Annotated in this window: 117 protein-coding genes, 5 tRNA genes and 4 pseudogenes (2 of these 126 cut by a window edge); 32 read left to right on the top strand and 94 right to left on the bottom strand. The window is 40.8% G+C overall.

The features are described from left to right. From BMW45_RS22890 to BMW45_RS22800, 20 genes are all read right to left on the bottom strand, one after another. Nucleotides 1-290, bottom strand: partial view of an AraC family transcriptional regulator gene (locus BMW45_RS22890; protein ID WP_092249398.1) — the 5' end (the start) only. Its footprint begins 586 nt before the window's first position; the window shows 290 of its 876 coding nt (coding positions 1-290); its start codon is at nucleotides 288-290; its stop codon lies off the left edge, out of view. A 204-nt stretch (nucleotides 291-494) separates the two neighbouring features. Next, entirely contained in the window at nucleotides 495-1,460 is a 966-nt protein-coding gene (locus tag BMW45_RS22885; protein WP_092249395.1) for an ABC transporter permease, read from the bottom strand. Beyond that, complete coding sequence (locus tag BMW45_RS22880) at nucleotides 1,457-2,977, bottom strand: sugar ABC transporter ATP-binding protein (RefSeq protein WP_092249392.1); 1,521 nt, start codon at nucleotides 2,975-2,977, stop codon at nucleotides 1,457-1,459. Before BMW45_RS22880 ends, BMW45_RS22885 begins: the two co-directional genes overlap by 4 nt. Nucleotides 2,978-3,007: 30 nt before the next feature. Next, nucleotides 3,008-3,982: a substrate-binding domain-containing protein gene (locus BMW45_RS22875; RefSeq protein ID WP_025232942.1), complete on the bottom strand. Its 975-nt coding sequence runs from the start codon at nucleotides 3,980-3,982 to the stop codon at nucleotides 3,008-3,010. A gap of 26 nt (nucleotides 3,983-4,008) precedes the next feature. Then, a complete protein-coding gene (gene dhaL / locus BMW45_RS28130; protein WP_242883214.1) occupies nucleotides 4,009-4,659 on the bottom strand; it encodes a dihydroxyacetone kinase subunit DhaL in 651 nt (216 codons plus the stop codon). Beyond that, nucleotides 4,656-5,654, bottom strand: a complete 999-nt coding sequence (locus BMW45_RS28125) for a dihydroxyacetone kinase subunit DhaK (RefSeq protein WP_166433458.1) — start codon at nucleotides 5,652-5,654, stop codon at nucleotides 4,656-4,658. The genes dhaL and BMW45_RS28125 overlap by 4 nt, the downstream gene beginning before the upstream one ends. Further along, on the bottom strand, nucleotides 5,647-6,507 hold the full coding sequence (locus BMW45_RS22865; protein WP_092249389.1) for a class II fructose-bisphosphate aldolase: 861 nt from the start codon (nucleotides 6,505-6,507) through the stop codon (nucleotides 5,647-5,649). The genes BMW45_RS28125 and BMW45_RS22865 overlap by 8 nt, the downstream gene beginning before the upstream one ends. A 45-nt stretch (nucleotides 6,508-6,552) precedes the next feature. Continuing rightward, nucleotides 6,553-7,473, bottom strand: coding sequence for a 1-phosphofructokinase family hexose kinase (locus BMW45_RS22860; protein ID WP_092249386.1), 921 nt, complete (start codon nucleotides 7,471-7,473; stop codon nucleotides 6,553-6,555). 139 nt (nucleotides 7,474-7,612) lie between these two features. Continuing rightward, entirely contained in the window at nucleotides 7,613-8,359 is a 747-nt protein-coding gene (locus tag BMW45_RS22855) for a MurR/RpiR family transcriptional regulator (RefSeq protein WP_025232937.1), read from the bottom strand. 179 nt (nucleotides 8,360-8,538) lie between these two features. Then, nucleotides 8,539-9,558 carry a substrate-binding domain-containing protein gene (locus tag BMW45_RS22850; RefSeq protein WP_092249383.1) on the bottom strand — a complete coding sequence of 340 codons (1,020 nt, stop codon included), beginning with the start codon at nucleotides 9,556-9,558 and terminating at the stop codon, nucleotides 8,539-8,541. A gap of 41 nt (nucleotides 9,559-9,599) precedes the next feature. Continuing rightward, nucleotides 9,600-10,562, bottom strand: a complete 963-nt coding sequence (locus BMW45_RS22845; protein WP_092249380.1) for an ABC transporter permease — start codon at nucleotides 10,560-10,562, stop codon at nucleotides 9,600-9,602. Then, nucleotides 10,546-12,057 (bottom strand): sugar ABC transporter ATP-binding protein, encoded by a 1,512-nt coding sequence (locus BMW45_RS22840; protein WP_092249377.1) that lies wholly within the window; start codon nucleotides 12,055-12,057, stop codon nucleotides 10,546-10,548. The genes BMW45_RS22845 and BMW45_RS22840 overlap by 17 nt, the downstream gene beginning before the upstream one ends. A 30-nt stretch (nucleotides 12,058-12,087) precedes the next feature. After that, a complete protein-coding gene (gene rbsD / locus BMW45_RS22835; protein WP_025232933.1) occupies nucleotides 12,088-12,486 on the bottom strand; it encodes a D-ribose pyranase in 399 nt (132 codons plus the stop codon). Further along, the gene (gene rbsK / locus BMW45_RS22830) at nucleotides 12,480-13,424 is read right to left on the bottom strand and encodes a ribokinase (RefSeq protein WP_092249374.1); all 945 of its coding nucleotides are present in this window, start codon (nucleotides 13,422-13,424) and stop codon (nucleotides 12,480-12,482) included. Before rbsK ends, rbsD begins: the two co-directional genes overlap by 7 nt. Before the next feature lie 17 nt (nucleotides 13,425-13,441). Further along, complete coding sequence (gene deoC, locus BMW45_RS22825; RefSeq protein WP_092249371.1) at nucleotides 13,442-14,077, bottom strand: deoxyribose-phosphate aldolase; 636 nt, start codon at nucleotides 14,075-14,077, stop codon at nucleotides 13,442-13,444. 88 nt (nucleotides 14,078-14,165) lie between these two features. Beyond that, a complete protein-coding gene (locus tag BMW45_RS22820; protein ID WP_092249368.1) occupies nucleotides 14,166-15,179 on the bottom strand; it encodes a LacI family DNA-binding transcriptional regulator in 1,014 nt (337 codons plus the stop codon). 283 nt (nucleotides 15,180-15,462) lie between these two features. Next, a complete protein-coding gene (locus BMW45_RS22815) occupies nucleotides 15,463-15,897 on the bottom strand; it encodes a VOC family protein (protein ID WP_092249365.1) in 435 nt (144 codons plus the stop codon). A gap of 616 nt (nucleotides 15,898-16,513) precedes the next feature. Further along, complete coding sequence (locus tag BMW45_RS22810) at nucleotides 16,514-19,165, bottom strand: pectinesterase (protein WP_092249362.1); 2,652 nt, start codon at nucleotides 19,163-19,165, stop codon at nucleotides 16,514-16,516. A 703-nt stretch (nucleotides 19,166-19,868) separates the two neighbouring features. Beyond that, nucleotides 19,869-21,272 (bottom strand): M24 family metallopeptidase, encoded by a 1,404-nt coding sequence (locus BMW45_RS22805; RefSeq protein ID WP_242883213.1) that lies wholly within the window; start codon nucleotides 21,270-21,272, stop codon nucleotides 19,869-19,871. 26 nt (nucleotides 21,273-21,298) lie between these two features. Continuing rightward, complete coding sequence (locus tag BMW45_RS22800; protein ID WP_092249356.1) at nucleotides 21,299-22,057, bottom strand: DeoR/GlpR family DNA-binding transcription regulator; 759 nt, start codon at nucleotides 22,055-22,057, stop codon at nucleotides 21,299-21,301. Between the two features lie 198 nt (nucleotides 22,058-22,255). On the opposite strand from BMW45_RS22800, the gene BMW45_RS22795 reads away from it, so the two are divergent. Together BMW45_RS22795 and BMW45_RS22790 are read left to right on the top strand one after the other, a co-directional pair. Next, nucleotides 22,256-23,863, top strand: a complete 1,608-nt coding sequence (locus tag BMW45_RS22795) for a PTS transporter subunit EIIC (protein ID WP_092249353.1) — start codon at nucleotides 22,256-22,258, stop codon at nucleotides 23,861-23,863. Beyond that, the gene (locus tag BMW45_RS22790) at nucleotides 23,853-24,554 is read left to right on the top strand and encodes an MBL fold metallo-hydrolase (protein ID WP_092249350.1); all 702 of its coding nucleotides are present in this window, start codon (nucleotides 23,853-23,855) and stop codon (nucleotides 24,552-24,554) included. The genes BMW45_RS22795 and BMW45_RS22790 overlap by 11 nt, the downstream gene beginning before the upstream one ends. A gap of 108 nt (nucleotides 24,555-24,662) precedes the next feature. Here the strand turns inward: BMW45_RS22790 and rpmF are convergent, their stop codons facing one another. The 4 genes from rpmF to pduL form a co-directional block, all read right to left on the bottom strand. Then, nucleotides 24,663-24,845: a 50S ribosomal protein L32 gene (gene rpmF / locus BMW45_RS22785; RefSeq protein WP_038281809.1), complete on the bottom strand. Its 183-nt coding sequence runs from the start codon at nucleotides 24,843-24,845 to the stop codon at nucleotides 24,663-24,665. 2 nt (nucleotides 24,846-24,847) lie between these two features. Next, the gene (locus BMW45_RS22780) at nucleotides 24,848-25,375 is read right to left on the bottom strand and encodes a YceD family protein (protein ID WP_092249347.1); all 528 of its coding nucleotides are present in this window, start codon (nucleotides 25,373-25,375) and stop codon (nucleotides 24,848-24,850) included. Nucleotides 25,376-25,530: 155 nt separating this feature from the next. Further along, entirely contained in the window at nucleotides 25,531-26,724 is a 1,194-nt protein-coding gene (locus tag BMW45_RS22775) for an acetate/propionate family kinase (protein WP_092249344.1), read from the bottom strand. Nucleotides 26,725-26,745: 21 nt separating this feature from the next. Continuing rightward, nucleotides 26,746-27,315, bottom strand: a complete 570-nt coding sequence (gene pduL, locus BMW45_RS22770; RefSeq protein WP_092249342.1) for a phosphate propanoyltransferase — start codon at nucleotides 27,313-27,315, stop codon at nucleotides 26,746-26,748. Between the two features lie 164 nt (nucleotides 27,316-27,479). Here pduL and BMW45_RS22765 point away from each other — a divergent pair, with 164 nt between their 5' ends. After that, on the top strand, nucleotides 27,480-28,739 hold the full coding sequence (locus tag BMW45_RS22765; protein WP_092249339.1) for a nucleotidyltransferase: 1,260 nt from the start codon (nucleotides 27,480-27,482) through the stop codon (nucleotides 28,737-28,739). Here BMW45_RS22765 and BMW45_RS22760 read toward each other — a convergent pair. From BMW45_RS22760 to BMW45_RS22715, 10 genes are all read right to left on the bottom strand, one after another. After that, nucleotides 28,734-29,240 (bottom strand): NUDIX hydrolase, encoded by a 507-nt coding sequence (locus BMW45_RS22760; RefSeq protein WP_092249336.1) that lies wholly within the window; start codon nucleotides 29,238-29,240, stop codon nucleotides 28,734-28,736. The two genes, BMW45_RS22765 and BMW45_RS22760, sit on opposite strands and share 6 nt — an antisense overlap. Before the next feature lie 36 nt (nucleotides 29,241-29,276). Further along, nucleotides 29,277-29,621 (bottom strand): phenylpyruvate tautomerase MIF-related protein, encoded by a 345-nt coding sequence (locus BMW45_RS22755; protein WP_025232911.1) that lies wholly within the window; start codon nucleotides 29,619-29,621, stop codon nucleotides 29,277-29,279. A gap of 65 nt (nucleotides 29,622-29,686) precedes the next feature. Further along, a complete protein-coding gene (locus BMW45_RS22750; RefSeq protein ID WP_092251162.1) occupies nucleotides 29,687-30,859 on the bottom strand; it encodes a class I SAM-dependent methyltransferase in 1,173 nt (390 codons plus the stop codon). Nucleotides 30,860-30,929: 70 nt separating this feature from the next. Then, complete coding sequence (locus BMW45_RS22745; RefSeq protein ID WP_092249333.1) at nucleotides 30,930-31,571, bottom strand: histidine phosphatase family protein; 642 nt, start codon at nucleotides 31,569-31,571, stop codon at nucleotides 30,930-30,932. 26 nt (nucleotides 31,572-31,597) lie between these two features. After that, nucleotides 31,598-32,962, bottom strand: coding sequence for a PFL family protein (locus BMW45_RS22740; protein WP_092249330.1), 1,365 nt, complete (start codon nucleotides 32,960-32,962; stop codon nucleotides 31,598-31,600). A 39-nt stretch (nucleotides 32,963-33,001) separates the two neighbouring features. After that, nucleotides 33,002-33,274, bottom strand: coding sequence for an ACT domain-containing protein (locus tag BMW45_RS22735; protein WP_054791792.1), 273 nt, complete (start codon nucleotides 33,272-33,274; stop codon nucleotides 33,002-33,004). A 105-nt stretch (nucleotides 33,275-33,379) separates the two neighbouring features. Next, nucleotides 33,380-34,177: an MBL fold metallo-hydrolase gene (locus BMW45_RS22730; RefSeq protein ID WP_025232906.1), complete on the bottom strand. Its 798-nt coding sequence runs from the start codon at nucleotides 34,175-34,177 to the stop codon at nucleotides 33,380-33,382. 74 nt (nucleotides 34,178-34,251) lie between these two features. Beyond that, nucleotides 34,252-34,833: a dephospho-CoA kinase gene (gene coaE, locus BMW45_RS22725; protein ID WP_092249327.1), complete on the bottom strand. Its 582-nt coding sequence runs from the start codon at nucleotides 34,831-34,833 to the stop codon at nucleotides 34,252-34,254. 108 nt (nucleotides 34,834-34,941) lie between these two features. Further along, a complete protein-coding gene (polA, locus tag BMW45_RS22720; protein WP_092249324.1) occupies nucleotides 34,942-37,494 on the bottom strand; it encodes a DNA polymerase I in 2,553 nt (850 codons plus the stop codon). A gap of 123 nt (nucleotides 37,495-37,617) precedes the next feature. Next, on the bottom strand, nucleotides 37,618-37,965 hold the full coding sequence (locus BMW45_RS22715) for an anti-sigma factor family protein (RefSeq protein ID WP_025232903.1): 348 nt from the start codon (nucleotides 37,963-37,965) through the stop codon (nucleotides 37,618-37,620). Nucleotides 37,966-38,099: 134 nt separating this feature from the next. Here BMW45_RS22715 and BMW45_RS22710 point away from each other — a divergent pair. From BMW45_RS22710 to upp, 3 genes are all read left to right on the top strand, one after another. Beyond that, nucleotides 38,100-38,182 (top strand) — tRNA-Leu (locus BMW45_RS22710). A gap of 228 nt (nucleotides 38,183-38,410) precedes the next feature. Beyond that, a complete protein-coding gene (locus BMW45_RS22705) occupies nucleotides 38,411-39,253 on the top strand; it encodes a polysaccharide deacetylase family protein (protein WP_092249321.1) in 843 nt (280 codons plus the stop codon). Nucleotides 39,254-39,829: 576 nt separating this feature from the next. Next, complete coding sequence (upp, locus tag BMW45_RS22700; RefSeq protein WP_025232901.1) at nucleotides 39,830-40,459, top strand: uracil phosphoribosyltransferase; 630 nt, start codon at nucleotides 39,830-39,832, stop codon at nucleotides 40,457-40,459. Between the two features lie 82 nt (nucleotides 40,460-40,541). Here upp and BMW45_RS22695 read toward each other — a convergent pair whose 3' ends face one another. From BMW45_RS22695 to BMW45_RS22660, 8 genes and pseudogenes are all read right to left on the bottom strand, one after another. Next, entirely contained in the window at nucleotides 40,542-41,870 is a 1,329-nt protein-coding gene (locus BMW45_RS22695) for a sodium-dependent transporter (protein WP_092249318.1), read from the bottom strand. A gap of 11 nt (nucleotides 41,871-41,881) precedes the next feature. Next, entirely contained in the window at nucleotides 41,882-42,565 is a 684-nt protein-coding gene (locus tag BMW45_RS22690; protein ID WP_092249315.1) for an LbetaH domain-containing protein, read from the bottom strand. Between the two features lie 11 nt (nucleotides 42,566-42,576). Next, nucleotides 42,577-44,702: pseudogene (locus tag BMW45_RS29045) on the bottom strand (DNA topoisomerase). Nucleotides 44,703-44,779: 77 nt separating this feature from the next. Then, nucleotides 44,780-45,670 (bottom strand): DMT family transporter, encoded by an 891-nt coding sequence (locus BMW45_RS22680; protein ID WP_092249312.1) that lies wholly within the window; start codon nucleotides 45,668-45,670, stop codon nucleotides 44,780-44,782. Between the two features lie 78 nt (nucleotides 45,671-45,748). Continuing rightward, a complete protein-coding gene (locus BMW45_RS22675) occupies nucleotides 45,749-46,810 on the bottom strand; it encodes an aldose epimerase family protein (protein WP_092249309.1) in 1,062 nt (353 codons plus the stop codon). 67 nt (nucleotides 46,811-46,877) lie between these two features. Continuing rightward, nucleotides 46,878-47,966 (bottom strand): aspartate-semialdehyde dehydrogenase, encoded by a 1,089-nt coding sequence (gene asd / locus BMW45_RS22670; RefSeq protein WP_092249306.1) that lies wholly within the window; start codon nucleotides 47,964-47,966, stop codon nucleotides 46,878-46,880. Nucleotides 47,967-48,126: 160 nt separating this feature from the next. After that, a complete protein-coding gene (locus BMW45_RS22665) occupies nucleotides 48,127-50,361 on the bottom strand; it encodes a DNA gyrase/topoisomerase IV subunit A (RefSeq protein WP_092249303.1) in 2,235 nt (744 codons plus the stop codon). 12 nt (nucleotides 50,362-50,373) lie between these two features. Continuing rightward, the gene (locus BMW45_RS22660) at nucleotides 50,374-52,293 is read right to left on the bottom strand and encodes a DNA gyrase/topoisomerase IV subunit B (RefSeq protein ID WP_092249300.1); all 1,920 of its coding nucleotides are present in this window, start codon (nucleotides 52,291-52,293) and stop codon (nucleotides 50,374-50,376) included. Between the two features lie 155 nt (nucleotides 52,294-52,448). On the opposite strand from BMW45_RS22660, the gene BMW45_RS22655 reads away from it, so the two are divergent. After that, nucleotides 52,449-52,519, top strand: a tRNA-Gly gene (locus tag BMW45_RS22655). Between the two features lie 49 nt (nucleotides 52,520-52,568). Here BMW45_RS22655 and BMW45_RS29195 read toward each other — a convergent pair. Together BMW45_RS29195 and nrdD are read right to left on the bottom strand one after the other, a co-directional pair. Next, a complete protein-coding gene (locus tag BMW45_RS29195) occupies nucleotides 52,569-52,817 on the bottom strand; it encodes a tyrosine-type recombinase/integrase (RefSeq protein WP_092249297.1) in 249 nt (82 codons plus the stop codon). Beyond that, complete coding sequence (nrdD, locus tag BMW45_RS29040; protein WP_092249294.1) at nucleotides 52,792-53,169, bottom strand: anaerobic ribonucleoside-triphosphate reductase; 378 nt, start codon at nucleotides 53,167-53,169, stop codon at nucleotides 52,792-52,794. The genes BMW45_RS29195 and nrdD overlap by 26 nt, the downstream gene beginning before the upstream one ends. A 467-nt stretch (nucleotides 53,170-53,636) precedes the next feature. Here nrdD and BMW45_RS28120 point away from each other — a divergent pair, with 467 nt between their 5' ends. From BMW45_RS28120 to BMW45_RS22630, 4 genes are all read left to right on the top strand, one after another. Then, a complete protein-coding gene (locus BMW45_RS28120) occupies nucleotides 53,637-54,200 on the top strand; it encodes a hypothetical protein (RefSeq protein WP_166433456.1) in 564 nt (187 codons plus the stop codon). Then, nucleotides 54,094-55,350, top strand: coding sequence for a P-loop domain-containing protein (locus BMW45_RS22640; protein WP_207649143.1), 1,257 nt, complete (start codon nucleotides 54,094-54,096; stop codon nucleotides 55,348-55,350). Before BMW45_RS28120 ends, BMW45_RS22640 begins: the two co-directional genes overlap by 107 nt. Before the next feature lie 203 nt (nucleotides 55,351-55,553). Then, nucleotides 55,554-55,883: a hypothetical protein gene (locus BMW45_RS22635; protein WP_092249288.1), complete on the top strand. Its 330-nt coding sequence runs from the start codon at nucleotides 55,554-55,556 to the stop codon at nucleotides 55,881-55,883. Between the two features lie 326 nt (nucleotides 55,884-56,209). Then, nucleotides 56,210-56,410, top strand: a complete 201-nt coding sequence (locus BMW45_RS22630; protein ID WP_092249285.1) for a cold-shock protein — start codon at nucleotides 56,210-56,212, stop codon at nucleotides 56,408-56,410. A gap of 38 nt (nucleotides 56,411-56,448) precedes the next feature. On the opposite strand, the gene BMW45_RS28115 is transcribed toward BMW45_RS22630, so the two are convergent. The 7 genes from BMW45_RS28115 to BMW45_RS22600 all read right to left on the bottom strand — a co-directional run bounded on the left by BMW45_RS28115 (nucleotide 56,449) and on the right by BMW45_RS22600 (nucleotide 60,258). Further along, nucleotides 56,449-56,613 (bottom strand): hypothetical protein, encoded by a 165-nt coding sequence (locus BMW45_RS28115; RefSeq protein WP_166433454.1) that lies wholly within the window; start codon nucleotides 56,611-56,613, stop codon nucleotides 56,449-56,451. A 192-nt stretch (nucleotides 56,614-56,805) separates the two neighbouring features. Next, nucleotides 56,806-57,369: a hypothetical protein gene (locus tag BMW45_RS22625; protein WP_092249282.1), complete on the bottom strand. Its 564-nt coding sequence runs from the start codon at nucleotides 57,367-57,369 to the stop codon at nucleotides 56,806-56,808. 28 nt (nucleotides 57,370-57,397) lie between these two features. Beyond that, on the bottom strand, nucleotides 57,398-57,601 hold the full coding sequence (locus BMW45_RS22620; RefSeq protein WP_143057081.1) for a hypothetical protein: 204 nt from the start codon (nucleotides 57,599-57,601) through the stop codon (nucleotides 57,398-57,400). Nucleotides 57,602-57,624: 23 nt separating this feature from the next. Then, nucleotides 57,625-58,830 carry an RtcB family protein gene (locus BMW45_RS22615; protein WP_092249276.1) on the bottom strand — a complete coding sequence of 402 codons (1,206 nt, stop codon included), beginning with the start codon at nucleotides 58,828-58,830 and terminating at the stop codon, nucleotides 57,625-57,627. Beyond that, nucleotides 58,830-59,015: a hypothetical protein gene (locus BMW45_RS22610; protein WP_092249273.1), complete on the bottom strand. Its 186-nt coding sequence runs from the start codon at nucleotides 59,013-59,015 to the stop codon at nucleotides 58,830-58,832. The genes BMW45_RS22615 and BMW45_RS22610 overlap by 1 nt, the downstream gene beginning before the upstream one ends. Before the next feature lie 133 nt (nucleotides 59,016-59,148). Then, nucleotides 59,149-59,583 carry a hypothetical protein gene (locus tag BMW45_RS22605; RefSeq protein ID WP_092249270.1) on the bottom strand — a complete coding sequence of 145 codons (435 nt, stop codon included), beginning with the start codon at nucleotides 59,581-59,583 and terminating at the stop codon, nucleotides 59,149-59,151. A gap of 207 nt (nucleotides 59,584-59,790) precedes the next feature. Beyond that, nucleotides 59,791-60,258, bottom strand: a complete 468-nt coding sequence (locus BMW45_RS22600) for a MarR family winged helix-turn-helix transcriptional regulator (RefSeq protein ID WP_092249267.1) — start codon at nucleotides 60,256-60,258, stop codon at nucleotides 59,791-59,793. A 121-nt stretch (nucleotides 60,259-60,379) separates the two neighbouring features. On the opposite strand from BMW45_RS22600, the gene BMW45_RS22595 reads away from it, so the two are divergent. Then, nucleotides 60,380-60,964: a cyclase family protein gene (locus tag BMW45_RS22595; RefSeq protein WP_092249264.1), complete on the top strand. Its 585-nt coding sequence runs from the start codon at nucleotides 60,380-60,382 to the stop codon at nucleotides 60,962-60,964. 176 nt (nucleotides 60,965-61,140) lie between these two features. On the opposite strand, the gene BMW45_RS22590 is transcribed toward BMW45_RS22595, so the two are convergent. The 7 genes from BMW45_RS22590 to BMW45_RS22555 form a co-directional block, all read right to left on the bottom strand. Beyond that, on the bottom strand, nucleotides 61,141-61,389 hold the full coding sequence (locus tag BMW45_RS22590; RefSeq protein ID WP_092249262.1) for a hypothetical protein: 249 nt from the start codon (nucleotides 61,387-61,389) through the stop codon (nucleotides 61,141-61,143). Between the two features lie 139 nt (nucleotides 61,390-61,528). Beyond that, the gene (locus tag BMW45_RS22585; protein WP_092249259.1) at nucleotides 61,529-62,230 is read right to left on the bottom strand and encodes an MBL fold metallo-hydrolase; all 702 of its coding nucleotides are present in this window, start codon (nucleotides 62,228-62,230) and stop codon (nucleotides 61,529-61,531) included. Nucleotides 62,231-62,336: 106 nt separating this feature from the next. Further along, nucleotides 62,337-63,140: a tyrosine-type recombinase/integrase gene (locus BMW45_RS22580; RefSeq protein WP_166433453.1), complete on the bottom strand. Its 804-nt coding sequence runs from the start codon at nucleotides 63,138-63,140 to the stop codon at nucleotides 62,337-62,339. Nucleotides 63,141-63,231: 91 nt separating this feature from the next. Further along, nucleotides 63,232-63,675 carry a GNAT family N-acetyltransferase gene (locus BMW45_RS22575; RefSeq protein ID WP_092251161.1) on the bottom strand — a complete coding sequence of 148 codons (444 nt, stop codon included), beginning with the start codon at nucleotides 63,673-63,675 and terminating at the stop codon, nucleotides 63,232-63,234. A 62-nt stretch (nucleotides 63,676-63,737) separates the two neighbouring features. Beyond that, on the bottom strand, nucleotides 63,738-64,214 hold the full coding sequence (locus BMW45_RS22570) for a hypothetical protein (RefSeq protein WP_092249253.1): 477 nt from the start codon (nucleotides 64,212-64,214) through the stop codon (nucleotides 63,738-63,740). A 390-nt stretch (nucleotides 64,215-64,604) separates the two neighbouring features. After that, a complete protein-coding gene (locus tag BMW45_RS22560) occupies nucleotides 64,605-64,799 on the bottom strand; it encodes a hypothetical protein (protein ID WP_092249246.1) in 195 nt (64 codons plus the stop codon). A gap of 488 nt (nucleotides 64,800-65,287) precedes the next feature. Beyond that, nucleotides 65,288-66,043 carry an alpha/beta fold hydrolase gene (locus BMW45_RS22555; RefSeq protein WP_092249243.1) on the bottom strand — a complete coding sequence of 252 codons (756 nt, stop codon included), beginning with the start codon at nucleotides 66,041-66,043 and terminating at the stop codon, nucleotides 65,288-65,290. A 277-nt stretch (nucleotides 66,044-66,320) separates the two neighbouring features. Here BMW45_RS22555 and BMW45_RS28110 point away from each other — a divergent pair, with 277 nt between their 5' ends. Continuing rightward, nucleotides 66,321-66,470, top strand: a complete 150-nt coding sequence (locus BMW45_RS28110) for a hypothetical protein (RefSeq protein ID WP_166433452.1) — start codon at nucleotides 66,321-66,323, stop codon at nucleotides 66,468-66,470. Nucleotides 66,471-66,848: 378 nt separating this feature from the next. Here the strand turns inward: BMW45_RS28110 and tnpC are convergent, their stop codons facing one another. The 7 genes from tnpC to BMW45_RS22520 form a co-directional block, all read right to left on the bottom strand. Continuing rightward, nucleotides 66,849-68,387, bottom strand: a complete 1,539-nt coding sequence (gene tnpC / locus BMW45_RS22550) for an IS66 family transposase (protein WP_092241064.1) — start codon at nucleotides 68,385-68,387, stop codon at nucleotides 66,849-66,851. Between the two features lie 86 nt (nucleotides 68,388-68,473). Beyond that, nucleotides 68,474-68,830 carry an IS66 family insertion sequence element accessory protein TnpB gene (tnpB, locus tag BMW45_RS22545; protein ID WP_092241062.1) on the bottom strand — a complete coding sequence of 119 codons (357 nt, stop codon included), beginning with the start codon at nucleotides 68,828-68,830 and terminating at the stop codon, nucleotides 68,474-68,476. Beyond that, a complete protein-coding gene (gene tnpA / locus BMW45_RS22540; RefSeq protein WP_092241060.1) occupies nucleotides 68,824-69,198 on the bottom strand; it encodes an IS66 family insertion sequence element accessory protein TnpA in 375 nt (124 codons plus the stop codon). The genes tnpB and tnpA overlap by 7 nt, the downstream gene beginning before the upstream one ends. A gap of 205 nt (nucleotides 69,199-69,403) precedes the next feature. Further along, complete coding sequence (locus tag BMW45_RS22535; protein ID WP_092249240.1) at nucleotides 69,404-69,730, bottom strand: hypothetical protein; 327 nt, start codon at nucleotides 69,728-69,730, stop codon at nucleotides 69,404-69,406. A gap of 179 nt (nucleotides 69,731-69,909) precedes the next feature. Beyond that, nucleotides 69,910-70,122 carry a hypothetical protein gene (locus BMW45_RS22530; RefSeq protein ID WP_092249237.1) on the bottom strand — a complete coding sequence of 71 codons (213 nt, stop codon included), beginning with the start codon at nucleotides 70,120-70,122 and terminating at the stop codon, nucleotides 69,910-69,912. Nucleotides 70,123-70,416: 294 nt separating this feature from the next. Beyond that, a complete protein-coding gene (locus tag BMW45_RS22525) occupies nucleotides 70,417-70,824 on the bottom strand; it encodes a hypothetical protein (protein WP_092249234.1) in 408 nt (135 codons plus the stop codon). Nucleotides 70,825-70,983: 159 nt separating this feature from the next. Further along, on the bottom strand, nucleotides 70,984-71,172 hold the full coding sequence (locus tag BMW45_RS22520) for a hypothetical protein (RefSeq protein WP_092249231.1): 189 nt from the start codon (nucleotides 71,170-71,172) through the stop codon (nucleotides 70,984-70,986). A gap of 285 nt (nucleotides 71,173-71,457) precedes the next feature. On the opposite strand from BMW45_RS22520, the gene BMW45_RS28105 reads away from it, so the two are divergent. Beyond that, nucleotides 71,458-71,631, top strand: coding sequence for a hypothetical protein (locus tag BMW45_RS28105; RefSeq protein WP_166433451.1), 174 nt, complete (start codon nucleotides 71,458-71,460; stop codon nucleotides 71,629-71,631). A 734-nt stretch (nucleotides 71,632-72,365) separates the two neighbouring features. Beyond that, nucleotides 72,366-73,040, top strand: coding sequence for a YczE/YyaS/YitT family protein (locus BMW45_RS22515; protein ID WP_092249228.1), 675 nt, complete (start codon nucleotides 72,366-72,368; stop codon nucleotides 73,038-73,040). A gap of 264 nt (nucleotides 73,041-73,304) precedes the next feature. Here BMW45_RS22515 and BMW45_RS22510 read toward each other — a convergent pair whose 3' ends face one another. Together BMW45_RS22510 and BMW45_RS22505 are read right to left on the bottom strand one after the other, a co-directional pair. After that, complete coding sequence (locus BMW45_RS22510) at nucleotides 73,305-73,616, bottom strand: hypothetical protein (protein WP_092249225.1); 312 nt, start codon at nucleotides 73,614-73,616, stop codon at nucleotides 73,305-73,307. A 13-nt stretch (nucleotides 73,617-73,629) separates the two neighbouring features. Beyond that, a complete protein-coding gene (locus BMW45_RS22505; RefSeq protein WP_092249222.1) occupies nucleotides 73,630-74,892 on the bottom strand; it encodes a Y-family DNA polymerase in 1,263 nt (420 codons plus the stop codon). A 172-nt stretch (nucleotides 74,893-75,064) separates the two neighbouring features. On the opposite strand from BMW45_RS22505, the gene BMW45_RS22500 reads away from it, so the two are divergent. Beyond that, the gene (locus BMW45_RS22500) at nucleotides 75,065-76,378 is read left to right on the top strand and encodes an IS30 family transposase (RefSeq protein ID WP_092249219.1); all 1,314 of its coding nucleotides are present in this window, start codon (nucleotides 75,065-75,067) and stop codon (nucleotides 76,376-76,378) included. A 279-nt stretch (nucleotides 76,379-76,657) separates the two neighbouring features. On the opposite strand, the gene BMW45_RS22495 is transcribed toward BMW45_RS22500, so the two are convergent. Together BMW45_RS22495 and BMW45_RS29190 are read right to left on the bottom strand one after the other, a co-directional pair. Continuing rightward, nucleotides 76,658-76,903 carry a hypothetical protein gene (locus BMW45_RS22495; RefSeq protein WP_092249216.1) on the bottom strand — a complete coding sequence of 82 codons (246 nt, stop codon included), beginning with the start codon at nucleotides 76,901-76,903 and terminating at the stop codon, nucleotides 76,658-76,660. A 329-nt stretch (nucleotides 76,904-77,232) separates the two neighbouring features. Then, nucleotides 77,233-77,481, bottom strand: a complete 249-nt coding sequence (locus tag BMW45_RS29190) for a tyrosine-type recombinase/integrase (protein WP_092249213.1) — start codon at nucleotides 77,479-77,481, stop codon at nucleotides 77,233-77,235. A 790-nt stretch (nucleotides 77,482-78,271) separates the two neighbouring features. On the opposite strand from BMW45_RS29190, the pseudogene BMW45_RS22485 reads away from it, so the two are divergent. Next, nucleotides 78,272-79,264, top strand: a pseudogene (locus BMW45_RS22485) (IS110 family RNA-guided transposase); the annotation flags it as partial. A 176-nt stretch (nucleotides 79,265-79,440) separates the two neighbouring features. On the opposite strand, the gene BMW45_RS22480 reads toward BMW45_RS22485, so the two are convergent. Beyond that, nucleotides 79,441-79,674, bottom strand: coding sequence for a hypothetical protein (locus BMW45_RS22480; RefSeq protein ID WP_092249207.1), 234 nt, complete (start codon nucleotides 79,672-79,674; stop codon nucleotides 79,441-79,443). A gap of 717 nt (nucleotides 79,675-80,391) precedes the next feature. Here BMW45_RS22480 and BMW45_RS22470 point away from each other — a divergent pair. Beyond that, nucleotides 80,392-80,586: a hypothetical protein gene (locus BMW45_RS22470; protein ID WP_092249201.1), complete on the top strand. Its 195-nt coding sequence runs from the start codon at nucleotides 80,392-80,394 to the stop codon at nucleotides 80,584-80,586. Between the two features lie 183 nt (nucleotides 80,587-80,769). On the opposite strand, the gene BMW45_RS28100 is transcribed toward BMW45_RS22470, so the two are convergent. Then, nucleotides 80,770-80,931 carry a hypothetical protein gene (locus BMW45_RS28100; RefSeq protein ID WP_166433450.1) on the bottom strand — a complete coding sequence of 54 codons (162 nt, stop codon included), beginning with the start codon at nucleotides 80,929-80,931 and terminating at the stop codon, nucleotides 80,770-80,772. A 438-nt stretch (nucleotides 80,932-81,369) separates the two neighbouring features. Between BMW45_RS28100 and BMW45_RS28095 the strand changes: the two genes are divergently transcribed. The 4 genes from BMW45_RS28095 to BMW45_RS22465 all read left to right on the top strand — a co-directional run bounded on the left by BMW45_RS28095 (nucleotide 81,370) and on the right by BMW45_RS22465 (nucleotide 83,491). Further along, nucleotides 81,370-81,507: a hypothetical protein gene (locus BMW45_RS28095; protein ID WP_166433449.1), complete on the top strand. Its 138-nt coding sequence runs from the start codon at nucleotides 81,370-81,372 to the stop codon at nucleotides 81,505-81,507. Nucleotides 81,508-81,622: 115 nt separating this feature from the next. Continuing rightward, the gene (locus BMW45_RS28090) at nucleotides 81,623-81,772 is read left to right on the top strand and encodes a hypothetical protein (RefSeq protein WP_166433448.1); all 150 of its coding nucleotides are present in this window, start codon (nucleotides 81,623-81,625) and stop codon (nucleotides 81,770-81,772) included. Nucleotides 81,773-82,421: 649 nt separating this feature from the next. Then, on the top strand, nucleotides 82,422-82,568 hold the full coding sequence (locus tag BMW45_RS28085; protein WP_166433447.1) for a hypothetical protein: 147 nt from the start codon (nucleotides 82,422-82,424) through the stop codon (nucleotides 82,566-82,568). Between the two features lie 629 nt (nucleotides 82,569-83,197). Then, a complete protein-coding gene (locus BMW45_RS22465; protein WP_092249199.1) occupies nucleotides 83,198-83,491 on the top strand; it encodes a hypothetical protein in 294 nt (97 codons plus the stop codon). A 492-nt stretch (nucleotides 83,492-83,983) separates the two neighbouring features. Here BMW45_RS22465 and BMW45_RS22455 read toward each other — a convergent pair whose 3' ends face one another. From BMW45_RS22455 to BMW45_RS22430, 7 genes and pseudogenes are all read right to left on the bottom strand, one after another. Further along, nucleotides 83,984-84,481, bottom strand: a complete 498-nt coding sequence (locus tag BMW45_RS22455) for a GNAT family N-acetyltransferase (RefSeq protein ID WP_092249196.1) — start codon at nucleotides 84,479-84,481, stop codon at nucleotides 83,984-83,986. A 198-nt stretch (nucleotides 84,482-84,679) separates the two neighbouring features. Beyond that, a pseudogene (locus BMW45_RS29035) lies at nucleotides 84,680-85,187 on the bottom strand (MBL fold metallo-hydrolase); the annotation flags it as partial. 46 nt (nucleotides 85,188-85,233) lie between these two features. Next, nucleotides 85,234-85,632 carry a hypothetical protein gene (locus tag BMW45_RS22445; RefSeq protein WP_092249193.1) on the bottom strand — a complete coding sequence of 133 codons (399 nt, stop codon included), beginning with the start codon at nucleotides 85,630-85,632 and terminating at the stop codon, nucleotides 85,234-85,236. Between the two features lie 481 nt (nucleotides 85,633-86,113). Then, nucleotides 86,114-87,391, bottom strand: coding sequence for a group II intron reverse transcriptase/maturase (ltrA, locus tag BMW45_RS22440; protein WP_092249190.1), 1,278 nt, complete (start codon nucleotides 87,389-87,391; stop codon nucleotides 86,114-86,116). A gap of 635 nt (nucleotides 87,392-88,026) precedes the next feature. Next, nucleotides 88,027-88,353, bottom strand: coding sequence for a hypothetical protein (locus tag BMW45_RS22435; RefSeq protein WP_025232869.1), 327 nt, complete (start codon nucleotides 88,351-88,353; stop codon nucleotides 88,027-88,029). Between the two features lie 74 nt (nucleotides 88,354-88,427). Next, nucleotides 88,428-88,646 carry a hypothetical protein gene (locus BMW45_RS27605; RefSeq protein WP_143057079.1) on the bottom strand — a complete coding sequence of 73 codons (219 nt, stop codon included), beginning with the start codon at nucleotides 88,644-88,646 and terminating at the stop codon, nucleotides 88,428-88,430. 235 nt (nucleotides 88,647-88,881) lie between these two features. After that, on the bottom strand, nucleotides 88,882-91,335 hold the full coding sequence (locus BMW45_RS22430) for a Spy0128 family protein (RefSeq protein WP_092249187.1): 2,454 nt from the start codon (nucleotides 91,333-91,335) through the stop codon (nucleotides 88,882-88,884). 711 nt (nucleotides 91,336-92,046) lie between these two features. Here BMW45_RS22430 and BMW45_RS22425 point away from each other — a divergent pair. Then, entirely contained in the window at nucleotides 92,047-92,247 is a 201-nt protein-coding gene (locus tag BMW45_RS22425; protein ID WP_092249185.1) for a hypothetical protein, read from the top strand. A 372-nt stretch (nucleotides 92,248-92,619) separates the two neighbouring features. On the opposite strand, the gene BMW45_RS22420 is transcribed toward BMW45_RS22425, so the two are convergent. Next, nucleotides 92,620-93,252, bottom strand: coding sequence for a manganese efflux pump MntP (locus tag BMW45_RS22420; RefSeq protein WP_092249182.1), 633 nt, complete (start codon nucleotides 93,250-93,252; stop codon nucleotides 92,620-92,622). Nucleotides 93,253-93,514: 262 nt separating this feature from the next. Next, a complete protein-coding gene (locus BMW45_RS22415; RefSeq protein ID WP_025232866.1) occupies nucleotides 93,515-93,796 on the bottom strand; it encodes an acylphosphatase in 282 nt (93 codons plus the stop codon). Nucleotides 93,797-94,107: 311 nt separating this feature from the next. Between BMW45_RS22415 and BMW45_RS22410 the strand changes: the two genes are divergently transcribed. Then, nucleotides 94,108-94,180: transfer RNA gene (locus BMW45_RS22410), tRNA-Thr, on the top strand. 242 nt (nucleotides 94,181-94,422) lie between these two features. On the opposite strand, the gene BMW45_RS22405 is transcribed toward BMW45_RS22410, so the two are convergent. The 3 genes from BMW45_RS22405 to BMW45_RS22395 form a co-directional block, all read right to left on the bottom strand. Next, nucleotides 94,423-94,620, bottom strand: coding sequence for a hypothetical protein (locus BMW45_RS22405; RefSeq protein WP_092249180.1), 198 nt, complete (start codon nucleotides 94,618-94,620; stop codon nucleotides 94,423-94,425). Next, a complete protein-coding gene (locus BMW45_RS22400) occupies nucleotides 94,620-95,399 on the bottom strand; it encodes a Rha family transcriptional regulator (protein ID WP_092249177.1) in 780 nt (259 codons plus the stop codon). Before BMW45_RS22400 ends, BMW45_RS22405 begins: the two co-directional genes overlap by 1 nt. A 108-nt stretch (nucleotides 95,400-95,507) precedes the next feature. Beyond that, nucleotides 95,508-95,732 (bottom strand): hypothetical protein, encoded by a 225-nt coding sequence (locus BMW45_RS22395; RefSeq protein WP_242883212.1) that lies wholly within the window; start codon nucleotides 95,730-95,732, stop codon nucleotides 95,508-95,510. Nucleotides 95,733-95,880: 148 nt separating this feature from the next. Between BMW45_RS22395 and BMW45_RS22390 the strand changes: the two genes are divergently transcribed. Next, nucleotides 95,881-97,119, top strand: a complete 1,239-nt coding sequence (locus BMW45_RS22390) for a DUF6076 domain-containing protein (protein WP_092249174.1) — start codon at nucleotides 95,881-95,883, stop codon at nucleotides 97,117-97,119. 109 nt (nucleotides 97,120-97,228) lie between these two features. On the opposite strand, the gene BMW45_RS22385 is transcribed toward BMW45_RS22390, so the two are convergent. The 6 genes and pseudogenes from BMW45_RS22385 to BMW45_RS22360 form a co-directional block, all read right to left on the bottom strand. After that, nucleotides 97,229-98,056: a hypothetical protein gene (locus BMW45_RS22385; RefSeq protein WP_092249171.1), complete on the bottom strand. Its 828-nt coding sequence runs from the start codon at nucleotides 98,054-98,056 to the stop codon at nucleotides 97,229-97,231. Between the two features lie 246 nt (nucleotides 98,057-98,302). Continuing rightward, on the bottom strand, nucleotides 98,303-99,562 hold the full coding sequence (locus BMW45_RS22380; protein ID WP_092249169.1) for a hypothetical protein: 1,260 nt from the start codon (nucleotides 99,560-99,562) through the stop codon (nucleotides 98,303-98,305). Nucleotides 99,563-99,904: 342 nt separating this feature from the next. Next, nucleotides 99,905-100,090, bottom strand: a complete 186-nt coding sequence (locus BMW45_RS22375; protein WP_143057078.1) for a hypothetical protein — start codon at nucleotides 100,088-100,090, stop codon at nucleotides 99,905-99,907. Nucleotides 100,091-100,257: 167 nt separating this feature from the next. Beyond that, a pseudogene (locus BMW45_RS22370) lies at nucleotides 100,258-100,620 on the bottom strand (CHAP domain-containing protein); the annotation flags it as partial. 234 nt (nucleotides 100,621-100,854) lie between these two features. Next, the gene (locus tag BMW45_RS22365; RefSeq protein ID WP_092249160.1) at nucleotides 100,855-101,442 is read right to left on the bottom strand and encodes a hypothetical protein; all 588 of its coding nucleotides are present in this window, start codon (nucleotides 101,440-101,442) and stop codon (nucleotides 100,855-100,857) included. A 152-nt stretch (nucleotides 101,443-101,594) separates the two neighbouring features. Further along, complete coding sequence (locus tag BMW45_RS22360) at nucleotides 101,595-103,133, bottom strand: Ig-like domain-containing protein (RefSeq protein WP_166433446.1); 1,539 nt, start codon at nucleotides 103,131-103,133, stop codon at nucleotides 101,595-101,597. Nucleotides 103,134-103,821: 688 nt separating this feature from the next. On the opposite strand from BMW45_RS22360, the gene BMW45_RS22355 reads away from it, so the two are divergent. The 7 genes from BMW45_RS22355 (at nucleotide 103,822) to BMW45_RS22330 (ending at nucleotide 111,239) form a co-directional block, all read left to right on the top strand. Next, entirely contained in the window at nucleotides 103,822-104,139 is a 318-nt protein-coding gene (locus tag BMW45_RS22355; RefSeq protein WP_092249154.1) for an ArsR/SmtB family transcription factor, read from the top strand. Nucleotides 104,140-104,251: 112 nt separating this feature from the next. Next, nucleotides 104,252-105,313, top strand: coding sequence for an ACR3 family arsenite efflux transporter (arsB, locus tag BMW45_RS22350; RefSeq protein WP_092249151.1), 1,062 nt, complete (start codon nucleotides 104,252-104,254; stop codon nucleotides 105,311-105,313). Between the two features lie 34 nt (nucleotides 105,314-105,347). Then, the gene (locus BMW45_RS28080; protein ID WP_166433445.1) at nucleotides 105,348-105,536 is read left to right on the top strand and encodes a hypothetical protein; all 189 of its coding nucleotides are present in this window, start codon (nucleotides 105,348-105,350) and stop codon (nucleotides 105,534-105,536) included. 88 nt (nucleotides 105,537-105,624) lie between these two features. After that, a complete protein-coding gene (gene arsD / locus BMW45_RS28880) occupies nucleotides 105,625-106,482 on the top strand; it encodes an arsenite efflux transporter metallochaperone ArsD (RefSeq protein ID WP_166433444.1) in 858 nt (285 codons plus the stop codon). Between the two features lies 1 nt (nucleotide 106,483). Then, on the top strand, nucleotides 106,484-108,220 hold the full coding sequence (gene arsA / locus BMW45_RS22340; RefSeq protein WP_092249145.1) for an arsenical pump-driving ATPase: 1,737 nt from the start codon (nucleotides 106,484-106,486) through the stop codon (nucleotides 108,218-108,220). Nucleotides 108,221-108,233: 13 nt separating this feature from the next. Further along, complete coding sequence (locus tag BMW45_RS22335) at nucleotides 108,234-108,626, top strand: arsenate reductase ArsC (RefSeq protein ID WP_092249142.1); 393 nt, start codon at nucleotides 108,234-108,236, stop codon at nucleotides 108,624-108,626. A gap of 1,065 nt (nucleotides 108,627-109,691) precedes the next feature. Continuing rightward, nucleotides 109,692-111,239 (top strand): flotillin family protein, encoded by a 1,548-nt coding sequence (locus BMW45_RS22330; RefSeq protein WP_092249140.1) that lies wholly within the window; start codon nucleotides 109,692-109,694, stop codon nucleotides 111,237-111,239. A gap of 64 nt (nucleotides 111,240-111,303) precedes the next feature. Here BMW45_RS22330 and BMW45_RS22325 read toward each other — a convergent pair whose 3' ends face one another. From BMW45_RS22325 to BMW45_RS22305, 5 genes are all read right to left on the bottom strand, one after another. Beyond that, nucleotides 111,304-112,185: a GGDEF domain-containing protein gene (locus tag BMW45_RS22325; RefSeq protein WP_092249137.1), complete on the bottom strand. Its 882-nt coding sequence runs from the start codon at nucleotides 112,183-112,185 to the stop codon at nucleotides 111,304-111,306. 16 nt (nucleotides 112,186-112,201) lie between these two features. Next, complete coding sequence (locus BMW45_RS22320; RefSeq protein ID WP_025232856.1) at nucleotides 112,202-112,747, bottom strand: flavodoxin domain-containing protein; 546 nt, start codon at nucleotides 112,745-112,747, stop codon at nucleotides 112,202-112,204. A 147-nt stretch (nucleotides 112,748-112,894) separates the two neighbouring features. Next, nucleotides 112,895-112,966 (bottom strand) — tRNA-Glu (locus BMW45_RS22315). A 26-nt stretch (nucleotides 112,967-112,992) separates the two neighbouring features. Further along, nucleotides 112,993-113,066: transfer RNA gene (locus BMW45_RS22310), tRNA-Pro, on the bottom strand. A gap of 154 nt (nucleotides 113,067-113,220) precedes the next feature. After that, nucleotides 113,221-115,343: the end of a PolC-type DNA polymerase III gene (locus tag BMW45_RS22305; protein ID WP_092249134.1), read on the bottom strand. Its footprint extends 2,437 nt past the window's final position; the window shows 2,123 of its 4,560 coding nt (coding positions 2,438-4,560); its start codon lies off the right edge, out of view; the stop codon is at nucleotides 113,221-113,223.

Below are 115,343 nucleotides of genomic sequence, written 5' to 3'. Positions count from 1 at the left end.
CCATGCATCACTTGAAAAGCTTTACTAAAAGCTTCAGGTGATTCATAGCCAAGCTGTAATGCTAAATCAATGACTTTTACCGAATCGTTCTGTAACATCAGTCCTGCTGCCGACAGCCGCCTGCGGCGAATATATTCACCTAATGGCATTCCTGCAAGAAAAGAAAACATTCTGCGAAAATGATATTCTGAACAGCCGGATATACGTGCGATTTGACCCGGTTCAATATCAAGCATCAAGTTTCTTTCAATATATGCCATTGCATCATTAAATTGAGCCAGCGTATTCATTGCCTGATTCCTCCTTTCAAAACAATCATACCTGAGATTTAGATATAAATCCTGATATTTTTGATGCGGATAAACACAGATTTAGTTATCAATAAAGGAATCCTTGCTTTCATGAGGTATTCTTCCTCTTCCGGCTTCATTGTATCATGCTATGCTTCTGGTTAAAAGAAGTAATCTATGCCGGAAACTATATCATTACCAGCATCACTCATTGCTCTGTAACCGGTCAATCACCACTGCAATGAGAATAATAACTCCCATGGCAATGGTCTGCCAGTAAGAGGATATGCCTAACAGACTCAATGCATTATTTATGATTCCGATGACAAAGAGTCCAAAGATCGTCTGCACCATACCGCCCCGTCCCCCGGACATACTGGTGCCTCCCATAGCTACAGCAGCAATGGCATTCAGCTCATATCCGGCTGCAGCTGTTGCCTGACCGTTCTGCAGTTTAGAAGCCAATACAGCACCAGCAAGGGCCGCTAAGATTCCGCAGATAATATAAACGGACATTTTGATCTTCCTGACCTGGATTCCGCTGAGCTTTGCAACCTCCGTATTGCTTCCTACCGCATAAATGTATCTGCCGTAACAGGTTCTTCCAAGAATAAAAATGGCAGTACCAATCACCAAAAACATGAGTATGACAGATACCGGCACCGGACCAACCGAGCGAAGTCCTACCCAGCCAAAAGAAGCCGGAAGTCCGAATATCGGTTTTGCATCTGTAAAAACATATCCCAGACCTCTTGCGGCATTCATCATCGCCAGTGTGGCGATAAAGGGCGGAACGTTTAAAACAGATACAAATAATCCGTTGATGCTGCCGCAAATTCCTCCGACCACTACAGATGCTGCCACAATCACACACAAGCTCAGCCCTATGCCGGCATCCGGAAACAGCTTGATGCAGGCTGCTGCTGCAATACCGGCAAGTGCCGCAACAGAGCCAACGGATAAATCAATTCCATCAGAAAGAATCACAAACGTCATGCCGGTTGCAATCAATGCATTAATTGCAATTTGAATCAATACATTCTTAAAGTTACCGATGGTTGCAAACCTGGGAACAAACATCAGGCAAAGTGCAAACAAAAGGATCAGGAAAATCAGCATGGTATTATCTTTTGCAAATGTCAGATATTTATTTGGTTTTTGTTTATTCATTCTTTTGCCCTCCCGGAACTTTCTGTGCTGATACTTGCCAAACCCATGATTTTTTCTTCCGAAGCCTCTTTGGTATCTATAAATCCTGAAACAGTCCCTTCCCTCATGATCATAATCCGGTCTGCAACTCCAAGAATTTCTGGCAGATCAGAGGAAACCATGATAATGCTGCCTCCGGCCTCTACAAACTCCTTCATCAAGTTGTAGATTTCAGCTTTTGCATTGACATCAATCCCCCTGGTAGGCTCGTCCATGATCAAAATACGGGAGCCTGCAAGAAGCCACCTTGCAATGACCACCTTCTGCTGGTTACCACCTGAGAGATTTCTAATCCTGGTCTTGATCCCGGGAGTTTTCGTCCCCATCTTTTTCACATATTCCTCTGACGCCGCCTTTTCCCAGGCGAAGTCGATCAATCCCTTTTTAGACCTTTGAAACAAGCTGGATAACGTCGTATTGATGGCTACATTCTTTTCAAGAAGCAGCCCCTGGCCCCTTCTGTCCTCCGGAACAAGGCCAATCCCGGATGCAACCCCATCCTTTACAGATTTCGGCCGGTATGGTCTGCCATCGACAAACATAGAACCAGAGTCCGGGGCATCCGCTCCGAAAACAGTTCTCATCACTTCTGTCCGTCCAGCACCGATCAAACCTGCAACACCCAGGATTTCTCCCCTTCTCAGCTGAAACGAGACATTGTGGAACGTGCCGCCTCGTCCCAGGTTTTCTACGGATAACACAATTTCATCCTTCACTGCATTTTCTGACCGGAAATAGAACTGCTTCATTTCTCTTCCGACCATCTTGTTGATCATTTCTTCTTCTGAAATTTGAGATAGGGGCAAAGTTATAACAACCTTTCCATCCCTTAAAATCGTAATATCATCCCCTATTTCGCGTATCTCCTTCAAACGGTGGGATATGTAAATAACCGCTACATTTTCTTCCTTTAAAGACTTTATGACTTTAAACAAGGCCCCCACTTCCTTTTCCGACAAGGAGGAGGTAGGCTCATCCATGATGACCATTGAACTGTTTTGGGATACCGCCCTGGCGATTTCGACCATCTGCTTATCCCCATTGGCCAGCTTTCTGATAAATGTCCTGGGGTTTATTTGCATTCCCAATGATTCCAGCAGCTTACCGGCTTCCTGATTCATCTTCTGCTTATCAATCAGCCCTAAGGGGGTTTTTGGTTCCCTTCCAAGGAAGATGTTCTCAGCAATCGTCAGATCCGGAATCACACTGAGCTCCTGATGGATCACACTGATTCCTTTCCCTAAGGATTCTCTGGTGTTTTCAAATCTTTCTTTATTTCCTCTGACTATCAGATTCCCTTCATCCGATTGATATACCCCTGAGATAATTTTAATAATTGTAGATTTCCCTGCACCATTTTCCCCCAGCAGAACGTGGACTCTGCCAGGGGAAAAATTGATGGAAACGTCATTCAGTGCTTTTACGCCAGGGAAGGATTTACTAATGTGTTCTAAAGCAACGAAAGCCTGTTCTTTCATTGCATCTCACTCCTTCCGTTGTAGGTTTTATTATTTTAAGTTGCTTGCGTCAACCACTCTCGGCGGAATCGGAATTAATTTTTCAACAGATTCACCGGCCAGATGCTTCTTAATGCATTCCAATGTTGTTATTCCAATGGCTGACGGATCCTGAGCAATATCAGCAATCCAGTTTCCGCCGCTTAAAATCGCTTCAACACCTTCCGGGTTTCCGTCAAAACCAATCACTTTTACATTACTTCCCACCGCATCAATGGAGGACATGGCGCCTACGGCCGCGGGATCGCCGACGCAAAATACCACATCAAGGTTTTCATGCTTTAACAGCATATTCTGCATAACTTCTGCCGCTTTTCCCTGGTCTCCTGAATAGTTCTGTACATCCACAACCGATACATCGGGAGCATTTTTACTAAGCCATTCTGTGAACCCTTTTTCACGCTGTACGCAGCCTTCAATCTCTGCATATGTAATAACTGCCGCCTGACCGGCTTTTTGTTTCAGGATATGTTCTACCGCATATTCTGCAGCCAGTTCTCCGCCTCTGTAATTATCGGTTGAAATATGGCTGATTACTTCTCCATCCGACGCAACATCCATGGTAAATACCGGTATACCGGCTGCATCAGCCAGTTCCACCATGGATTTACTTCCGGCGGAGTTGGTTGGACAAATAACGATAGCATCTACTTTTTGTGTAATGAAATCCTGTACCTGATTCAGCTGTTTGTTGCCGTCTCCGGCCGCATCCTGGATGATCAGCTGATATCCCATTTCTTTTGCCTTTTCATTCATAGCTGCCTCTATGTTATTATAGAAAACATGCGCATTGTTTAACAGGCTGACACCCACTGTGATGCTTTTGTCATTGGTTTCCTTAGGCTTTGAAGCCTCCTCGCTTCCCGCATTTGTTGCCACTGCCGGTTCCTGTGCGGCTTTCTGGCATCCCGCCAGACTCAAAACTACTGCTCCTGCAACTAAAAATCTCTTTAATGCTTTCTTCATGTTGCGTAACCTCCCATAATTTTTATTTATATCAAGTTATTTGATACCCAATCCGACATAGCCTGGAAAATCAGCCATACGGATGTAGCACCCGCATCCTGCAGTCCAATCGCCTTGTCCCCGTAATATTTAGCCCTTCCAAATCTGGCTTTTATCTCTTTTGTATATTCAACACCCTTTTTTGCTGCTGTTGCGGCCATGGAGAATCCCTCATGGATGGTCAGCCCTTGGGAAGCGGCGTGTTCTAACGCAGCAACGGCTGGCTCCAATGCATCCACCATAGTCTTATCCCCGACCCTGGCCTTCCCTCTTTGCATAATGGCATCCAGGGATACCCGGAAGCTTTCCGCAAAATCCGAAAGCCCAAAACAACAGGATGGTTCTCGACGGATAACACCGCTGATAAACATGGTACCAAACAAAACGCCTGAGGCTCCTCCCATGGTATCAAGCAGTATCCGCCCCAATTCCTGAAATACAGATTCCACGGATTCTGCTTCCAGGGAAGGAAGCTGTTCCAGGACCGCTTTAAATCCCAGTTCCATTCCCGTGCCATGATCTCCATCGCCTATTTTCATATCAATTTCTGTCAGATACGGCTCATTTATCACAATCCGGTCGGCAACACACAGAAAAAGCTGCTTTACCTGATCCGCATTTAGTTGATCCACATTCATCTGCTGCCTCCTTGAAACCGGAATAATGGGGATTTACAGGGTTTTTGATATAATTCTTTCAACTCATCATCAAGGATCAGTATTGATACGGAAAAGCCACCGGTTCCCTGAGGTGAAAAAAGGGTATCAATAAATGAATGAACATTGACAATTCCGTTTGCCTCTGCAATTTCACTCACTTTCCGGCTTACGATGCAAAGTTCCAGCATGCTGGTAAATCCGTAACCATTCACCATAAATGCAGCCTCACAGCCTGCCGGGACCTCATTTAACAACTGTTCCATGAGCGCTTCTGTTATCGCATCTGCTGACGAGAGCTCTTCCCGTTTCGTTCCGGGCTCTCCATTAAATCCCATTCCAAACTCCACAAAGCCATCCGGAAGCTCGCACATCGCCTCTCCTGATCCGGGCATATATCCCGGGGAGGTTGTTACACCAAAGGTTCTGGTGTTTTTGACTGCTTTCTCAACCAACCGTTTCATTTCTTCCAGACCATAGCCTTCTTTTGATGCTGCCCCCGCAATTTTAACCACAAAGGAAATTCCTGCTATCCCCCTGCGTTCCTCCTTTTTTTCCAGGGGAGCCGACGAAATATCATCGGATACATAAATGCAATGGGACTTAATTCCTTCCAATTCGGCCAGCTCCCGCACCAGTTCAAAATTCAGCACATCTCCGGCATGATTTGCCGCGATAAAAATGACGCCCTTATCATGAGGCACTGACCTTGTTACTTCCAATACGGTACGGGAAGGCGGCGCCGTATAAACATTTCCCAGGGCAGCTCCGTCAGCCAGGCCATCTCCTACAAATCCCAGAACCCACGGTTCATTCCCAGATCCTCCGGCAATGACCACCGACACCTTATCTTCTTCCCTTTTATTTTTAATACCCATAACGCCAGGTACCTTGCAGTACAGGTCCGGATTTAAGGATAGATAGCCTTCCAGCATCTCCGGTACCATCCGCTCCTGGCTATTGATCAGCTTATTCATAATTTCCTGCTTTCCCCCCGCTGCCACAAACTGAAATTTTGTTCCATACATACTGCTTTACAGACTCTCGGCCTCTTTTGCCATAAGTTTTTGGATCAATAACGGATTGGTTTTCTTTTAGAACCGCTTTCACCCCTTCGCTAAATGCGATTCGTAAATCCGTCGCATAATTGACTTTACAAATGCCTTCCCGGATGCATTCCTGCACCGTTTCATCTGCAAGCCCGGAGGTTCCATGGAGAACAAGGGGTATGGAAACCTTCTTCCTGATTTCCTTTAGTATATCAATGCGGATATTGGGAACCCCGGAATATACGCCATGTGCGGTTCCGATGGATACCGCAAGATAATCGATCCCTGTCTTTTCCACAAAATAAGCGGCTTCATCCGGTGATGTGAATCCTCCGTCGCCGCCCTCCAGATCATCTTCCTTTCCTCCCACACGCCCCAGCTCCCCTTCGACCGGTATGCAAGACGGATGGCAGGCATCCACAACGGACTTTGATATAGCCGCATTCTCTTCCATGGACAAATGGGAACCGTCTATCATAATGGAGGTATATCCCTCACGAAGGGCCTGCATCGCCAGTTCAAAGCTGCTGCCATGATCCAGGTGAAGCGCCACAGGGACAGAAGCGCGTTCGGCTGCTGCTTTTACATTCGCATAGTACAGGTTTAAGCCTCCGTATTTTACTGTAGACGGCGTCGTCTGCAGAATCACCGGCGCGTGAAGCTCCTCCGCCGCATCTATGACAGCCATAACCATTTCCATGTTTTCCACATTAAAGGCACCGACTGCATAGTTTCCTTTTTGGGCATCAAGTAACATTTTTTTAGAAGTAACTAACGGCATTTTTCTCTCTCCTATTCTTGTGACAATCATGAAACAGCCTCATGTTTATTCCACCCTTCTTACATCAATTTCCTTCTCATAATCATCTACCTTATCCATGGGTCCCAATCCGTTGCTCTCAGCCACGTTTGCCCCTACTGCCGCAGAACGCTTTAATGCTTGTTCTACCTCCCCCGGCTGATCAAGCCATACGCTTAAAAATCCGGCGAGGCATGCATCTCCCGCGCAGGCAGAGCTGACCAGCTCAACGTTCTTTGTACCTGCAAAAAATACAGATTTCCCATTATAAAAATAGGATCCCCGGTCCCCCAGTGTAATAAGGATATTTTGTGCCCCCTTCTCGTGCAGATAGTGGAGGGCATCGACCATATCAGCTTCATCCCGCATAATGATTCCAAAGATATCTTTTACTTCCTCATCATTGGGCTTAATTAAGTATGGTCGGTAATGCATCAAGTCCTTTAAGTAATCGGAACTGATATCTAAAATTACCTTTACCTGTTTTTTTCTGCATATTTCCATTACCTCATCATAAAACTGGTTTCCGATCCCCTTTGGCAGGCTTCCGCTGATTACCAGCGTATCTAAATCAGCAAGTCCGTTCATAATCCGGAGCATATCCTCCTGCTTCCGGTCAGATACATAGGACCCTTCATTTACAAACTTGAACTCCTCTTTCCCATCGTTTATAAAAATATTAATCCGTGTGATATCTTCCACCCAGACCGGAAAGGTTTCAATGGATTTCTTCTGAGTCTCTTCAACGATATACTTTCCTGAAAAATCTCCGAAAAAGCCAAGAACTTTTGATTGGATATGGAACCGTTTCAAACAATAGCTTACATTCAGCCCCTTACCATTGGGAGTATAAACAGCACCATACGTCCGGTTTACTACTTTTGCCTGTATCCCATTGGTTGAAATATTCATATCAATCGCAGGATTTGTAGTCAAAGTATAGATCATCTTCTATTGCACCTCACCTTTTTTCAGAACTTCTGCTCATTTGCCATTATATATAGAAATCCCATGAAAATCTTTTCAGAAATTGAAAACCCGGCAAAGCCAAGATACAAAAAAAGGGCCGGATTTTTCATCCGCCCTGTTATTTCTTTCGATAGGTTGATATGTAATCAATGATAATTCTGCAAATCATATGCAATGCAATTCTTGATGAGACTTCAAATTCTTTGATTGCCTGATGGGAATGCTTATATCCGATAAGGGAATAATTGCTGTATAACAACAGTTTGGACTTCTCATTACAGCAACAGGTAATCACTCGGTTTCCACGGTGAAAGGCTGTAAATGCAGAGGCGATCAGCTCTGGAGTTTCTCCGTTTAAAGACAAGAGAAACAAAACATCGTCTGCCTTTAGTTTTGAAGCTTTTACCTGCATGATGTTGGGATCGTCTGTGTAAAAGACATCATAGTCCAGAAGCTGAAGCTTTAAAGAAAACTCCTGCCCAACATAAGTTGTCGGCCCTCTTGCGAAAACTGATATCTGCCGGGCAGAATCCAGGCATTTAATAATCTCCAGAACATCGGTAAGGGAAATACGTTCATGAACTTTCTGTGCCTCAATAAGGGTTTTATTGAGTATTTCATTTATGCCTTGTATTTCCTCGCTCTTTGCCTTATTAACGGAGCGGTACCGGAGCTCATTGAATCCGTTTAATCCGCACTTCCGGATTGCTCTGGAAACGGTAGAGGGAGAAGAATAGGTCTCAAATGCGATATCAACAATTGACATCTCAGGAAGGGTATCTTCATGTGTATTAATAAAATTTACGATTTCAAGCTCAGTTTTTGTTAATTTATCTACGGTCTTTGGATCAAGCGATATGATCATGACAACACCTCCTGTCTCATATTTTTGAATCCGGCTCATCATTATTAAAAACTGTAGAAATTATATCACAAACAATAACGAAAATCTTTTCATAATTTACAAATATTGACACGCCCCAAAAAAACTGCGGCATCAGACCGATTAATCCAGCCTGATGCCGCAGCTAATAAAAATATCGATTATTCTTTTGTAACTAAATCATTTACGTTATCAGCAGTTACCAGTTCGTTGTCCAAAATCACATACTTGTCTACGTCTTTGCCCTGCAGATAATTGTATGCAGAGTTCAAAATAGCTTTTCCAAGGAAGAAAGGCGGTTCTGCAATTGTTGCATTAACCTTTCCTGCTTTAATGGCCTCAATGGTGTCATCAATGGCATCGCAGCCGATCATGGTAATCTCGTCCAGACGGCCGGCAGCTTCGATCGCTTCCAAAGCTCCAAGAAGCATTTCATCGTTGGCTGCATATAATCCGTCGATGTGGTCGTTGGCCTGAAGGATGTTCTCCATAATGCTCATACCCTTGGCACGGTCAAAATCTGCAACCTGGCAGGCAACGATCTTCATGTCAGGATGCTGGCTTATGGCTTCGTTAAAGCCCTTGGAACGGCTCTGAGCCACATTGGTTCCCATAATACCCTGGATTTCTACGATATTTCCTTTGCCTCCAAGTGTATCTACCAGATACTCGCCGGCCAGTTTACCGGATTTGATGGCATCGTAACCGATATGAGAAACCACTTCTCCGCCGCTTGCCTCACGGTCCATGGTAAGCACCGGGATACCGGCTTCGTTACATGCTTCTATGGAAGATACGATTGCATCCGAGTCACAAGTATCGATGATGATGCAGTCCGGTTTCTTGGTGATCAAGTTTTCTACATCCTTCATCTGAATTGATGGATCATCCTGCGCATCTGTAATATAAAGTTCTACTCCTAATTCGTCTGCGGCTTTCTGTACCCCGTCTTTTACATCCACAAAGAATGGATTTGTCTGAGTATTCATAGCAAGTCCGATTACGTATTTCTTCTCCCCTGACTTAGCCTCTGCTTTAGCTTCCGCTGTTGTCGTAGCTGCTTCTGTCTGTGCGGTCTCCTGTTTGGTTTCAGACGCCTTCTCTCCGCTGCTGCATCCTGCCAATGATGCAAGGACAAATCCTGCGGCTGCTACTGCTGCCATGTGTTTTCTTTTGATCATAATCTTTTTCCTTCCCTTCTTTTTTACATTAATAGTTTTATTTATTCTGCTTTCGCAGATAAATCCTTAACCTTTTTGTCCACCAGAACTGCAATGAGAACAACTGCGCCCTTTACAATATTGGTGGCGTGGGGATTTACATTCATAAGCGTAAGAATATTATCGATAATTCCCATGATCATAGCACCTACCACAGTAGGCAGCACAAATCCGGTTCCGCCGCTTAAGCTTGTACCTCCAAGTATGACCGCTGCAATGGCATCCATCTCGATCCCCTGTCCGCTGGTGGATTGTGCAGACCCCAGTCTGGCTGTTAAAACCACTGCCGCAATGCCGCTTAAAAAGCCATTAATGATGTAAGCCATCCATTCCGTCTTTTTTACGGATATTCCGGATAAACGGGCGGCTTCCCGGTTTCCGCCAAATGCATAAATGCTGCGTCCAAAGCTGGTTTGCGTCAATATGTAGTGTGCCAGCAGGAAAAGTGCTATCAGTATAATAACAGGCACCGGAATCCCCAGAACCGTACCTTTTCCAATAAATTTATAGGAATCTACCTTGACCGGAATGGGAGAGCCTTTGGTGTAGACCAAAACACATCCCCGAAGAAGGGTCATCATGCCAAGGGTAGCAATAAACGGAGGAATCCCGCATTGGGAAATAAAAAATCCATTTACGATTCCGCAGGTAATTCCGATTGCAACTGCTGTAAGTACCGCCAGAAAGGTATTGCCGGTGGAAGCCAGCACACCGGAGGCTACAACCCCAGCAAAGCCCAGAATGGAACCTACGGACAAATCGATTCCGCCGGTAAGAATCACAAAGGTCATGCCGCATCCGATGATGCCGGCAACTGTCACCTGCTTAAAAACATTAAACAGGTTGGAAACACTTAAAAAGCTTTCTGACAAAAAGGCGGCAAAGATACAGATTACCAGTAAGATCAAAACCGAGCGATATATATTAATTTGGTTGATTAACCGTTTCTTAGTTTCCTGATTCATTTTCACTTACCCCTCCAGACGCATGTGCTAATATTTTTTCCTGATTCATTTCCTGTTTGGAGATTTCTAACACCGTTCGTCCTTCCCGCATAACAATGACGCGGTCACTGACCCCAATCAATTCAGGAAGATCCGTAGAAATTACAAGAATGCTCTTTCCCGCTTCCGTCAGCTTGTTCATAATGGCATAGATCTCCGCCTTGGCCCCAACGTCGACTCCTCGTGTGGGTTCGTCTAAAATCAGAATATCAGAATCCGCTAAAAGCACCTTTGCAAACACTACTTTCTGCTGGTTTCCGCCGCTTAACTTTCCGGCAAGCTGCTGTGCAGAACTGACTTTAATATTAAGCGCTTTCACCTGTTCCTTTACACGGTCCATTTCCAGCCTGTTATCCAGCCGGAATCCTTTGGTCAGCTTTTTTAGAGAAGACATGGAGATATTTTCTTTGATGCTTCTTAATAAAACAAGCCCCTCCTGCTTCCTGTCATCTGAGACAAACCCGATTCCTGCTTCTAAAGCTTTTCTGGGAGAAGAACAATCCTTCTTTTTACCATGTACATAAATTTCTCCGCTGTCCATTGGAATGGCACCGTAAATCAGCTTGGAAAGTTCTATTGTACCGGCACCCAAAAGGCCTGTAATCCCTAAAATTTCTCCTTTGTGAAGCTTTAAGCTGACATCATGGACCCCACGGCTGTTTACTTTCCTGGCTTCAAATACCACTTCCTGGGTTTTGTAATCTCTCACCGGATACAGATTGGATACATTGCGTCCGACCATCATGGATACCACATCATCATAATCCGTCTCTCCAATGATTTTTGATGCAACGAATTTTCCGTCGCGGAAAACGGTTAGACGGTCCGAGATCTGAAAGATCTCATCCATGCGGTGGGATATGTAAATGATTGCAATTCCCTTTTTCTTCAGTTCCTCAATTGTCCGGAAGAGAATCTGGATTTCCTCATCTGCCAGTGCTGCGGTAGGCTCATCCATAATGATGATTTTTGCCCCGATGGTCAGGCACTTGGCAATCTCCGTCATCTGAGCCTCTGCCACTGACAGATTCTTTACCTTAGTCTTTGCACTGAATTTTAAGCCCAGATGATCCAGATTCTCCTGTGCATCCTGGTACAGTCTGTTCCAATCCACTTTCCCCAATGGACTTACCGGAAGTCTTCCAAGATACATGTTTTCTGCTACCGACATCTCCGGAACCATATTAAACTCCTGATAGATCATGGCGATTCCATGTTTTTCCGCATCTTTGGCAGAATGAAACACCACTTCTTTGTCATCCAGATACATAGCACCGGAAGTATAAGGCTGTGCTCCCGCGATTATTTTCATCAAGGTAGATTTTCCTGCCCCGTTTTCTCCGCACAGGGCATGGACTTCTCCCTCAAAGATCTCCAGATGAACCCCGTCAAGAGCCTTGACACCGGGAAACGTCTTTACGATTGATTCCAGTTTTAAAACTAACCTTCCTCCCATATGTTTTCACCACTTCCCCTTTGATTCCGGTCAATATGCGCATCCTGAGACCAATACTACGTTGGTATAGCCTGTAAATTCACCTGTCAGGATGATTGCCTTGGCCCCCTCAGTCATCTTTTTTAATTCTTTATGGGGCACATACTCCACCGGAATTCCTTCCGGCAAGAGAGCCAGCGCCTTCTTATGTAGTTCAGGGCTTACTGCAAGTGCCTCCTCTGCAAATATGGCCTTTTCCGTTACCATATACTTTTCTATTTCTTCCAGTACCTCCAGATAAGCAGGACTTCCCGGCTTCCAGCCCAAGTCCACCCGTTCCACTCCCTTGGGAATGGGAAGCCCGGCATCTCCGATTACCAGCATATCCATATGCCTGAGTTCTGCCATGACTCTTGCTAATTGTGGGTGCAAAATTCCTGTTTTTAACATGAGCGATTCTCCTTCTCCTGCTCTTTAATAAATGAGTCTATTTCTTCCCTGTCAGGCATGGCCGGTGTGGTTCCGATCCGTTGTACCGAGATAGCGGCTAATGCATTGGCAAAGGCTGCCGCCTCCCATAGATCCTTTCCTTCTGCCAGGGCTGCCACCAGGCCGCCATTAAACGCATCGCCAGCACCGGTCGTATCTACTGCATTGACACGGTAAGCTGGCAGGATGCCCCTCTTCTTTGGAGTTGCTAAGTAAACACCTTTTCCCCCTAAGGTGATCAGTACATTTTTAACTCCTTTTTCAAAAAAGTAATCTGCAGCTCTTCCTGCATTTTCTTCCCCATCAACCGGTATCCCGGTTAATATCTCAGCTTCTACCTCATTCGGCGTGATTAAATCCACTTTACTTAAAATGCTGTCACTGACCGGCTGTACAGGAGCCGTATTTAAAATGATTTTTACACCTTTTTCATATGCGATATCAATTACTTTTTCGACGGAAGAAATATTGGTTTCCAGCTGAGTCAGCAAGAATTCCGACTGATCCAGCAAATCTGAAATAGATTCTACTTCTTCATCTGTAATTGTGTCACAGGCGCCCAGAATGACAACTATTTCATTCTGGCTGGTGTTTTCATCTACCATGATCAGCGCACAGCCGGTCTCTGTCTGCTCAGTGCGGAATATCCGCTTGGTATCCATTCCCAGGGTTTTCATGGTATTTAAGGCCACATCTGCGAATGCATCCTCCCCAAGCTTCGTTACCATGGTCACATCAGCTCCCGCCTTATGGGCAGCTACCCCCTGATTGAATCCCTTGCCGCCCGGACCCATTTTAAAAATACTTCCTTTAACGGTTTCTCCCGGGACCGGAAGATGAGGGCTTCTTCCCATCAGATCCACTACAAAGCTTCCGAAAACTGTTACTTTTTTCCCCATAATCCTTCTCCTTTTTCTTATAGCAAGGCGATTCCGTTGCCTGCTCCTATCCGGTCTGCTCCGGCTTCTATCATGGCCCGTGCCTCTTCCAGTGTACGGATTCCTCCGCTAGCCTTTACTTTTGCCCTGTTTTCTACGGTCTGCTTCATGAGTGCTACATCTTCTGCTACAGCACCGCCTGTGCTAAAACCTGTGGACGTTTTTACAAAATCTGCTCCGGCTTCTATAGAAAGCTCGCAGGCTTTTACAATTTCCTCTTTCGTTAGGAGGCAGTTTTCTAAAATAACTTTTACAACTTTCCCCTGGGATGCTTCTACAACTGCTTTTATATCGTCACGCACCAGATCATAATTTTTATCCTTCATGGCGCCGATGTTCATTACCGTATCTACTTCATCTGCCCCTGCCTTCACTGCCTCGGCGGCTTCAAAAGCTTTTGCAGAAGCTAACATTGCGCCTAGAGGGAAACCTACCACGCAGCAAACAGCGACACCGCTGCCTTTTAATTCCTGTGCAACGAGAGGTACCTGGCAAGTATTCACACACACCGATGCAAATCCATATTCTTTTGCTTCTGAACAGTATCTTTTAATTGTTTCTGATGTGGCATCTGCCTTTAACATCGTGTGATCCACTAATTTTGCAATTTCCATTTTCTTCTCCTCTTTTCTTTCATTCTCTATCTCTCCGGATATGTAACCGGTTACATATCCGGGGTAAAAATAAACTGCTGACCGCAGCCTATTTTATTAATTCTGACCCGCGAAGCACCACCTGATATGGAACAAATATTTTCCTGTCGGAGCTTTTACTCTCCTTATGGGACAGCTTGTCAATCAGCATTGCCATAGCTTCATATCCCTGCCTCTTTGCATCACGTTCGATGGTTGATAGCCTGTAATCGATTATTTTAAGTGATTCAATCTGGTCAAAGCCTACCATTGATATATCCCTGCCCATTTTAAGTTTCTGCTCGGTAAGATACTTAAGGACTCCCAGACTGGTCTGGTTATTGGAGGCAAAAATTGCAGTCGGCGGATCCGGAAGCCGTAGCAATTCTTTTGTCCGTTCATAGGCTTTGATAATCTTGAAATCTCCGGATACAATATACTCTTCCTTAAGTTCAATCCTATAATCCATTAAGGCTGCCTTGTAACCCTTTAACCGGTCCTTCCCTGGCATAGAAGTGCTGGGACCTGTAATGATTGCAATCTTTCGGTGTCCGGCATGGATCAAAGATTCCACTCCTTTATAAGCAGCGGCGGCATTCTCTACAAAAACACCATCCAGACTGGAATTTTTAATATTTCGGTCAACTAAAACCACCGGAATTCCCTTGTTTTCAAATTGTATCAGCTTATCCCGAGTCACCATATCAAGCTCGGAAACCGGGGTAATAATCAAACCGGAAAGTCTTTGGCCTTCTGCCATCTGAAGGTATTGATGTTCCCTTTCCTGCATTTCACCTGTATCAAACAGAACAATGTTATACTGGTTATTGACCGCTATCTCTCCCATTCCGCTTATAACGCTGGAAAAAAACTCATTGGCTATATCCGGAACAATAACTCCGATACTGGAAGAGTCACGGGTGCTTAAACTTCTTGCTATGGCATTCGGTACGAAATCTGCTTCTTCAATCGCTGCTAAAACCTTTTGCTTCGTTTCGTCCTTTACATATCCGGACTGATTAATCACTCTGGACACTGTCGCAGAAGAAACACCTACTTTTTTGGCAATATCCCGTATATTCATTTTTAGAATCTCCTTTATGTAACCGGTTACATATGCATATTAACATATTGTATAACGAATGTAAAGCTTTTTTTATCATTTTTTACAAATGATTTGGAACCTTTTTTTGTATAATCAGAAAATAGTGCCAGATAAGAAGGTAATCCTTGACAGTTATTATGAATGGAAGAATGGTGAAAAATAGCACGGTGGCAATCTCTCGTTTGCCGCCGTGCTTCTGAAAGATGGCTTACTTTATAAAGCCTTCTATAAAAATGATGAACAATAGCTTTGCTTTCTTATATCATAAAATCAACATATCCTTCTCGTCAAACTTAAATTCAGGACCGTATGCAACCTCCCAAAAATAACCATCTGGGTCCGAAAAATAAGCATGATAACCGCCCCAAAAGACATCCTGCGGTTCTTTTTCAACTTGTGCACCGGCTTTTCTTGCTAATTCAATCACTTGATGCACTTCTTCCTTGCTTTTCACATTATAGGCCAATGTTATGCCACTAAAACCAGAGTGAATCTGCGGAGGATTGCTGTTGTTAATATCCTTTACTAATAAGTCAATCGGATATAGTTCCAGTTTTAATCCTCCTGAAGTATTAAAAAAAATTACCGGTGGGTTATAGCCCGTTTCGTTTGTCTGAAAACCTAATCCATCTTTATAAAAGCGGATTGAATCTTCCATACTTCTTACACCTAAACATATTACATTTATTCGGTTCATTTAACTCCCTCCTTGTTACTTTATTATTTAATTCCTGCAAATAGTATAATATAAGGAATACTACAACAGTATGTCTTATTTCTCATCTTATTTAAGATCTTTGAATGTTAGCGCCCCTTCAATTACCATAAAGTTCAAAGTTGGCAGATTTTCTGTTTTCATTTGTGGGTATATCATGATAATAAAATAGAATATTTGGTTTTTGGGTGAGATATAAAATTGATTATGAAAAGGTTGGTGATACCTCTATTATTATAAACAAGACAATAAAATAAAAGTTAATATTGATCACTTTATTTGATAACAAAGTGAAAAATGGCGTTGATACTAAAACCATAAGAGAATATGTTTTAAATACATATGCAGTTTTACATACAAGAGCAATTGAGGGAACATATGTACATGTTTCTGATAATAACTTAAAAAATATTTAAGTAAATTTATTGACGGTATAATCTATAATAATAGAGTGTATATACATTCAGCAATACCGAAAAAAGACGGATAAGATCATGACAGTTTCCTTAAATCTTTTTACCGCATCATATCATAAAAAGTACCCTGATAGTCAAGTACAGCCACTTTTTTGTGTCGAACTGTCAGGGTACCATTTCATCTATGGATTCTGAGGATTCTCCCCCAGCCACTCCACCTCCAGTTCATGCAGCATGGTCGTATTCTGCCACCCACCTGAACCTGTGGTCCCGGTATGCAATAGGCTCACGCCACCAAAACCGTTCTCTGTTATCTCTCCGCTCAAATCCACCGAATGATTATATCCATCCTTTGCCTGATCTGCCAACTGTGGAGTCTGGGTTTCCACATGGGCGGTTAGCTTTGTCCCCTCCGCCTTCATTGTAATTTTACAGCCGGTCAGATAGCAGGATGAAAGGACTTCATCGGATATGTAGCTTACCTGTCCTTTTTCATACCGGACAAGAACAAAGGCGCAGGCGTTGGATGCTGTCTCGGTACGGATAATCCGCAGACCATAGCCGGTCAGTGTTTCTGTGTCAAACTTTATGCACAGGTCCATATACTGGCCTGCGCTCCCGAAGCCCTGGCCCGCTATTTTTGCGGGATCCGCCAGAAGCTTGAAGCTCATACTTCCATACGTTCCTGCTACAGGTGTATACATAAGCCGTACGCCCTGGGTTCCCTGATAAATACCCATTCCTACGCTGCCATCTCCCGTTTCACCATAAATCCAGGGCTGATCGGTATCCTCCCCCTTCCAGCCGCTGTAATCCTTCATGTCAGCCGGTTGGAACGTATCAACGGTCCAGTATCCAGGCTTAATCTCCTTCTGCCGGACCACCGGAAATGCAGAAAAGTCGGTGTGGAAATTGTGGGCCGTCACATTTGCTGCTGTGATTTTGTATGGAAACATGGCTGGCACAGCTGATCCCGGATTGCTCCGGATGTGCTTTGGCTCCACCTTGGCGGTCAGATAGCTGCCGATGTCACCCGCCGTAAGCCGGTATTCATATTTGGGCTGATCCTGCGTTGAAACAGCAACCAGAATCGGGTTGCTTCCTGCTGCATCCTGGCTGCGGTACCAGGAAATCACTGACTGGTCTTCCCTGTCTCCCAGATTCAGGTCGTATTCAGCCGTCAGATAGCCCTCCTTCTCTTTTTGAACCGTCAATTTCTTTGTGAATGATGGTGGCTCCAGAACACTTGGCTTAACGGTCAGTTCCAAAGATGCCTCCAGCCCCTCCGGCGTCTTTGCATGAACCATAACCTGCTTTGTCTCGTCCTTCTCATTGATTCCCTGAATGGTGCAGGTCCCGTTCTCATGATCTGTAAGCGTCGCATAAGCCCCATCTTTTTCGGAAATTGTATAGGTCACAGCGCTGCCCGTTTCTTCCGTCTGATAGAAATACAGCACTTTGCTGGAAATAACCGCCGCATTGCTGCCGGATACAATGATATCTTGCGTTGTCTCCAGGGAAAGCATTGTCGGTACCTTGTCTGCTTCCGCCGCAGTAACGGCAGCTTTTACATCCAGCGGATCCCATTGGTCATTCCCTCTTAAGAGATTATAGGTATTATAGTAACTTTTTCCATCAGATTCTATCCGGTAAGCTTTCAAAACCTCCGATCCGGTCATATCCACAGTTTCCTGTGCGCCCTCACCTGCAATTGTAATGGGTTTCCCATTGTGCAGGATGTTGTATTGGTAACATTTTAAGGAAGCTGCCGGATATTTGGTCCAGGAAATTTCAAATGGAATGTTAAAATTGCTCTGATACGTACAGTCCACTGCCGCTATCGCGCCTCCCCGCTTGGTAAAATACTGCACAGGCTCTGTTTCCACAGTCAAGGTCACACACCGAAACGTACAATCTAAAAACACGGAACCAGTTTTTGTAGCCTCGGCCAGCGGTCTGTTTCCGTAAAAGTCAAAATCGCAGCCCACAAAAACTGCATTTCCGTTTATGGCATCATCTGTGCTCTCAAAATGGCAGTTATTATACAGGCTTCTTTCTCCGCCATTGATGGGACGAAGATTTAAGCGGCTGATAAAATTACAGTTTTCCGCAAACATCCTATCCCCGGACAAATCTGCCAACTGAGCCTGTGTAATGGTGGAGGTCCGTTTCTCATGATTTAACTCCGGCTTCAGCGCATAATCTAAATCCACACTGCAGTAATTGCCAATTGTTAAATTCTGAACCTGCAGTCCGGTTCCATTGTTATTGAACCGGAACATCGTATAGTTTCCGTCGGCACCGTGAGATTGGCCCCGGTTGCCAGCTAAAACCACATGGTCCGGGTCTTGGGTAAGTCCCTTTAGCGAAAGCCACTCACAGTCCACCACCATACCGTAGGGAACCTCATAGCCTTCCGTTTTTTCCAGAGTATCTGACGCTTCCGGATCGTCAATCCAGTACACATATGGCGCAATATAAATCGTCATAGGCTCCTGCTCTGTGCCATTTTTCAACGCCTGGGCGCTTAAAGCCTCTGTTATGTCATTGTACACATAATCATAACGGCCTGCTGTCTCATCGGCCAGGGAACCATCCAGATAGATTGCCTTTGGACCGAGAGGAATGGTTTTTCCCTGATACGTGATATTAGTCCCGGCAAATTCAATGGGGTCCTCCACGTTTAACGGGATATACTTTCCTGCCGTCACAGAATCCGTTTCCGCCGCCACCGGCGCTGACTCATTTACGCTCTTGCTTCCGCCGCAGGCGCTTAAGGACACTGCCATAGCAGCCGCCACCCCTGCCGTAGCCCACTGTTTAACCTTTATCATGCTTTTCTCTCCTTTCACCTTTTTCACTTAAATAAATGGGGTCTTAAAGCCTGTTTAAGTGTTTTCACCTTCGCTTTTTATGTAAGTGCTTACACTTAGCTTTTTTAAATTATAGCACCTAATTCTTTATAATTCATTTCATATATAGTACAAAACATTGCAAATATTGACATTCTATGGCATGATTTTAATGTAATTCATGAAGGGTTTCAATTAAATGAAAGCACTTACTTTTTTTGTTGTTCTGTAACTGTATATATGTGAGATCTTCCGGATAGATGGACTTAAGCAGCATTACCGTGAAAAAGAAATACATCAGACTCTAGCCAACGTTACCAGCGAAAGGCAACTGTCCGATCAGGAAATCCTAAGAGTTTTAATGGGTTGTAGGAAACTGAAAAATCTCTTAAAACATAATGGAAAAATTCAAAGTTCAGCTAATCTCTGGAAAGAAAAAGCCCCTGCAGTTCCACACCGCAAGGGCAAATCTTATTGTATTCCGCGAATCCGCTTTGGCGCTGCAAAAGCGTCGTCTTTCCCATTACACACCGGCTATATCGGTCTTTGAAGTGTCTGGTTCTAGGACACAAGGTATGAAAGCATATAACTACCCCTAACTACTTTTAGACCTATTTCATGAATGACTGCCAGCAGCCGCCTTTCTTCCATTAAAAAAGATCTATAAAACAGTTCTAATACCCATTCAAGAATTATTACAGCACATTGCAGCCGATTTGTTTAGTAGGAAAGGTCTCAAATAGCCAACCGTATTGGAAAGCGGAAGGATTTCATCCGATAAGGAAATATTTAATGTATGAGTTATATATTCTCTTCTTTCAAGAATCCGTTTCCATAAACCGGGATATTCTTCCTGAATCCTTACTCTCAGAGCTTCATCCGCAATGGCAATACAATCTTCCGCGCTTACGCCCGTATATCCTGGTACGGATGGAATGATGTCAATCTGAAAAATCATTCCGCTTTGAATTCTATTTTCTGAGCCCGGATAAATAGGTGACGACATCCATTCCTCATCTGCGGTTAAATGTCCTGGATTTAAAGACCAGCCATACTGTTCTTTCGGCAAGACTGTCTCTATCAGCTGATAGATTTCCTTTCCAGTTTTATTTATCCTTAAATTTTCCAGCCAAGCAACGACTGCATTGTAATAAGGATAAACAACTCTTCCCAGATAATCCTTCTGGTCCTGAGGAAGTTCTGTCTCATTACTGACCACAAGACCAGTCCTGCTTGAAAGGCCTCCTTTGAAGCCTGTTGTAAGAGAAAATGCATCTCCTCGTTGAATCTTTTTTGCAGTGGGATAGAGATTCGCCTGCTGAAATCTCTCTCCAGTTGCGGCAATCGGTACCACTGTATTAACCTGACCATCTGCCGTTAAGTATTTGCCTATCTCGATTTCCGCCTTGTCCACTTCAATGGCATTTAGTGCATTTAAAATGCAGTTGGAGGAAAGATTGGCTCCGTATTCATAATGAGCGATTTCATTTGCATTATTGGTAATACGAACACCTTTATCTGGCCCTATAAATAAATCATTTGCATTCACTAAATTCACGTCTGGCCGTGCACTTCTCTTTAGTGCTTCAACAATATAGTAAGGAATATCAAAAGGACCTTCTTTCGCTTCAATGCCCGTAAATAGCTTCCAGCCCACTAGCCCTATTCTATTTGCCTGGTTTAACCCCTGCCGTTCAAAAATAGAATCCAAAGCAATTTCACTTTCCATAGGCTGGTTTGGCAGCGAAAAGGAAGGGACATGGATAACATGGCCAGGCAGCCGGGTATATTGGCTCATCTTTAGATTTTCATTTCCTAAGAGGTAATATATCTTGTGATCCTGTTTTAAGATTAGCAAAGCTTCCTCAAAGCGCGGAATAAAGCCGGTTAAGTATTCGAAATTCCCACTATGCTCCTTGTCTGCATAAATTACCAGATAATCGAGTTCTCTTTCCTTCATTCCGGCTATTATCTTATGATACCGCTCCTCCATCGTTGGGTCCGACAATAAAACAGGACAAACTTCATTGTAGGTTTTTGGCTCCGGTAAATTCGTATTTAAGTAAATTCGATCAAAATTTAACATCATAATTCCTCCTATGAATGAATTGCAGTTTATCCGGCGATAATTAAATCCACACCATGCTCCTGCAGATCACGTTGGAAATCCGGGGAGGGTTCTATATCCGTAATTAAAACATCAATATCCTCTAATGCGCAGACTTTGAAGAAGCCTGTTGTATCCATTTTTGTAGAATCTGCGACTGCGATGACTTTCTTGGCACAATTGACCATGGCTCTTTTAACCAGACCTTCCTCTTCCGTATGGATATAAAGCCCAGTACCGGTAATTGCGAATACTCCCAGCAGTGTATAGTCAACCCTGTACTGGGATAATTCCAGCACCGTATCGCTACCGTATAAAAACAGTTGTATCTGGTGCAGTTTCCCTCCCACCACTTTGATATCCTTATTACCGTGTTTTGCCAACTCAACCGCATGCGTTAAAGAATTGGTTATGGCGGTCAGGCTTTTGGAAGCCAGCAAGGGAATCACCGCTTCCACCGTGGTTGAAGAGTCAAAGATAACAGAGGAAAATTCTGAAATGAGCGGTTCTGCAGCTTCTGCAATCTTTTTCTTTGGAGTGGAATATATCTTCGATCTTTCTTCGTAGCCCATAATCAGGGCTTCTTTTTTTCCGTATATTGCACCTCCATAAGTTCTCTTTAATACACCTTTCTTCTCAAGCTTAATTAAATCACGTCGAACGGTGTCCTTAGATACATTTAATTGGTCCACCAATTCTTCCATTGTTACATTCTTCTTTTTTTCAACGATTTCCTGAATCTTTGCTAAACGTTCTTCCACAAGCATAGTTATCATCTCCTTACCCATCAAGTATACAACATTATGCATTGTCTTGCAATAGTTAAAATTATTTTAAAAAATATATTGCAAAATAATGCATGAAGTTGTAATATTCAATTATCACTATTGATCATTTCATTCGTCGCATCCATTTTTCATTTCTATTTACGCCGCCAGCGACAGCGGCAGAAAGGGGATTACATTATGAAACATCAAGTCTTTGGTACATTACAAAAAATCGGCAAATCATTCATGTTACCTGTTGCTGTCCTCCCCATTGCCGGTCTTCTTTTAGGTATCGGCTCTACATTTACCAGTACAGCTTATGGATCAATCGTAAAAGAAGGAGGTTGGTTGTATAAGTCTCTAAGGGTTGCGGCAGATAGCGGAAATATTGTCTTTGGGCTTCTTCCTCTCTTATTTGCCGTTGCAATTGCGATTGGCCTGGCTCAAAAAAGCAAAGAGATTGCCGCTTTATCCGCCGTTATTGCCTACTTTGTCATGAATATGGCCATCATGAGTATTGTTAAGAATTTTATGGACCTGGAAAAGCTTAATCAAACCCCAGGGCTAATAAGCAGCTTTTTAGGATTTGAAAATACGATGAATACAAGTGTTTTAGGCGGAGTTATCATCGGCTTAGTGGTTGCCCGGCTTCATAACAGATATTATAAAATAAAATTGCCTGATATGTTATCCTTTTTTGGAGGAACCCACTTTATCCCGATCATTTCTGCCTGCGCAGCTATTGCTATGGGAATTGTTTTCGCCATCATCTGGCCGCTTCTGGGACAAGGGATCGCCTTACTTGGTATAGGGATTGCAAAATTAGGTTATTTCGGGAGTTTCCTTTACGGTTTTATTCTGCGGGCGCTGATACCAACAGGACTGCACCATGTTTTTTATATGCCTTTCTGGCAAACTGCTTTAGGCGGAACTGCTGAGGTCAATGGAACGGTTTTAGAGGGAGCTCAGAACATCTTATTTGCCCAGCTTGCAAATGGAGATGTGATCAGTCCGTCTGTTGCAAAATTTTACTCCGGCAACTATCCCATTATGATGTTCGGCTTTCCGGCCGCTGCCCTGGCTATGTATCATACGGCTTACAAACAGAAAAAAGCTAAAATCAAAGGCCTCCTCTTCTCTTCCGCCCTTGCATCTTTCTTAACAGGCATTACAGAACCGCTTGAGTTTTCATTCTTATTTGTATCTCCGCTTCTATACTTTGGGATCCATTGTGTTTTAGGCGGCATCTCCTTTGCGGTTGTAAACATACTGAATGCAGGTGTGGGGTATACTTTCTCAGGCGGAGCCCTTGATTTCGCCTTATATGGTATTTTACCCGGGAACGCGCGAACAAACTGGATTGCCGTATTACTCGTAGGTTTCGCTTACGCAATTATTTATTATGTTGTTTTCCGGTTTGCCATAACGAAATTAAATATAAAAACACCTGGCCGGGAAGACGATGAGGATTCTAAATTATATACAAAAGCGGATTACCTTGAAAAGAAGAAAGCTGAGGCAAAAGAAAAAGCAGGTACATCCACAGATATGTATGTGCAAATCGTTGATGGACTGGGTGGAATGGATAATATTGTGGATTTAGATAATTGTGCTACACGTTTAAGAGTGGTTGTAAAAGACGCCGCAAAAACCGATGAGGCACTCCTTAAATCTACGGGTGCTGCAGGAGTTATTCAAAAAGGTAATAATCTGCAGGTGATCTACGGTACTAAGGTCAGTACCATCAAAACTGAATTGGAAGAATATATCGAAAGCTACAACAGGAGGAATCATAATGAAAATTAGAGATAATCTTTATCTGATCTCAGGAGGCAGCTATGGCGAATTGGGAAATGCCTATCTGATTAAAACCAAGAATGGTTATATAATGGTTGATAGCAGTAAACCGGATGCTTTGACGACTATCCGAAATAATCTAGCTTATTGGAAAATTAAAGAGGAAGAAATTTCAGCCGTTCTCCTTACCCATGGTCATGATGACCATGCTGGTTGTGCGGCCTATTTCCAGAATCAAGGTGCAAAAATATATGTTGGTGTAGATAATGAGACGCTCCAAAAAGGTGACTTTGGGCCAAATAGTCCCTTTACTAATCATATGGCGCCTCCCTGTGTTGCTGATGTTATACTTAAGGAGGATCAAATTTTAACATTTGATGACTTGCATATAATCGTTTATCCCATGCCCGGACATACCGATGGAACTATTCTTTATTATACCAAGGTTGATGATGACAGGATCCTATTTACAGGAGACATGTTTTTCGTAGAAGGGGAAACCGGGACAGATGTTAGAACTGGCTGGAAAGGGGACCTAAGTTATAATGCTGAAAAATTGGGGATAAGCTTTCAAAAATTATGGAATCTCAACTTAGATCCAAATATTATATTAGGAGGTCATGGGATTCCTCTCATCATCAACAACGCAAAGGAAGCAATTCGGTCCGCATACAAATACCATTTATTAAATAATCGATAACATTAAAAAAGCTGCTACTCAATTCCTTGAGTAACAGCTTTTTTTAAAGTAAATTACTAATTAAGTCTGACACGGTTTAAATCTTATTTCCACAAAATCTGCAGAAAATTAAGCTTCAACATTGATGATTTCTTTCTTGTTGTAAGAACCGCAAGCCTTGCATACTCTGTGAGGCATCATAAGTGCACCGCACTTGCTGCACTTCACTAAGTTTGGAGCGCTCATCTTCCAGTTTGCTCTACGTTTGTCTCTTCTTCCTTTAGAAGATTTGTTCTTTGGACAGATAGACATGGTTACACCTCCTTAAACTTTTTAAAAATATCCTGGATGACTGCCATTCTAGGGTCTGCAGACCTAATATCGCAGTCACAAGTCTCATGATTGAGATTTGTTCCACATCTATTACAAATCCCCTTGCAGTCTTCACTGCAGAGAACTTTCATAGGCAGGTTCAGTATGAGTTCATCACAAACCAACTGGTCTACATCCAGATTATAACCATTAATAAATGGTTGTTCTTCGAAATCTTCTACAATTCCCGAATCCGTTTCGCTCAAATCAAGAGCACGGATTACATCAAAACTTAGGTCAACACGTACCGGATCCAAACAGCGGTCACATGGAATGATCAAAGCTAATTTCGCTTTTCCTTCCACTACCAGCTTTTTGCCTCCAAGATTCATAATCCGCAGCAGCACAGGTTCTGCATCTACTACTTCATAATCACCGCCTGGCCCGTGATAGACCTTCATATCAAGATCGGGTGTGTAAGTTTTCTCTTTCCCTTCAAGGGTGAACAACTCAGTTAAATTAATAAGCATACTAGTCTCCTAATACGCACCTATGTTATTATACATATGGGTGCAACATTTGTCAACAAATATTTCCATATTTGAAGTAACAGTTCAGCCATACTAATGAATGGTATGGCTGAACTGTAACCCATACTCAACATCATGTACCATTTTATTCCGGATTATACCAGAGCTTTTGTCTCTCTTGCAATGGCCAGCTCTTCATTGGTAGGAATTACGCATACCTTTACCTTGGAATCCGGTGTGGAGATCATGACACGTTTTCCTCTTGCTTTATTGGCTTCAGCATCAATAGAAATACCAAGGTAGCCTAAATATTCACAAACCGCACCTCTGATCGGCTTATCGTTCTCACCCACGCCAGCAGTAAACACAATAGCGTCAACACCGTTCATAGCTGCTACATAGGAACCGATATATTTTGCCACGCGGTAAATAAATGCCTGGATCGCAATATCAGCCAGACGATTTCCTTCTCCCTGTGCCTTCTGCACATCACGGAAATCGCTGGAAATACCGCCGGACATACCAAGGATACCGGATTTTTTATTTAAAATGTCCAGTACCTCATTAACGCTCTTGCCTTCCTTATTACAGATAAACTGAATAACAGTAGGATCGATGTCACCGCTTCTGGTACCCATGATAAGACCCTCTAAAGGAGTCAGTCCCATGCTGGTATCCACGCACTTGCCGCCGATGGAGGCAGAAATGCTGGCTCCGTTTCCTAAGTGGCATACGATTACCTTGCCATTCTTATGATCCAGATCACAATAAGTTAAAGCTTCATTGGATACAAATTTGTGGCTTGTTCCATGGAAGCCGTAACGGCGAATGCTGTATTTCTCATAATATTCATTAGGAATAGCATACATGCCTGCTTTATCTGGCATACCCATACCGAAAGAAGTATCAAATACCGCTACATTAGGAACTCCCGGTACAGCTTCCTCACATGCTTCAATTCCCATAAGGTTTGCCGGATTATGCAAAGGTCCTAAATCAAAGCAGTCACGGATAACCTTTTTCACGTCTTCATTTACTACGATAGAATCGCTGTAAATCGTTCCTGCATGGAGAACCCTGTGTCCTACTGCAGAAATTTCACTGGTATCCTTGATTACACCGTATTTCGGGTCAACCAATGCATCCAAAACCAGCTTGATAGCAACGGTATGGTTCGGCATCTCTTTCTCTACTACCATATCCTCATTGCCTTCTGACTTGTGAGTCAGCTTGGAACCGGCAATGCCGATTCTCTCGCATAAGCCTATTGCTAAGACTCCCTCGTTCTCCATATCGATCAGCTGGTACTTTAAGGAAGAGCTTCCGCAGTTAATAACTAAAATTTTCATATTCCTTTGATTCTCCTTCATTTATTTAATAATTTCGCCGTACTGTTCTCTGCCACAGCTTGCTGCGTTGGATTCGTCTGTGTCAATGTGCATAGCTAAAGCATAATTTTCATTTACACGCACAACCACATCTCCGAAAATAAGGCTTCTACCGTCTGTGTCTATTTTCACAGAAACAACTTCACCATCTTTAACACCAAGCTTTTCTGCTTCTGCAGGAGTTGCATGGATATGACGTTTTGCAACGATCACGCCCTCTGTTATCTCAATTTCACCAGCAGGTCCTACGATCTTGCATGCACCGCTGCCGGCAACGTCGCCGGATTCTCTTAAAGGCGCAACAATTCCAATGGAACGGGCATCGGTTGCGGAAAGCTCTATCTGAGTCGCTTTTCTAACCGGGCCTAAAATGGAAATTCCTTTAAACTCGCCCTTGGAACCAACAACAGTTACTCTCTCCTCACAGGCATACTGGCCTGGCTGGGATAAAGATTTTTTCTTTGTTAACTCATAGCCGTTTCCAAATAAAATCTCAAGATGTTCCTGAGTTAGATGTACATGTCGAGCTGATGTTTCAACGATAAAATTCATACCTATCTATTCTCCTGTTCTTTTAATCGATGTTTTTCACCGATTCTCACTCTATTCTATGAGGATTCGCTAAAATTTTCAAGTGTTGTGCTAAAATAATTTGCATTTTTTGCGAAACAATCGCATAATAGAGGATAAGAATAAGAAAAAGGATATCTTTTAACATGAAAAACAAAAGTTCTCTAGCCGTTGGTATTATCGCTGAATACAATCCTTTCCACGATGGACATGCTTACCATATCAGGAAAGCCAAGGAAATCTCTCATGCAGACTATTGCATCGTGGCTATGAGCGGGGATTTTGTCCAAAGAGGAGCTCCTGCCATCTATGATAAATATACAAGGACAGCCATGGCATTGTCTTGCGGAGCCGACTTGGTAATCGAGCTTCCGTCTGTCTTTGCTTCCAGCAGTGCAGAGGATTTTGCGGCAAGTGGGATCGCCCTTCTTAACAATCTGGGAGTGGTTGGCAGCGTCTGCTTTGGAAGCGAATGCGGTAATGTGGAAAAACTTACCGGTATTGCTTCTATTTTAGCCACAGAACCCCCTGTTTATACGAAAGAGCTGCGCAGAGAGCTGAAAAAGGGGGCCACCTTTCCCCAGGCCAGAAATCTGGCCCTTATTTCCTGTGGAATCTTAAATGAGGATGAGGCTTCCATTCTGGCCTCCCCAAATAACATCCTGGGAATCGAATATTGCAAGGCTCTTTACAGGCAGAAAAGCCCAATGACTCCAGTTACAATATCCAGAAAAGGATATGGGTATCACGATACCAGTCTTGCCTCCGAAGGTTTCAGTTCTGCAACCGGAATCAGGAAAGCCATTTATGAAAATCCGGATATCCTGATGCAGGCGGAGTCTTCCCTGATACAGGTGCCGGATTCAGTAAAACAGATGATGTCCCAGAGCTTTCCTGTGTTTATTGACGATTTCAGCGCCTTATTAAATACAACCCTGCTTAAATTGGATTGCGAAGATATTCCCTATAAGAAGTATGCCGACGTTTCTGAAGAACTGGCAGCCAGACTCTTAAGGCAGCTTCCGGATTTCCTACCTTTTGAGGAAAAAATCAACCTCTTAAAAACAAGGCAATATACTTATACACGGATCAGCCGGGCGCTTCTTCATATCGCCCTTGGAATCACTGCCCATCAGGTTGTTTTAGGCCGGAACGCCGGTTACGCCCCATATGCCCGGGTTTTAGGCTTTAAAAAAACTTCCGCAGGTCTTATGGGAGAAATAAAAAAGAGAGGGAGCATCCCTCTCATCACAAAAACTGCCGATGCAAGACTCATTCTTTCCGGAGCAGCCTGGTCCATGCTCCGCCAGGATTTTTACTGCTCCCACATTTATCAGACCATTGTGCAGGACAAATATCGCATAAAAATGAAAAATGAGTTCACTCATTCCGTCGTCATCCTATGATGGCGGCTGAATGAATTCCCTGATCCTATCTTTATATAGAAGAAACCGGGATTTAGGAACTACGATTCCCTGTTTCCACATTTCAAGGAGCTGTTCAAACGTAACAAACTTCGCATCTACCACTTCTTCCTGCTGAATGGTTATGTCATTTATGGTAACCTTTTGTCTGGTGATATAAGTGTCCACAAACCGCTCTTTCAGACGGATTGCATGAATCAGGATGAGCTGCTCTTTTTCCGCCCGGATCCCAACTTCTTCAGAAAGTTCCCGAAGGGCTCCTTCTATGCTGGTTTCTCCCGCAAGAACAGAGCCCCCGGAGCATTCCCACATAAGACCGTAAGGCTTATCCGGATGCCTTTTGGTGAGCAAAATCTCCTGATTTCCATTTACAAGCCAGATATCCGACACAAGGTGATATTCTCCTGTACCAAGCGGTACTCCGCGGACATGGGTTTTTCCAGTGGCCACCCGGTTTTCATCATAAACATCCCAAAGCTCCATAAACCATTCCTCCCGAATAAGAATCAGCTGGTGCAGCTAAAAGTTTCCTCCGTTCCAACCCCAGTGATCCACTTCTTCATATTTCACATAAATTTTATCCTGGGCGATGGATAGCACATCTTTATAGATTTTACAGATCTCAGCGGTCAGCCTGTCGTAATCCCGTTCTGATGCATGACCAAAAATCTTTACTTCCACAAAAGCTAGCTTTGTATTATTATTTCCTTTAAAGTAAAGGGAACAGTTATCTTCAAAGCCAACCATAAGCCAGCTTTCCGATTTACCGGGAATGAGGCTGATGGCCTGTCCAAGCTTTGTTTTTAGTGCTGCTTTTTCCTCTTCTGATAATGCGACATTTACTTTCGAGTTGATGAAAGGCACTGATTTCTCCTCCTTAATTGTTTTATATATCATACCACATATAATCAAAAATTACCATCCACTTTCTAATTCTTATCCTCTTCTATAAGCAGGTCAGCAAGAGTCAGTTTCCCGTGGAGAAATTCCATGATTTCCTGGATCTCCCTTCGGTTATCTTTCTTTTCGCCCTGTTTTACTCCGCGAATCAAAATATTTTTCGGTGTATGCTCCATGTCGATGAATTCCAGAATTTGAGTCCGGTATCCCTGGTTTTCCAGAATTTCTGCCCTAAGTGCATCCGTATATAGAGCTGCCATCCGTTCCTGGATCAGACCATATTGAAATACGGGAGCCATAAGCTCCTGATGCATGGTTTTATTCAGCTCATGCTGACAGCAGGGAACTGATAAAATGACAGAGGCTCCCCAGCGGACTGCCTTTGCCAAGGCATAGTCTGTAGCGGTATCACAGGCATGAAGAGTTACTACCATATCCACATGGTCCACTCCCTCGTAGGAAGCGATATCTCCATGATAAAATTTTAACTTATCATATCCATACCGCTCTCCCAGGCGGTTACAGTCATCAATGACCGTCTGCTTTAAATCAAGCCCGATGACACGGATCAAATACCCTTTCAGCTCATGAAGATAGTAATACATGGCAAAGGTCAGATAGGATTTCCCGCAGCCAAAATCAATGATCACATTCTCTCTGCTCTTATCAAGCCTGGGTAGGATATCCTCAATAAATTCTAAGAACCTGTTGATCTGGCGAAACTTATCATATCTGGAAGCAATGACTTTTCCTTCCGCCGTCATGACTCCCAGATCCACCAGAAAGGGGACTGGTGTGCCTTCTTTTAATATATAACTTTTCTGTCTGTTATGCTGAAGGACCGGGGAAGGAGCCGCAATCTTTTGCTGCCGCTTTATCTTGATGCTTGGGCTTCCTTTCTTGCTCATCAGCACTCTGACCTGACCTTTCCTGGATTCCAGTTCCATCTGACGAAGCGTTCCATCCAGCAGATCAACGATATAAGAGATGCATTCTCCTGCAGAATAATTCTTATGAAAAGCCTGGTTTCCTACCAGCTCTTCCGCTTGAAAAATCAGGCTCCCTTTTAGCAAAAGCGGGCGTACCTTTACTTTGGAAACGCCCTGCTTATCTGATGGATTGCTGATTACGATCCGAAGCAGATTTTCATCAAGAAACTCTCTTCCAATCTGAATTAAATGTTCTTTTTCCTTTTCTTCCATGAAATTAGGCAATTCCTTTCCTATTTCTCGCCCATGCTCTTTGGGCATAAAGGTACACCCGATGGGTGTTTCAGTTTTCTGCATCCACCCAGCTTGCCCGCAAAAGCTCCGGGTAAGGTTCAAGATGCGCATAATCATTAAAACGTTCCATTAAAAAACGCCCTGTTTTTTCGTTCCAGTGCACTTCTGTAATACTGCAGTTCTCAAGGGAATTTCCAAGGAGACGATAATATTTCGGTTCCATATGAAGCAGTGCAGATGTCACGGAGCGGATCACGCCTCCGTGAGTCACAACGGCTACATTCTGGTAACCGCTTGCGACTATTTCTTCAAGGACAGGGATGGCCCGTTTCATCACATCCCCGGCACACTCGCCTCCGGGGTAGGGCAAATCCTGTTCCAGCCGTGCCTGTTCTTTCTGAAAATCCCCGTATTTTGCCGCTATCTCCTCATCCGCCATGCCTTCCATATCTCCAAAGGAAATCTCTCTAAGCTCCTGTCTTATGATGTGCTTTGCATTCCAGTACCGGTTTGCTTCCCTGGCGGTTTCCACCGCCCGGATCAAATGGCTGGAATATACCGCTTCAATGCCTATGGAGGCAAGCCGTTCCCCGACTAAGGCCGACTGACGTCGGCCTTCTTCAGATAGATCTACATCGATATTACAGAGTTTGCTGTTTTGCCGTCCATGGCGAATCAAATAGATATTCATTCCCTGTATCCATCCTCCACCGGTACTTAATTTTTAAAGCTGTGAATAGGCGCCGGAATCCGTCCGCCTCTGGTTACGAATTTCTCGCAGGAGTACTTGCTGACCGGCATAACAGGAGCATATCCCAATAAACCGCCGAATTCCACCGTCTCTCCCACGGATTTTCCAATAACCGGAATAATGCGGACTGCCGTTGTCTTCTGGTTTACCATTCCGATCGCAGATTCATCTGCAATAATCCCTGCAATGGTAGTAGCAGGTGTGTCTCCAGGAATTGCGATCATATCAAGTCCCACTGAGCAGACACAGGTCATGGCTTCCAGTTTCTCAATATTTAATGCTCCCATGGCTACCGCATCGATCATTCCCTGATCTTCGCTGACCGGAATAAACGCACCGCTCAAACCGCCCACATAGGAGGATGCCATAACGCCGCCTTTTTTTACCTGGTCATTTAATAGGGCAAGGGCAGCCGTGGTACCCGGTGCGCCTACCCGTTCCAGACCGATCTCTTCCAGGATTTCAGCCACACTGTCACCAACAGCTGGAGTCGGTGCAAGAGATAAATCAATGATACCAAATGGAACATTCAGCCTTTTTGACGCCTCCTGGGCAACCAGCTGACCCACACGGGTTATCTTAAAGGCGGTTTTCTTAATGATTTCACAAAGAACTTCAAAATCCTTTCCTCTGGCTGCTTCAATGGCGGTCTTAACAACCCCAGGACCGCTGACTCCCACATTAATGATGACATCCGCTTCCGTCACCCCGTGAAACGCTCCTGCCATAAAAGGATTATCATCCGGCGCATTGCAAAATACCACCAGTTTGGCGCAGCCGAGGGAATCAATGTCCTTGGTGGCCTTTGCCGTTTCCACTACAGTTTTTCCCATAAGAGCCACTGCATCCATGTTAATGCCTGTCTTTGTGGAACCTACATTCACAGAGCTGCATACACGGTCTGTACAGGCGAGAGCTTTTGGTATGGAGCAGATCAGGTTTTTATCCGCAGCGGTCATTCCCTTGCTCACAAGGGCAGAATAGCCGCCAATGAAATTAACGCCCACTTCCTTGGCCGCACGGTCAAGGGTCTGTGCAATGGTCACAAAATCTTCCGGACTCTTGCAGGCCGCACCGCCGACTATGGCAATGGGAGTTACAGAAATTCTTTTATTTACAATGGGAATTCCAAAATCCTTTTCAATCTCCTTACCTACTGCCACAAGATCTTTTGCAACGGTTGTAATTTTATTATAAATTTTTTCATTCACCGTTTTTAAGTCACTGTCACTGCAGTCAAGAAGACTGATGCCCATGGTAATGGTACGTACATCAAGCAGCTCCTGTTCGATCATTTTATTGGTTTCATTAACTTCAAACATATTTAACATATCGGGAACCCATCCTTTTCTTATGCCTTGAACTTGTTATCAGATACGGTGCATGCTGGTAAAAATCTCTTCACGCTGGCATTTCACCTTTACTCCGATTTCATCGCCAATTTGTTCCAGTTCATCAGCCAGTTCACCGAAAGGCTTTGTTGCATCATTGATATCCACGATCATCATCATATTAAAGAAGCCCTGGACAATGGTTTGGGAAATATCCAATATGTTCACCTGGTTGCCTGCTAAATAAGTACAAATCTTTGCTATGATCCCTACGGTATCTTTTCCAACTACTGTAATAATCGTTTTGTTCATAATGTTTCTCCTCTTTCATTAGAATTATATCATGGACCTGCGGTTCATAATCAACATTCAACCTTCGCGCCGATGAGCAAGCTTATCTTCGCTCTCTTGCGCTCGTTATATCGTAATAATCTCTGACATCTGATCCCTTTTTGCAACCGCTATGGAAAAATCAGATGCCTTAAATGGATTATCTCCTTCTGTGATCTCAAGCCTTACCGTCTCATAAGCAAGCTCTTCATAATTGTTCTCCTTGCTTAAGTGGCCCAGCAAAATCTTCTTTAAATTATCATGAAGAATACAGCACAAAAGCCGTCCCGCATTCTCATTGGAAAGGTGTCCGTGATCTCCCAGGATCCGGCGTTTCAGATAGTAGGGATAAGGCCCTGCCTGCAGCATATTTACATCGTGATTGGACTCGATTAATACCGCATCTAGTCCCTGAAGATGCTCAATAATATACTGGTCGTAATGCCCCATATCCGTGGCAACCGCAACAGACTTGTGTCCATGCTGGATCCGGTAAGCCACCGGCTTTACCGCATCGTGATCAATGGAAAAAGGCTTTACTTCCAGATCCCCAACATTAAAATCCACATCAGGCCTGATGGCACAAAATAATTCCCTGGGGTATTCCCCTAAATACTTCTGCTTTGATATCTCTTCCAGGGTCTCACTGGTCCCATAAATAGGAACCCCATATTTCCTGGCCAGAACTCCCAGTCCTTTCGTATGGTCGGAGTGTTCATGGGTGATGACGATTCCTGTGAGTTCACTGCCCTTTACTCCGATTTCGTTTAATCCCTGTTGGATCCGTTTGTTGCTTATCCCGGCATCCACCAGGATATGCGTGGTATCGGAGCCCACATAAATGCAGTTTCCGCTGCTTCCGCTTGCAATACTTACCAATCTCATATTATCCTCTTTTCAGCCCTGCATTCTGGATGATCCCCCCGCTTTTCCGGGTGTAATGGGATACCCACAGGGTATTACCCTCTGCTTTTCAATAATTCAGCCAGCTGCTGCTTTACATCCTCCATGGAACCGTTATTTTCAATCACCCGCGTACTGCGGTTTAAAAACTCAGATTCAGAGGCCTGACTCGCCATGATACGCTCCGAATGCTCTCTCGTATAGCTCCTGCTTTCCGCCAAACGGCGGATCCGGTTCTCCTTTGAAGCATGAACGTACCACATCTCATCCCAGCTGTCATCCATATTTTCATTCATAATTGCAAATTCTACCACAATAAGCCCTGCTTGGGAAGCAGAAATTTTATCCTCAATGGTTTTCCATACCATAGGGTGAATGATTCCATCTACGGTTTTCCTTGCGCTGTCATCCTCAAAGATACGTGCGGCCAAAGCTTTGCGGTCAATGGTTCCATCGGGGTTTAGAAGGTCTTCCCCCAAGGCTGACTTAACGGCCAGGTAGCCTTCTTTTCCCGGCTCCATGAGCTCATGGGCCACTTCATCCGCCTTGATTACTTCCGCACCGTATTCCTCTTTTAAAATAGAAAGAACCAGACTTTTTCCGGCTCCGACCCCTCCGGTCAATCCAATCACTCTCATCCTATCACCAACCCTTTATTCTCGTAAAGGCAGCGGCCCAGATGGACATGTCTGCATGTCCATCTGGCGACAGCCCATCAAATACTTTGCAGTCTGCTGCAAGGTATTTTACTTTGCATCAAACCAGGAGTCTCCTATATTGGCCTCTACTTCAAGGGACACTGCAAGGTCCGCAGCATGCTTCATTTCTTCCACAAGAAGCTCTTTTACCTTATCAACCTCATCATGATATGCTTCAATGAGAAGCTCATCATGAACCTGAAGGACGATCCTGGATTTTAATCCCTGTTTTCTCAAAGCATGATCCACCCGGATCATGGCAATCTTGATAATATCTGCCGCAGTACCCTGGATGGGAGAATTCATGGCGACCCGTTCTCCAAAAGAGCGCTGCATGAAGTTAGAGGATTTAAGCTCCGGGACGGGACGGCGTCTCCCAAACATGCTGACTGCATAGCCCTGTTCTTTCGCCTCAGATACAAGGCTGTCTAAAAATGACTTCACACCCGGATAGGTTTCAAAATATTTACTAATGTATTCCGAAGCCTCTTTTCTGGTAATGCTTAAGCCCTCGCTTAGTCCAAAGGAGCTGATTCCATATACAATGCCAAAGTTTACGGCCTTTGCGTTCCTTCTCTGGAGAGGCGTCACCTCATTTAACGGAACATGAAACACCTGGGAAGCCGTGATGGCATGGATATCCTCTGCCTGCCGGTAAGCGTCGATAAGACGCTGGTCCCCTGACATATGGGCCAGTACTCTCAGCTCAATCTGAGAATAATCCGCATCAACAAACTGGCATCCCTCCTGAGGAACAAAAACCTTCCGGATTTCCCTTCCAAGCTCCATGCGGACCGGAATGTTCTGCAAGTTAGGTTCTGTACTGCTGATTCTTCCCGTGGCTGTAATTGTTTGGTTAAAGGTTCCGTGAATCCGCTCATCCGGCCCAATGTAAGCTGCCAGCCCGTCTGCGTAGGTGGAATTTAATTTCGTCAGCTGTCTGTAATCCAGAATCAGGTTGACCACAGGCCAGTCAGATGCCAGCTTTTCCAATACATCCGCTGCCGTTGAATAACCGGTTTTGGTCTTTTTCCCTCCCGGAATCTTCATATGGTCAAAGAGAACCTCTCCTAACTGCTTAGGGGAATTGATATTAAAGGTTTCTCCCGTTTCTTCATATATCTTTTGCTCAAGCTCTGTGATGCGGACCTTTAAACGGTCACCATATTCCTTCAGGCGTTCCCTTTCCACGCGTATTCCTGCCTCTTCCATATGAAACAGGCTGTAGATCAAAGGCATTTCGATCTCATAATACAGCTTATCCATGCCCGCCTGTTCCAATGATTCACGAAGCAGGTCTTGGCTTTTTAAAGCGACATAGGACATATAGCAGATGCAGATAACGGCTTTTTCCTTATCACCCTCCAGCGCACGTTTAAAGGAGCTTTTTCCTAAAAGCTCTGTTTTAGATGGAATGGAGAGATCCAGATAATCCTCCGCCAGATCATTGTATTCATAGGAATCCTTTAACGGGTTTAACAGATATCCGGCAACTCCTGCATCAAACACCGGTTGTTCCGGCGTAAGCTTTAAAAACGCCAGCTGGCTCTTTAAGTGAAAAACAGTTGTCTGCCCCGCTCTTTTACAGACTTCCTCTGCTTTCTCTGCCAGATATTGCGGCGTAAGAGTCCCCTGGGGAATAAAGCAGTAACACTCTGTCTCACTTAGGCAAAGAGACAGAGCTGACACAGCCTTGTCCTCAATTACCAGCTGCAGCCCCAACCGACAACCCACTTTGCACTTTAAAAATATGGTTTCAGCTTCTGAAAGGTCTGTAACAGCATGAAAGTCAGATTCCAGGGAAGGTTCCTCATCTTCTCCAGGGAAAACGGCCGGAACAAAATCCATATCAATAATTTTCTGAATCTCTGCCTGCTGGGGAGTTTTTGTGTAGTCCAGGCTGATATCGCAATCCCTGCGAAGGGCAGCAAGTTCTACCTTACGCTTTATCTCTTCCTGATTCCCGGTAAGTGCCTCCCGGATTCTCTGAGACCCTATTTCTTCTATGTGGTTATAAATATTTTCTACATTATGGTACTCCCTGATCAACTGACAGGCAGTTTTCTCACCAATCCCCCATGCTCCGGATAGCGCAAAAACTCCGGCCAGGGACTCCGGCTCCAGGCCAAATTCTTCCCGTATGAGCTCTATGGAATAGGATTTAAACTCCAGACCCTCTTCTCTTACAACCGGTATCTTAAGGGTCACATGTTCTTCCACTGCCTGCAAAAGCTTTCGCTCCCCAGTCAGAAGCAGGACTTCCCCTTCCTCTTCCTGACACCTTTTTGCCAATGAGGCCAGAATATCGGCGGAAGTATATCCGTCCTTATCCAAAGCAGGAATATCCAGGGAAAGCAACGCCTCCCTTAAGCGCTCTTCCTCCTTTAAAAGGCCTTGGTTCACCGCCGTATTTTTATATATTTCTTTATGGCTGCCTTCTGTTTCGGAATCAAAGGCCACTGCCACATAGTCCGCTTCTTTTGTCTCTAAAAGCTTCACGATCAGGCTTTGAATCCCTCTCGCCCCATTGGAAGGAAGACCATAAAAGGCGTTCCTTAGCATACTGTTTCCATCTACTAAAACGATATTTTTTCTACTCATGTTTCCTCTTTCCTACCCATTTTTTTTGGCATTAAGGTATACCCGCAGGGTATTTCCTCTTTCCTGCCCATGCTGTTTGGGCATAAAGGTATACTAGGTATACTCATTGGTCACTTTCTCCCATCATAGTAAGCCCCACTGCAGCCAAATCCGGCATTGCAGAAGGACCGTAAAAAACAGTGCCATTACACTTACCGTAGCAACCGCATACCTGGCAATTTTAATACACCGTATAACCTGAAGCCTTTGTCTGGACTGTTCTATGGCGGCCTCCAGCGCTCCTTTTATATTATAATTCCCCGTTTCGGAATCCAGCTGCCTGATTCCCACGTCCACAGTAAAGTATATTTCCAGTTCCTCCCGGCAATCCGGGCAGGATTCCATATGTTCCAGAAATTCACACAGCTCTTCGTCTGTCAGTTCATCATTGATGTATGGCATAACCAGACGTTCTGCTTCCTTACATGTCATGGTCCAGACACCTCCTTAATTATATCTTTTGTCTATCATACAATATATTTTGCTCATTTTCAATTTAATAATCGTAAAAAAACACTTGCCAAATGGAAAATCCTATGATAAAATAATGAGCGTTGTAAGGAAAGGCCGGCATGTCGGAATGGCAGACGAGGCGGACTCAAAATCCGTTGATGGCAACATCGTGTGGGTTCAAGTCCCACTGCCGGCACTACACCCTTGGCAGGGAGCAAGGCTCTGGAAAGCTGAAACATTCAGTTTTCCAGGGCCTTTTCTCTATTCTGCGGCTTGTTCATCTTCGTATCTTACGGCATTTTCTGCAATACCTTACTTCCAAAATTTTCCTATACTTTTTCTTAATTCGGGGAAAATCACGGGCACAACTGCAATATTTGTGATATACTGTAAAAAATCAGCAAAAATGAAGGGAGGTAATCCTATGAAACGAAATACTGTTATCCCAGCCCTTTTCATCGGCTGCACCCTGATTTTAAGCGGCTGCGGACAAAAGAATTATGTTAAAACCGACGTGCCAGCCACTACCACTGCTGTAACAGGAGAATCCATGTCCTCTGCCACAGAAGCACCAGAACCTGTAAAGATCGAAAACCCGGATACCCTGGCTCAGCAAAAGGAATCGGGCAAGAACACCTCTGCCGCCGGCATCACCGCTGCCCTCCACACCTATAAGGATGGAAATGTTTCCATTCAGTATCCGGCTGTCTCCGGATTGGAGGATGGGGCCATGGAGGAAAAAATAAACGACCTGTTAAAAAGCAATGCCTTAGAGATATTAAAAGCCTATTCCGTCAATGTAGAAAAGGACAGCCTTTCCCTTACAGCCAAGGTAAACTCCGTAGACAGGAAGCGTATCACAGTTATATACACCGGACTCTTTTCCGGGGATGGAGCTGCGCATCCGGTCAATGTGTTTTTTACCAACACGGTTGATATGTCTCTGGCTAAGGATATAAGACTCACGGATTATGCAGATCCCAATGCGCTGGCTGAATACATCCGTTCTGATGACTGTCTGCTCTATGATGCATCTCCTGAACTTGCAAAAGCCTTAATTCCTTATTTTGTTCAAACCAGCATGGATACATATGCCAAAATGTTCCAAAAAGCTGATTTTCCCTTGGAAGCAGCATCCTCAGGCAACACTCCTGCCTTTCCGGAATCCTTTAGCTATGAAGATAGCGGTACCATAATTATTTCCATTCCGGTGCCTCATAGCCTGGGTGATTTTGCGCTGATAAAATATACTCCTGAGACAAAATAGGAAAAATAGTTGCCTTTTACCTCTTTCTCTGTTAGAATAGTACGGAAAATAAAAAGAAATGGGGTAGAAAAATGAGTAACAACGCAAAACTGACAACCCGAGATTATCTGCTCAGTATCAGACATATGTTCGTCATCTTCGTTGCAACCGTGCATACCCTAAATGACAGGTCACAATCTATCGTTGGCATTATTTTCAGCAAGCGACGGCAACTTAATATTCCACTGCTGTACTAAATTTAGAGTTCCTGCATTTCTTGGTTCCTCCTTTACTTTTCTGGCCGCTGCCACTGCAGTTATCCGGCCGGTTGGAACCGTGATCCCAGGAAACGTACCTTTAGTACAGGGTGGAATTATTTTCGCCCCGAGGGCCAGACCATCGTTGGACTGATTCTGATATTCGAACCTGGATTCGCACAGCTTGGAGAACTTAATGTTATAGCAGGCTCTATTACAAGAAACAGCTTAGGTCTGTCTCTAGCAGTCATAATCGTTGTTCTCATGAACCTCATATTACCGGAAACCCTGATACTCTAAGAGAATAAAGAAAGGATTTAAAACAATTATGGACTTTTCAATGGACAATGTAACCGTTTTTACTCACCCGCTTATTCAGCACAAGATCTCTATTTTAAGAGATAAGAGGACAGGCACCAATGAGTTCCGTGCCCTCATCGAAGAAATTGCAATGCTGATGGGATTTGAGGCCTTAAGAGATCTCCCCTTACAGGATGTAGAGGTGGAAACTCCTATTGAGACCTGCATGACTCCTATGATTGCCGGTAAAAAAATGGCTGTCGTTCCTATCCTTCGTGCAGGACTGGGCATGGTCAACGGAATCCTGGCTTTGGTTCCCTCTGCAAAAGTAGGCCACATCGGCCTGTACCGGGATGAAGTTACCCATGAGCCTCACGAATACTACTGTAAGCTGCCAAGCCCAATCGAGCAGAGAACCATTGTTGTGACAGATCCTATGCTGGCAACCGGCGGTTCCGCAGTAGCCGCTGTGGATTTCATCAAACAGCATGGCGGAAGAAACATCAAATTCATGGCTATTATCGCTGCTCCGGAGGGCTTAAAGAGACTCCGTGAGGCACATCCGGACATTCAGATCTACATCGGGCATCTGGACCGCCAGTTAAATGATAACGCCTATATCTGTCCTGGTCTGGGAGATGCAGGAGACAGAATCTTCGGTACAAAATAGCAGACAACTAAGGACCACTTAAAAACGCACCTTGATCCGGCATATCCTGCCGCTTCAAAGTGCGTTTCTTTTTGACTATATTTTATCCGATTCCTTTATATAGGATGCTAAGTGCGAACACTAACGCAGCAAGAAAAACATAGATGTATTTTGCAGTAAAAAGATAAGCCGCCCCTAAAGGCTTTTTCCTTCCCCTGTTTAATTCTTCCATGATCTTTCCGTCTTTTAAGACCCAGTAAATCATAATAGAGCATAAAACAGCGCCAAAAGGAACTACGTATATTGTAATCAGATCCATAAAGAATCCCATATAAGGCTCGTGTTCTATGAAGAGTCCTGGAATAAACACCGCTGCCCCTACTAAAAAAATAGCCTTCTTACGTGAAAAGTGCAAGTGGGTCTGTACAGCCTCTGAGCATACCTCAAGCATGTTTACCAGGGAAGTCACCCCTGCAAATAATACGGAAAGGAAAAACAGCACTGCCACCCATCTTCCTGCCGGAATCATGGAAAAGACCTTTGGTACTGTGATGAACATAAGAGGCGGGCCGCTTGCAGGATCCATCTGGAAGGCAAAGACCGCCGGAATGATGGCAAATCCAGCCAAAAGCGCAGCAACTGTGTCAAGGAATGCAGTGGTAATGGCTGCTTTGGGAATATCTTCTTTTTTATCCAGGTAGCTTCCGTAAATGACCATTCCGGATCCTGTAATGGATAAGGAAAAGAATGCCTGACCCATGGCCATGACCCAGGTTTCCGGCTTCAATAAATATTCCCATCTGGGAACCAGCAGATATTCATAGCCAGCCATAGAACCAGGAAGAAAAAATACTCGGATCGCAATGATCGCAAACAGGATGAAAAAAGACGGCATCATGATTGCATTTACTTTTTCAATCCCCTTTAAAACACCCCCTGCTAACACAGCCACAGTAATGACCACCACAAGGAAATGCCAGGGTACGCTGCCGAATTTTCCTGTCATGCTGGAAAAGTATTCCGTTGCCTCCGTATTCATCATCACGCCGCTTAAGGAACCGAACAGATACTTAAGAACCCAGCCTACAATGATGGCATAGCCAATTGCAATGCCAAAAGACCCGATCAAGGGGATGGCTCCAATAAATCCGCCTCCTTTTTTCCCTCTGGTCTTCATGGCATAGTCGTAGGAACCAATAGGGCCTGTCCCCGTCAGCCTGCCAAAGGCAAACTCGCCGGAAAGACCAACCATACCAAACAAAAAAATAAAACCAAAATACACCAATAAAAAAGCGGCTCCCCCGTACTGCCCCAGGCGGTAGGGAAACATCCAGATGTTCCCCATACCTACCGCAGAGCCAACAGAGGCGAGAATAAACCCAATCCGAGAACCAAAGGTTCCGTTCTTCGCCGCAGTGTGTTGTTTATCCATTGTACTGTTCCTTATTCCTCAATGATTTTTTTCTCTACGATTTCACCCTGATTCTTATAGATGGAGTTAGCATCTACACAGCCTCTGACGCAGGAAAGAGGATAAATATTGGATTTTGGTCCGATCACGGTACCAGGATTCAAGACTGCACCGCAGCCAACTTCTGTGAAATCACCTATGATCGCACCGAATTTCTTAAGACCGGTCTCAATATCCCCGTCTTCTGCATGAACCGTAACCAAAGACTTATCGGATTTTACGTTGGAAGCCAGAGAAGAAGCACCCATATGAGACTTATAGCCTAAGATGGAATCTCCTACATAGTTATAATGAGGAACCTGCACACCATCAAAAAGAATGGAGTTCTTAATTTCAGAAGAGTTTCCTATCACTGCGCCTTCTCCAATGATGGCGTTGCCTCTGATAAATGCGCAATGACGGATCTGTGCGCCCTTACATATGATCACATGCTCACCCATACATGCTGTTGGCGGAAGATTGATGGATTTATGGATCCATACTGCTTTTCCTACGTGAACATACTCATCCTTTGGTAGACGCTCTCCCAGAGAAACAATGAATTCACTGATTTTCGGGAGGATTTCCCATGGATAAGTGGTCTGCTCAAATAATAATTTTGCTATTGTATGGTTAGTATCAAATAAGTCCTGGTTTGTCATATCTTCTTTTTTCATTTTATATTCTCCTATTTTTGTTTATTATAATTAGCTGCCGCAGCATCAAATACACCATGCAGATCGTAATGATTATTGAGTCTTAAAACTCCTGCGGTCCGCCCGGCAACAAAATTCTCCAGCTTCTGCATATACTCTTCCGGGGTTATGGACCCCTCGGCCACATAAGTCAGCCCTTTTTCCCAGCTTGCCGTCAATTCCGGATTAAGAAGCTGTCTGATGGAAGCATTGACTACGTCGAAAATCATTTCTCCCAATAGAGTGGGAACAATTACCTGGGTTTTGCTGTTCAAGGAAAGATACTTGATATTGCACAGCTTTTTTAAAATCTCAGCCCGGGTAGCACTGGTTCCTATTCCGCTTCCCTTTATCTGGGCGCGGAGCTCTTCATCTTCTATAAGCTGTCCGGCATTTTCCATGGCTAAGATCATGGAACCGGATGTATAGCGCTTGGGAGGGGAAGTTTCTCCTTCCTTAATCGTCAGCTTTTTAAGAGGAAGCTTCATTCCCTTTTTCAGGGTGCCAAGCATGGCAACGAATGCGGGATTATCCATTTGATTCTGAGAGGATTCCTGGTTGTTCTCCTCTTGTCCATTTTCCTCAGAAGGCTTTTCTCTGTTTCCTTCATCCTGCTGCTTCTTTTTCCCCCAGGACACCTCTGCAACTTTTAAATAACCCGCTTCCAGCATGACCCGGAAATTGGCATAAAAATGTTCCTTTCCTGATACCTGATTCGGGGCAGGATCTGTAGCAGGGTTCCCAGTATCCGCCATAAGCTCCAGGGCATATTTCTGATAAACAGCCGGCGGATAAAAGACACTTATAAATCTTCTTGCTATGACTTCATAAACTTTCAACACCAGGGGAGACAGTCCCCTCAATGCGCCAAGTCCCTGGCCGGTGGGTATGATGGCATAATGGTCCGTTATCTGCTTGTCATTGACATACCTGGTTTTTTCAATGGTCTTGTAAGATCCCTTCTCCATAACCTCTGCCGCTGCTTCCGCCATAGGTTCAAAGCCCTTAAGCCCGGCTATGTTCTTATGGATCTCCTTTGCAACCGCCGTAGATAAAACCCTGGCATCGGTTCTTGGGTAAGTGACCAGTTTCTTTTCATAAAGCTCCTGAACCACCTTTAAGGTCTCATCAGGACTGATCTTAAACATCTTGGAACAGTCATTCTGAAGCTCAGCCAGATTGTAAAGCAAGGGGGATTCTTTGTTTCCTTTTTCTTTTCTATGGAAGCAACGGTCCCTTCCATGGGATCCATGAGAGACAGGGTGTTTATCAGATCTTCTGCATATTTTCGTTCCTTAAAGCCGTTTTCCTTATAAAGGAACGGGGATTCGAAATATTTGGATCCTGGAGCACTTCTCCACTCCCCATCAAAATCCATACCCAATAATTCGGGATTCGCTGCATCCTCTCTGGAAAAGGTTCCGATCACACGGTAAAACGGTGTTTTAACAAAGTCCCGAACCTCTCGTTCTCTCCGCACCACCATCCCCATGACGCAGGTCATGACCCGGCCAACAGATATTACCGTATTCTTCCCGCTTTTTAAGTAATTGGAAATATGCTGCCCATACCTTAGTGTAAGCAATCGGGAAAAATTAATTCCCATGAGATAATCTTCTTTTGCCCTTAAATAGGCTGAGGCAGAAAGATTATCGTATTCGGATTCATCCTTTGCTTCCCGGATGCCTCTTAAAATCTCATCCTCTGTCTGAGAATCAATCCACACACGTCTCTGTTTCTTGTCCTCCACTCCTGCCATTTGCGCCACCAGGCGGTATATGTACTCTCCTTCCCGCCCGGAGTCCGTGCACACATAAATGGTATCCACATCAGGACGGTTGAGCAGACTGCTTACAATCTTAAATTGTTTTTCAGCGTTTGGGATCACCTCATACTTAAATTCCTTGGGAAGAAAAGGAAGGGTGGATAGGCTCCACCGTTTGAATTTGGGATCATAGCTTTCCGGATAGCTCATCGTTACCAGATGCCCTACGCACCAGGTTATGATCACCTGATCCGATTCTATATATCCATCCCTGCGCCTTCCATTCACCTTTAAAGCATTGGCAAATTCCTGGGCCACACTTGGTTTTTCTGCAATGTATAACGATTTTGACATATATCTCCCTACCGCCTTATGATAGTAACCTGTTCATTATAACACTAAAATTCATGAATGGCAAATCTTTCTGATAACTATGCCTTTGCGGAGCCTTTCCTTTTATATTCAGATAAGAGGACGGAGGTGAACATCAGCACACATCCTGCAGCCAGTTTTATCGTCACCTGCTCCTCCAAAAACAGAACGGAAAACATCAGGCCGAATACAGCTTCAAAGGATAAAATAATGGAGGAAGTATTGGGAGTCAGATGCTTTTGTCCCACATTTTGAAGAAGAAAACAGATCATCGTGCAAAAGATACCCAGATATAACAATCCGGTCATCATGGAAGTGTCAATCACGGTTAAATCTAAGGAACCTTCCAAAAGCGGAGCAATTACCCAGCTTAAGATCGCAGCCATGACCATCTGGATCACAGTCAGGATAATGGGATCATGATCTTCGGTATAACGATCAATAAAAACAATATGAAACGCAAAGAAAAAGCCGCATACCAAAGTCATCAAATCCCCAATATTCACGGAAAAGTCTCCCTCCAGGGACAACAGCGCAAGTCCCAGCACTGCGATACCTGCTGCTGCCACATTGTTTCTGGAAGGCTTTTTTCTGTTATAAAACCAATGAAGAAATGGCACCAGGATCACGTATAATGTGGTGATAAATGCATTTTTACTGGCAGTGGTATATTTAAGCCCATAGGTCTGAAAAAAATAACTGACAAACAAAAATACGCCTAAAAGTCCGCCGCACATCACATCCGATTTACTGATCTTTTTCACCCGCTTCCAGAATACGGCTACCAGCGCAACAGACGCAATGGTAAAACGTAAAGCCAGCAAGTAAGCCGGAGTAACCACTTCCACCGAATTCTTCATCACAACAAAGCCGCTGCCCCATATGATGGTTGTTATAATCAGACCCAAGGCAGATAATGCCTTAATCCCTTTTCCGTCCTGTTTATTCATATGTACACCTAGATGTCCTTTCACAAAAGAGCAGGGGCGCAGTATTCTGCGTCCCTGGTTTATTTTACCTGCTCATTTCTATTTTATATTAGAAAACTTGTAAATGGTTGTTGTCTTATATTCTTCGCCGGCTTTTATGACTGGAGACTGGAATTCCGATTTGTTTACGGAATCAGGATAATACTGGGTTTCAAAGCAATAGCAGCAACGCTTTTCGTATACCGCTCCGCCTTTGCCCGTCATTCCATTTTTTAAGAAGTTTGCAGTGTAGAACTGTATTCCAGGAAGGTCTGTATATACCTCCATCCGGATGCCTGTCTTATCTGATTCCGATGCGGCACACAGGGAAACCTCACCTTGGGGGTGGTTTAAGACCCAGTTATGATCATAACCTCCGCCGAATATCAGCGCCTCATAGTTCTCATTGATATCCTGCTCAATAGGTTTCATCACAGTGAAGTCCATAGGAGTTCCCTTAACAGGGGTGAACTCCCCGGTGGGAATCGAACCTTCATCCGCCCTTGTATATGTATCTGCATCAATCCAGACACGCTGCTTCATGGCATCTGCACCGTTAAGTCCATCCAGGTTAAAATAACTGTGATTGGTAAAGTTTGCTACGGTATCTGCATCGCAGATCATATGGTAGGAAATATCAAGGCTGTTATCCGGTGTAAGCGTATAGGTTATTGTAATGTTAGCATTCCCTGGGAATCCCTGATCTCCATCCGGTGAAAACAGAGAAAAGCTGACACTGGTTCCAAGATCATTTTCCTCTGCCTCACTGTCCCAAAGACGGCTCTGGTAAAGATCCGGGCCGCTATGAAGATTGTTAGGCCCATTATTAGGATCCAGTTTGTACTCTTTTCCATTAATACTGAATTTCGCACCTGCAATACGGTTGGCATTCCTTCCGATGGGAGCTCCAAAATGAGGCGGATTTAAAAGATATTCCTCCGCGCTGTCAAATCCCAGGACCACATCAACCACAGCACCATCCCTGTCAGGCACATTCATATTGACCCAAACTGCACCCAGATTTGTGAAAGAAGCGGAAACTCCGTTTCTATTTACCAGTGTATACAAATACACTTCCCTTCCATCGGGCATGTTTCCCCAAAGCTCTTTCTTGTATGCCATTTTCCTTCCTCCATATACCTTTTTACTTAAAGCTCTCTCCCTTTCAGTCGAGAGCTCTATGATCCAATCATTCTTTGGCTTTGATATATCCCTTTGCGGTTAAAAGCTCTGCTGAGAGAACCGCACCGCCGGCCGCTCCGCGGACTGTGTTGTGGGACAGACCCACAAATTTATAATCGTAAACCGAATCTTCTCTTAAACGTCCTACTGAAATTCCCATTCCTTTTTCAAAATCCACATCAAGGGTAACCTGTGGACGGTTATCCTCTTCCAGATACTGTATGAACTGCTTGGGAGCGCTTGGAAGCTCAAGTTCCTGCGGAAGACCCTTAAAATTCACTATGCGGTCAATTAATTCCTCTTTGGTAGGCTTTTTGCGGAATTTCACAAATACAGCCGCCGTATGTCCATTTAATACAGGTACCCGGATGCATTGGCAGGTGATGACCGGTTCACTGGCTTTTACGATCTCTCCGTTTTCAATCTTTCCCCAGAGGCGAAGAGGTTCCTGCTCGCTCTTTTCTTCTTCTCCTCCGATATAAGGAATGATATTTTCTACCATCTCCGGCCAGTCCTTAAAGGTCTTTCCGGCTCCGGAGATTGCCTGATAGGTCGTAGCCACCACTTCATAGGGTTCAAATTCCTTCCAGGCTGTCAAAACAGGAGCATAGCTTTGAATGGAGCAGTTAGGTTTTACCACAATGAATCCACGGTCTGTGCCCAGACGCTTTTTCTGATCCTCAATGACTTCAAAATGCTCAGGATTGATCTCAGGCACCACCATAGGAACATCCGGCGTCCACCGATGGGCACTGTTATTTGATACGACCGGTGTTCCGGTCTTTGCATATGCTTCCTCAATGGCCTTTATTTCTTCCTTGGTCATATCCACAGCACTGAAAACAAAATCAACACTGGCAGCAACCGCTTCCACTTCATTTACGTTCATGACAGTTAGATTCTTTACGGCCTCAGGCATTGGAGTGGTCATTTTCCAACGGTCGCCCACTGCTTCCTCATAAGTTCTGCCAGCAGAACGAGGACTTGCTGCCACTGTCACCACCTCATACCATGGATGATTCTCCAGAAGAGAAATAAATCTCTGTCCCACCATACCGGTTGCTCCTAAAACGCCAACTCGCAATCTTTTTTCCATCGCTTTCTCCTCTTTTCTTTTCATTTTGTAATCTTATCATATGCTAAATTCTTAACTATCCTATAACAAAGTGAAAAAAAAATCAATATTTATTCGCCAGAAAAATACATTTGTACGCCATACGCATACATTTCTTTAAAATGTATGCTGGAGTAAAGCATTAAAGGCGCACCTTGCTGCCCTTTCCGTCACGTTTTCCAATCTTCAGCCGGTTTAAATGGACCTCTTTTTCCTTGTAATGAATGATAGGATCCTCGCCTAAAAGATACACTGTCTCCAGCTCCTCGCCTGGCGCCAGCTTGATTCCCCGCACGCCTCTTGCATTCTTCTTCATCTCAGGAATCTCTTCCGTCTGGAAACGTAAAAATACGCCTGCCGACGTCTGCAGCACCACATCCGTCTGTCCTTCCACAACCTGAACGCTGATGACCCCATCTTCGTCCTGAAGCTTAGTAGCCGCTACAGTCCTGTTATTTGTTTCAAATTCCTCGCCCGGTACCAGTTTTACAAGAGCCTGTCTGGTAGCGAATAAAAATTTACGGTTCTTGAAGCTCTGTGCATGGCATAGGTGTATGATCTCTTCCTTTGCCCCATCAAACTTGCTTAAATTATCAATGGGCGTCCCTTTATCCCGCAGCTTGCCGCCTGGAATATCCAGGACCTTCACCTGATGTAAGTTTCCCGTATTGGTGAAGATACATATTTTATCCGTATTCAGACAGTTTACCACATAAGGATTCTCTGTTTCAATGGTTTCTTTGTTTCTTTCATAAGTATTCTTATCAAGCACCTTACAGTAACCAAAACGATCCATGACAAAGGTGACCTCTGATACGGCGACTGCGTCTTCCTCATAAACTGCTTCCCTGCCATCTTCAATAAGAGTTCTTCTTGGAGTCGAATATTCAGCTTTGATATTGTCTAAGTCTTTTTTAATGACTGCATCCATGTTTTTGCGGCTGGACAGGATTTTTTCATATTCAGCGATTTTTGCAAGCGTTTCCTTATACTCCTTTTCCAGCTGAAGGATCTCTAAGCCGATCAGCTTATAAAGACGCATTTCCAGAATGGCTCCCGCCTGTTTTTCCGTAAAGCACAGCTTCTTTGCATCCTCTTCAAATCCCTTGACCCGGAAATTAATATTGGAGATATCTCCGGTCATCAAACAGTTCTTTGCGTCTTTTAGGTTCTTGGAACCTCTTAAAACAGCGATGATCAAGTCAATGACGTCACAGGCTTTTATAAGGCCTTCCCGGATCTCTTTCTTCTCTAACTCTTTTTCCAAAAGGGTCTGATATTTTCTGGTGGCATTTTTATATTGGAAATCCAGGTAGTTTTTAAGGATTCCCTTTAAATCCAGGGTTTCCGGGCGCCCGCCTGCAATGGCCAGCATGTTGACACCAAAGGTATCTTCCAGCTTTGTTTTCTTATAAAGGATGTTGCGGATTTTCTCCACATCTGCATCCTTTCTCAGCTCCAGAACAATCCTGATCCCATCTTTGTTGGACTGGTTGGAAATATCTACCACATCCGTAAGCTTTTTGCTCTCAACCAGGTCTGCCACATCGATCAGAAATTTATTGATTCCGGCTCCCACCATGGTGTAGGGGATCTCATTGATTACCAGTTTATCCTTATCTGCCTTTCGTTTTCCAAGCTCCACTTCTATTTTGCCTCTGAGCTTGATTTTTCCTGCGCCGGTTTCGTAAATGGCAGGCAGATCACTTTTATTGGCTATAATACCGCCAGTGGGGAAATCCGGCCCAGGTAAATATTCCATTAATTCCTGTATGGAAATATCCGGATTGTCAATATACGCACGAACCGCATCTAACACTTCACCCAGGTTGTGAGGGGGAATGCTGGTGCTCATGCCTACCGCAATCCCTTCCGCCCCGTTGATCAGTAAGTTAGGAACCCTAACTGGAAGAACTTCCGGTTCCTTTTCCGTTTCATCATAATTTGGGACAAACTCGACCGTCTTATCCAAGTCCTTTAAATAGACTTCCTCTGCGAACTTTTCCAGCCTGGCTTCTGTGTAACGCATGGCTGCCGCTCCGTCGCCCTCAATGGAACCGAAGTTTCCGTGGCCGTTGACTAAAGGCATCCCCTTTTTAAATATCTGGGACATGACTACCAAGGTTTCGTAAATGGAACTGTCTCCATGGGGATGGTATTTACCCATGGTATCGCCCACGATACGTGCCGACTTCCGGTGGGGCTTATCATGGTTTAATCGAAGCTCGCTCATGTCATATAATACTCGCCGCTGTACCGGCTTTAATCCGTCTCTTGCATCCGGGATCGCTCTGGCTGTGATCACGCTCATGGAATAGTTCATGTAGCTCTTCTGCATTTCCTCGGAATATTCTGTTTTAATGATTTTTTCTGCCATTATTCCTTCTCCTTACGCGTCAATCTCAGCTTCATCCGCATGCTCATAGATAAACTGCCGCCTTGGAGGCACATCGCTTCCCATGAGCATTTCGGTGATTTCCGAAGCCATACGGGCATCTTCGATTTCCACCTGTTTCAGCACCCGCCTTTCAGGGTCCAGAGTGGTTTCCCACAGCTGTTCTGCATCCATTTCACCAAGTCCCTTATACCGCTGCAGGGTAAATTCTCCCGTATGGGTCCTGCGGTAGCGCTCCAGCTCCTTTTCATCATAAAGGTACTGTTCTTCTCCCCGCTTTGGAACTACCTTAAACAGAGGCGGCATGGCTATAAACACATGGCCGTTATAAATAAGCTCCGGCATAAACCGGTATAAAAAGGTGAGAAGAAGGGTATCGATATGGCTTCCATCCACATCGGCATCGGTCATAAGGACGATTTTATGATACCGCAGCTTTGAAATATCAAAATCATTGCCGTATCCTTCGGAAAAGCCGCAGCCAAAGGTATTGATCATGGTCTTAATCTCCGCATTGGCCAGAACCTTGTCCATAGAAGCCTTTTCTACGTTTAATATCTTTCCTCGGATCGGAAGAATGGCCTGATGCTGTCTATTACGGGCCGTTTTCGCAGAACCGCCCGCGGAATCTCCCTCTACGATAAAAATTTCACATTCTTTTGCATCCCTGCTTTCGCAGTTTGCAAGCTTTCCGTTGCTGTCAAAGGAAAACTTTGACCTGGAAAGCATGTTGGTCTTTGCCTTCTCTTCCGCTTTACGGATCTTTGCAGATTTTTCCGCACAGCCAATCACTGCCTTTAAGACTTCCAGATTCCGGTCAAAATACCGCTGCAGCTCATCTCCTGCCACAGTGAATACCGCCTTTGTGGCATCGGCGCTTGCAAGCTTTGTCTTTGTCTGTCCTTCAAAGATGGGATCCGGATGCTTTACCGCAACCACGGCAGTTAAACCGTTTCTCGTATCGGCTCCTGTAAAATTGGCATCCTTTTCTTTTAAAATCCCCAGCTCTCTTGCATAGTTATTGATCATCTGAGTAAAACGGGTCTTAAATCCAGCCAGGTGGGTTCCCCCTTCCTGGGTGAAAATATTGTTGCAGAAGCCCAGGATATTCTCCTCAAAAGTATCCACAAACTGCAGGGAAACCTCCACTTCAACCTTATCCATGGTTCCCTTAAAATAAATCGGATCGTGTATTGCATCCTTTCCGGCATTTAATTCCCTTACATAGGCGATGATTCCATCCGGTTCATGATAAATGACGGTTTCCTCTTCTCCCTGCCTTTTGTTCACATAGGTGATATGAAGATCCGGATTCAAATACGCAGTTTCATGAAGACGGCTTTTCAGCCACTCCGCTTTAAAACGAATCTTTTCAAAAATCTCCCCGTCAGGCAGGAAGTTGATTTCTGTTCCTGTCTCTTTTGTTTTCCCTAACGTGGGAAGCAGGCCATCCACCAGTTCTACCGTTGGTATGCCCCGCTCATATTCGTCGTAATGAATCAGACCATTCTTATATATTTTAATTTTCATGTGGGCAGACAGGGCGTTCACAACCGAGGAGCCGACTCCGTGAAGGCCGCCGCTGGTCTTGTAGGCGTCATTGTCAAATTTACCGCCTGCATGAAGGGTAGACAGTACTACTCTCTCTGCCGATATTCCCTTTTTGTGCATCTCCACCGGAATTCCACGTCCTGCATCTTTTACGGTACAGGATCCATCTGCTTCCAGGGTGACCCATATCTGACTGCAGTAACCGGCAAGATGCTCGTCCACCGCGTTATCTACAATCTCATAAATCAAATGGTTCAATCCCTTTGTCCCAACACTGCCTATATACATGCCCGGACGTTTACGAACCGCCTCCAGGCCTTCCAATACGGTAATACTATCCGCATTATACTGTGCTTTTGCCATGTTACTCCTCCACATCTGGTATTGTCATTTCCCATTATACAATGCCTTTTCCAGTTTTGGCAAGTTTCTGGCATTTTTTTTGCTAAATTCATAAAAAAGTATTGAACTTTTCCAACAATCTATGCTATAATATAAAACGTATCGAATGAGATTATGCAGATATAGTTCATTGGTAGAACATCAGCTTCCCAAGCTGAGGAGGCGGGTCCGATTCCCGTTATCTGCTCTGTGATGAAGCCTTAAATTCCTTGTGCTGCAAGGGTTTGAGGCTTTTTTTAACAAAATGAATACACTTGACTACACCTTGTTAACATTAAAAAAGCATTCCGAATCATTTCAAGAGTTTCATTCTTTGGTAATGGATTATAGATATATCCTAATGTCATTTGTGTGTCCGTATGTCCAAGTAAAATGCGTATCTCATCAGTCGGAACGCCATTCGCATCTAATTTGCTAGCGAATGTCTTCCTTATCTTATGTGTTGACTTTTGAGTTATATTAGCTTCGACACAGGCACGTCTCAAAGCGTTGCCTACACAGTTTGACTATAATGTCTTTACCATCTCTTGTTGCAATCTGGACAAAACGGTTGACGTTCATCGTCATCACACCCTTTGATCCGGTAGCAACACACCCCGCCCCAAGAGTATAAGAGAATGTGTTGTCCTGAATTTCGTTTCTTAACCGGCAACATGACGCCAACGAATCCACACTATCACTTGTATATGTAAAGAAAGAATGCTCTTCAGTATACATTTCCGCCGTAAAATCCTTGTATTCCTTATCAACATAATCATTGCCATCGTTGAGCAAGTTCATTGTTTCCACAGGAAATGTTAAAACCGTTTTAGATCTTTCGTGATTAAACCATTTCATAAATCGCATCTGTGACCAACTAACACTCTTCCATACAGGCTACGTACCATCAGGAAAAATAAAGTTATTGAATATTCCATTGAAATATTCCCTATCAAAAGAAGCAATATTTCAGAAAACATTTTGAAAATTCCTCGCAGCAGCTGGCTGACTTAATGAATAAACTACCTGTTCAAAGCATCAGTGATGATTTTATCGATAGTGCGATGCTTGTTTGAAAGATCTACCACTTTAGTGGAAGTGCTTGTATGGATAAGTTAAATATGTTCATAGCGCTCGTAATAGTTTATGAGTTGATCTTAATTTATGGTATCTCAACCAAATCACAGACAACGATACAATTACTTTCCGATATACGGTCGTTGTTGACGGTAGTCCAGTGCAAAAAGAAATTTACGATGGTAAGTGCGCAGTGACATACCTCAAGCCCGGAGGTGAAGTCGCCAGTGAACGCGAGGGAGTACGTCGTGAGCCTACTTATTGGCGCGATGGTATTTCATATACGTTTGAACGCACAAACCGTATGGCTCTTGACCGTCCAACAATCACAATCGCAATTCCCGCCACGCGTCTCGGTATTGATAATTTTACTCCTGCCGCTACGCAGGATCGCGCCGTATTTTAATAGAGTGAATACGGAGTACGAGAATAAGTCCCGTCCACCGAGCGATAATGGAAAATTTTATATCTATGTGCCGGGCGGAGAGATTCTTTCTCGCAATGCGGCTTATTTCTCCTTACGTCCGGCGAAAGACTATGAGAACGGACGCGGGGCAGGTATTTATGTAACAAAATTTATTGACCCACCCCTGGGTCAGATGTGCCTTTGTGTGCGAATTGAAGTACAGCTTCCACACGGAAAGCTCAAGAGAATGCGAAAAATGCTCGCTGGTAATCTACCTGATGAAACGGAACGGTTTATCCGTGAATTTGACAGCGAAGGGTTGCGTTCCGCACTCACTCTCGAAGCAAAACAAAACGCAATCCGTAATTTTTTTGCGAGAGGAAAATTATTGTGCGTTTATCGCTAATGGTAGCATACTTGCAAGAGAGAAAGGTACTGAATTGCCAATGAAGGCCGCACTGCCTTTCCAGAGTACAATCGAGGACGAAATCGAAATTGTTGGTGTGCGCGGCATGGGTGTTCGGCGCGGCATAACTGTTATAACCGGTGGTGGATATTCCGGCAAGTCAACGGTACTTAACGCTATTTCGGCAGGAATATACAACCACGCCGCGGGCGATGGACGTGAGCTGTGCATAACCGTTAACAGCGCCGTTACGATAACAGCAGAGGATGGACGCGCTGTGTCGAGCCTGAACATCTCGCCGTTCATCAAGTGGATTCCCAACGGCGACACTCAAATTTTCTCAACAGCTAATGCTTCTGGCTCTACATCACAAGCCGCAAATATTATGGAAGCCATAGAATGTGGCTCAACACTTCTTCTTATTGATGAGGATAGGAGCGCGACAAACTTTATGATTCGCGACACGCTGATGAAAAAGCTTATTGAAAAAGAACCAATTACACCTTTTACTGATCGTGTGCGTGAACTTTCGACCAACGGTGTATCAACAATACTGGTAATCGGCGGAAGCGGTGAATATCTCTCCGTTGCGGATAAAATCTATATAATGGATGACTTTGTAATCAATGACGCGACTTCGCGAGCAAAAAGCATCTCGCCGGCACCTTCAGAACCTCCGAGCATCGCTGATTGGACAACGCGGCGAATTTTAATTAATAACCGTTTCACGTCATATCCTGAAGGTAGCGGCTCCGAAAGACTTGAGGTATCCGACACAGGCTTCATAGTAATTGGCGATGAGTGCATTGACGTTCGCGCTCTGCACGACATCGCAACGACGGCACAGGTGGATGCGCTTGCATTTATGCTACGTTTTTTGCAACGCGGAGCTGATGACGGCAACGAACTTGAAATTCTGGCGCGTGCAATGCGCGGTCTTACTTGCAATATGACTACGCATGAGATTGATGTTGCCGAGCACGTAGGCAAATTATACGCACAAATCGAGCAAGAGGGTATAAATATCGTTGATACAGTTTTTTTTATAGCAATGAATAGATTCCTTGACTTGCCTCGTGAGTTTGAGTTGCGCGCCGCCATAAATCGTATGAGATGTACAACTTTTTCAGTTACGCGGAAAATCAATTAATTGGTAAAATATCAAAGCACTCTGTGGACAATGCTTATCACAGAGTGCTTTGATAAACTAAAACAAAAGTCTTACCCTATGATGACGATTTTCTTCTCAAAATAGTTTTATTTCTACAATTTCTCCATACTATCTACACATAATAATATTATCCTTTATGTATGCTAGTAAAATGCAGATATATTAAGAAAGAGGTAGTTAATATGATGAAGAAACTAATTTCACTCGTATCAGTAGTAGTATTGGCACTGTCTATGGCAACAGTTGCATTTGCAGCTCCTACAAATACACGGTACAAAACAGAGGCCGCCGCCTATGGCGCTTGCGGCGGCTTAGGGTATGACCTGATGAGAGATGCCAACGGAAACTTTTTAAGCCAAGAAGATTTTGAGGCCAATCTCGACAAGGCGATCGCAGACGGCGATATTGCTTCTGCTGACAGGGGATATTATGTTAAAATGTACGATTACTGTGTGGCAAACGGCGGCAGCTTTGGAGGAAGAGGCTTCGGCGGTCGTGGTTGCGGAAGATAATCCCTGACAAACAAACGAGAAATTAAAAAGCACTCCTTGTAGGCAAAGCTTGCAGGGAGTTTTTTATCCTCCTTACAAGGTTGTATTTCTCCTTTGGTTATTGTTTTAAATACTCTACATGCTCTTATAGATTTCTTTTATTACATATACCTTTTTTCTTATAATCCTCTATTGACTTATACTAATTATTGTGTTATGTTAAAATAGTATTTTAATAAAGTCTTGATTTCGCATATATACGTAAGTCATTATTCTATTGATGATTTACTTATATATGCGATTTTTGGTTTTAACAAATATAATTTTTATTTAAGGAGGTATCTTTCATGAATAAAGGTACAGTAAAATGGTTTAATGCACAAAAAGGATTTGGCTTTATCAGCGACGGGCGAGGCACCGAATATTTCGTTCATTTTTCAGGCCTGGCTATGGACGGTTATAAGTCATTAGATGAGGGACAGTCTGTAACATTTGATGTAGCAGAAGGTAATCGTGGGCCACAGGCTGTTAATGTTCGTCTTGCATAAACCAAGTGATAAAAAAGACTGCTTATAAGTGGTCTTTTTTATTTATGTCTTCTATCAAAATTTCTTTCAATGTTTTCTGGCAGCACCTTTGGTTCAACAACCTCTTCCCATTCAATGTCAGCTACCACATTATCTTCAAAATCTTCTTCTGTATATCCATATTTATAATAATCGTACCACCATAAATCTTTACCGGCTATCATCTTTAATCATTTCCCCATTTCTCAATTTAAAGAACCATTTCTTGGCTATAAATAACTCTTAATTTTCTCATACGCGTCACTTGGTACGATGTTCTTATAACCAAAGTCGTATAGCCTAAGACGCAAAGAAAGACGATAGTGAATAAATCTATCGTCTTTCTGACTTCGGCTTAAACGAAATCGGAAACCAACTCACAAATTATTATAAGAATTGACTTCAAACGTCATTTCGCCATTAATATATCCAGCATTCATCTCTGTCAAACAGCCCCTTCCCCATCTATTCGATGTGCGCTTATCAGTCCAGTTTAAATAATCACGTTCTTCCTCATAAATCACAGCAAAATAACACTGGCAATCCAGTTTCATCTTCTGTCTATATTCTTTCATTTTTTGGATATCACGTTTAATAACATTTGCTGTACCCTGAGAGTTTCCATATTCATATTTTAACTCAATAATTGCAACAATTTCTGTGATCATATCTTTCAAGAATCGTTTTTCTTCACTACCTACTTTTACAATCACGATATCTGGACGATATTTTAGTCCTCCCATATTTATATAATATTCTGGGTATATACGAAGATTGTTCTCTTTTAAAATGCTATCCAGTTTTCTTCTCATATGATAATATAATGCACACTTTAGACTATCTTCTCGTAAAAGGCGATATTTATCATAATCGCTTTTTACGTCTACTTTCCAAATTTCTTTTATCGTTCTGTCAATTTCAACTAAAACTGTTTTATCCATAGTATTTACCTTATAAGAAACAGTTCTTTTATTTATTCTCTTTTAGCTTTACAACATCATATAAGTTAACACTCATATCAATATGATCTGCATCGTCATTCCATTTTACATAAGCCAAACCAAATATTGTACCCTTATCTATTGTACCATCTTTAAATGAGCCGTCTTCTCGATTATATTTTCTTACCCTATCACCTTTTCTCAACACAGAGAAATTCTCTACCTCCTTCACCCATACCCCTTAGAATAGTTATTTCATTCGCCGCCAGCTTTGAAATTGTAAATCGGTTTGATGACGCTTTCAATATCTACAGTAGCAGCAATGTTATTTACGATGTCTTCCATACCTTTATATGCCATTGGGCATTCGTCTAAAGTTTCTTTATTTACTGATGTCGTATAAATTCCATTCATTTGCTTTTTAAACTCTGATACAGTAAACGTCTCTTTTGCTTGCGACCTACTCATTAATCTACCAGCTCCATGTGGGGCAGATTGATTCCAGTCATCATTTCCCTTTCCAATACATACTAGGCTGCCATCCCTCATATTTATAGGAATAATCAAGCGTTCTCCAATTTGGGCTGATACAGCCCCTTTCCGGAGAATCATATTGTTTACATCTATATAATTGTGAATTGTTGTAAATTGTTGAGTTACACGAACTCCCATTCCTTTAATTATCTCATCCATCATTGCCTGACGGTTATACATCGCAAACTCCTGTACTATTTTCATATCATGGATATACTGCTCAAATAATTTTCCGCTTACGTAAGCAAGTTGCTTTGGTACATTTGTTCTTTTCACATTTTTCAGATCTGACAATGCCTTCTGAATTTCATTCTCTCTGCCTTGTTTCTTCAACTCATCAATTAGGTTCTCTCTGTCAGAAGACGATGAGCCATTTAACACCTCATATGCTTGATTTTGATAAAAATTAGCCACTTCAAGCCCAAGATGACGGCTCCCGGAATGAACAACTATATAAATATTGCCATCATCATCCTTATTACACTCAATAAAGTGATTACCACCACCAAGTGATCCAAGGCTCCTCTCAGCTCTATCTAAATTTACCTTGTCTACACAATATAATTCTTCAATTTGGCATTTGTCAAAATATCTGTGCGTTTTAGTTCTAACATTGAAGCCTGATGGAATCTTTTCATAAATTAATTTATCTAGTTTCTGCAATTCGATGTGTTTTTCTTTAATCTGGACACATTCCATCCCACACCCTATATCCACTCCAACAAGGTTAGGAACAATCTTGTCAGTAATGGTCATCGTAGTACCAATGGTACAACCAGCCCCAGCGTGAATGTCTGGCATTAATCTTATTTTGCTTCCAGCAACAAATTCTTGATTTAATAAAAGCATTACCTGTGCTATTGATGCCTCATCTACAACATCTGTAAATATTTTTGCTTCGTTATATTTTCCTTTTAATCCTATCATTATTCCCTTTCATTCCTCTTGATCTTATCCAACTTTTTCTTCTTTATATTTATATGTCTTACCCTGGCACGAGGTAAATATTTATCACATTTTTGACAGTATCCTTTATGATCTGCCTCTCGCCCCTTCTCGCACTTTCCCGCGCATATGTAATATTTGCAGGGAGTTTCTCTATCTTTAGCCATATTTACACCTTCAGTTTTCGTTTCACCATTCTTTCACTCCTACCAACTTCTTTCAGCCCATACTAAGCATTTAACAATATGTAGGAATCAAGACATGTATCACTGAAAACACATGTCTCAATTTCTTTTTTTCTCACAAAAACTGATGCATATCTTCGGAAAGCTTTTCTTCAAGGCTAATAAGCCGTTTCGTAATATCTTTAGGCTTTTCGTCAGCCGCCTTATACTGGTTTAGATACTTATTGAGCGATTTTACGCCCATATTGCATCCATCAGTTATCAAATCAGCAATTGTATGATCTGACTCCTTCATAATCAATTTCACATTTGTTTTTATCCACGACATACCTTTAGCCATTGGGTTCGGCTCTTTGCCGTCGTCATGAAGTTCATCTAAGAGGGTGCGAATTTCCTCTTTTAATTTAACATGTTTATCTTTGCAGTCAATCAGATATTTTTTCAGCTTATCATCATAGGCATATTCTAAAACTTCATCAATTGACGCAACCCCCATTTTTATCCCTGCATCGCACTCACGTAACAGTTTTATTGTATCTGATTCTCTCATATTTTCATACAACTCCTTATTTTATTGTGTAAAATAAGTATGTCTATTTTTATTGTTTATATCCAATTTTCATTTTTATCCCCTTCTTACATATTACGTATAGATGTATCTGCAAGCCAACCATGAGCACACATAAAACTGAACTTTTAATGGACTTCACAGTCTGTTACTGAAAGTCCATTCCTTTTAGATGGCTTAATTGACATTCTATATCTCTACAAGTCCGTCAAAAAACCTTTTCAGAATGCTTAACTCATGTTCTGAAAAAGAACTTATTAATTTGATTAATTTATTTAATGACTCTTGATGAAATTGTTCATGGAGCAGAAATACTTCTTTTCCGGCTTTTGTTAAGGCGTAATACTTTTCTTTTTTATTGCCCGCTTTAAAGTCACACACAATTAATTTTTTTGTAACTAACCGGTTTGTAATTTTTGAAATTCCACCCTTTGTAATGCTCGTTCCAAGAGAAATATCTGTAGCATTTGTAAATTCATTACTACCAATATAGGCAATAACATGCAGTTCTGACAAAGATAACCCTTGTAGATTATCATAGACACTAACTTCTTTTGTTAATCCATTGTAGAATGTAGATGTTGAAAAGTCTTTTATATTGCTGCGATTTACAATGGTAAGAATTTGTTCAATAATTTGATTCGCGTTTTTATTCATACTGCACCTCACTATTTGTTTCCATGTAAATTATATTTCTAAAACTCTTGACAGTCAAGCGAAATAGTTATATTATAACATTATTTCCATGGAAACTATATTATAATAAGGAGCATTCACTATGTATATTGATCTAACAATCCCAATTGAAAATGAAACCTTTAAGAATCTCATTGGGAGCAACAATAAGGATATTTTAGTACAGAAATTTGGTCATTTTGGAACACATTTTGATGTAATGGATAAGGAATTCCCTTTGGATTACTGTGAAAGAAAAGGGAAAATATTTGACGTTTACCATGTCACGGAAAGAGAGATTACAGTATCAGATATTCCTTTGCAAGAAATTGAGGAAGGCAATTTTGTGATTTTGCATACAGGCATTTTAGAAAAGTACGGATATGCTTCAAAGGAATATTTTGAACAGGCTCCACAATTATCACATGAGTTGATTCAAAGTCTAATTAAGAAAAAAATATCTATTCTGGGCATAGATATAGCAGGTGTACGGAAAGGCAAGGAACATGCCGAAGCAGATCAACTTTTTGCCAATCATGATGCATTTATCGTTGAGAATTTGAGTAGTCTTTCTAAATTAATGCAATATAAAAACCGGAATTTTATAGTTCACACTTATCCATTGGCACTCAAGGGAGTAAGTGGTCTTACCTCCCGTGTAATTGCCGAAATCCCCGAGAAAAAATAATTTTACAATGTTTACGACCCTTTTTGCCATAATTAACTATCATAGATACACCTTGCTTTTGAAAGAAAGCAGGTGTATTCTTTTCAGTCGCCCCTCCGCAAAATAAAGGAATTGCATAGATATATGCTATCCCTTCCAAAATCATATACCTCCAAGGAAAACAGCATTTCATAGCATTATAGAATATCTTCATATTCGTCATTTACGATATTTATAGCTCTTCTGACTGCTTGATCTATAAATCTAATATTGTCATCATCCATAATTATTTTTAGCCGTTCTACAGTCTTGTCTATTTCTGGGCATAAATGCAGCTCGTCTATTACCTCGATTAAAAAATCAGCCATATCCTCAGAATCCGTTGCCTTATCACAGTTACCATAATCTTGTATAGTAATTAGTCTATCTAGCAAACCATTTTTCATAACATTCTCACTTTCTACCGACTTGAAAACCGGATTTTATCGTTCAATTATATTTGCCTATAATTCATCTGTCCTATATGCTTATCATCTTTATCAATGAAAAGCATAGCCCTCTGTAACTACTTCAAATGAGTTTCTTCTATTCAATATTAACTATACTAAAGCCCTGTTTATTCGCCTTTTCATCAAAATTCTCCCCATCTATATGAATGCAAAAAACTTGACTTCTATATTCTTCAGGCACTAATTCACATAATTTTCTTAATGATGTATGAACACTGTCTTTTGAATCATCTATACATGTATCATGATATACTAAATTTCCATGCTTTAAAAAATTAAAGATATCGATATTAGTCTCATAGGTATCTCCACTATAAAAAATGCTATTTCCTATATCAAACCTTAAAATATACGAATAAGTATTAAGTGGCTTTACATGTTTAGTTATTTTTGAGTTTATATTTAACCCCAATGATTCAATTCTTTTCTCATTGGAGTCTAATATTTCAAAACTTTCATTTTCTTTAAGGCCTAATAGCTCTAAAAATACTTTCATTCTTTCTTTTTCATTAAAGTATACTTTTGTTGCTATTTTATATTTCCAATAACAAAAGCCAATAAATCCACCTAATGAACCTATATGATCTGAGTGCATATGAGTTATTAATATATGAACCTCCTTAACCCCATTCATTAAATTTTTCTCTAAGATTTTTTTAAATACCGTTTCTCCACAATCAATTAATAATAATGCTTCATTTTCTTTAATATATGCTGATGTATTGGTTTCTGTAGAATGATATCCAGAACCTCTACCTAAAAATATTAGTTTATTCATAAACTACTCCTTTTTATTGATTCACTATTACGTCCAATAAAATCAATCTTTCAAATCTAAGTATTTACTTGCTACATAAATTATAACATACCATCATTCTACCACATTACTTATCGTATATAAATGACATTCTCTGTTTTCCAGCCTCAATATTTTTCTTTTCTAAACAGGCATATCTTTCTGTGATTCTTAGATCACTATGACCTAGCTGACTGGACACTTCCAATAATGCCTGGCTTTTATCAGGAGCGTTTGTAATATACTGGTAGGCCATCGTTTTTCTAAGTCCATGAGTCCCTATCTTCTGTTTAATGCCAGCCTCTTTCCTTATATTCTCCATTATCTTCCACCACTCTTTAGGATTGATATTTTCACCTTTTTGGCTTTTGAATATATAGGCAACAAGCTCCTGCTCTGAATCATAGTTATTTAACCAGGTTAACCAATTAGAAAGTGCAATTTCAAAATCATCATTCCAGGATAGTTCAATGTGTTTAGCCTTGACGATTTCCCCGCCATCATCTCTCCTAATCGTTTTTTCAGGTACGTAATCAGCCAATGATTTATAACTCCAATCCGTATCAAAAATATCAGACCATTTAAGGGAGCAAAAATCTCCACCTCGTAGGCCTACATTGATAGCACAAACAAACATTGTGAGGTTCCGCCTTGCAATTTTCTCTTTAGATAAAGAAGCAGCGTATTCAATTCTGTCTTGGAATATCTTATATATCGCAATGATTTCATCACGTTCATATAAGCACTCCATTTTTGTAGATTCTCTTATGCCGATCTTTTTCTTAGATCCATAACGCAAATCTGGTGTGCCATCCGCTTTTAAATGAGGATATTTGATCACGTCTGCACTCTTATTTTCCATTATACAGCGACTCTCCTGCATAGCTAGCATATTGACTACCTCCTTATAATTCATTGCCTTATAAGCACTATAAAAGGCACTGGATTATTATTCTCCAATGCCCATTTACTGCTAATTATTTTTACTTTCCCATTATAACTAAATCTCCAAAATCTTCAAAGCCATTCTTTTTATAAAATTGAAAAGATGGAAAATCTTTTTCTGTATTTAATATTATACCATTTAATCCCTCTTTTTTAATATCCATTTCAATTTCTTTAATAAATTTACTCCCAATGCCTCTTCCTTGTAAAGCATAATTTATACAAAATTCATCTATATAGTATTCAAATCCTTTTATCCAAGGTTTTTTCATACCAATACTTAACCCTTGTATCTTTCCATTAATACTAATCACATACCCTAAAAAATAGTTATTAGCAAAATGATTCTTAAAAAAATCTCTAACCTGGTCTCTTGATTCATATTCGTCATTCCAAGGTTCTCTCGAAAAAGTTGAAATAAATAGATCAACGCTTTCATCTATCATATTTTCTTCCATTCTGGTTACTACTATATTTTCCATTTCCCTATATCTCCAAGTAATTATTTGATTATCCCATAACTTAAGTTGTTTTATCATAAAACTTAGATTTTATTTCCGGCTAAAGCTTTCCACCTTTTAGCCGCATCAATTAAATTTCTATCTTCTAAATGGCTAGTTGCTAAACCGCAATATTCATAAAATTCATTTTTATTTCTTATATTTGAATAAATAAAGTCAACTGTATTAGGATCACAGAATGATAACACATTGTCTACATATATAGATTTTGTATTATAACACCCCTTATTCATGCCATTATCTCTATAACCGTCTTCTGGTAACAAATCCTTACCTTTCATAAAATTAAAGATTACTAAGTCATCTCCATAATGAAGATATTTAACAACTTCTTCTAACGACTCAAAAGTAATTGAGCCTTCTTCTAAAATAACCACTTTACCTATATAGTCTCTATATGGAAAATATCCACCTTTACCCCACATATTTATGGAACTCTTACCGATCTTACAAAAAATTGCTCCGTTATGTTCTTCTTTAATTAAATCATCTAATGTCATATTCAAAATCTCCTCAATCAAACTCAAAATTTATTTATCATTCATATTCTTATAAAAGTCGATAATTTATATTGATTCAAGTATTTTTCATTAAAATAAGATATGAGTTTGTCACACGCATTACGCATTTCTTTCTGTTTATTATGCTCTTCAATTTGTTTCCTCTCACAATCCTTGCACTTTAAACAGCTTTCTTCTTTTGTTCTATTCCAGTCATCCATGTAGTGTCTTTCAATTACAAACCCTTTACCGCACGAACATGATCTCTTGTTAGTGCTTATTAATTCCCAACTCATTGTGCTTCGCCCCTCATTTCATCTTTAATATTTTATATAAAATACATTGACATCTAAATATTATTATATTAATCCAATAAAACAATCCTTTTAACTATGCTACATTACTACTCTCTTTTCGGAAACAACGCATTCCAGTAGGAGTCTGCTCCCAACCTAGACTTCTTTTTAGCTGTTCCCAATCGTCAGATGACATTACATGAGTCCCATGTGCTGCCTCAATAACCACCATATACTCATTGCCGCAACAAAACATACCAATCACTTTATATCCATCTAAGCCATTCATATAATCTTCCTACATTATACTATTTTCATAATACAAAAGCCACTAGATTTTCATAATCCGATGGCCGTCAGCAATGTATTCTATTCTTTATTTGTAATGCCCGTTGTTGATTCTTTTCGTCATTTCTTTCTTTGAATATTTACTAGAATCTCTCATGATCCCATCTAGTTCTCTTGTGTTCTCAGCCGGTGTGTTAGGTGCCGTACTTTCTCTAAAAACAAGCCTATAATTAATCCTATAAATGCTAATGCTCCCATATTATCATCTCCTATTTATTTGGTAATTGCTTCTCTATTATTTTTACCGTTTCAAGTTATTGCCACGCTCCACTCAATCGCCTTCTAATCACCATATCATACCATCGAAATAGTTCTTTCATCAGTAAAATATCAGTTTACTTGATTAAATTGGTGCATAAAAAACTACTAACTTAATTAATGATAGTTAGTAGTTTTCTTTGCTAATTTATTGATAGATTTATTTATCCGTTACTTGTTTAAAAAGTTTTTACTAATTTCAATAAACTCCTCTTGATTTGACAGCATTGCAGGATGTCCGCCGCTTTCAAACAAATACTGTTGTCCGTGTTCTATCTTATGAAGCATATTCTTAAATAAGGCTTCATAAAAACCACATGGAAATAATGGATCCTCTTTACTTCCAGTAAACAGCACCTTCGGTTTTAATTCATAAAGCGACTTATGGAAAAAGTTCCTTATATGATTTGCATGAGCAATCACGGCGCGTGTGTCCGCATCTACGACACGTTCCCAATCTATGCCATTCATCATTTTATAAAACATTCTTGCACCATAATCATTTTTAGATACCTTACGCCCCTGTCGCAGAGCTTCAGTTATATCCGGATTTGCCTGTTCGCCTTCAAAACTATCAGCAATGAGGTGACTAACAAGATCTGGGCGTTCCAGCGAAACATTTAGAGCTGCGAGAGCACCGCCACTTGTACCGATAAGTTTTACATTCCGGTATTTCTTTTCTTCCAAAAAGCAAATTACTTGCATTCCTTCATCATACCATAAGTCTTCTGCTAATTCTGTAACACGATCAGATTTCCCATAACCAAGAAAATCAATTAAGATGACTCTATAGTCCTTTGCATACTTAGATGCAATATCGGAAAACATGACAGATGATGCTGTATTTCCATGCAGCATCAGTAAAGGAGTACCTGTACCAATCTCTTGATAGTAAATCTTCTGTTTTTGATAAATAAAATAAGCCATATAAGCCTCCTGTTTTTCTATAATTCTATTATTATAGTACAGCAAGGCCGAATATTTTTTGAAACGGCCTTGCCGTTACATCCAAATCCCCATCTTACAAGGCTCCTTCCAAATTCCAGCTTTACGCTTATTATTTAAAAACTCCTTAAATAGAATATCACTAAAGTTATCAACTATCAATATTAAGTTTCCAATGTACATTATTTCATTTATTAATCTCTTTGTCATTCGATCTAAAATCTGATACAATGTAACCACATATGAAAGGAGATTATCAATGAAAAAGAAACATGAAGCTGCTAAAGTTAGTGACGAAAAGGTAAAACTCCCTAAAGCTAACGAAAAGTTAATTGATCAAACTTATTTCAAAATAGACAAAAACGGAAAAGTTACATATTCTAAAAAGCCATTTAACCAAACTAACTAGTTTATTGATTTCTTATTGACATCCTATAGTTAGCCTAATTTATTATTTTCTATTTATTTCCTTAATATTTTTTTAGATTATGTCCATATTAATATTGTGTTCAATAACACATCATTATAAAACGGAGGTGTCAGGCTATGGATGGCAATGCGGAAATAACAGTTAGCTGTTAGCGAAGTGTTGTTAACAGCTTAACCCTTAGTTCGAAAAATGTCCCCAAAATTAATTTGGGGACATTTTTCTTTATATCTTATGATTCCAGTACAAAGAAATGATTTTTTCAACGTTAAATTTACGCCTAATTTCTAGTATGTAAGCGTCAAATAAGTTGGTGTATAGAAAAACAGACAACCTCTGTTTATAATTGAAGGTTGTCTGTTAGCGACAAAGTTTTTGAACCATTGGATCCCATGGCATATATTCTTCCAGATATTCTGGATATTCAAGAAATGCAGTTCCGGGAATATCGCTGAGAATGAATTGGATATACTTCCATGGATTTAATCCATTGGCTTTGGCGGTTTCAATTAAAGTATAAATACCTGCACTTGCTTCTGCCCCTTTGGGACTTCCTGAGAACAGCCAGTTCTTGCGGCCGATTGTAAATGGCCGGATGCTGTTCTCCGCCAGATTGTTTGATATGCTGCAGTTACCATCAAGAAGATAATTCAACAGTCCATCTTTTTGGTTATTCGCGTACTGAAAGGCTTTGCCCAGTTTGGAACTCGGAAGTACTTTAGGTGAGATTTCTTTTACCCATGACCAAAAGGCATCCAGTACAGGTTTTTCCTGTAGTAGACGCTGTTCTTTCCGCCCTACGGGGGATAGGATTTCCAGTTTTTTCTCAATCTCAAAAAGTTGGTTGATATATTTGACTGCCTGAGCTGGAATGGTTGCTTCTGGGCTGTCTACATCTTTGGGGAGAGTTTCAACAAAGTATCTCCGTAGATGGGTCCAGCAGATGCACCGGATAATACCAGATACTTTTTCATATCCTTTGTAAGCATCGGTATGAATGAATCCATGGTATCCCTCCAGATATTCCTGAGGATATTTTCCGCTTCGCCCTGGTTGATATACGAACTGGCGAATTGGCTGCTCAAAGCCTTTGATAGAGCAGTATACCCACATATAAGAATCCGTTGTATTCTTTCGATTTGGTTCATTCATGACCTGTACGGGTGTTTCATCTATGTGAAGGTATTGCTGCTCTAATAGTTTTTTATGAAGGAGTCCAACAACCGGGGAAAGCCAGTCCCGATAACTGGTAAGAATCCAGTTTGACATCGTTGCACGGCTTAAGGCTACTCCGAGGCTTTCCCATTCCTTTTCCTGACGGTATAAAGGAACAGCAAGTTCATACTTTTGATGAATGACCCATGCAACCGCTCCGGGGGAAGCATAAGAGTGTTGGATTACCGGATAAGGCATTGGAGATTTCTCCATGTATTCTTTTCCCTCCTTACGGCACTTTCTGCATTCAAAGGTCTCATGGTAATAATCGATGACACGCACTTTAGCAGGAATAAATTCAATTTCAGTACGGACGAATTCCTCCCCAACAGATTCAAGTGGAGTGCCGCAGGTTTCGCAGAAGCGGTCTTCTTCCGCAAGAGTACAAAGTTTCTTTTCATGGGGGAGATCCTTCAACAGTTCTTCTTTTTGCCCTTTGTGTTTGCGGCGGCGATAAGACGCAACATCTTTCAAATCTGGCTCTGCCGCCTTCGGGTCCGAGGAGGTTTCAGCTTCATCAAAAAGAGACATCTGTCCCTCGAGTCCAAGAGATGATGTCTGCTCCGTAGTCCTGCCATAAAGTTTTCTGGTCAGAAAAACAACCTTTTCGTGAAGAAGAAGGTTTTCTTTTTCTAACTCAGCGATGCGGTTTTCGAGATTTTCAACCTGATTGTTATGCGCCATTGATGACAGTCCCTTTGCTTTTTAACTGTCATAATTATACCATAAAAGCGCCGTAAAATCCAGTAAATACGGCACTTTTCGGCACTTTATATAATCATTTCTGGATAGGATTTTTTCACTGCTTTTGGTTGGTTGATGGACAGCCCTTCCATGAGCCACCGGAACTCCTGCCCCGATATTAGCCTCACTTCAGCCTGTGTCCTGGGCCACTGGAAAGTTCCATTCTCAAGTCTCTTATAAAGTAAGACAAAACCATCGCCCTCCCAGAAGAGAGCTTTGATGCGGTTGCATTTACGGCCACAGAACAAAAACAGGCTGTTGGAAAAAGGATCAAGTTTGAAGTTCTGTTGTACAATGGCGGACAGGCTATCAATGGATTTGCGCATATCCGTATAACCGCAGGCAAGATAGATATGTTCTGCCTTTGAAATGTCGCCTAACATAGATGCCTAATGGTACGAAGAGTATTTTCGATTGTTTCCTGGTTTGCCCCATTTTGAATTTCCAGAGTCATATTTCCAATTCTGATGATGACAGCGGTTGATGAGCTGGATTTGGCAACTGCATACGGAACTTCAGCAAACATGGAGGGATGGGAGACAACTGTTGAAACTTTAGGTTTTCTTTCAGCAGGAATCGTATCAAACGCTTCATGCTTGATTTTGCGAAGCCAGTAATAATAGGATTTTATACTGACATCATGAGCGGTACACCAATCAGACACTTTCTGATTGCTTGCCCTGCATTTTTGAATCCGCTCTATCCAAAGGCTAAGTTTTTGGGAATGAGTCGCTACTGTTAAGCTATCCATAGATAAATCTCCAATCCCTTAAGGTACTTAAGTTCCTTAAGACTTTTAGAATTAGAGCTATTATCTCACAACTAAAAGTAAAAAAATACACACCGACTTATTTGACGCTTACCTTTCACCCATTAGAGCCCGCCCATAACGGGCAAACATAAAAAAGCAACTACCTTTTAGATAGTTGCTTACATATAAGCCTATGGGTATTAACCTATTTCATCTGTTTCCAGTATTTTGATAGAAAAGCAAATGTAATAATAGGATTTATTAAACCGGTTAATGAGGTTATAATACCTATATCATGTATTGCCACATTTAGAACCATTGTAATTATTGTAAAAACTATAATGGCATAAAAAGCAATCTTTCTTTTCTTAATTAACAACAGTATATAAGCTGCGCAGCCAGCGACACCTATAACAGCCAAATCAAAAAATCCTGCTGTACAATTGACAATTAGAGCAAGAGCGCTAAAAACGATGCAAATGATACTCCAGATTTTAATACCTTTACCAAATACTAATGTTTCTTCATTCATCTTATTACCTCTTTCTTTTTATAATACTACATTATTATAATCGACCTTACCAATTAATTCTTAATGCTTTTTTTTAAAAACAAAAGAAGCTGAGTGTTTTGAACCGTTTCTGAATTGACGATAAATGGTAATAGACAATGCTCTAATCATATTTTGAATCCTCCATTCAAATCAGCATTTTATTGTTTTACATACTTATATCCTATCAGTAATGCAACTCCTACGCTCCCATCTTTGCACCTGTGTTTGCGAATATCTTTCAATGGATATTCCATGATATCTTCATCTGTAACCATATTTGTACTAAAGCCATTAAATTTCTCTCCACATAGCTGACATTTAAAAGTCGACTCGTATGGTGTAGATGGATTTCTATTAATATTCTTGTTCATTTTTTCTTCCTCCCTATATTTCACTAATGAAAACACGCTTTCAATTAAGAAGAGAAAATCTAGTAGATAGATTCACTCTTCGTTAAAAAAAATAGTCGATAACGTATGACTATTATCGACTAATGACTTCATTCTCTTATGGACAACTTTTCGATTCTATACATTAATAAGGTCTTCTACGTTTTTTCATAGAATACCTTATTGTAATTACTTTATGAATTTTTATTACTTGGAAGATGATATATAAATATCTTTCAACAGTTAATGCCTAGCCTTTGTTATGGACTGCTTAATTCAGAACTTTAAATTCTCTTTATACTTTTTCCATACCAACAAGCTATTCACAAAGGAGCTAAGGAACAAGGCAAAGCATAATAGGGCTTCAGGTCCAATAAATATTTCAGGAAAAAATTTTCGGGATATAATGGATAAATATACTACCACGGCAAGGGTTGCCAACCCGTCTACGTCAACTCTGGGAATTGGATGGATTTTCTCTCTAAGCCATTGACGAAAAAACAGCAAAAGTCCCAAGCTAAAAGGCAAGAGCAACCGTAGAATCATAATTTGATACATGTAAGCATAGAATTGCTCGTTAAGCCGTGTATAGTGTTTTATTAACTCTGTACCACCAATCAAAATAGTTAGACATGCTAGTGTAATAAAAATGAAGAGAAATGCGAAAAGTATAGTCTTTTTCATGGCTGCCTCCTATGATGAGATGCAACTACACCTCATAACTTATTCTTATAATAATTTATTATCATGCCTATTACAACAAAAACTTGAATATAATGCCATATTTTTTCTATTTGTAACCATTTATGAGGAAAACTCTTTTTATCTTTTATCCGAACACATTCATCTATACTCATCAATAAACGCTTCTGTTGTAATCATACCTTCATACCAACAGGCAGCTCCTGACATTACTCTCGATCCGTTTAAATAACTCTCAAGCTGCCTTTCAAAGTACCCAAGCATATCATCATCAAATACCGCCTTCAGTTTGTCAAAGTCCTTGCACTGTTCTAATTCTCTATACCCCATACAAAACACCTCCTATATTAAATCTACCGCTAATTATGTGCGGTTAGTGACCTATGCCAGATCAACCACTAATTCTCCTATGGTAAGCAGCAATCACTTTCTGACTGCCGGGAAGAGTAGATGACGATGGGAATGAAGTAGAAGAAATAGCCTATGTTCCTACGCAAGAACAACAGGTTTCTATTCTTACTGGTTTGCATGATGAAACAATGGAAACCTTGGTAGACTTAGACTATAGGCAAACAGCTTTAGAACTTGGATTAACAGAATAGAGAGGAGATAAACATGGCAAGTATATTAACTTATAACAATTGTAAGAAACTGTATACCACAAAGAAAACTAAAGATGAGCTGACTCCAGATTTTGTTGAAATGCAACTTGGAGTTGTTGACGTTTTTCTGATGGCTGGAAGAATTACTGAAGAACAGTATACCGAATTAATGGCAATATTGAATTGAGTGGTTTCTAGTTTTAAAAGTGAATTAGAGAGGGAATAGTTGAGTTTAACACTCTTCTATTCCCTATTTTTTACTACATGAAAGTACTCTTTTATCGGGTTATGGTATGTAATTAGAGTAGCAAGACGAGTAATAGCGATTGACAAAGATTCGGATAGCTTACAGTTGTAACAATTTGGCCCGTACCGTTGTTTTAGTAGCCACGATTCTGTTTTAGTTTATTATCTATTTTACGCAGTATTATATATTTCCATTGCTGGTATCCTCTCCAATAACAGGATTTATGATACAATATTAGTCATATTCTTTTTTATCATTGATCTGATGTATTTTTAGCATAGTCGCTCTTGCTATAGGCTGTGCAATAAATGCTCTACTGCAAAGGAAATTGCAGTATTACGCGACCACTTATAAAAGAATAATCGAATTGGCTCCATATTAACTTGCATGTTTCCTATCCATGATCCAATTACAGTTAAAAAATTGACATTAAAAATACCGTACACAAAATATTTATAACGATGTCCAGAAGAGGCTGATTTGGCCTCCAGCCTGTAATAATGTGATAAAACAGGATATAAAAAACTAAAAAAATTTTAGGCATACTAAAATTAATTGTACACAATGCCGAATTTTCATATGGAATTTAAGTAACAATGTCCATTGTAGGTGTGAATCCTTAGTGATAAGATTATTGAATAAAAAATATTTAGAAAAATAAGGGGAGTTTGCTTGTGAAAAATTCAGACATGTTTAAACGTTATGGACTGTTTATTGCAGGAGTTATAATCAGTGCATTGGGAATCAGCCTTATAACAAAAGCAGGGCTTGGTACATCACCGATTACAAGCCTTGCTTTTGTGTTGACCTTTATCTTTCCTAAGAGCCTGGGCGTATTTACAATGATGGTTAATTTTGCTATGTTTCTGCTACAGGCTGTTCTTTTGGGAAAAACCTTTAAGAAGATCCAGCTTTTGCAGCTTCCTGCCGCACTTCTGTTCTCCTTGTGCATTGACGTATGGATGTATCTGCTCTCCTTCTGGCAGGTGGGAAATTATCTGGGTGAGGCTCTGATGCTGCTCTCAGGCTGTGTATTCTTAGGCTTTGGAATATCACTTGAAGTGATTCCCAATGTGCTTATCCTGCCTGGAGAAGGTCTGGTAAGGGTGATAGCAGGGCTTACAGGCTGGAGGTTCGGCAGGGTTAAGACCGGATTTGACCTGAGTATTGTTATCGGTGCTGTGATTGTGTCTGTACTTGTGACAGGCAGCGTGCTGGGAATCAGGGAGGGAACAGTGATCGCTGCTCTTATTGTAGGAAGTATTTCTCACTTTTTTATAGACAAGGTATCTGGCCTGCTTGCAGGGTGGCTTCCCGCTTATACCAATACAGGGGATGTCTGTCTGTAGGCGTTGTTTCTGTTGGCCCGCCTTTTATCAATAGCACATATTTTCTTTTTATTGTTAAAAAATATAGAAGCATTTCAGCTCCCATATTTTAAGCAAATCTGAGTTTTATTATAAATCAATGTGTATTGTGTAATCTACATTTTTCAGGCAATTTGTCGACTCGCACACTTTTGAACGTTGGTTGACGTATACTCTCTTGTTTCGCTTGTCATGTTATCAGTACGCCAATTATTGTATTAATAACCGGATATCCTATACACGCACTTATATTACCATGACCCATTTGCATGATTCCATATAAAAAACCAGTTTAAATTCATGACGTATGCCACCTATAATTGCATCGCACTTGAATTCTTTTGATGGAATTCCGTTATAATTTTTATCTTCAGTGCATTTTATGATTATATCAGAAATTGTTTGTATGATACCGTCGTCGCCTTCAAACTTAAAGCTAAGTGGACGAGGGCTGCAATTAGCGGTAAACCATGCCTTGCAAGCAATATTATACATCTTACCGTGTAGCTCTCCGCTATCAATCTCTTTTACATTTGTTCCAATCCCAAATGCACCCATGTTACCTTACCACCTATAATATATTTTGAGTTTCATAGTTCACGGTTCTCTTTTCACGACTGATTCCGCCGCTCATATGGTCAACCTTGTCTGCCTTAATAAAACTTGCCCTCACAATAGAATCTGTGCCAAATCTCTTTCTAATATCATCTACTGCCCTATCCAATCGTTCTAATTTTTCGTAATCCAGGTCGTCAAATAAATTAAGCTGTCTTATTTCTTCTGTTACTACTTGGCTAGTGTGAATTCCGAGGTGTCGAATTGGAACCTTATCCCACATCCCATCGAATACTTGGCAAGCCGCTTCATAGATTTCTCTTGTAATATTTGTCGCTGTCTTTAACTTTTTCTGGTGGCTGTAATATCCAAGGTTATAATCCCTTATCCCCACGGATATTACTTTGATTTTCACATTGTCATCTCTTAATCTCGCACTGACCGTTTCCGCTAATGAGAGCAAGACTAATTTTGCCGTATTGGAATCCGTAACATCAAATGCGATTGTAGTACTGTTACCATAACCCTTATTTGGTGGAGGTACGGGTTCAACTGCCGAGAAATCAATTCCATTTGCAAAAGACCATATGACCTCCCCGTGTTTGCCGAAATGACTTTTAATGATTGATAAATCAGTCTGCGCCAATTCTCCTATGGTCTTGATTCCCAGATTCCGTAATTTCTGAAAGGTTGCCCTGCCCACGAAAAATAATTCTTTTACAGATAATGGCCACATTTTTTCTTTTATTTCACTTAGCCACAGCGTATGCACCTTATCAGGCTTTCTAAAATCTGATGCCATCTTTGCAAGGACTTTATTATTTGAAATACCAATGTTCACTGTAAAGCCAAGTTCTCTATAAATACGCTCTCTTATTTCATTTGCAATATCTTCTGGCTTCCCAAATAATGATTCAGTGCCAGTCATATCCATATACGCTTCATCGATGGAATACTGCTCTACTACGGGGCCATATTCCTTCAAAATACTCATAAACGCTTTTGACGACTTCTGATATAGATTGTAATTGGGCGGCACAAGTACAAGATCAGGACATTTTCTTAGTGCTTCAGGCACGGACTCCCCGGTTTTTATATGATACTTCTTTGCCGGTATACTTTTTGCAAGAATAATACCATGTCTCTTTGTAACGTCACCACCAACCGCCGATGGTATATCGCGCAAATCTAAATTCCCACCCAAATGGTGTATTCGATATACTGCTTCCCAGCTCAGAAAAGCAGAGTTTACATCGATATGAAAAATTACCTTATTCACATAATCACCTCTAACACATTATATTCGAATGTATGTTCGTATAGTAGTGGAAATTAATGGAAGGGGTAAAATAAAGAAGTAACTTCTAGTTTCAATGAATAACTTCTATTTATGTCGAAGTTAGTGCTATACTTATTTTCATAGAACCGTCTGGTCAGAAAGGATGGTATATATGAGCGAGAAGAAACATGATGGAAAACATCTTACCTTGTCCCTTAGAATTCTAATTGAAAAGGGGTTGATTGATGGAAAATCATTTGTTGAAATAGCACGGATAACTGAAAAATCACCAAGTACAATCTCTAAAGAGGTGGTGAAGCACAGAACTTTCTGTAGAAAAGTTGACCAGAAGAGAGTAATTCCTTGCAATAATCGTTCGGGCTGTACAATACGATTCTTGTGTGGTAATAGTTGCAGCAATATCTGCAAGATATGTAGGGAGCCAGGAAAGCAATGTACGGATTATTGCTCAAAATATGTTCCGAAAGAATGCGAAAGAGTGAAGAAGCCTCCATATGTCTGCAATGGCTGCAATAAAAACGGTAGTTGCCTTATGCAAAAAGCTTACTATACGGCACAATATGCTCAGGATGAATACTTTAACGTATTGGTCTCATCAAGAGATGGGATTAATCAAGACGCGGCAGATATAGCGTTTCTGGATCAATTAATCTCTCCTCTTCTCAAAAAGGGACAATTCATTGCACATATTTATGCAAACCACGGCAGCGAGATTCCCTGCAGTCGTGTCACGCTCTACAAATACATTGATATGGGATTGTTTACTGCACGTAACATTGACATGAGAAAAAAAGTTCGTTATAAACCTCGTAAAACCCCGACACGTGTCAGTTTTGCGGCTAGAGAATTCCGAATCGGACATACCTATGAAGATTATCAAAAATACATGAAGAAGCACCCAAATGTTCCTGTAGTTGAGTTAGATACAGTGATTGGGAAATCAGGTGACGAACAAGTACTTTTAACTATTTTCTTTCGCAATTGTTCCTTAATGCTTATTATTCTTCTAAAAGACAAAACGCCCAATTGTGTTATAGAGACCTTTGACAGGCTAACAGAGGCATTAGGAATAGATGTATTCCAAAAACTTTTTCCGGTAATTCTAACGGATAACGGAACGGAATTTCAAAATCGTGTGAGAATGGAATGTGATCCAAATGGAGAGATCCGAACCAAGGTTTTCTACTGTAATCCGAATGCTGCCTGGCAGAAAGGCATGATTGAAAAGAACCATGAGTATATCCGTCTTGTAATCCCCAAAGGGTACAGCATGGACAGTTACGCTCAAGAAAATATCACCAAGTTAATGAACCATATCAATAGTGAAGCAAGGGACAGTCTGAATGGCTGCACACCATTTAAACTGTCCCTAATGCTCCTTGATCATAAACTGCATGATGCACTTCATCTAAAAGAAATCGCACCAGATGAGGTAACATTGCGTCCTGAACTGATAAAGAAATAAGTTAACTTGGCACAGACGGTTCCATTGTCTTGAACTTAGTCCTATATTTTTGGCATGTGGAACTTAGTCTCGTACACTTTTTCCAGATGTCTTAATAAGGTACTACTAAAAACCGAAATGATGCCTTAATCATTATTATAGACCCATGAATCGTATTTGTTAAGTAAAGAATATGTGGAAGTAAGTACTGTTTTTGCAAGCATTATGTCTTTTATAGAAGTTACTTCTTTATTTAACCAAATGCCGAAAACCTCCATTGCGAAGATTCTCGGCGTAAATTCAGCTACCTTGTTCAATTTCTGCTTTTGATATAAGTAATTCCTTTAATTCCGATAAAGACATGTTTTGCTCTTCAAGTATAGTTGAAACTTCTTTAAACTCTTCTAACTTAATTTCATCTTGTATTTGCTTCTCTTTTTCCTGAAGTGTTTTGATTTCGTTCTTATATTGTTCTATCGAATCTTGTGTATTTTTTAGTTCATCTCTAAGTTTTACGAGTGGTGATTTGCGGACTCCACGTGGCATAGTATCTCCTCCTCTACATAAAAATATTAATATGTAAATTATACCACATATTTCCAAATCTATACAATGGATAATTATGGTAATAAAACAAATTCATATATAAGCATACTTAATAAAACGAAGTATATTAAAAATGTTTATATATACATTTGTTTGTATTTTCTATTTTGTAGTAAAATTTTGACCCCACAGTTGAATACAGTTTGGATGAAGTACCACTTTCTCCTTTATTTTACGTCATTTTTTGTTGGTTTGGCGGGTCCGATTCCCGTTATCTGCTCTGTGATGAAGCCTTAAATTCCTTGTGCCGCAAGGGTTTGAGGCTTTTTTTAACAAAATAAATACACTTGACTACACCTTGTTAACATTAAAAAAGCATTTCGAATCATTTCAAGAGTTTCATTCTTTGGTAATGGATTATAGATATATCCTAATGTCATTTGTGTGTCCGTACGTCCAAGTAAAATGCGGATCTCATCAGTCGGAACGCCATTTGCATCTAATTTGCTAGCGAATGTCTTCCTTATCTTATGTGTTGACTTTTGAGTTATATTAGCTTTGACACAGGCACGTCTCAAAGCATTGCCTACACAGTTTGACTATAATGTCTTTACCATCTCTTGTTGCAATCTGGACAAAACGGTTGACGTTCATCGTCATCACACCCTTTGATCCGGTAGCAACACCCCCCATTGAAATATTCCCTATCAAAAGAAGCAATATTTCAGAAAACATTTTGAAAATTCCTCGCAGCAGCTGGCTGACTTAATGAATAAACTACCTGTTCAAAGCATCAGTGATGATTTTATCGATAGTGCGATGCTTGTTTGATAGATCTACCACTTTAGTGGAAGTGCTTGTATGGATAAGTCAAATATGTTCATAGCGCTCGTAATAGTTTATGAGTTGATCTTAAAACTCTAAGGACTAAGTAGGGATATATCCCTACTTTTTCTTTTGTTAATTCTAGGTTTCGTTGTTTTTTTCCACGTTAGCTCCTTTCCTTTAAATCCTCTCTTTCATCTTATAAATATCGTACAATATAAGAGTAGGGAAATACTCCCTATTCTTATTTTTTTTGTTATGATGAGGTTGATTGGTTAACGTCGGCAAATATGGGACGCAGCTCCCGCAACTGAAAGTGTTAACCTTCACTCATTATCATGAATTCGATTAAGCAAGTTGGGATTCGCTCCCGGGTAAAGAACGAAAATGAATCGATAACTGAGTGTTGGACCCAATCATACTAATTCACAAAGGAGGAACACCATGATAGCTGTAGGCATTGATGTATCCAAATCTAAAAGTACCGTAGCTATAGTACGTCCCGATGGAACTATCCTATTATAACCTCATGAATTCGCTCATACCAGCAGCGATCTTTCACAGCTTTCAAACCTGATTCGTTCTTACCAGGAAGACGCTAAAATCGCCCTGGAATCCACCAGCCACTATCATTACCCAATCGTTAAAGCTCTTCTTAATGAGAACTTTTCTGTCTTTGTAATCAATCCTTTCCTTGTTAAAAAGTTTATGGACAACAATATCAGAAAAGGAAAAACTGATAAAAAAGATGCTGTCCGAATTGCCTATTTTGCTTTAGAAAAGTCATACCAGCTGAAACCTTACAGCCCTGCTGATCAAAAATACGATGACTTAAAATTTCTCTCAAGGCAGTACAACCAGTGTGTTTCCATGAAAGTCAAAGCCAGAGTACAAACAGCTAATCTCCTTGATGAAATCATGCCTGGCATTCAAAACATTATCCCCATATCCTCCAAATACTTAGAAAACACACTATTCTATGACTTCATAGAAAAATATCAAAACTATGAAAAGATCGTCCATATGGGGGAAAAGCGATTTATAAATAGTTATATTTCCTTTGCCCAAAAGCACCGTTGCAGAAGCTCCCATAAGAAAGCTCTTGCTATATACGAAACTGCCTCCAATAGTATTATTACTCGCAGCCTCGATGTCAGTACTTCTCTTGCGCTCTCTCAATGCCTTTCACTGCTTAAGCAGACCAGTTCATCCGCTGATCTGTTATTGCGGCAGATGCAGTCAGTAGCATATACGCTTCCTGAATATAATGTTGTTCGATCGATGCATGGCGTTGGTGATCGCTTAGCCCCTCTCCTGATTGCTGAAATAGGAGACGTTCGCAGATTCACCAGTGCCAAGGCGCTTAATGCTTATGCCGGAAACGATGCTCCTCCTTATCAATCAGGACAGTTTGAAGGAACAAACCGGCATATATCCAAACGTGGTTCTGCATACTTAAGAAAGACCTGTTACCAAGTCATGCACTCGCTAAAAGTACATAAGCCTGAAAACCGCTCCCCTTTTTTCATATTGTAAATGAAACCATATTAACAAATAGAGTACCACCAAACTCACCAACTATCAATATTCAATTATCAAAGAACAATAATCCTTTAAATATTCGTTTACTGGATTAACTTCTCAGTTTTGAGTACAAAAAAACCAACTACCTGGTTGATAGTTGGTAATCTATTTTATCTATAAAACAAATTCTAGAACAAATTGACGAAATAAAGAATTAACAATACAATCTGCGGCATGAATAAGCTAACTATAGATGCTACTATTGCCAGCAATATAAAACGCCTTCCCCTACTCTTAATTTTCTCAGCGGCAATTTCCTCGGTCTCTCCCACCCCAAGCTTGCTCTTGTCAATCCTCTTTGAAGCACCAAATATATCCCACAGTCCTGAAATCAACATCAGCAAAGCTCCAATCTGTAGCATTCCTCTTTCCCCCTTAGTATGAATTATATGATTTATCATACCGCATTTGCTATCAACTATTAATATTCAATTATCAAAGATCAATAAATCCTAATTTTCATGATGAATGCAATATTGATGGTCCCTGCCAAGATCACAGTACCAATCTGGCGGCTCCTGATCCGAACAATTACACATACTTTCACCATCGCCGCCAAGACAATCGCCAACCACTTGCGCTGTCCCCAGCAAGTCACACCTCGCTAACCAGCAACAAGAAGTATCCAAATATGTGAAGCTTTTTCCGCAATCCTTACATTTCATTTGTGATCCTTTCTCCCTCCGGCCCTGGTCCTGCCCGTCAGGCCGGAAGGTTATGTCAGCTTGTTCACTCTTTTTATGTAAACGCATATATTATTGTTACGAACAGATTATCAAACGTAGGGGAAACTCTTTGCACTTCTTTCAGAGAAAGAACACCTCATTATTACTTCTTCGCCCTAGTTCCTGATAAAATGTTCTGTAGCACTTTGATTGTATTGTGCACTCCTGGGGTGGAAATCATAGGTTTTCACCCCTTTTAGGTTAAACCCTATTTTTTTCACTCTCATATACTTTTTCTTGCCATTCCAGATAAATTTTTTATAATAAATGTAGTAAAACTCGGCAGAACATTTAGGAATCGTATTATTATGGTAAAGATTATAATTGTCCAACATCATTTAAGGAGGTATCCATATGAGCAGAGGAATCCATGCCAAATTCAGGTTACTTAATACAGAAAATGATATTGCATATTATGCTATGGTGGTTCAGACTTCAGTTTTCCATATGATGAGGATATCTTTAACTCTCTTGATGGAAGAATTCAAATTCCTTTGCATCTTTTCAATGACCGTAATGCGATTGCAGATGCAATTGAAAATCAAATAATTCAGGTTACGCCCTGTTATTATGCCGAATTTAACTTTGAGAATTTCGATATATTCGCCCTAATAACGATTCAAAAAATCATATCCCTTTATCAAACGACCAACCAACTGCCCAAAGAAGGTATGTGGGTCTGTTGATATTTTTTCCCATGCCTTTTCCTTCCTCATAGTACTACGGGAAATCCTAATTTTGCTTATTCCTTTTAGAATATTGCTCTATCATAAATTCCATTTGTTTCTCAGTTTCTTTCAGAATTTCAGAATAGGTTTTTACCACATCAACCGTATCTATACATTCTGCAAACCACTCTTGTGTGCATGATTTGATATCCTCAACTGAATACATCTTATTTCCTTTCTCCCTTCAGCCCAACACTCTGGGAAATACTAATCATACTCCTCTATCCACTCAAACGGTTCGCCACAGGTATGGCAAAAATTCTGTCCAAGCTCAATTTCATCTTCTCCATACTCAGGACATTCATATTTAAAAATCCCTAGCGCCAGATCAATTTTTATCTCTGCTATCCCGATTTACTGTAGTTCATAACAAAAAAACTACAGTTTATCAAACTAACCATTCTTTTATTTATGTATCAGGTATTATTACCTTAGAAAAAACAGGATTGTATTTTTCATACTTGCTTTCTCTAAGTAAAAACCTTTTCTCAGCCAGAAGTCGCCCCCGATCTTGCCAGCTACTATAATTTTACGGCATATAACTCTGGAAAATCATTTTGGGAGAACAAGGCGAATGATGGAAGCATGACAGGAGGTATATACAATGACTATTATTGTTGTTTCACGTGTAATTGTAACGTTTTTTGATTTGATAATGGCTTTGCGGTACTGGAGAAATAAAAATATAGATGGCGTAGTGTTCTATTGTACCTTGGCGATTATTTTAGCAATAGCATTTTAGATAGAAAGATCGGGAAATACTAATTTTGTTAATCCAATAGTTGCTCTGTTTTATTTCTTTGCCATTCGATCTAAAATCTGATACAATGTAACCACATATGAAAGGAGATTATTCAATGAGTAAGAAACATGAAGCCGCTAAAGTTAGTGACGAAAAGGTTAAACTCCCTCAAGCTAACGAAAAATTAATTGATCAAACTTATTTCAAAATAGACAAAAACGAAAAAGTTACATATTCTAAAAAGCCATTTGATCAAACTGATTAATTTTTAACGATTACCCGGCATGCATTTATTTATATCCTACGGCCCCGGCACTGCCAGTCAGGCCGGAAGGTAATATGCTGGGTGCCTCAGTCCATGCACGATCTGCTTGTGATGTCATGATGCCAACCATTAGGGTAACAGACAGATACTCCGTCCTCAATTTTCTCACAATCCCCGTTTTAATTTATTAATCCGCCTTTTATCATGTATGTTCCCTTCTTTTCTCAACCTTTATTGTTCTGTAAATCTAATTATGTACACACAATTACCAACATCATCGTATCCAAGCTCACTTAATCTTGTCTAATCATATCAAACGCTTTAATATTTTAACATTATTGTTTCTTTTATATTAAGTATATAACTAATGTGTATAATCTATAGAATTTTATTTACAAATTCATCATTTTGTGATATTATTTAATCAACTCTTCTTAGGGTGCCGCTTTTCCCCAAAATTCGCGGTGCTCTTTTTTTGTTTTCAAAGCTCTTTATTTTTTCTATTTAATAGGGTATAATGATATTACCTTGTCATGAAAGTCCGAGTATTTTAATATCCCCTACTTGGACTTTCTTTTTTGTTAATTGTAAAATCACTATTCTTTATCTCCTATATGATATACAATGGAAGTATAAGGAGGTGCAGACTATGGATGCCAATTTACTATTTGACGGTTTTATAACTGTTCTCAATCTACTATTTATAACTGTAGGCCCAATTTTATTTTTTGTAATATTATATTTTGTAATAAAAAAAGCAGTGAAGAATGCAATCCGTGAATCAAGAGATTCATAATATAGTTCCTTTACACTTCTTCTGTGCTTCGCTAAGTCCTAATTTAATTACATTAAAATAACTATTCATTACATTAACCGTTCTTTTGCTCAGATATTGGATATTATTATCTTAGAGAAAAAACAGGTATTACATTTAAAATCCCTTACTTGTTTTTTCAGTTATAACCTTTTTATTGCCGGTAGGGTCCCCCCGATCTTACCGGTCTTCCCCATTAAAATGAAATGTGTCTTTCAACTCCGTTCTTTATATGGTTCTGGTAAATGCCGCCATGCCTTTACCTCTCCAAAAATACTCCCCCAATACCAATCATCATAAATTCCGTCGTAATTTTTGTGGCGAATACGTTGCACCTTCGTAATCAAACCTTTATTGGTTTCTACAATTACGTTAATTATATGCTTGCCAATATACCTAACATCATCTCCGGTAGTTTATCTTTTGTAGTTACCCAATCATTTTTAATACCAATAATCTGTTGTTCATCAACCAAATCATAAAAGTGTCTTGGGTCAATTAAAGTTTCTCCGTAATCACAATCGTAAAGTACACATCAATTCCCACATAACCAAGGTTTTCAAAAACTATAAAATATGCTATTATGAAACTAAACTATATAAGGAGGCACTATGACACACTATATAATTGTAAAATTTCAAGATACTGTATCTATTAAAGAAGAATTAATCAGCCAAATTAATGATCTTTTTTCACATGCAACCGAAGTCCCCGGTATCCACCAGGTTCATATATTTTCCTCTTGCATTGACAGAACAAACCGTCATGATTTAATGATAAAAATGGATCTGGAAGCTGATGCTCTGAATGTATGGGATTCATCAGAGATTCACCAAAAATGGAAGGATGATTTCGGGAAATATCTTGCAGCCAAGACTATTTTTGATTGCAATGAAAAGTGTTAATATGGCTTTAAAAGTCTTATCTATAGTTAATTGATAGTAATTTACTCACATGGCATTATCCAGAAGTGGCTAATGCCACTTCTACCTGTTCATAACAATATAGTATAAAATTTAAATTATCTCAATAATTCAATTCATAGCATGGAGAGTTTAGCCTTGCTCTACAAACTATTTAAAAGTCCATACATGGTCATCTCAATCACGAATCATAAAATAGTTATTTTATTCACCGCCGGTTTTGAAATTGTAAATAGGTTTGATGACACTTTCAATATTTACAGTGGCAGCTATATTATTTACGATGTCTTCCATACCTTTATATGCCATGGGGCATTCGTATAAAGTATCCTTATTTACAGATGTCGTATAAATTCCATTCATTTGTTTTTTAACTCTGATACAGTAAACGTTTCTTTTCCCTGTGATCTGCCTATCAATCTACCGTCTTCATGTGGATCAGATTTATTCCAGTCATCAATCGTAACCATTAGCTCAAAGAACTAAAACCATAAGTTCATCATCAAAGTACGAATCTTCAATCTTCAAACCTCTTTTGTCAATTCCATATGTTTTAAAACCTAAAGACTGATAAAGTTTTTTTGCAGGTTCATTACTTGCGGTAACAGTTAAATATACTTGTTCAATCCGTTCTATTCCCTTCGCCTTTTGAATCGCCTTAATCATTAAGTTTCTTCCGGTACCAAGCCTACGGAAATGTGGGCGAACATACATTGCAACAATATGAGCCTTGTGGCTAAGTTTAGTTTTGGTCTCCAAGATTAGTGTAACTGTTCCTATCAGTTTATCGTCTTCAAATGCACCGAATATATAAAAATGCTCAAATTCCAACTTGCTTTCAAACTGTTCAATTGGAGCCGTTACTTCGCTTTCATAGCTGGTACTGAACGCTTCAGGATGAGACTTTAATGCTTCTAATCGAATTTCCCTATAAAAATTGACATCTTTGAGTTCCAGACGTTTTATTACCATTAACTATTCCTCCTAACTTTACGGATAACCCATATTTTATCACATTTTTGACAGTATCCTTTATGATTAGCCTCTCGCCCCTTCTCGCTTGTTATTCAATGTTTCTTTGAATTGTTCTTCTATGGTTAAATATTTCTTTTTGGCTTCACATTATGCTCATCATGCGTTACTAACATGTACAGTTAATTAAAATATATATCACAGCCAAACAGCCCAATCGCCGTAATCAAAAGTACCGCCACCATGATGAAGGTTACCATCGACTTTCAACTGGAGGAAAGCGTCTCGCATACGGCTCAGAATCTCCGGTTGTATATCCAGACTGTGATGAGCCGGAAATACTTTTTTCACGGGCAGTACCGCTATCTTTTCAAGCGATGCGAGATATGCCTGCGGATCGGTGGAAGGGTAATACGCAAACAACGTATCCTTGTAGACAAGGTCGCCGGTAAATAAATACCACGTTGTGGCTCCCAAAAACACAGATGCCCTGGGGAATGCCTGGTGTATGTAGTACAGTAATCTTACACCCACCCAAATCGATGATATCACCGTCTTTTAGTATCCTTGTAGGCATTCCCTGAAAGATCTTGTAAGTGTTGACATCATAACCCTCCGGTAAATCACATCGATCTATGACCATATTCCGGATAGTATCCATTGCCAGCGGGTATTTGCCGTTAAGCCAGTTTAGTTCCGCCTCATGCATTTTAATACTGATCGCTAGCAGTCCATGAATACTACATATAAGCTTAATTTACGCGAAGTTGTTGTTTGCTCTGTTCAGCAAACCAATCATCAACTGCTTGCTTACTAAAATATAGTCGATCATTAAGTTGAACATAAGGAAACCCTGGCCACTCTCCATTCAGAATGCTATTTTCTAAATCGTAACGAAGTTCATTATCAATTTTGTCATAATTATCGCCATAACTTTCGCTATTGTTTTCATCATAATTCGGAAATAAGCCTAAATATTGCTTCAAATCATCAATTTCCATAAGGTCAGGATAAGTATTGCTATTCGTTATACTACCGATAAAATTGCCCTGCATAGGGCGATCAGCAATAACGTTTGCAAAAATCAATGTTACAATACATAAAATTAAAGGAAGGCTATTTTTCCAGTCCCAGTTTTTGTCTAACTTCATTTGAACTTCCTAAAAATAAATCTTTTTATTCCACAAACTCTTCCATAATTCTACCACATTACTTACCGTATATAAATGACATTCTCTGTTTTCCAGCCTCAATATTTTTCTTTTCTAAACAGGCGTATTTTTCTGTAATTCTTAGATCACTATGGCCAAGCTGACTTGATACTTCTAATAATGCCTGGCTTTTATCCGGAGCGTTCGTTTCTATAATATGTTTTTTATAAAGATTGTATCAATATCGCTACCATAATTTATCAATTTATCTATCGGTTTAAATCCATACTTCTCATAAAATCCTATTAAATTAGATGGGATAGAAACCGTGGTAAATTCTTATAAAATATCTCTTTCAAACCGTGTTTTCATAAAAGACTGTTTTACTCGTAATCGAGTAGGAGGGGAATTTTGTAAATTCCCCGACCTCTCACACCACCGTGCGTACCGTTCGGTACACGGCGGTTCAATCAACTTAACATTAAACACTCCTTGCGGTGTAATAGTCCAACATGGAGACTAATCCGAATCGGGTTAGTCTCTCATTATTTATAGCCACGTTCACTGCACCCTTATTACATATATAGGCTATCCTTGCTCCTGCATATGCCGTTCTAAATGCAGTTCTTCTGTCTATCCCTAACTTCATAAGGTTCTTTGCTCTGTTTTGTGGTGTCTTCCAGTGTTTCCAGATACACATGCGAAGTCTATATCTGATGTTACTATCAAACTTCTTGCATAGCACTTTCATACTTCCGATTTTGAAATAGTTTATCCAGCCACGTATCAACTGGTTTAGCTTCTCAATCTTATATGAGTTACTGACACCCCAGCTTCGGCATGTTAGTTCTTTCATTCTTGCCTTGAACTTTGCTACTGATTTGGCGTGTGGCTTGGCTTTATATTGTTTGGCCAATGAGTCATAGTAAAATCCAAATCCGAGATATTTAATTCCTTTGGGGGTATCCACTTTACTTTTGCTGACATTCACTTTTAATCCAAGCTTTTCTTCTATAAACTTCGAAATGCTCTTCATTACTCGATTTGCAGCCAGTTCACTTCCGACCATTATGATACAGTCGTCTGCATATCTGACAAAGTCCAGTCCTCTTTGTTCCATTTCCTTGTCCAGTTCATTCAGCATGATATTTGCCATCAATGGCGATATATTTCCGCCTTGTGGTGTTCCGATTATGGATTCTTTATATTCATCGTCTATCATAATTCCACTGACTAAGAACTTTCTAATTATGGAGATTACATCTCCATCTTTGATAGTTCTTCCGATTATGGTCATCAGTTTGTCATGATTTACTGTGTCAAAGAACTTTTCAAGGTCAATATCTACTATCCAACTATGTCCATCGTTCATCATTTCTAATGCTTTCAGGACTGCTTGCTGTGCCCCTCTGTTTGGCCTAAATCCGTAACTTTGGTCATGGAATTGTTCCTCATAGATCGGTGTTAACACCTGCGCTACTGCTTGTTGGATAAATCTGTCAGTTACTGTTGGAACTCCAAGATTTCTGATTCCACCATCTGGTTTTGGTATCTCCACACGTCTTACTGGCTGAGGTTTATATTTTCTTGTCCTCAGCTGTTCCTTAATTGTTTCGCCATTTTTCGAAAGGTATTCGCCCAGTTCTGTGTACTCCATTCCGTCCACTCCTGCGGCTCCTTTGTTTCGTATGACTTGCAGATATGCCGCATTGAGATTATCTTTACTTACTATCTGCTCCATTAGACTATTTGTGTCCATGCGTTGTTTCCTTTCTGTCCCGTTCCTCTAGGCCACCTTTGACGTTATCGACAGGTGTTGCTTTGATTACAAGCCGGAACCTACTTCAACTGATTGATTGTTCGTCCCTTCGCTCCATTTCCATTACAGTAACTTCCTCACTACTATGGACTATGCTGACTTCTCACAGTTCGTTGTTACTCGGCAAATGATACCGCTGTGAGACCTCCCCGATTAAGGTACGAGCTCTTTCCTCTCATCTATCCGACACATTTACTCCTACTTCCAGCAACTTTTGGACTTCGTCTCTTTATGCAGACTTATCCGTATTTCAGAGCCTAATATGTGATTTCTGTCCGTCGGACCAAGAGTTTGCCTACAGCTTCCTTCGGATTCCACCTCACAATGAACACCCTTGCTGTTTAGCTATGTGCTTCCTCGTTGCCTAGGCGCACTTGGGACTTTCACCCATTAGAGCCCGCCCATGGCGGGCAAACATAAAAAAGCAACCACCATTATAGATAGTTGCTTCTATATAATCACCTTATTACTCTTCGCTTCAATATTCTCTGAGTTCTCTACTCTGTACATAGGTATAGACATGTATGTTCTGGCTGCTGCTAAACAGATCGGGCAGTACGCCTATGAGCGTCAACCTATTCCATCTGTTTCCAGTATTTTGATAGAAAACAAAATGTAATAATAGGATTTATGAAACCGGATAATGAGGTTACAATACCTATATCATGTATTGCCACATTTAGAACCATTATAATTATTGTACAAACTACAATGGCATAAAATGCAATCTTTCTTTTCTTAACTAACAATAGAATATAAGCTGCGCAGATAGCTACACCTATAACAGCTAAATCAAAAAATCCTAATGTACAATTGACAATTAAAGAGAGTGCGCTTAAAACAATGCAAATAATGCTCCAAATTTTAATACCTTTACCAAATACTAATGTTTCTTCGTTCATCTTATTACCTCACATTTCTTTTTATAATACTACATATTTATTTCGACATTACCAATTAATTCTTAATGTTTTTTTTAGAAAACAAAAGGAGCCGAGTGTTTTGCACCGTTTCTGAATTGACGATAAACAACCACTGTTCCTCCAAATTTTTCACTTAATTCAAACTCCGGGACAGCCAATCCGACCTCTTCGAAATCACAACGCGGCTTCTTCCCCTCTGCTTCTAACAAAAGGTGTCCATGCTCAATCGAAACGTGAACACAGACACCTTTATATAAAATGATGCTATTCAATTATCAAACCTCGCAAACTACCCTATCATTCCTCTAATAGTTTCCCAAATGTGACCGTTTGCATTTTCATGCTACTATTAAAATCTAACCTAGTTTTTGTTTCGGTAATTACAGCAATACACCCGGAATAGTCGAGATTAAACACTCTTCTATTCCCTATTTTTTACTAGAAACCATCAAATTTTTCAAATGTAAGAACTCTTTTATCGGGTTGTGGTATGCTAATTAGAGTAGTTTATTTTTCCTTACGACAACAGTCACATACGCGATTGACAAAGACAGGCTTGCCATCCGGATAGCTTATAGTCGCAACAAGCTGCCCTGTGCCATTGTTTGTAACGGTCACCGTTACCGGGAATACACGGCCGTCCATTTTAAAACAACAACCTGATGGTTTCAGCTCACGGACTGTAAAGTTAAACACACCGGGCTGGTTGAAGGTAAGCGCCGGGAAAACGATATTGCCGCACGCGTCGTTTGTAGCTCTTGCGACCTCATTGCCGTTTTGATCGAAAACTGCAAAGGTGAAGTCATTACCGCACAGGCGCCCGCCGCAAAGACATTTTTTTGCCCGAATAGTCGCTGTAGCAGGCTGTAGCGGCTGCTCGAATGTGTTCGTGAAGCTTGGAAAACCGTCCGGGAAACTGACGCTTGCTACGAGCTGTCCGTTCCCAGTATCGATTACGGTGATGATGACAGGGAAAACCCGTGTGTCCGGCGTCCAGCCCGTTGGAAAGCCAGTTTCGCGCACTGTGAAGCTGAACACTCCGGGGGCATCGAAGGTTATGGCCGGAAATGTCACGTTTCCAGCGGCATCGTTTGTTGCCATGGCGACAGGGTTGCCAGCTTGGTCGAAGACGGTGAAAGTGAACTGTCCCGCTTCCAGTGGCGCGCCGACAGCAGTTTTAATGGCAGTTAAGGTCACATCCGTCGGGAAGACAAAGGGCGTCCCGTTGGTGTAGCTGATATCGAAGTTGTTGTAGCCCTGTGTGAAAGGTACGGTCCAATGAGTGGCGAAAATATGGGAAAAATAGAGAGCATCGTCAATAGGGTTACGGTTGAATGCGCGTGAAGCCTGGTTTACTGAAAAGATGACGTCGGAGGCTACAGTGAGGTTGGCTAGTTCAGCATAAGCAATCCAGATTCCTCCGCCGTCGAGGCCTGCAGTATTATTCGTTATTGAACAGTTGGCAACCGAAACAAACGACCCCTTGGTGATGATACCACCGCCATCCGTGATTGCGCTATTATTGGTAATTATGCCACCTGTTATTGTCAAGACGGGGGTATCCCCAGGTATTTCTCCCATTGAAATTCCGCCGCCAAAGTTTGCCATGTTATTTTCAATCGTTCCACCTTCGATGTTGACAAAGTTAGCAGGGCTGAAATTCGGATAAGTCCAGATTCCACCGCCATAGCTTACCGATGTGTTGCCGCTAATCACAGCATTATCGCTTATTGTCGCGGTTGAAGTAGTCCCAAATGAAAGTATCGCAATGCCACCTCCGCCCCTGTCCTGTCTCGTAGGGTCGCCGCTGCATAAGGCGCTGTTGTTGATGACTTTCGCCTCCCCGAAGACATTAACTGTGCAACCTTGAAACCCGTAAATCCCGCCGGCAGTTGCAGCCGCTTCATTTGCGCTTACTTCTGCAGTGCCATTTAGGTTAAGCGTAGAATTGTTTAAAAAGATTCCACCGCCGCTTCCTGCCGTGTTATTAAATATTTTTCCGCCGCTCATTTCGAAGGTATTTCCTTCCTGGACATATATACCTCCGCCTTGATTGCTGCCAGTTGTAATAGTGGCACTGTTTTGGGTGATCAGACCGCCAGTCATAATCAGTTCACTAATCTTACTTTGAACACCAATACCTCCGCCAAAATTTCTGATACTGTTGCCTATTATGGTGCCTCCATTGATTATAAGAGCAGCCTGTGCAACTATGGTGGTAAAGACGTTGATTCCGCCGCCAAATCCCATGGCTGTATTATTGCTTATTTCGCCTCCAAGTATAGTGATGATAGTATTTTGTGCGTTTATACCACCGCCGTCATTTGTAGTAGCGGTATTGCCGGTTATTGTCCCGCCATTGATAGTGAAGGTGGAACCTAACACCGCCGACCTTCCGTCGACAGACATGCCGCCGCCGGAGTTACTTGCTGTATTGCCGATTATTTCTCCTCCGTTTAGTGTAACGTTACAGCCAGAAGCCACAATCCCGCCTCCGAAGATGGCGCTACAATTTGTAATAATTGTATCATTATTTATGATAAGCGTGCTTCTCGTGGTATCGCCCACGACTTGTATAGCACCGCCATTAAGGGCACTTTTACAATTACTGAAGGTGCAGCCGTTAAGCTCTACAGAGCAGTTTGAGCCGAATATAAACAGACCTCCACCCGTACCACCACCATCTAGGATTATACCGCTGTTAACTGTCATGGACACATTAGAAATGGGCGTGACACCTGTTGTAAAGTGGCGGAAAGTATCTCCTACAGGAACACTAAGCGTAACATTGCCGTTGATGGCGTTTATGAGGTTGATGGTTAAGGTTTTTGTTATCCCTGCCGCACTTGGGAAAACTATATCATTTTGAATGAAAAAATTAATTGTATCCCCGACTTGTGCGCTTTGTATTGCCGTTGTAATATCGTTAAAAGTAAAAACAGCTATATTTATAATACTCATGTTGCTTGTCTCCTTTTATTGTGAAGTCTTAGTATTTTCATATAATATATATATAAATATATATTTATATATTATATGTCAGAAGGGAGCGAACTGGCCCTTTTCAACCTTTCACCTAATTTTTTCAAAAGAGGGTATTCTCTATGGTAAAAAAGGAAACGAAGCCCGAAACGCTTTATATTGTGAAAACGTTTGAGCCGGTAACTGTTGGAATATGCTCTATATGTATTCGATAGAAATGTAATACAGGCTCCAGGAGAATTTTAAGCTGGTTATCTCAATCCGGAGTTGCTTTATACGGAATTGTCTAAATTAATAAATATGGGTGGCTCTCATGATAGTAGCCACCCTTCCCTTCTGTTTTAGTTTATAATAATGAACCATTAATCGTTTATAATACATTACTTCTAATTTATGATATGCCGTCTCAATGGTAATCCGCACATTTTTAGGTGATTATCTGCTAGTTCAATTACAAGTCTATTATAATACTTCTTTTGTTAATTATTTTACCTTTTTTATTCACAATGAAATCTTCTATAATTTAATATAAAGTTTTACCAGCTATTTTTTACAAGCATTATGGAAATTTTTGGTAGTTGATATTAGGTATTAGCTGGCAGGGTAGAGAGCGAATTAATCATTCTAAAAAATGCACATCTCGTCTATCCGTCCCATATAATATACTGTAAATAACGATATTGAGGTATTATGTTATGGGTTGCTCTAACTTTGATGGCAGAAATAATTGTAGATGCAGATGTGAATGTAAATGCGAATGCGAGCGCGTTGATCCTTGCGCGGAAGAAAGAAGAAGATGCTATTGTGAAGGATTTCGTGATGGATGCAATTGTGCACCATGCTGCGGAAGAAATGAAGAAAGATGCGAAAATAAGTGGGATTGCTAGTTAATATAAAGTGGCGGGTTTCCGGTATTCGAACCCGCCATTTACAATATTTAAACTTAATGAGCTGCAGCTTGTGAGCGTATCATAATTAGAGAGAACACCCAACGAAAAAAGTGATTTTTTTAATTCCGACAAGGACATGTTTTGCTCTTCAAGTATTGTTGATACTTCTTAAAATTCTTCTAATTTAAAAGAACATACCAAAGACCATAAGGTCTTTAAATTCATATTTCATCCGCACCACCTCCCATCTATGTATGATGGAAAGCCAACGCTTTTGCATTAACTCGATTGTTCTATGTGACTATGGTAACATATCCCATTTCTATGTGCGATAATTTTTCCAAACATTATCCATACATATCCCCGCTACATTTTACAAAGGAATAATCCCCAAATGCCCAAGCAATATTTTTAAACCAATTAATACTAATATAATACCTCCGGCCAGCTCCGCTTTCGATTTGAACCTTGTGCCGAATACATTTCCTATTTTAACACCGATCATGGATAAGGCAAATGTTGTAATCCCGATAAAAGAAACCGCCGGAACGATGTTGACCTGAAGGAAGGCAAAGGATACACCCACAGCCAGAGCGTCTATACTCGTGGCAAGGGCAAGGGGCAGCATCTCGTCGGGCTTTAAAGTGGCTTCCTTGTTTTCAGGCCGCTTTCCTCCGGGGCAGTTTCTGTCTTTGCACGTTTCAACCGGACAGACTCTGTCAGGACATCCCCCTCCTTTAAAACTTTCAAAAATCATTCTACCGCCAAGAAAGCAGAGCAATGCAAACGCGATCCAATGGTCATAGGAGATAATCTTGTCCGCAAACCATGTGGCTGCAAAATACCCGATAAGCGGCATAACAGCTTGGAATATACCAAAGTACAGACCTACAATCATTGCCTTTTTTACGGTTGTTTTCTTCATTGTCAGCCCGGTGCAGATCGCCACGGCAAATGCATCCATAGATAGCCCCACAGCAAGAATAAAGAGTTCAACTAAGTTCATTTTACTTCCTCCGTACTAAATCGTTTATTCAACAAAAAAGACTCCCGTACAACCCTGTCAGGTTATACTTGAGCCAATATAAAGAAAAAGACCTATGTATAGCCTGGGCTATACATGAGTCTCGTTTTTTAAGACAAGCCAGACCATCATGGTCAGTATGTTGACTTGACACGCGGCAGTCCGCGCAAACTACTCCCTCATGAGCTATTCTGTTGTGTTGGTAGTATAACATGGGTATGCAGCCGCTGTCAATCTTTCTCACTTAATACCTTACCCGGAATCCGCTTTCTTTCACTGGCGGGATCTCTGCCGCCTGGAAGCTGTCAATCATAATGTAACGATCCTGCCTTAAATGGTCAAACAGGCGGTCTATTTCTTCTTCCCGCCCCTGCAGCTCCATTTCCACCCGACCGTCATCTAAGTTTCTTACCCAACCAGTAAGGTTAAGGCCCCGGGCAAACTGCTGGGTTCGGAAGCGGAATCCCACCCCCTGAACCCGTCCGCTGACATAAACATGCTTTCTAATTTCACCCCATTTTTCCATCGCATTCACCTGCACCCTGACCTCCTTAATGACAGGGTTTCTCCTTTATTAATAATAGTCTTATCAATGGTCACATATATTTAATTATAAAAAACGAACTTGTTTTCCGGCTGACTCTTTCCGCAATTTTGTGTAAAAAAACTCCTTATAAATAAGCGCTCTCTCCTGGAATCTTTTACTAATTATATCTTTTTATGGGGAGTTTGGCAATAATTACGCAATTTAAGTTTTTTTTCAAGTAGGGGTTGATTTTTTACCATTTAGCTGTTATACTATCAAAGGTTCAGACCTTATATTATTATAACCGGATTGCTTCCGTAGCGCAGTTGGTAGCGCAACGCATTCGTAATGCGTAGGTCGGGGGTTCGAGTCCCCCCGGGAGCTTTATAAAAACCTCGTTTTTACGGGGTTTTTCTTGTTTTATAAGATGAATTTAGTTATAGATAAATTTGACAATATCTAAATGACTAACATTTGACTAACGTTTTTTATTATCTATCAGCAAGCCTACATCTATTGAATATGTATAATTCAAATATCAAATTAAGACCATATTAAATGGGCTGTGCACTAATAAATTTATCAGTCACAACCCATATTTTTAAATAAAATCATTATGTGATTTTTTATATTCCATAAATATTGTCATGAATAAGTTCAAATACCACAGTTAAAAATTTCTTATTCGTTAAATCATCATCAGTGCAATTCTCTCTAATTACTTCCCCAACAATATTATTAAACTCTGCCTCACTTATTTCTTGGCAATTCTTTTGTAATTCAATAACACCATGAACTATTTCATCAGGAGTTTTCTGTTTCATTATGCCACCTCCCGGCCAACCACCATTTCAAACAGTTCTTTGAACGAATCGGCATAATACATAGGCTGTACCTCGCGCTGGCACTGTGGGCTTACGGCATTCTCGCCGTATTTTAACCCTTTTTCAGTCAGGGCATTATATTTCTTGGTTCCGCTTGGGCTTGAGGTTGATTTCCTGGTCCTCTCTTCAAGGTAACCCTGTTCTCTCATTAAAACATTGAAGTTCTTTGCTGACATACCTAAATCAAATTGTTTCAGTAAATCTGTAGCTGATTTTAATTCCCGGCTGCCGTTATACTCATACTTAGGAAGGAATTCTGTCGGTAGGTCGTAGCTCTTATATAACTGTCCGATCATCAGTAGCTTGCTGGCATCATTTACACGGAGTATGTCAGCTACAACGCTAATACATTCCACCTGCTCCTTGAATGATATCTGTTTACTATACTGTATTCCCTTTTCAATGAATTCCTTCATCTTGTCAAAGGCTTCTATGTATCTGGCTGTGTAATGTACCCCTTTCTTACCCTGCAGTTTATTGGCGATCATATCGCAGCCTTTCTTTGTGCAAAGGAAGCAAGGTCTTTCTTTTCCCTGCGCATCTACATAAGTACTTGGCATAAAATAGTCTAGCGAACGGAATTCTCCGTTGGCTAAATGCCTAATGTATCCGTCTATTTTTTCCAGTAAATCCGCATGTCGCGACTCTACGACCGTCGCTACTTCTCTACTATCTGTTAAAAGCTGCCCGTTCTGCTCAAATACCGTTAAACCATACATATAATAAATCTCCTCTCATTTTTCTTGATTCGCCGAAAGGATCATGTTATACTATATACATATCCTTTCTGGATTTTGTTGTCGGAGTAAACACATCGCTCGCCAAAGTTACTGTGTTTGCTCTTTTTTTGTTCCAGTTAATTCATTAAGATAATGATCAATTTTTACCCTATCATATAATGACCTCCTTCCAATCTTAACCTCTGCACCAATAGACCTGGCAAACTCTACTCCTCGATTTCTTCCCAAACTCAGGTAGTAGCACACTTCACTTGCATCTAATAACCTTTTATCACTTTTCCCTGTCATTGTTTGTTCTTGTCTTTCTCTCACAATTGTCTCCTTTCGAAAATCTATTTATTTTCTTATCGATTCTCTATTTTGATTTTATCATGTTTTATTGACTTTTTCAATTGATTGCGGTAGAGTATAATAGAACACTGATTTTCGTGTAACTTGATTTTCGATTTCGGAGGGTTGTATGGGACTTGAATTCGAATTATATTCCATGTATCATAATACTGATGCTAACACAATGGGTATTACCACTCCATTAGGTTTAATGGAAGAGGAGTACGCTGTCGGAGAAAACTTTTTAGAATATCTGAATTTGGATTTTAATTACTATAATGAATTTTATAAACTTTATGATGAATTTCATATAGCAACACTACTTAATAATCCAAAAAAGATAAAAATTAAAGAACAAATATTTTTGGAATCATGCAAGAAAATTTACACCTTACGAGCTGACAAATATGCAGCTGAAATTAATGATTTAGAGAGGAGCTTAGAAGAGTCAAACAAGAAAAAAGGTACAAACAGTTCTAAAGAACTTAAAAAGTTAAATGTATTAAAAACTGGAATGGAATTTTATTTAAAAGATTTTAATGAGATGAAAAATGCAAGCAGTTTTCAAGAGCTTGAAAAGTTAGGTGTATTAGAAAGTGTGTTTCTGTTTGCTTTGGAAATTTCAGATTCTTCTGAACATCCATATATATTCCACTCGCAAATGCCTTTAGGACGTGATCTTAATATCAAAAAGTATCAGGACCGTTTTAAACAGTTAATTGATTTCTGTTTTAATAAAGATTACTCTACAGAGTTAAATAATCTATCAGCATGGGAAAGATATTATTTATGGCAAATCAAAAATAGCACAATCAATCACATTTCTGTCATTGAATTTTACGAACCTACCATTGAATGCAGTTATGCTATATTGCCTAATAAAGATTTTTCATTTGACAATAAACAAGAAATCATAGATGGTAAATTAAATAATAAAGCAATCCAATCGTTAAAAAGCCTCGAGGCATTCCCGGTAAGATTGAATCATTGCAAAACGCCAACGGAATATGCATTTTGTGAATTTCATGCGATGTTAGACTCAAATATAAAAATCAAACGCTGTGATTTTTGCGGAAATTATTTTATATTGTCAGGCAATTACCATACAAAATACTGTTCAGATTGTAAGAATAAGGCGATAAAAAGTGCCAGGAAAAGTAAGGTGGATTCATCTCCAATTCTAAAAGAATACGAAAAAGCATACAAGCGCATGTATGCCAGACGATTAAAAAACACAATGTCCAATAAAGAATTTGGTTTATGGACAGAGAAAGCATCTGCCACACGTGATGTTTTTAATGAAAAATACAATTCTGCATCGTCAGAAGACCTGCTAAGGGAATTCAAAGACTTTCTAGGAAATAAATAAACAAGTGAAGCCAGGCGCCTATAACCTGGCTTTTACTGTTCCCTCATTCATATAGTGCAAAAAAATTAAAGGGACGAGTCTCGAATGCCCTAAAGTAAATAAAAGATTTTTAATATTCTTTAAATTCTGCCAAATAATTCTGAAAGTAATCATCCTTTTTTCCAAGCCATGTATACATCATCAAAATTTCAAGATTTTTCTTGTTTCCTTTCAAAAATGGCTTATTTCCAAATTTACTGCAATAGCTATTTATATTAAACAGATTTGTCCTTTTTTTGTAATTATATTCATAAGGGTGTATATTATAAGGATCGTCTACTTTAATTTTGCTGCCAGGAGGCCACATGTCAACATTGTCATCAAATTCATATATCAAATATTTTTGAATGGCAGCGGCTAAATTTACATTATACTTCCTATATGTATCATTAAGCCATGTTGTGATATTCTCAGAAATTTTAGGAAAACCAAAGTACTCATATTCTCTTTTTGTAACTACAGCATGGTATTCTTTTATAAACTGGTATAACCTCTCTGTTTCGTCTTTTAAACAAGGACGTTTCTTTATCAGCTCAGCATAGCAATTATAGGATATTGTCCTAAAATCGCTATCTTCAAATGCAAGAAGAAATCCTGATGTATTTTCACAATATTTTTGTATGGTTTTATTTACCTGATGACCGGTTTCATCATATATCATCAAAAACCATTTAATAAGTTCAGGAGAATACTCTCTAAGTGCTTTGGCATATTTATTAAAACGTTCATTCTCTTCTGCTGAGTGATTTTCAGCACCTTCTATGGGAAGATAATTATCGAAATATTCAAATATATAATCTATGGACTTTTTAATGTTACTTACCTTTTGTTCCATATCAAATTCATTTATATGATCTTCCGTTTTCCTTTTGGCTATATATTCTTCTAATCTTATCATTCTAAACCTCTTTTCTACTCCGGGCTTTAACATGCGCCTCATCTCTCATTGGATATACCTGCATTATACTATTTTTTGTGAGGTTGTAAAATCCCTTTTCGTGTAGACATAGTAAATGGGCCCCAGCCGGAGAACTGGAACCCATAGTAAATAAGAAAACCCCGAAAACACAGTGTTTTCCGGGGTTCTGCTGTAATTCGATTTTCTGTCTGCTTATCTCTTTGAGAAGTGGGAATGCCTAGGTCATTAGTTAACCTTGGTTATTGTATAACTTCCATTAGAGTTTTTAGCCACCTTCCACTTATCACCGTTATCATCTTTTACCGTTCCGGAAGTAACTATCTTTCCAGATTCATTTACCATATAATTTTTTCCGTCTACCGTTACCTTTTCATATTTCATGCCTTCTTCAGCACAAACTACCTGACCATTTTTATAAAGATAACCTTTTGCCACTCCGGTAAAAGAGCTTCCTTTCTCTCCTATTTTACCGCTGTCAGAGAAATAATATGTACCATCATCTAAATCATCCGAATCTTTTATCGTCACCTTACCCTGCTGCATTTTTCCGCTGCTTTCATCAAAAAAATACCAAGTGTCACCGTTGGAATTAACTTTTCCGGTAACCATTTTTCCATTTTTATCAAAACAGTAGACTTCGCCGTTTATTTTAGAAACTCCATAACCGGATGCAATGGAGGTAGTATTATTGGAAGCAGTGTAGGCAATTCCTTTTTTAAAATAATACCAGCCTTCATCTGTGTTTCTTCCTTCATCACTGCCTTTATCATTTAAATAAACCCAGCCTTCCACGCGGTCACCATTTGATGGTCGGTAATATTTATAAATAGTGTTGGAACCGGACTTAAACTCGACCCAGTTTTCCAACATAAGTCCATTCCCATCAAAAACATAATAGGTATTGTCAATTTTTTTCTCAGTATTTTTGACCATTTTTCCATTACTGTCGAAACAATACCAGCCGGCCTCATCAAGGGAGACATCATCACTACCTAAGTCATCAATGTATTTCCAGCCTGTTGTAATTTCTCCGCTGTCTTTCAAATAATAAATTGTGTCATTATCCTGGATCCATCCAGTATCCATTTTTCCTTCTGAAAAATGATACTTTGTTCCGTTAATAGTCAGAAATCCATCCTCTTTTGCTTTGCCGGAACTCTGGAGATAGTACCAGTGAATTGCCCCGTCCTCATCTGCCGCCTGCGCCCATTGACTGGTTAGCATGGCACCTGACTCATTTACGATGTAGTAATTACCATCATCAATTAAACAATTGACAGCCATATATCCATCACTGCCAAGATAATACCATTGTTCTCCTGATTTTTTCCAGGTATTAGTAACGGCATAACCACTGGAATCCAGATATTGATATTTTCCATCCTTTTGAACCCAACCCTGAGCCGCCGCCAGTGCAGTAAAACTAATGGTTGAAACTGCCGTTGCCATAAAAAACATAATTAATAATTTTTTTATACTTTTCATCTTGGATCTCCTTTCCTTTGATCTGATGATACATTATTTTAATTCAATATTATCATTATCAATAATACTAGTCAAGATTAGGTAGAAAATGTAAATAAAATTAAAATAAAAGTAATTTTTGAGTTTGCAACGGAACTGGCTCAATGTGTATTTTTATACTATAGTTCTAGATGTTACTGAAAGGTTAGATAATAGTATATATAAAGAAAACCCCGAAAACATAAGCATTTCGGGGACTGGTAAATTTTTGAATTTGTGAGAATCCTATCTCTTTGAACGTTTGGATAACTTTTTACCCTGTATTCCTTACGTTTCCTCTTATCTTTGTTCTCTATATGCACGCTATTCTACTTTCTTGTGGTTTTCTCCTGTTTCTTCTATATTATATATATCGGCCTTAATACCTTTTTGTTTCATTGCATCGATCACCGCTGCTGCCTCTGTTTTACTAATCGTTTCAGTGAAAAGCAACCCGTACTTTCCTTTTTCAATAATCAGCCGTGCAGGAAAGCCTTTTTTCTTTGCCATTCCTACTGCCCCTATCACCTCAGTTTTACGTTCAAATGCACCTTGTATAATTTTATACACCGATTCTGCCTTTGGTACTTCCTGCGGCTCTTGCACGTTTCCTGCTACCGTTTCCGGTTGTGTCTTTTTGCTGTCATTGTTAATTCTCCTGTCTATGCTTAGTTACTTTAAAATGCCCCTATAAACTGTACGCCACTAGAATCCGTTACATACAATGCACATTCCAACGGGTGCCCGGCTCTTGGCTCGAAGTAATAATCCTTCCCACCAATCACCTGCCAGCCTGTGACCGCATATCCGTCCGGATTGAAATAGTACTTATGACCGTTGATGATCTTCCAGCAGGTTTTATAATAAGTAGTTTTTGAATCTGCATACCACCAGCCGTTGTTGTCCTTATTCCAACCAAGGGTATATGTTGGCTGCTCCATAATGCTCCAGTCTGGACGCCCATACCCCATGATCCTACTCTCAGTCAGGTTATAGGACTTCTGGCATACTCCCCCGCCATTCTCAATCACACCGCTGGCCCCGGAACTGGTTTGCATTGTGGAATCCATGCCGACTGAAAAAGGAGGCTTTAGGCAGCCTGTTTTTAAAGGTATAAGAGAAGATAAAGCAGCAATAGAGTGTCAGGTATAGGCGGGTAATGGTATTCCATGCCTGTCTTTTTGGTAGAGTGGCAAATATGTATTAATTAGTTTCCCACTCTACCAAAAATGGGTACTGAATATCAAACCCTCTTATACATTAATGTAAGTTATTTAATTCAAATTTATTCCATTATTAGTAAAACTAATATCAAAAATTTCATCATCTTTTATATAAAAGCTGATAGAATATGCCTCTTGTATATTATCATCTATTGGAATTCCTTTTTCATCAAGTTCTACTTGAATAAGCTTTCCATCTTTTACTATAAATAATCCAAAAACATAAAGACTCATTTTATTATATTCTAATTCATCTGTATGTTTTACAGCTTCATTTACATCTGGATATTTCTTTTTGTATCTTTGACTTATTTCTTTTTCTTTGTCATTAATTGGGCGAAGTACTGGGTAACAGTCTCCAGAAAAATAAAAATCTGTCAGATCATAGTTTGATAAAGCAACTTTCGCATGATCATAAAGTTTAACACCCCTTTTAGTTTGATACTTTTTGTCTTCATCTCTATGATATGACAAATAAATTAAATCGCCCTTTGGGTAATTAAATAATTTCCCGTCTGAATCATAAATTGCAAAATCCTCAACCGTCCAAGCCTTTTTATCAGCTTTTGCATTACAGCCTACTAAAAATAGTAAGGTTATAAATGTAGCTAAAACAATTAGTTTCTTAACGCTCTTCATTTCAAATCCCCCCCTAAATCATGATGAGACGATTATATTACATAACATATTATTATTCAAGTAACTATTTAGCAATTATTGGTAACATTATAGGATTATAATTTGATGCTAATAAAAAGGCGGGCCCGGAAACCGGATACCGCCTTATCAAACTATTCTCTTACTCTTACATAAACACGCCCAATGATTTTTCCTTCTGTATCCTTTGCGCTAATTAAAACCAATCCTTTGCTCAGTGCTGTAACTTTTCCTTTGCTGGTTACATTAGCTATCGATGAATCCATCGGAACCCATGTAATATTTGCTGTATTAGTAAAATCATCCGCTGTCAATCTGGCTGTTTCACCAACTCTTAAATCAATTGCAAGTCTATAATCGTCTGCATTCTCTACTACTAATACGTTTATGTAGTCCGTATAGGATCCGTCCGCACTCTTAACTGTTATGACTGTATTACCAGGTGCCAGAGCTATCACAATCCCTTTTTCATTTACTGTAGCTACGGTTTGATCTGAGGAAGACCAAGACATTTGTGTATTTACATTTAAATCATCGTCTACACTTAATCGGAGTGCTTCGGCAACCTCTAAAACTACTTTTAATTTAGCTTCGGTTGTGGGAGGTGTTTGTCCAGCAATTGGCGTAACTGAAGCTTCGTTGGAATTAGTTATTTCTACACCTGCATTAACTGAACTTACAACATAGTAATATGTAATTCCATTGGTAACTTCCGTGTCTGTATATGAAGTTTCTGTTATATCACTAGCTATGGTTGTATACGGGCCTCCTGCAGTTGTGGCACGTTTAATGGTATAGCTTGTGGCGTTTGTTACTGCATCCCATGTTAAGTCAACCTTAGAATCTCCACCAACAGCTTTTAAATTTGATGATGTATTAGAATTTGTTGTTATAGCTGAATCGTAAAATTGTACATTATCTAAATATCCTTTGTAAAAATACCTCCCCTGATTCGAACTTGACGCATCACTTCCAATATAAGTAGGCGAAAAATTAGTTTCTGTAGTACTCGCGGCCGTTGTTTGTGCAACAGGAGTTGTCATATCGTCTAAATATAATTTAACCGCATTCTTATTTGTTGTTCCATCCCATGAAAATAAAATATCATGCCATTTTCCATCGCATATACTTTCAGGTGTTTGAATCTCAAAATTGAGTAAATTAATACCATAGTATGCTACAATATAAAGAGTTTCAGGTCTTGCTGTTAAAGTGGGGTAAAGATTACCTCTATCGTTAAACGTATCCGCCCCAATTGCAACAAAGTATCCTGTTCCATGAGTTTCTGTATTACCTGCACTCATGATAAATTCAGTTTTGTTCGAAAAAGTTAAAGGATCTTTTTTCACTTTGAACCTAAATGCTTTTGCACCTGATTTAAAAGAAGATGCGACTTTTAAATAATCGTTAGTTCCATTAAAATACCTTGCTTTTCCCTCTCCATTATAACCATCAACTAATTCATCTCGATTTGCACCATATCCTCTGCCATTAGATGGACTACTTCCTGTATCAATAATATTACCCATACTATCATTATCAAAATTAAACACATGTACAGGTTTAATACTTTCATCTATTGCATCGGCAAAAGTAGTGATCTGACCTATAAACAATACGCTAACCATTAAATATACTACCGCTGCTATTTTACGCAGTGAATTTGTCTTCATGCAAAATTCCTCCAAGTTATTTTGTGTAATATTTGTTAATATTCTAAATTTATAAATGAAAGAACAGAAAATAAAGCCATCTTTTAAATGACTTATAAGTTTTTTGATATAATCGATTATAAATTTCATGAAATCCGTTTAGTCACAACAATTTAGAATATGTTCTTATAATATCAACTTTTGCAACTAAAATCAACCTTTTTACCAAATTCTGGTAATTAATGCAGCGCTCCAGCCTGTTCCGGTGCGAGCTTAGATATTATCATTCTCATCAATCAACCAAATCCCTTGAGCACCATCCTGTACCCGTGTTTCTGGCTCCCATGTGCCATTCTACTTCCCAATAGTCCGTATTTAGCTCATTGGCATTCCTTCTTTCTTAAAACCCTATTTTTTCTCAATCCCACCACTTTCCCACTATCTTAATTTTCTTACTTGCCCCAGCTAAATCAGCTTGTGTCCATCTCCTATCACCTAGCCTTGAAGAAAGTAATAATCTTTATATCGAAATAAATCCTAAAATAGGTATACTGCACTTGCTCTTTTTGCCCTTAGAAGGCTTTTTATCTTTTATACATACAATAGGAAGCTACATTTATTAGATGAAAGAATGCGAAAAATAGTATTGACATTTCAAAATTAGCGGCATACAATAACATATAGAAAATATTCTATGTGAGGTTGTACTATGGAAGAAAAATATATTCAGAATGCCAAAGTCCTTAAGGCTTTGTCCGATCCAAAACGATTACGAATTGTCGATATGCTTTCTTGCGGTGAGCTGTGCGCCTGTAGTATTTTGGAGAAGTTTCATATTACCCAGCCAACCCTATCCCATGATATGAAAGTGTTGATGGGTGCTGGTTTAGTGAAAGCAAGACCGGAAGGTAAATGGATTTATTACTCATTGAATGATGAACACCTAAAAGCTTTTTATCAGCAGTTAGGAGAGATATTCAATTCGAAACCCGATTGCATTTGCCATCGTAAAGGTGGTGATATATAGATGCATCACTGTCACCGCAGTTGTCGGTGTCATGTTCCTTAGGGGAAATTTGGCACCGATAAAAAAATTGTCGTAATATAGAAAAAATTCAATATGACAGGAGCATAATTATATGAAATCAGATAAGCAAACAGACATAGGCTTTTTTCAAAAATATCTCACCGTATGGGTTATTCTCTGTATGGTGATAGGCGTATTAATAGGAAGGTTTTTGCCAGCTATCCCCGATTTTATGAATCAGTTTGAATATGCCAAAGTATCTATACCGATGGCAGTTTTAATCTGGCTGATGATTTACCCTATGATGATGAAAGTAGATTTTCAAAGTATTAAAAATGTTGGCAAAAATCCCAAAGGGTTGTATGTAACATGGATTACTAACTGGGTTATTAAGCCGTTTACAATGTATGCATTAGCTTCACTGTTTTTCTTTGTAATTTTCAAAGCATTCATCTCGCCAGATTTGGCAACGCAATATCTGGCAGGCGCGGTACTTTTAGGAGCTGCACCATGTACTGCGATGGTTTTTGTGTGGAGCAGCTTAACGAATGGGAATCCTGCTTATACCGTTGTACAGGTAGCAACCAACGACCTTATTATTTTAGTAGCCTTTGTACCCATAGTAAAATTCCTTCTTGGCGTTTCCAATGTTTCTGTACCGTGGGATACTCTAATTTTATCGGTAGTGCTGTTTGTAGTAATTCCGCTGGCAGGTGGAATGTTGACCAGAACACTGGTAATCAAAAAGAAAGGTGAAGAATATTTCAACAATACTTTTGTTAAAAAATTTGATGGTGTTACAACTATAGGATTATTGTTAACGCTGGTACTGGTTTTTGCGTTCCAAGGAGAAACAATAATCCGCAATCCTCTACACATTGTCTTAATCGCTGTACCACTGATTATTCAGACGTTCCTGATTTTCTTTATCGCTTACTTTACTGCCCGACTACTGAAGCTGCCATACTCTATTTCCGCACCAGCCGGAATGATCGGCGCGTCAAACTTTTTTGAACTATCTGTCGCTGTGGCTATCGCACTGTTTGGTACCAGCTCTGCCGCTGCGCTTGCTACTACCGTTGGGGTCTTAACTGAAGTACCCGTGATGCTTTTTCTTGTGAAAATAGCAAATAAAACCACCCATTGGTTCCCAGAACCCAATGTCAAAAAGTAATTTGAACAAAGTCACATTGATAAGGAGGATTTATATGGTTGGCGAATTGAGCATTAACAATATGAATGATGTATCAAACAACCAGAAGGCTGTTTATGGGCTAAATAATATGAACAGTACCACAAATGATATAAAAACTCCATATAGTTTAAACAATATGAATGGAGTGTCAGAGGATGATACTAAGATTTACAGCATTGACAATATGTGTGGTAAATGCTGACCCTGGTCATGACCAAAGTGCCGTCAGGTTAATAATAGTAAACTCGAAAATAGCACTCAAAAATGGTTTTCAAAGGAGGGAACAAACCATGTCAAAGAAATTAAGTATTGATTTTCTTTATCTGGACTTGAATACCTGTGATCGTTGCATGGCTACGGATAGCACATTAATTGAAGCTCTTGCAGAACTTTCCGGTGTACTAGAAGCACTGGACTACCAAGTTATAGTAAACAATGTCAATATCACTACAAAGGAACTCGCAGAACTATACCATTTTTTAAGCTCCCCAACCATACGGGTGAACGGTTTTGACATTTGTGGCAACGTCACCGAAAACAACTGTTGCAGCTGTGGCGAAATTTGTGGTGACAATGTGGATTGCAGAACATTTACCTATGAGGGCAAGACCTACGACCAGCCTCCAAAAGCAATGGTTATAGATGGTATCTTACGCGCAATTTATGGGGAGTTCCCGACTGAAAGCCTCTCCTACACACTGCCTGCTAATTTGGAACGCTTCTTCACGGGACGCGATTCTAAAATAAATTCAATGAAAGAAGGTAACTTTATGAAAACAATGCAAATTTTTGAACCTGCTATGTGCTGCTCGACTGGACTTTGCGGAGTAGGGGTTGATCCCGAATTACTTCGTATCTCTACTGTACTTGATACGTTGAAAAAGAACGGCGTAACTGTTGATCGTTTTAATCTCAACAGCGCACCAATGGAGTTTGTTAATAATAAGGCTGTGAATGACTTCATCAATGATAAAGGGCCGGCTGGCTTGCCCGCTACCCTGATAGACGGAAAGATCGTTTTGACCGGCAAATACCCCACCAATGCGGAGTTTACAGAGTGGTTAGCCCTGTCCGCCGGTCTGTTGGGAAAACCAGTAGAAAAGGCGCAGGGAAATGAGGGCTGCTGCTGCAAAGGAGGTTGCTGCTAAAGTGAATTTATTCGATCCACTTACTATCAAACTTACAAAATACCTTTTCTATACCGGCAAGGGCGGCGTGGGAAAAACCAGCGTTGCCTGCGCCACCGCTGTATCGCTGGCAGATAGTGGAAAACGGGTGCTGCTAATCAGTACCGACCCAGCCTCTAATTTACAAGACGTTTTTTCGATGGAGCTAACAAACAAGGGGACTCCGATTCCCGACGTGCCTAATTTAGTTGTGGCGAATCTCGATCCAATTAAAGCCGCTGCTGAATATCGGGAAAGCGTCATTGCTCCTTATCGCGGCAAACTTCCTGGCGCTGTTCTCGCTAATATGGAGGAACAGCTTTCTGGCTCCTGCACCGTGGAGATCGCAGCGTTTAATGAATTTTCCAATTTTATCACAGACGGTAAAATACAACAGGAATATGACCATATTATTTTTGACACCGCACCCACTGGCCATACGCTGCGTATGCTTCAGCTTCCGTCCGCATGGAGTGATTTTATCAGCGAAAGCACTCACGGTGCCTCCTGTTTGGGCCAGCTTTCCGGTCTGGAAAGCAAAAAGGTGATTTACAAGCAGGCAGTGGAAACTTTGGCAGACGGGAACCTGACCACATTAATCCTTGTGACACGTCCCGAAACAGCACCGTTCAAAGAAGCAGCACGGGCTTCCGGCGAACTTTCCTCCCTAGGAGTTCGCAATCAAATGCTGGTTATCAATGGTGTACTAACTGAATACAGCGACTCGCTTTCTTCCAATCTGTATGAGAAACAGCAGACCGCAATTAGCACTATGCCGGTAAGTATACAAACGCTTCCGCTTCATATGGTTCCCTTGCGTGCCTATAACGTCACAGGGCTTGAAAATGTGCGTGCCTTGTTAAATACTGACCATGTAACTGTACACAACGAAACGCTGATTGCCGTTCATGTTCCTACGTTGAATAATGTGATTGACGAACTGGCAGCAAGCGGTAAGCGCGTTATTTTCACGATGGGTAAAGGTGGCGTAGGTAAGACAACTGTTGCCGCTGCTGTTGCATTGGGTCTTGCAAAACGTGGAGAAAAAGTTCATCTTACAACTACCGATCCTGCTGCACATCTCAAATTTGTACTAGACGAAAACTGTGGTGTTTCTATGAGCCATATCGATGAGGCCGAAGAACTGAAAAAATACCAGTCCGAAGTGCTTGACAAGGCCCGCGCGTCTGGTATGAGCGATGGAGATATTGCCTATGTTGAGGAAGATCTGCGTTCTCCCTGCACACAGGAAATTGCTGTGTTTCGAGCCTTTGCAGAAATAGTTGATAAAGCCGACGATCAAATAGTAGTGATTGATACAGCACCTACCGGCCATACCTTGCTTTTGCTGGAATCCACTCAAAGTTACAATCATGAGATCCAGCGAACAAAAGGTGAAATCCCTGAATCAGTGAAGAAACTTCTTCCAAGGCTGAAATCTGATGAAACCGAAGTTCTTATTGTGACCCTGCCCGAAGCAACACCTGTTTATGAGGCATTGCGTTTGGAGGATGATTTGAAGCGGGCAGGTATATCCGCTAAGTGGTGGATTATCAACCAATCATTGTACGGCACGGATACCACTAATCCTATGTTGGCGGCAAAGGCATCAAATGAGGTTGAATGGATTAATCGTGTTGATAAACATTCTGGTAGTAAATTTACGTTAATTACATGGAGTGGTGAAGAAATCAAAGGCGACCGTTTATTAACACTTTGAAAGGACGAATGATATGGTAAAGGTAGCGTTTATTTGTGTTCATAATTCTTGCCGTAGTCAAATTGCAGAGGCGTTAGGCCGTCATCTTGCAGGTGATGTTATGGAATGCTATTCAGCAGGAACGGAAACCAAACCACAAATTAATCAAGACGCTGTGCGTCTAATGAGACAGATTTACAATATTGATATGGAGGCAACGCAATATAGCAAACTCTTGGCAGAAATCCCACCCGTGGATATTGTGGTGACAATGGGCTGCAACGTCCAATGCCCATTCCTGCCATGTAAGCGTCGTGAGGATTGGGGATTGAACGATCCTACTGGCAAGAGCGACCATGAATTTATTGAAACAATTCGCGTTATTGAAACAAGGATTATAAATTTAGCCGAAGAATTAGGCCGATAGAAAATGCCGCCGTCATTATAGTCATATACTGATTCGACAACGTGTTCTTAGAATCTTGAGAAGTATTATAAGAGGTAGGGATATAGATGCCCTACCTCTTTTTGTAGAGTGGCAAATATAAATTAATTAGCTTCTCTCACCATTATCTTGAGATAAAGCTGGTACTATTACTATCATATCGCCATAAATTGAAGCTTAATTCTTATTTTATTAGCAGCCACAACGGTCTCTATCACAACGGTCTCTATCACAACGGTCTCTATCGCAACGGTCTCTATCGCAACGGTCTCTATCGCAATCATTATCGCAGTCGTTATCAAAATTACATCCACAGCCGAAATTAAAACATCTATTAAATCCGCAGCCGAAATTGCAACATCTATTTAATCTGCAGCCGCAACATCTATTACATCCACAGCCGAAATTGCACCCACAACGTCTATTAAAGCAACACATATATTATATACCTTCCTTAGCTAAGATTGTACTATAATGTATGAGCTAAAAAGACAAGACGTGTAATTGAGCATTTCCATGCTATCATACAACCAGTCCCGGATACTGCAGCGCCCCGTTCTGATCCTGAATGGATAACAGATGGGTTATGGTAATTTAATATAAATAAAGGGCGGGCCCGAAATTGAATTGAACCCAAAATGTTGGATAAAAATCTAACATGGAGGGTTCACTTCATATTGGATACCCGCTATACTATACTTTACTCTATATCTTAAATTCATACCCATACCCTGAAGTACGTCATACTCCGTACTTTTCTACTAATTCCCAAAATTAAGCTTTTTGTATTTAATCAACCGGCATTACAGTCATTATCTACATTGATATCAACACTTATAAATGTGTTCGTTAACATATTCATGTGATTTGCTTTCCTTTTTTGTGTTGACAAACTCATTTTGTAAATGTATACTCAAATCAATGGGTCGGGGGTTCGAGTCCCCCCCGGGAGTTTTATAAAAACCTCGTTTTTACGAGGTTTTTTCTTCATGTAAAGAATTACTTACACAATGCAATTGAAACTTTTTATGCTTGAAAGGAGAAATTATGTTAGAGATTATTTTACCATTCGTTCTTACTGCTGCAGCTGTAATTGTCCTGCTTGGTATCTTAGCAAGCGGATATGTAAAGGCACCGCCAGACAGGGCTTTCATTATTTCAGGATTAAAAAAAGAGCCAAAGATTTTAATCGGACGCGCCGGAATTAAAATCCCATTTCTTGAACGATTAGATAAGCTTTACCTTGGTCAGATGACGGTGGATATCAAGACAGAACAATCTGTGCCAACCAATGATTTCATCAACGTGAATGTGGACGCTGTTGCGAAAGTAAGAATTGAACCAACGGAAGAAGGAATCAAATTAGCTGCTAAGAACTTCTTAAATAAAAACCAGGATCAGATTACCCAGGACTTACAGGATTCCCTACAGGGTAATATGCGTGAGATTATCGGTACTCTTACTTTAAAAGAGATCAATACTGACAGAGATTCCTTCTCCGATCAGGTAATGGCAAAAGCATCAAAAGATATGAAAAAACTTGGGATTGAAATTGTATCTTGCAATATCCAGAATATATCCGATGAGAATGGCCTTATTAAGGATCTTGGTGCCGACAATACGGCAAGAATCAAGAAAGACGCTTCTATCGCAAAAGCTCAGGCGGAAAGAGACATTGCTATTGCTCAGGCAGAAGCGGATAAAGCCTCTAATGATGCAAGAGTACTCGCTCAAACAGAGATATCCCAGAAGAATAATGAACTTGAGATCAGGAAGGCTGAATTAAAGAAAGAATCTGACTCGAAACGCGCGGAAGCGGATGCAGCCTATGAAATTCAGAACCAGGAACAGCAAAAAACAGTTCAGACCGCTACGGTAAATGCCCAGATTGCAAAAACAGAGCGGGAAGCAGAACTAAAGAACAAAGAAGTTGCCGTTATGCAGCAGACTTTGGAAGCCGAAATTAATAAGAAAGCCGATGCAGAACGTTATGCGGTAGAACAAAAAGCTTCCGCTGACTTGGCAAGAAGACAGCGCGAAGCGGAAGCAAAGAAATACGAGCAGGAAAAAGAGGCAGAAGCAAGAAAAGCCCAGGCGGAAGCAGAAAAATTTGCTATGCTCCAGGAAGCCGAAGGTATTAAAGCCAAAGGAGAAGCAGAAGCTGCTGCCATTCAGGCGAAGGGTCTTGCAGAGGCGGAAGCAATGGAAAAGAAAGCGGATGCAATGAAGAAATACGGGCAGGCCGCAATGATGGAAATGATTGTGCAGGCATTGCCAGAGATGGCAAAGGCAATTGCAGAACCATTAGCTGCAATTGATAAGGTTACTATAATTGACAGCGGGAATGGTGATACAGGTGTAACTTCCATGGGGAGCTATGTACCAGCTGTCTTAGCTAAGACGATTGAGTCTGTAAAAGAAACAACCGGTTTGGATATCACAGAGATCATGAAGGCAAATACATATGATGCCAAGGTAACCAGAAATGTAAATATTACTGGAATTCCTGATGGTACAAATATAAATGAACCGGCAAGTGAAGTAATTGTTGCAAACATCAGCAAGGATATTGCTGAAAGCACAGATAAAGAGTAAAAACAGAAAAAGAAAAACCATCCTTATACAGGGTGGTTTTTCTCATTTATTAATCTTATTTTTATCATATATCCGAACTTTTTTCCTTTTTTGCTTTATACATCTTTTCATCCGCCCTGCGTATAAGCTCCTCCGCAGTCACAGGAACGTCCTTCATGGTTTCTATCCCAAAAGAGATGGAAAGTGGCCCCCCTTTTACAGCCTGGCTTAACGGCATCTGCTCAATTTCCCTTTGAATGCATTCAGCAATTGCACGCGCCTGGTCTTCTTCAACGCCGCTCAGGCAAAGAAGGAACTCATCTCCTCCATATCTCGCAGCCCAAACATCTTCATGAGAAATATTCCGGGCAATGACTTCACCTGCTTCTTTGATCGTTGAATCCCCCGCCTTATGCCCATAAAGGTCATTAATTGATTTAAAATTATCAAGATCAATAAAGCATACGGACAATGGCTTATGCTTTAACAAAGCATTAATAATATCAACCGGAAGGCGCTCATCCACAAAACGCCTGTTATAAAGGGTTGTAAGGGGGTCTCTCACCGCCGCATCATTAAGCTCCTTTATAAAGCGGGAAAATATTTCTCCTTGGTTATAATCACCGTTTCCCACCAGCATTGTGTCAGTAGCATTTTTTAACAGCTCAAGTACCGCCGGACGATCGGCGTTATCAATGGGAATAGCTGTAACAAGAAGAACCTCTTCCCTGCTTTTTTCCATTTTTACAAAGCTTTTATTTTCCTGATAAGCTCTAATGGAAATACAGTTATCACAAATCCTGTTGTTTTCCCAATAATGATAGCATACATCCGGTGTCCCGGTTAAAGATGACTGGCGGTAATCCAGCACCCTTTTGTGGAGCGGATCAACCAAACGTACGATATCATACATTTTATAAAAAAAGTCCAATTTGTCTTTTATCTCATCCAGCGAAATATTATCCATTTTAACCCCGTAATGCTTATAAACTCCGTATATAATTTATAAGTGGCAATATCGTTTCTTTATTTATAAAATCAACTTTTTTTCCGTAGCTTGCCAGCATCTCTTTGTCTTCGTTAGTCAAAGAATTCTGGTCCTTTTTTGCGGTCATCTTGCAGACAAGAGCCATCATTGACCGATGTATGGGACTGAGTTTGGAATAATCCATGGCCCCGCGTAAATGGAATACTTTGATCTTATCCTTCATTTCTTCGGTAAGATCCTTATACAGGCTCTTTTTAATATGATCCGTGTTGACTGTATCGGAAGGATCAGCCAGTCCGCAAGTGAAAATTACCAGATTCTTGTTGGAGAACTTGGAGAAGTTCTTTGTTAATATCTTAAGCCCATTGACGCCCCCCGCATAAAGACCGCCGCCTAAAATGATGGTATCATACGGTTCCAGATCACTCGCCTTTATATCTTTACCTTCAAACAGATCACAGGATAATTCCTCGGCGATCCATTCCGCATATTTTCTGGTCGCTCCATATTTTGATTGATATACTACTGCAATCTTCTTCATAACAGGCTCCTCCTATATTCTTTATCTATGACAAACCTATGTATTCCCAATCGTTTTATACATCAATCAAAAAATAACAGCGCTCCTATTTTAAAACTGTCCCACTTAACGCAAAAAACCCCAGGCTGCTCCTGAAGGTTTTTAGTATGACCTATCCGAGAATCGAACTCGGGTTTCCGCCGTGAGAGGGCGGCGTCTTGACCGCTTGACCAATAGGCCATTTACAGCATATTATTGATACAGAATCGAGGCGACAAGATTCGAACTTGCGACCTCTGCGTCCCGAACGCAGCGCTCTACCAAACTGAGCCACGCCTCGATTACGTTAGGTAGTATAATACATATTCCAGCGGATGTCAACCTTATTTTCAAAATTTTTTTATTATTTTAAAATTCTGGAAAAATTTCAATAAATTTCTGTTACTACCTTGTCCGGAAAAGTCCGGGCCTTAGGGGGAATCTTATTCCCCCTGTTAACCCAGGTCAAACAAGGACAGCTGATTGGATTCCGGGAGTTCAAAAAGAAGTCCTAAGTCTCCCATCAGATCACAGACGGTCTTGCTGACCTTTGTCCTGTTTCTGAAATCTTCCCTTGACAGGAAAGTTCCATCCTTCACCGAATCCACGACGGCATCAGCCGCTTTTTCTCCCAATCCGTCAATACTGCTTAAGGACGGCATCAATTTGCCGTCAAAGATCTGGAAATGCCTTGCCTTTGCCCGGTAAATATCGATGGGCATAAAGTCATACCCTCTGGCATACATCTCCTGTACGATTCTCATATCCCTTAGGGTGTCCTGCTCTTTTTTGGAAAGAGTGTCGATCCGCTTCCTATAGTCGGCCAGATAATACTCCAGCTTATCCCGTCCCTGGCACATCATCTCATAGCTGAAGCCGTTGGCACGAATACTAAAGAAGGAGGCATAATAAGCCAGAGGATAAAACACCTTGCAATAGGCAATACGCCATGCCATCATAACATAGGCGGCCGCATGGGCCTTAGGGAACATGTACTTAATCTTTTTACAGGACCAGATATACCAGTCCGGAACTCCGTGGGCGGTCATCTCCTCCTCCCACTCCTTCTTTAACCCTTTTCCCTTTCGGACGCTCTCCATAATGGAAAAGGACAGTCCCTCTTCGATTCCCATTGATATTAAATAAACCATGATATCGTCACGGGTACAGATTGCCGTCTGAATGGTAGCTTTTCCCTCCTGAATCAGGGCCTGGGCATTGCCCAGCCATACATCCGTACCATGGGCAAGACCGGCAATACGTACCAGGTCAGAGAAATACTTGGGCTGCGTGTCAATTAACATCTGCATGGCAAAGTCCGTACCAAACTCCGGAACCCCGAGGGCTCCGAGCTTACATCCTCCGATATCCTCCGGCGTGATTTTTAAGGCTGAGGTGTCCTGAAACAGCGACATGACCTCCTTGCTGTCCAGGGGAATATCCTTTACCGGATCAAACCCAATTAAATCCTGAAGCATACGGATCATAGTAGGATCATCGTGCCCCAGAATATCAAGCTTCAGTAAGTTGTGGTCAATGGAATGGTAGTCAAAATGGGTGGTTACCGTCATGGTGGTCATATCATTGGCAGGACGCTGAACCGGAGTAAAGGAATAGATCTCCTCTCCATGAGGAAGTACAATAATTCCACCCGGATGCTGTCCAGTGGTTCTCCTGACTCCAACACAGCCTTGCACGATCCGGCTGATCTCGCAATTGCGCTTTCTCACCCCATGCTCTTCATAATAATTTTTTACATAACCAAAGGCAGTCTTATCTGCCAGGGTACCAATAGTCCCTGCCCGGAACGTCTGGCCCTTGCCGAAAATAACCTCTGTATAGTCATGAGCCTTACTTTGATACTCACCGGAGAAGTTTAAGTCAATATCCGGCTCCTTGTCTCCCTTAAAGCCCAGGAAGGTTTCAAATGGAATATCAAATCCGTCTTTTGCCAGCGGACGTCCACACACTGGGCAAACCTTATCCGGCATATCACATCCCGCCATACCGGAGAACTGTTTTACTTCTTCTGAATCAAAATCATAATAATGACAGGATGCACAATAATAATGTGGGCTTAAGGAGTTTACCTCCGTAATTCCTGACAGATAAGCGACAAAGGATGAACCGACAGAGCCTCGGGAACCAACCAGATACCCATCCTCATTGGATTTCCAAACCAGTTTCTGAGCGATGATATACATAACCGCAAACCCATTGGATATGATGGAATGAAGCTCTCTCTCCAGACGCTCCGTAACAATTGTCGGAAGGGTTTCTCCATAGATGGCATAAGCCCTGTCATAACAGATCTTTCTTAAATCTTCATCGGAATTCTCAATGACGGGAGCACACTTATCCGGGCGTACCGGAGAAATCTTCTCGCACATATCTGCAATTTTTCTTGTATTTTTAATGACTACCTCTTCCGCCTTATTTGGCCCCAGGTATTTAAATTCCTTCAGCATTTCCTCAGTGGTACGCAAGTACAAAGGCGCCTGATCGTCGGAATCCTTAAAGCCCTGGCCTGTCATAATGATCCTTCGGTAAACCTCATCCTCAGGATCCAGAAAGTGAA

It is taken from the genome of Lacrimispora sphenoides, from assembly GCF_900105215.1.
Lineage (GTDB): Bacteria > Bacillota > Clostridia > Lachnospirales > Lachnospiraceae > Lacrimispora > Lacrimispora sphenoides_A.
The sequence above is the reverse complement of the archived record's forward strand: the minus strand, read 5'-3'. Positions and strand labels throughout refer to the sequence as shown.

Coding starts and splice junctions, on each gene's coding strand:
- BMW45_RS22885 (WP_092249395.1), bottom strand. CDS start 1,460: ATGAATAAACAAAAACCAAATAAATATCTGACATTTGCAAAAGATAAT.
- BMW45_RS22880 (WP_092249392.1), bottom strand. CDS start 2,977: ATGAAAGAACAGGCTTTCGTTGCTTTAGAACACATTAGTAAATCCTTC.
- BMW45_RS22875 (WP_025232942.1), bottom strand. CDS start 3,982: ATGAAGAAAGCATTAAAGAGATTTTTAGTTGCAGGAGCAGTAGTTTTG.
- dhaL (WP_242883214.1), bottom strand. CDS start 4,659: ATGAATGTGGATCAACTAAATGCGGATCAGGTAAAGCAGCTTTTTCTG.
- BMW45_RS28125 (WP_166433458.1), bottom strand. CDS start 5,654: ATGAATAAGCTGATCAATAGCCAGGAGCGGATGGTACCGGAGATGCTG.
- BMW45_RS22865 (WP_092249389.1), bottom strand. CDS start 6,507: ATGCCGTTAGTTACTTCTAAAAAAATGTTACTTGATGCCCAAAAAGGA.
- BMW45_RS22860 (WP_092249386.1), bottom strand. CDS start 7,473: ATGATCTATACTTTGACTACAAATCCTGCGATTGATATGAATATTTCA.
- BMW45_RS22855 (WP_025232937.1), bottom strand. CDS start 8,359: ATGATCATATCGCTTGATCCAAAGACCGTAGATAAATTAACAAAAACT.
- BMW45_RS22850 (WP_092249383.1), bottom strand. CDS start 9,558: ATGATCAAAAGAAAACACATGGCAGCAGTAGCAGCCGCAGGATTTGTC.
- BMW45_RS22845 (WP_092249380.1), bottom strand. CDS start 10,562: ATGAATCAGGAAACTAAGAAACGGTTAATCAACCAAATTAATATATAT.
- BMW45_RS22840 (WP_092249377.1), bottom strand. CDS start 12,057: ATGGGAGGAAGGTTAGTTTTAAAACTGGAATCAATCGTAAAGACGTTT.
- rbsD (WP_025232933.1), bottom strand. CDS start 12,486: ATGTTAAAAACAGGAATTTTGCACCCACAATTAGCAAGAGTCATGGCA.
- rbsK (WP_092249374.1), bottom strand. CDS start 13,424: ATGGGGAAAAAAGTAACAGTTTTCGGAAGCTTTGTAGTGGATCTGATG.
- deoC (WP_092249371.1), bottom strand. CDS start 14,077: ATGGAAATTGCAAAATTAGTGGATCACACGATGTTAAAGGCAGATGCC.
- BMW45_RS22820 (WP_092249368.1), bottom strand. CDS start 15,179: ATGAATATACGGGATATTGCCAAAAAAGTAGGTGTTTCTTCTGCGACA.
- BMW45_RS22815 (WP_092249365.1), bottom strand. CDS start 15,897: ATGAACCGAATAAATGTAATATGTTTAGGTGTAAGAAGTATGGAAGAT.
- BMW45_RS22810 (WP_092249362.1), bottom strand. CDS start 19,165: ATGATAAAGGTTAAACAGTGGGCTACGGCAGGGGTGGCGGCTGCTATG.
- BMW45_RS22805 (WP_242883213.1), bottom strand. CDS start 21,272: ATGATGTTAAATTTTGATCGAATTTACTTAAATACGAATTTACCGGAG.
- BMW45_RS22800 (WP_092249356.1), bottom strand. CDS start 22,057: ATGCTTGTGGAAGAACGTTTAGCAAAGATTCAGGAAATCGTTGAAAAA.
- BMW45_RS22795 (WP_092249353.1), top strand. CDS start 22,256: ATGAAACATCAAGTCTTTGGTACATTACAAAAAATCGGCAAATCATTC.
- BMW45_RS22790 (WP_092249350.1), top strand. CDS start 23,853: ATGAAAATTAGAGATAATCTTTATCTGATCTCAGGAGGCAGCTATGGC.
- rpmF (WP_038281809.1), bottom strand. CDS start 24,845: ATGTCTATCTGTCCAAAGAACAAATCTTCTAAAGGAAGAAGAGACAAA.
- BMW45_RS22780 (WP_092249347.1), bottom strand. CDS start 25,375: ATGCTTATTAATTTAACTGAGTTGTTCACCCTTGAAGGGAAAGAGAAA.
- BMW45_RS22775 (WP_092249344.1), bottom strand. CDS start 26,724: ATGAAAATTTTAGTTATTAACTGCGGAAGCTCTTCCTTAAAGTACCAG.
- pduL (WP_092249342.1), bottom strand. CDS start 27,315: ATGAATTTTATCGTTGAAACATCAGCTCGACATGTACATCTAACTCAG.
- BMW45_RS22765 (WP_092249339.1), top strand. CDS start 27,480: ATGAAAAACAAAAGTTCTCTAGCCGTTGGTATTATCGCTGAATACAAT.
- BMW45_RS22760 (WP_092249336.1), bottom strand. CDS start 29,240: ATGGAGCTTTGGGATGTTTATGATGAAAACCGGGTGGCCACTGGAAAA.
- BMW45_RS22750 (WP_092251162.1), bottom strand. CDS start 30,859: ATGGAAGAAAAGGAAAAAGAACATTTAATTCAGATTGGAAGAGAGTTT.
- BMW45_RS22745 (WP_092249333.1), bottom strand. CDS start 31,571: ATGAATATCTATTTGATTCGCCATGGACGGCAAAACAGCAAACTCTGT.
- BMW45_RS22740 (WP_092249330.1), bottom strand. CDS start 32,962: ATGTTAAATATGTTTGAAGTTAATGAAACCAATAAAATGATCGAACAG.
- BMW45_RS22735 (WP_054791792.1), bottom strand. CDS start 33,274: ATGAACAAAACGATTATTACAGTAGTTGGAAAAGATACCGTAGGGATC.
- BMW45_RS22730 (WP_025232906.1), bottom strand. CDS start 34,177: ATGAGATTGGTAAGTATTGCAAGCGGAAGCAGCGGAAACTGCATTTAT.
- coaE (WP_092249327.1), bottom strand. CDS start 34,833: ATGAGAGTGATTGGATTGACCGGAGGGGTCGGAGCCGGAAAAAGTCTG.
- polA (WP_092249324.1), bottom strand. CDS start 37,494: ATGAGTAGAAAAAATATCGTTTTAGTAGATGGAAACAGTATGCTAAGG.
- BMW45_RS22715 (WP_025232903.1), bottom strand. CDS start 37,965: ATGACATGTAAGGAAGCAGAACGTCTGGTTATGCCATACATCAATGAT.
- BMW45_RS22705 (WP_092249321.1), top strand. CDS start 38,411: ATGAAACGAAATACTGTTATCCCAGCCCTTTTCATCGGCTGCACCCTG.
- upp (WP_025232901.1), top strand. CDS start 39,830: ATGGACAATGTAACCGTTTTTACTCACCCGCTTATTCAGCACAAGATC.
- BMW45_RS22695 (WP_092249318.1), bottom strand. CDS start 41,870: ATGGATAAACAACACACTGCGGCGAAGAACGGAACCTTTGGTTCTCGG.
- BMW45_RS22690 (WP_092249315.1), bottom strand. CDS start 42,565: ATGAAAAAAGAAGATATGACAAACCAGGACTTATTTGATACTAACCAT.
- BMW45_RS22680 (WP_092249312.1), bottom strand. CDS start 45,670: ATGAATAAACAGGACGGAAAAGGGATTAAGGCATTATCTGCCTTGGGT.
- BMW45_RS22675 (WP_092249309.1), bottom strand. CDS start 46,810: ATGGCATACAAGAAAGAGCTTTGGGGAAACATGCCCGATGGAAGGGAA.
- asd (WP_092249306.1), bottom strand. CDS start 47,966: ATGGAAAAAAGATTGCGAGTTGGCGTTTTAGGAGCAACCGGTATGGTG.
- BMW45_RS22665 (WP_092249303.1), bottom strand. CDS start 50,361: ATGGCAGAAAAAATCATTAAAACAGAATATTCCGAGGAAATGCAGAAG.
- BMW45_RS22660 (WP_092249300.1), bottom strand. CDS start 52,293: ATGGCAAAAGCACAGTATAATGCGGATAGTATTACCGTATTGGAAGGC.
- nrdD (WP_092249294.1), bottom strand. CDS start 53,169: ATGAAATGGTTTAATCACGAAAGATCTAAAACGGTTTTAACATTTCCT.
- BMW45_RS22635 (WP_092249288.1), top strand. CDS start 55,554: ATGATGAAGAAACTAATTTCACTCGTATCAGTAGTAGTATTGGCACTG.
- BMW45_RS22630 (WP_092249285.1), top strand. CDS start 56,210: ATGAATAAAGGTACAGTAAAATGGTTTAATGCACAAAAAGGATTTGGC.
- BMW45_RS28115 (WP_166433454.1), bottom strand. CDS start 56,613: ATGATAGCCGGTAAAGATTTATGGTGGTACGATTATTATAAATATGGA.
- BMW45_RS22625 (WP_092249282.1), bottom strand. CDS start 57,369: ATGGATAAAACAGTTTTAGTTGAAATTGACAGAACGATAAAAGAAATT.
- BMW45_RS22615 (WP_092249276.1), bottom strand. CDS start 58,830: ATGATAGGATTAAAAGGAAAATATAACGAAGCAAAAATATTTACAGAT.
- BMW45_RS22610 (WP_092249273.1), bottom strand. CDS start 59,015: ATGGCTAAAGATAGAGAAACTCCCTGCAAATATTACATATGCGCGGGA.
- BMW45_RS22605 (WP_092249270.1), bottom strand. CDS start 59,583: ATGAGAGAATCAGATACAATAAAACTGTTACGTGAGTGCGATGCAGGG.
- BMW45_RS22600 (WP_092249267.1), bottom strand. CDS start 60,258: ATGAATAAAAACGCGAATCAAATTATTGAACAAATTCTTACCATTGTA.
- BMW45_RS22595 (WP_092249264.1), top strand. CDS start 60,380: ATGTATATTGATCTAACAATCCCAATTGAAAATGAAACCTTTAAGAAT.
- BMW45_RS22590 (WP_092249262.1), bottom strand. CDS start 61,389: ATGAAAAATGGTTTGCTAGATAGACTAATTACTATACAAGATTATGGT.
- BMW45_RS22585 (WP_092249259.1), bottom strand. CDS start 62,230: ATGAATAAACTAATATTTTTAGGTAGAGGTTCTGGATATCATTCTACA.
- BMW45_RS22580 (WP_166433453.1), bottom strand. CDS start 63,140: ATGCTAGCTATGCAGGAGAGTCGCTGTATAATGGAAAATAAGAGTGCA.
- BMW45_RS22575 (WP_092251161.1), bottom strand. CDS start 63,675: ATGGAAAATATAGTAGTAACCAGAATGGAAGAAAATATGATAGATGAA.
- BMW45_RS22570 (WP_092249253.1), bottom strand. CDS start 64,214: ATGACATTAGATGATTTAATTAAAGAAGAACATAACGGAGCAATTTTT.
- BMW45_RS22560 (WP_092249246.1), bottom strand. CDS start 64,799: ATGAATGGCTTAGATGGATATAAAGTGATTGGTATGTTTTGTTGCGGC.
- BMW45_RS22555 (WP_092249243.1), bottom strand. CDS start 66,043: ATGGCTTATTTTATTTATCAAAAACAGAAGATTTACTATCAAGAGATT.
- BMW45_RS28110 (WP_166433452.1), top strand. CDS start 66,321: ATGAAAAAGAAACATGAAGCTGCTAAAGTTAGTGACGAAAAGGTAAAA.
- tnpC (WP_092241064.1), bottom strand. CDS start 68,387: ATGGCGCATAACAATCAGGTTGAAAATCTCGAAAACCGCATCGCTGAG.
- tnpB (WP_092241062.1), bottom strand. CDS start 68,830: ATGTTAGGCGACATTTCAAAGGCAGAACATATCTATCTTGCCTGCGGT.
- tnpA (WP_092241060.1), bottom strand. CDS start 69,198: ATGGATAGCTTAACAGTAGCGACTCATTCCCAAAAACTTAGCCTTTGG.
- BMW45_RS22535 (WP_092249240.1), bottom strand. CDS start 69,730: ATGAATGAAGAAACATTAGTATTTGGTAAAGGTATTAAAATCTGGAGT.
- BMW45_RS22530 (WP_092249237.1), bottom strand. CDS start 70,122: ATGAACAAGAATATTAATAGAAATCCATCTACACCATACGAGTCGACT.
- BMW45_RS22525 (WP_092249234.1), bottom strand. CDS start 70,824: ATGAAAAAGACTATACTTTTCGCATTTCTCTTCATTTTTATTACACTA.
- BMW45_RS22520 (WP_092249231.1), bottom strand. CDS start 71,172: ATGGGGTATAGAGAATTAGAACAGTGCAAGGACTTTGACAAACTGAAG.
- BMW45_RS28105 (WP_166433451.1), top strand. CDS start 71,458: ATGGCAAGTATATTAACTTATAACAATTGTAAGAAACTGTATACCACA.
- BMW45_RS22510 (WP_092249225.1), bottom strand. CDS start 73,616: ATGGGTGCATTTGGGATTGGAACAAATGTAAAAGAGATTGATAGCGGA.
- BMW45_RS22500 (WP_092249219.1), top strand. CDS start 75,065: ATGAGCGAGAAGAAACATGATGGAAAACATCTTACCTTGTCCCTTAGA.
- BMW45_RS22495 (WP_092249216.1), bottom strand. CDS start 76,903: ATGCCACGTGGAGTCCGCAAATCACCACTCGTAAAACTTAGAGATGAA.
- BMW45_RS22480 (WP_092249207.1), bottom strand. CDS start 79,674: ATGCTACAGATTGGAGCTTTGCTGATGTTGATTTCAGGACTGTGGGAT.
- BMW45_RS22470 (WP_092249201.1), top strand. CDS start 80,392: ATGAGCAGAGGAATCCATGCCAAATTCAGGTTACTTAATACAGAAAAT.
- BMW45_RS28100 (WP_166433450.1), bottom strand. CDS start 80,931: ATGTATTCAGTTGAGGATATCAAATCATGCACACAAGAGTGGTTTGCA.
- BMW45_RS28095 (WP_166433449.1), top strand. CDS start 81,370: ATGACTATTATTGTTGTTTCACGTGTAATTGTAACGTTTTTTGATTTG.
- BMW45_RS28090 (WP_166433448.1), top strand. CDS start 81,623: ATGAGTAAGAAACATGAAGCCGCTAAAGTTAGTGACGAAAAGGTTAAA.
- BMW45_RS28085 (WP_166433447.1), top strand. CDS start 82,422: ATGGATGCCAATTTACTATTTGACGGTTTTATAACTGTTCTCAATCTA.
- BMW45_RS22465 (WP_092249199.1), top strand. CDS start 83,198: ATGACACACTATATAATTGTAAAATTTCAAGATACTGTATCTATTAAA.
- BMW45_RS22455 (WP_092249196.1), bottom strand. CDS start 84,481: ATGGTAATAAAACGTCTGGAACTCAAAGATGTCAATTTTTATAGGGAA.
- BMW45_RS22445 (WP_092249193.1), bottom strand. CDS start 85,632: ATGAAGTTAGACAAAAACTGGGACTGGAAAAATAGCCTTCCTTTAATT.
- ltrA (WP_092249190.1), bottom strand. CDS start 87,391: ATGGACACAAATAGTCTAATGGAGCAGATAGTAAGTAAAGATAATCTC.
- BMW45_RS22435 (WP_025232869.1), bottom strand. CDS start 88,353: ATGAACGAAGAAACATTAGTATTTGGTAAAGGTATTAAAATTTGGAGC.
- BMW45_RS22430 (WP_092249187.1), bottom strand. CDS start 91,335: ATGAGTATTATAAATATAGCTGTTTTTACTTTTAACGATATTACAACG.
- BMW45_RS22425 (WP_092249185.1), top strand. CDS start 92,047: ATGTTATGGGTTGCTCTAACTTTGATGGCAGAAATAATTGTAGATGCA.
- BMW45_RS22420 (WP_092249182.1), bottom strand. CDS start 93,252: ATGAACTTAGTTGAACTCTTTATTCTTGCTGTGGGGCTATCTATGGAT.
- BMW45_RS22415 (WP_025232866.1), bottom strand. CDS start 93,796: ATGGAAAAATGGGGTGAAATTAGAAAGCATGTTTATGTCAGCGGACGG.
- BMW45_RS22405 (WP_092249180.1), bottom strand. CDS start 94,620: ATGAAACAGAAAACTCCTGATGAAATAGTTCATGGTGTTATTGAATTA.
- BMW45_RS22400 (WP_092249177.1), bottom strand. CDS start 95,399: ATGTATGGTTTAACGGTATTTGAGCAGAACGGGCAGCTTTTAACAGAT.
- BMW45_RS22390 (WP_092249174.1), top strand. CDS start 95,881: ATGGGACTTGAATTCGAATTATATTCCATGTATCATAATACTGATGCT.
- BMW45_RS22385 (WP_092249171.1), bottom strand. CDS start 98,056: ATGATAAGATTAGAAGAATATATAGCCAAAAGGAAAACGGAAGATCAT.
- BMW45_RS22380 (WP_092249169.1), bottom strand. CDS start 99,562: ATGAAAAGTATAAAAAAATTATTAATTATGTTTTTTATGGCAACGGCA.
- BMW45_RS22375 (WP_143057078.1), bottom strand. CDS start 100,090: ATGGCAAAGAAAAAAGGCTTTCCTGCACGGCTGATTATTGAAAAAGGA.
- BMW45_RS22365 (WP_092249160.1), bottom strand. CDS start 101,442: ATGAAGAGCGTTAAGAAACTAATTGTTTTAGCTACATTTATAACCTTA.
- BMW45_RS22360 (WP_166433446.1), bottom strand. CDS start 103,133: ATGAAGACAAATTCACTGCGTAAAATAGCAGCGGTAGTATATTTAATG.
- BMW45_RS22355 (WP_092249154.1), top strand. CDS start 103,822: ATGGAAGAAAAATATATTCAGAATGCCAAAGTCCTTAAGGCTTTGTCC.
- arsB (WP_092249151.1), top strand. CDS start 104,252: ATGAAATCAGATAAGCAAACAGACATAGGCTTTTTTCAAAAATATCTC.
- BMW45_RS28080 (WP_166433445.1), top strand. CDS start 105,348: ATGGTTGGCGAATTGAGCATTAACAATATGAATGATGTATCAAACAAC.
- arsD (WP_166433444.1), top strand. CDS start 105,625: ATGTCAAAGAAATTAAGTATTGATTTTCTTTATCTGGACTTGAATACC.
- BMW45_RS22335 (WP_092249142.1), top strand. CDS start 108,234: ATGGTAAAGGTAGCGTTTATTTGTGTTCATAATTCTTGCCGTAGTCAA.
- BMW45_RS22330 (WP_092249140.1), top strand. CDS start 109,692: ATGTTAGAGATTATTTTACCATTCGTTCTTACTGCTGCAGCTGTAATT.
- BMW45_RS22325 (WP_092249137.1), bottom strand. CDS start 112,185: ATGGATAATATTTCGCTGGATGAGATAAAAGACAAATTGGACTTTTTT.
- BMW45_RS22320 (WP_025232856.1), bottom strand. CDS start 112,747: ATGAAGAAGATTGCAGTAGTATATCAATCAAAATATGGAGCGACCAGA.